The sequence below is a fragment of the Bradyrhizobium sp. USDA 4541 genome (assembly GCF_024171085.1).
Lineage (GTDB): Bacteria > Pseudomonadota > Alphaproteobacteria > Rhizobiales > Xanthobacteraceae > Bradyrhizobium > Bradyrhizobium australafricanum.
In genome coordinates this window covers 5384391-5495327 of record NZ_JALJZF010000001.1, presented here as the reverse complement: position 1 = coordinate 5495327, position 110937 = coordinate 5384391, and the positions used below count along the sequence as shown (strand labels likewise).

Genomic DNA, 110937 nt, shown 5'->3' with positions numbered 1-110937 from the left:
TCGGATCCAAAACGGTGCGCGAGCGCGACGGTCTCGCGATGTCGTCACGCAACGTCTACCTCTCGCCGGAGGAACGGCGCGCCGCCCCTGAGCTTCACCGGGTGATGAAGCAAACGGCCGGCCGCCTGCGCGCCGGCGAGGATACCGCGACCGCAATGGCTGACGGCGCCGCGGCGATCACCAGGGCCGGCTTCGTGCTCGATTATCTCGAAGTGCGCCACGCCGCCTCCCTGGCGCCGATCGGCTCGCCGAAGGACGGCCCGATGCGGATGCTGGTGGCGGCAAAGCTCGGCAGCACGCGCCTGATCGACAATATCGCGGTCTGAGACCGGACCGGAAAAGTGTGAAACGGTTCATGCGCAGAGAGGATGCGAGCCTGTAATGAGGGCTCGGCCTCATCTGTGCGGCCGGGTGCTTGCGCCACGCTCGCGACGCATGGATGATCGCGCCTTTCAAGGGCGATCGGAATGAACCATTACTTCAGGCAAGGCATTGTTCTTGGCATCGCGCTGCTGGCCGCGGCTGGGGCGCAGGCACAGACCCGGCCGCCGGTCGGCGGCGTCAATTCGGCGCCCGGCGCCATGATCTTCTACGTCGCGCATGGTGCGCCTGATGCCTGCGGCCCCGGCTGCTCGAACTGGATCGCGGCCGAAGGCGCGGTGCAATGGGACACCTACAAGCGCCTGCTAGCGATCCTCGACCGGCAGAACGGACGCAAGCTGCCGGTGGTGATCAATGTCAAACCGGGCTCCGACCTCACCGTCGCTGCCAGCCTCGGTCGCATCCTGCGCGGTCGCGGCATCGATGCGGCGGTGGCGGCAACCGAGGTCGAGGCATGCAACGGAAAACCCGAGGAGGAATGCTTTGCACTGAAGCGGCCTGGCGGCCCGCTGGATGCGAAGGAAAAGCTCTCCGGTGTGCCCTGCGAGCTTGCATGTGTATTGATGCTTGCGGGCGGCGTGCATCGTAACCTGCCGCCCGGCAACCGCGTCATCCTGACCGCAAGGATGCAGATCTACGACCGGCTCGCACCCAACGTCTCTGCCGAGCACCGCGAAAGCCTTACCACAATCTTCACCGATCAGTTCCGGAGATATCTCAGCGAGATGGGGATCGGCCATGAACTGTTCGACGTCACCGCCGACAGGGCGGGTGGCCGTTATGTCGAGGTCCCGGCCTCAGAATGGGCTCGGCTGCATCTCGTGACCCAGTGATCCCGGATCACTGCCGTTCGATTGCTCAGAGCAACCCGATTGCTTACAGCAAGCCGAGGTCGCGCAACTCGCGGCGCATCGGCTCGGGCATCGATGCCACGCTGGCGGCGCTCGACTTGGTGAGATCGGCCGGCGCGGAGTCTGCGGTCAGGTAGCGCCAGCCCTGGAACGGCCGCATCGGCCGCGGCGAGACCGCGATCACCTTGGGCTGCATCACCAGCCGGCAGCGTCCGATGCCGTCCTTGTCGCGGAACGGCTCGATGGCGATGATCTTCTCGCGCGCGGCGATCTCGCCGCGGATCACCCAATAGAGCGAGCCCCCGGCAAGGATCTCCTCCTCGCGCTTCGGCGTCATCCGCGTGATGTGGACGTGACGGAGCGGCAGGCCCTTTTTCTTCGCGGTCGCCATCCGTTCGGCAACCCAGCCCTTGAGTTCCTTGACGGAGTCGCAACCGACGGCGAGCTTGATGAGATGAAGCGGCATGCGCCGGATGTAGCGGCCGGCGAGCGCTTTGAAAAGGGAGCGCTCTCCGCGGCGGTGGATATCGGGACTAGAGCGCTTTTCGAGCCAAACGAAGCCGGAACAGCGCAACGACGGCGGCTCAAGCCGCCCTCATCACGCTCATTGCTCGTTCGCAGCCGCCGGTGCGCTGGTGGCGGCAGGAGGCGACGCCGGCGCGGCCGGGGCCGGCGCGATCTGGACCGGGCGCTTCGCCGCCGGCGGACGCTTCGGGGCTGCGGCGGGCGGCGCGGCGGCGCGCGCGGCCGGCGCGGGTGCGGCGGCGGCCGGCTTTGCCGGCTCGGGCGTCATGATGCTGACCGGCGGCGTGTTCGCTGAGCTCGGAAACTCCGCATTGGTCGGCTTGCCGGTGGGCAACGACTGCGGCAGCGCCGCGACCAGGCCGGAGGCAGCCGATGCCTGGGCGCCGGCCGGCGCGTTCCACGACCCTGCGTAGCGCGTGATCAGGTTCTCGTAGGTCCGCTCGTTCATGTTGGTGATGATCTGATGGTTGTCGCCGAGCGAGCGGAACGCGGGGCACGCGGTCGGCGTGCAGTGGTCGCGCGCCATCAGCGCATAGGCGACCAGGCCGTAGCGGTCATGCTCGATGGCGCGGCGCAGCGCCTGCAACTCGGTGGTCGAATTGCGCTCGGCGGTCGCGAGGTCGCCCAGCGCAGTCAGGCGCGAAATCTGCGCCGCCGCGTAGCTGACCGCCGCTGCCGCCGTATCCGATGAACCGAACAGCACCTTCTCGCAGGCGTTGAGAACGGCGTCTCCGGCGAGATCGTCGACGCAGGCCAACGCCGGCACCGTCTGGCTGGCCAGTTGCGCAGTCCGTGTCTCGGCCGGCGCCGCCTGCCCGCCCGGGCCGAAGCCACGGATCGTCGCGGCCACCGCAACCGCGATCGACAGCAGTGTGATCACGGTCAGCGCGCCGTTGGCGACGGATTTTTCCGCGCGCAGCAGCGTGACCAGAACGACGATCCCAAAGAACCCCGCGGCGGCCAGCGTCAGCCACATCGGGAAGGTCGGTGAGCGCCAGATCTGATCCAGCGAGGAAGCCCAGTTCATGCGCGATGTCCTCAACGCAACGTAAGCACAATCGGCGACGGCGAACGCCGCCACCCCGACGTCCAACCTTCAGCACAATGGGTCTGCGAACAGGGCCTTTTGACGGCGGCGGCGCGGAACCCGCTCCAGCCGCCGGCTTGCGCACAACTCCTTCAGGACAGCGCGAGCTGACTCTCCTTGGCCACCCGTTCGAAAGCTTCGGTCGAGCTCTTGATGCGATATTGGCAATCGTCACCGTCGGTCGGCAGCAGACGGATCACTTGATAGGTGCCGCTCGCGGCGGGGCGCGCCACGTTGCTGGCCGTGAAATAGACGGTCTCGCCAATCGAGTACTTATGCTTCAACGCCCTCTCCATTTTCTTAGAGATTGCTGGCTGAGCTGACAGTCCCGATAGCTCAGGCCGGCATTTTGAGAACCCTGCGGCAAGCTAGCACATCGCACCTCCCCAAATCCAGCAAGATTGGGGCATAGCGAAGGTGCGATTTTGCAGGTTTTTCAGGGCGATAGGCAGCAATTTGCGTGCCAGCCGGAAATTGCCCGCCGAGCCCGGTTGGAACCCTGATTCCACCGGCTCAAGCGGTCTGCGGCAGCTTGCCACCCGGGCTCGCGCCGTCGACCGCAGCCGGAAGTTGCTGGGCGAGCACCTTGGACAGCTGGTCCACCGGAATGTTGAACCTGGCGGCGAGCTGCTTGACCGTGTCGCTGCCGAGCACCTGCTGGAGCTGCTCAGCGGTGATCGGCAGGTTCTGACCGGTACCGATCCAGGATTTGACCTGCTCGCCGAGCCCGGCCTGCTCGAGCTTGGCGACGATCGCGGACAAGCCGCCCTGCCCGCCATTGCCCAGGACCTCGCCGAGCACGACGGGGATCACCGCCGCGCCAAGCTGGCCAAGCATGCCTTTCAGCTCCGGCGAATTCTCCAGGGAATCGAGAATGCCCATGGTCTAAGTCCTTTCACGACTTGCAAAACCAGCCTTCCCGGATTCGACGCCTTCGGCCCCGCGGCGTCAAGCCGCGATCTTTGCGACCGCTGTCACAATTCGGAAGCGCAGCAACCGTCAGACATCCTCGAATCGGGCGATCCGCAGCGTCTCGGCAACGCCGTCGCGGGTCCATTCCTGGAATGCCGGAAGCTGCATCATGGCATCGACATAGTGCTGCGCCTCGGCCTTCACCGGGATCGCGTAGGTGCGGAAGCGATGCACCACGGGCGCGTACATCGCATCGGCGGCGGAGAATGCGCCGAACAGGAACGGACCCTGCTTGCCGTAGCGCGCATGGCACTCGGCCCAGATATCCTGGATCCGCGCCACGTTGGCGCGCGCATCATCCGACAGCGCGACGGTGCGGATCGGCCGGTGCAGGTTCATGCCGCATTCGTTGCGCAGCGGCATGAAGCCGGAATGCATCTCCGCTGAGATCGCGCGGGCATGCGCGCGCGCGGCACGATCCGCAGGCCAGAGCTTCGCCTCGGGAAATCTCTCGGCGAGATATTCGATGATCGCCAGCGAGTCCCACACCGTGACGTCGCCATCGATCAGCGTCGGCACCTTGCCGGCCTTGCTGAAAGAGAGGATGCGGTCCTTGTCGGCCTGGTCCGTGTAGAGCGGAATGAAGACCTCTTCGAACGGGATGTTGTTGGCGCGCAACGCCAGCCAGGGCCGCATCGACCATGACGAATAGTTCTTGTTGCCGATGACGAGCTTGAGCATGTCCGGGAATCCTGTTGCCTCGGTAGTTTGCCATAGTGCATTGCGCGCGTTCAACCTGTACATGACGCGGATGCGGCCCGGCGCGGACAGTCAGCCGCGCGCTCACGAAGGAAGGCAACATGACCGGCTATTGGACCGACATCCTGGCCGTCGGCTTCTTTGCGCTGGAATGGCTGGTCTATACCATCACGCTGGAGCACACCGCGTATGGGCGCGACAGCCTATCGGCGCGGATGCATGTCTATCGCGAGATCTGGGTGCGGAATCTGCTCAACCGCGACGCACGGATGGTCGACATGCAGATCATGGCCAGCTTGCAGAACGGCACCGCGTTCTTTGCCTCCACCAGTCTGATCGCGATCGGCGGCGGGCTGGCGCTGTTGCGCGCCACCAATGACGCGCTCGCCGTGCTCGGCGCGCTGCCAGTCAACCTCACGCCCTCGCCCGCTTTGTGGGAGGTCAAGTGCATCGGGCTGATCCTGATCTTCATCTACACCTTCTTCAAATTCGCCTGGGCCTATCGCCTGTTCAACTATGTGGCGATCCTGTTCGGCGCGATGCCGCCGGCCGACCAGCGCGACACGCCGGAGGCCGAGGCCCATGTGATCCGCACCACGCGGCTGTTCGAGACCGCAGGCCGGCACTTTAACCGCGGCCAGCGCGCGTTTTTCTTCGCGCTCGGCTATCTCGGCTGGTTCGTCAGCCCCTGGGTGCTGTTCGTCACGACAGCCGCGGTCGTGATCGTGATCTGGCGCCGGCAGTTCGCCTCGAATGCCTGGCAGGCGATGGGAAGCTGACGCGACGGTCGAGGCCGTGCTGCGCTCCCTCTCCCCGTTCTTACGGGGAGAGGGTTGGGATGAGGGGCTGTTTCCGCATCGACGGAGAGAGACGCGTTCGCGGAGACTCCCCCTCACCCGGATTGCATCTGGCGATGCAATCCGGCCTCTCCCCGCACGCGGGGCGAGGCCGAGTGCGCCGCTCGTCCCTGGTCTACGACGCGAAATCGCGCGGGCTGAAATCGAGGTCGAGCACCTTCCATTCGCCATAGCGATCCCGCGGCAGCATCGCATAGGGCTGGCAGGCCTGCAGCGCATCGGTCGCGCTCTTCAGCAACAGCGGCCCCTTTTCCGAGGCGGTGGCTTCGATCAGCAAGGGTGACGCGGCGAGCTTGCCGTCAGGCTTCATGAACACCCTGAGCTTGATCTTCACGTCGTCGCCCGCACTCAGCGTCGGCGGGAGCTTCAGGCAGGTCTTCAGGTGACGGCGGAATTCGGCAACCACGCTCGAGCCGACATCGGCCTGCTCGGTGGCGGCCGCGTCGAAATTGTCCTTGCCGGGTCCGGGGCCGGACGGCGCGCTGGCTGGCGGTTTCACGGAGATATCGGGCGGCAGGCCGAGCATGACGTTGTATTTTACCGAAAGATCAGGCTCGGGCTGCGCATAGGCAGGCGGCGACGCTGCCGCCTGTTGCTGCGCCGCTGGCTGGGGCATCGGTGGCGTTTGCTGTGCCGGCGTGGGCGGCGGCTCGGCCGCGGCACGTTGCGGTGCCGGGCTGGGCTTGGGCGCCGGCGGCGTCGCCTGCTTCTCCGGCGGCTGCGGCGCGGCCTGCTGCTTCTGCGGCGCGGGCGCCTGCGCCGATGGTTCGGGCTTGGCCGAATCCACCGGCTTATCGAGCGACGGCAACCGCAACTCGGGCGTCGGCGAAGGGCTCGGTGCCGGTTCGGGCTTGGTCTCGACCTCGGACTTGGCGACCTCCTGCGGCGTCACGATCTCGACCGGCACCGTGTCAGCGGCGACGGGATCGAATTGATGGACCTCCGAATAAAGGAAAATCAGCGCGAGCAGCATCAGGTGCACGAACACCGACGCCATCAGATCCGCGTTTGGCCGAAACTTCATCCCACTCGATCACATCAGTGACGTCTCTCCCCGCCGGGCTACAATACCGGCCGGAACCCGCCTGCCTCAATCCCCATTCGGTCCAAAGCCGCAATCGGCCAGCGGGGCATTAGCATGATCCGGATCAGGACCCAGCCATTTTTCCAAAACTTGATGCTTTCCAAGACTTGATGCTCAGGCAAAGACCCCATGCGTCGCGGGCCCATCATCGCGCGTCAGCGCTCCCGATCGCCGAGATCTCGCGCATGTCGTCAACCGACAGCTCGAAATCGAAGATGTCGATGTTCTCCTGAAGGCGCTCGAGCTTCGAGGTGCGCGGGATCGCGGAGACATTCTGCTGCACCAGCCAGCGCAGGCTGACCTGGGCCGCGGTCTTGCGATAGCGGTCGCCGATCCGCGCGAGCGCGCGGTCGCCCTTGACCCGTCCCTTCGCGATCGGGCTGTAGGCAACGAACGCCATGCCGTGGCGTCGACAGGCCTCGATCACATCGGCCTGGTCGAGATAAGGATGGTACTCGACCTGGTCGCAGGCGAGCGGTTCGGGACATGCCGCCACCGCCTCCTTGATCAGCGCCACTTTGAAGTTGGAGACGCCGATATGCCGCGCCAGGCCCGCCTGCCTGACCCGCGCCAGCGCGCCGAGCGTCTCGGCAAGCGGCACCTGTGCATTGGGCCAGTGCTGCAGCAACAGATCGACCTCGGTCGAGCGCAGCCGCGCCAGGCTCTCCTTCGCCGACCGCTCGAGATCCTTGGCCATGAAATGCGTGGTCCAGACCTTGGTGGTGACGAACACGTCGTCGCGCTTGATGCCGGAGGCACGCAGCCCCTCGCCGACTTCGCGCTCATTGTCATAGATCTGGGCGGTGTCGATGTGGCGATAGCCGAGCCGCAACGCCTGCTCGACGATGCGTGCGCAGGTCCGCCCGCGCAGCTCCCATGTGCCGAGCCCGATTGCCGCGATTCTGGCACCGTTGCCTTCGACGACATTCATGCGCCCATTATGCGCGCATGACGAAGCCCTGCCAACTCGCGGTTCGGTTCCGCGATGGAACGTCGCGACGTCTCACCGCTCCGGCTGGTAGCCGTCGGTTAGCGTCTTCAGGAAGGCGATAATGTCGGCCTCGTCCTGCGCCGTCATCGCCGGCGTGTCGCCGAGATGGCGCTCGAACGGCGGATCGCTGACGTCGACATTGCCATGATATTTTTCCGGCAGGTCATCGTACTTGCGCACCGTGCCGTCGGCGCCGCGCGGAAAGACCTTCTCCGGATTGGTATCGCGGAAGTTATAGAAGTCGAGCACCTGCTCGAGGCTGATGAAGACGCCATTGTGAAAGAACACGCGACGCGTTGCCGCGTTGCGCAAGGTCGGCGTCAGAAACATCCCGCAATATTGCGTCTGCTCGGCAATGTCGGTGCGGTAGGGACCGCAGACCCCGAGATCGAAATGGTCGGGATCGCGGTTGCCGGCGAGCGCGGCGTTGCGCGGCGCACCGAGCGCCTCATATTGGTGATCGGTGAACAGCGGCGGCAGACCGTCCCGGGTGGGCTGCGACGTATGGCAGCCGCCGCAATTGGCCTTGTCCGGATCGTTGAACAATTGCAGGCCGCGCAATTCGCTCTCGTTCAATCGCGCCCTGCCCTCCAGCCAGTAGTCGAACTTGCTGGTGTAGGGATGGAAGCTCGGCTCCTCAACCTGATAGCGCGCGACGGCAAACATCGCCTCCGCGACCAGCAGCCGCGTATTGTCGAAGACACCGGCGCCGAACAGCTCGGCGAAGCGCGGCGCGTAGCTCGCCTGGCGCAGCTTCTGCGCCACGATTTCGGTGCTGCCGCCGTCCATCTCGTTGGGATCAAGCAGCGGGAAGATCGCCTGGTCCTGCAGCGTATCGGCGCGGCCGTCCCAGAACAGTCCGCCCTGCGGCACGATGTTGACCGCCGACGCGGCAGTCCCGGTCGCGACCTTCTTGGCGCGCGGAGCCTGCTGGCCGAGCGCGGCCAGTTGCGCGAAGTCGACGACATTGTCGTCTTCGTCCTTTTCCGGCCCGATGCTGAAATTCGGCTGCCGCTCGAGATAGGTCAGGCCCGGCACGGCGCGTGTCCCTTGCCGGGATTGCGCGGGCCCGCCGAGCATCACCGGCCCATCATTGGGTGGCCCGTAGGCGTGGTCCGGACTGTGACAGGACGCGCATGACAATGCGCCTGACGAGGACAGCGACGCGTCGAAAAAAATCTTCTGGCCGAGCTGCGCCATGGCGGACAGCGGAGCAACAGGCGGACGCCTGAGCTGCACCGGGTTCGGATTGGTCCCCGGAAGTCCCTGCGTCTCGACGGCCGCAACGGCGCCGGCCATGCACAGCAGGCCGGCGCCGAGAAGCCACAAGGTGCGGCCATTCATATCAGATCCAGTGTCGTTAAGCGTTTTCGCGCGAACTGGAGACCAGTTCGCGCGAGCAGAACGCGTCAGGGCAGAGCTTCGGTTCTGATTGGATCAGAACCGAAGGGCGTTAGTGGTGATGGTGATCGTCCGGCGCGCTGACGATGACGGTGCCGGCGGTCGGATCGAGAAACAGCGTGTCCTGCCGGTACTCGTGGTCCTGGCCGTGGCCGCGCTCGAAGTCGAACATGTCGGCGATCGATTCGACGTTGTCGTCGAACGAGCCGCCGCCGAGACGCTGGCCGTGCAGCCAGTTGTCCTCGATGAAGCGAACGACGGAGGCCTGCGAGATGCGGGTGTGGCTGACGTAATTCCGCTTGGCGAAGGGCGAGATCACCAGGAACGGGACACGCGTACCGGGACCGCAGCGGCCGTTTACCGGCTGGCCGTTGAGGCCGTTCGGCGGCGTCTGCCTGCCGATACCGCGACCGCACTGGCCGGGACCGTTGACCTGGTCGGCGGTGGGATCATACGAGGCGCTGATCGGTGCAAGGTACTGGTGGTCGTACCAGCCGTCGGAGTCGTCATAGGTGATGATGACGGCGGTCTCGCCCCACTCCTTCTGCTTCTGCAGGAAGTTGATCAGCTCGACATTGCCGGCCTGCTCATCGAGCGGATCGGAGTTGCCGGGATGACCGTCCTGATAGGCCGGCATCTTGATGTAGGAGACGGCCGGGAAGTTGCCGACCTTCACCGAAGCATAGAAGTCCTCGAGATCGTAGGCGTGATTGGCCGGATCGAGCGTCTTGCTGCCGGGCACATAGGTGTGTCCGACCGCATTCACCGAGCTCGGCCGCGCATGGCTCGGGTTGGCGGTCGACTTGTAGTACTGGAACCAGGCGTGGTGCGGGATGTAGTCCACGACGGTGCCGTTGACGTTGCTCGAGAACGTGCTGCGGCCGCAGTTGGTGGTGCCGTTGCTGTTCTTGAGCGTCAGGTCGAAGCCGCCCATGAAGCTGCCCCAGCTAATCTGCTCGGCATTGAGCAGGTCGCCGATGTTCTTGCTGGTCATCAGGACCTGGCTGGTCGTGCTAGAGCAGGCATCGTAGGCAGGGTCGGTATCACCGATCAGCGTCAGGCCGCCCTGGCCGTCGGCGATCGAAGATGACGAGCCGACGATGTTCTGCGCGCCGTTGGTCTGGCCGGAGATCACCTCGAGCGCGCCGGGCGTCGACGGACCAAAGGTGTCGGTCCAGCTGTTGTCGCTCATCGCGAAGTTCTGGGCATAATTCCAGAACGCGGTGACGGTGTTGCCGTCGAAATAGCCCATCACCTGCCCGTTGGTACCGAACGCGCCGACGCCGCCGGCGGTGCCGCGACCGGTGAATTTCGGAAACAGGTCTTCCTTGCCGTTGTCGACTGCCTGCTGCTCGGGCGTGTAGGCGTGGTTCTGCGACTTGGTGTTGGCCTGGGTGCGGTCGAGGCGGAACGGATTGGTTGCGCCGGTGCCGTTGGCCGGATTGGTGTTCGGGTTATTGGTCAACAGATTGGCGCTGGCGAGATTGTTGACCTTCGGCGTATGCGGCTTCGCCGTGAACGGAATCGAGCCGGTCGGGTTGGTCGCAACCGGGTAGGTTGCGAAGTAGTGATCGAACGAGCGGTTCTCGTTGAAGATGACGACGAGATGCTTGATCGGCGTTTGGGTGTGGATGTCGTGCGGATGATGATCGTGGCCGTTATTGCCCTTGTTGTCGTCCTGAGCGGCGGCGCTGCACATCACCGCAGCGGCAGCAACCAGACAGACTCCGACCGTCGAAAGAAATTTGGTTTTCACCGTAGTGCCCCTTTTTATTTTTAAGGATTTATGACGTCGACCTGCGACAAGTTATCCACCACCGATGACAGCGCTGTGTCGGTCGAATGAATGCGACGAACGATGATGCGCGCTCATGTCCGCATCGGTTGCAGATATCGGGGGACCAATCTTTGCGCGCATGACAGACGCCCTCCTCTTCCGTCTCACGCGATCGGCTATCTGTGGACGCGGTTTCGGTCACAAGACATGGAATTGAACGGATCGCGTTGGAGATGACTGCAGCAGTCAGCAATCATGCGAACCGCCGGCTGTCGCGGCTTGCTCACGTCCGAAAAAAATCCGCGCCTTCCGGGGATGTGTCCCGAAAAGCGCGGATGCTTGGTCTGGTGGCGGATGAAGGCCGCGATTCAACTCGGCGTGAAGCCTACCCCTTCATTCCCGTGATCGAAGCACTGACCGCGCGCGGATCGCGCTGCGGCCAGCGGCCGCTCTCGACCTGCGCCAGGAATTCGCCGACGATCCGGTTGTATTCGTCGGGCTCCTCGATGTTGATGGCGTGGCCGCAGTTCGGCATCACCGCGAGCGCGGCCGACGGGATGCTCTGCTTCATCAGGATGCCCGGCAGCAGGCAAGGCCAATCCTCGTCGCCGGTGATGATCAGCGTCGGCACCTTGATCCGCTTCATCTCGTCGACCAGCGTGTAGAGCGAAGGGCGCTCCTTCTGTACGCCCTGCTGGGTGTTGGCCGATCCCACCGCCGAATGCTCGGCCAGCATGGCCTTGAACTCGGCATGGCCGCGCGGGTCCTTGTTCTCGTACTGCACGCGGGTCGGCCCGTAGGCGTAGCGCTCGGCGAAGGTCGGCATGCCCTCCTTGCGGATCATGCCCGCGATCACGTCGGCCTCGGCGCGAAACGTCTCGCGCTTATCGAGCTCGGCGCCGTAGCCGCAGCCACCGATGCATAGCGACAGCGCCCGATCAGGGTGACGTAATCCGAAATGCAGCGTCGCAAAGCCGCCCATCGACAGACCGACGATATGCGCCTTCGGCGCGCCGATATGATCGAGCACCGCCAGGATATCGTCGGCGGCGCGCGCCTGCGAATAGGACGAGACCTGCTCCGGCACATCCGACGGCGGAAAGCCGCGCGCATTGTAGGCGATGGTCCGGAAGCGCTTGCCGAAGTGCCGCATCTGCGGCTCGTAGCTGCGCAAGTCGCCGGCGAACTCGTGAACCAGGATCACCGGATGCCCCGATCCGGTCTCCTCGAAATAGAGCCGCACTCCGTCGTCTGTCACAGCATAGGGCATGTTGATCTCCTGCCTTCTCTCTTTGCTTGTTACGGATTTGGTCGCGTTACGGAATGGTCGCGGCCTTCGGCGGCTTGGCGCGGGGCAGATAGGTGCCGTGGTCCTTGCCGCCAATGAGCGTACCGTTATCGACGACGACCTTGCCGCGCACCATGGTCAGCACCGGCCAGCCCGTGACCTCGAGCCCCTCATAGGGCGTGTAGTCCGCGCCGTCGTGGATCAACTCGTGACGGATCGTCACCTTGCGCTTCGGGTCCCACAGCGCGATGTCGGCATCCGAGCCGACCGCGATCGTACCCTTGCGCGGATAGAGGCCGTAGATCTTGGCATGGTTGGTGGCGCTGAAGGCGACGAAGCTGTTGAGGTCGATCCGCCCCTTCACCACGCCTTCGGAGAACAGGATCGGCAGCCGCGTCGCCACGCCCGGGATTCCGTTTGGCACCCAGCGGAAGCTGGTACGTCCCTTCGGCGCAAGCTTGCCCTGCGGGTCGTCGTAACGGAACGGACAATGGTCCGACGAGAACACCGAAAACACCTTCTGCTGCAGACCTTCCCAGCAGGCCTGCTGGCTGGCGACGTCGCGCGGCGGGGGCGAGCAGACGTATTTTGCGCCTTCCATGTTGAGCTGATCGAGATCCTTTTCGGTCAGCATGAGGTATTGCGGACAGGTCTCGCCCATGACCCGCAAGCCCCTTTGCTGCGCGCGCCGGATTTCGTCCATCGCCTCGCGGTTCGAGACATGCACGATCATGATCGGCACGTCGACGAGCTCGGACAGCGAGATCGCGCGATGGGTGGCCTCGCGCTCGACCGGGATCGGCCGCGAGGTCGCATGGAAGCGCGGCGCGGTGTTACCGGTCCGTTCGAGCCGGTCGGTCAGGAAGCGGATAGCGTCGAAATTCTCCGCATGCATCATCAGCATGGCGCCGGTCTCGCGCGCGACCGACATGGTCTCGAGCAACTCCCGGTCCGACAGCGCGAGGCCCTCATAAGTCATGAAGACCTTGAGCGAGGTGTAGCCGTCCTCGACCAGGGCCGGCAGCTCCTGGCCCAGCACATGCTCGGTCGGATCGGTGAGGATGAGATGGAAGGCGACGTCGACATGGCACTCGCCTTCGGCCAGCGAATGGTAATGCTTCAGCGCCTCGCGCAGGGTCTGGCCCTTCTCCTGCAGACAGAACGGCAGCACGGTGGTGTTGCCGCCGAAGGCCGCCGATCGCGTGCCGCTGGCAAAACCGTCGGCCATTACGATGCCGTCGCCGGACGGCTGGGCGAAGTGGACATGGCTGTCGATGCCGCCGGGCAGCACCAGGCGGTCGGTGGCGTCGATGATCGTAACTGCATCGCCGAGATCATGGCCGAGCGCCGTGATCTTGCCGCCGCGGATACCGACGTCGCAGGCGAAGGTGTCGGCCGCGGTCACCACGGTGCCGCCGCGGATAATGGTGTCGAAGGACATCAGTTTGTTCCCTCCTTCGGTGAGCGGTGTTCGATGATTGCGGCGAGTGGCTCGGCCAGCCCGCGCGTCGGCTTCGGATCGGGACGGCGGAAGGTGCCGGCCACCGCCTTGCGCGGCTTGAGCACGGCGAGCGTCTCCGCCTGCCGCACCGCCGCCGCGACCGGATCGACCACCGGCACCGGAATGCGGTCGCGGACTTTTGCCGCGAGTCCGGCAAGCGGTGCGCCCGACAGAATGACGACGTCGGCGTTGTCCTGATCGACCGCACGGTTGGCGAGCGCGACCAGCAGCTCCTCCTTCTCGGCCTGCACCTCCGAGATCGACTGGAAATGACCGTCAAGCGTGCGAATGCCGGCGCAGCGCGAGCTCAGCCCGTGCATGGCGACGCATTCCTCGTACCAGGGCGCCAGCGCGCCGGCGAAGGTGACGATACCAAACCGGCGGCCGAGCATGCAGGCCGTGAGCATCGCAGCTTCGGCCAATCCCACGACGGGGAAGGCGAACAGCTCACGCGCGCCGAACAGGCCGGGATCGCCGAACGCCGCGATGACAGCGGCATCGACGCCGGGGCCGGCTTCGGCCAGCATCTCCAGCGCGATCGCACCACCGATCTGGGCCTCGGCGCGGGTGGCGATATAAGGCACGCCGCGCGCGGCGGTGAGCGGCACGAGCTCGGTGCCGGCCGACGCCGCCTTGCTGCCGGCGGCATGGAGCAGATCCGTCACATCAGCCGTCGTGTTGGGATTGAGCAGCAGGATCTTCATGGCGCAACGTCCCTCGTCTTGCGGCCGCGTGGCCTTGCCGGTGCCTCCGGTGCCGCGGCGTCGTCCGCCTTGTCGTTCATTGCCTTGGCATCCAGCGTCTCGGCGACGATCTCGCCGGTGCGGCGCACGTGGTGGGCCAGTATCTGCCCGGCCCGGGCCGCATCACGCGCCTTCAGCGCCGACAAAATCTCCTGATGCTCTTGCACCGATTCATCCCAGCGGCCGAGCACCGACAGCGCGAAGAAGCGCGCCCGCTCGGCCCGCGCCAGCAGCGCCTCGTGCGTCGCCTTCAACACGGCATTGCGGGCGAAGCCGACGATCGCCGAATGGATCTGCTGATTAACTTGAAAATAATCGCGTAGCTCGCCGCGGCCGTGATGCCATTCGATCTTGTCCTGCAGCGCCGCGAGCCGTTCGAAGTCGTCCGACTCCATGCGCAGCGCGGCGAGCTCGGCGGCGCAGCGTTCGATGCCGCTGACGGCCTCGAACAGTTCGGCGAGCTCGGCGCGGCGGAACGGCGCCACCACGGCGCTGTGGTTGAGCCGCAGCTCGACCAGGCCCTCGCTCGCCAATTGCTTCAGCGCCTCGCGCAGCGGCGTGCGCGAGACGCCGAGCGCGTCGGAGAGGTCCGCCTCCCCCAGCGATTGCCCCGGCGCCAGCTCGCCGCGCACGATCATGGTGCGCAGCCGCGTCGCCGCCTGCTCGTGCAGCCCAACCCGCGGCACGCGCAGACGGCGCCGTTGCAGCGCGGTCATCGCGCGCTTGGGTTCCTTGTTACGTCTGGTCGCCTTGGGTTCAGTCACCGCTTGCCTTCACTGTCATGATTGGAGATCGCGCCCTCCCACGTGGATCGCGGCGGCCGCGCGCAGATCGGGGTTCGAGAACAGGCTGCCCCAGCCCTGCACGCGCGACGGATCGCAGCCGGCCGCGGCAAGGCATGCCCACAGTGTCACCGCAATCGAATCCAGCACCGGGACGCCAAATCCGCGCTCCAGCCGCTCGGCTGCGCCGGCGCCGCGCATGTTGGTACAGAGCACGACGGCGGCATCGCAGCCCTCGCGCACCACCTCCTCGATCAGCCGCGCGACCTCGGCCTCGCTGACCTCGGCAAAGGAGAAATTGTCCTGCAGCGACAGATGCCGCTCGGCAAAACAGTGCAGCCCCTGCGAATTCCAGTTGGCGACGATCCGCTCCTGCACGTCCTTGCGATACGGCGTCACCAGCCCGATGCGGCTGGCGCCGATCCGCCGCAACACGTCGCGATAGGCCAGCACCGTGGTACAGGCCTTGATACCCGTTGCCGCCGTGATCTCTTCGCACAGGCTCTCGTCGCGGTCGAAACCGAGCCAGCTTGCCGAGGTGCCATTCCAGGCGATGACGTCGACCTTGGCATGCGCCAGCAGTTCGGCCGCGCGAAGAATCTCGCTGGCGTCGAACTGGCGCAGCGCCTGCTCCGACAGCGCGATCTCGGTCACCTTGAAGCGCGAGAAATGCGCCGAGACGTCGTCGACGCCCGATAGCATCGCGCAGGTGATCGGCTCGAGCGCGGTATTCGACGACGGCGTCAGCATGCCGAGCCGGACGGGACGTGTCATTGGTGAGCCTCATCAAGCGGCCGAATCCTTGGCGGATTTGGCCGCATCCGTTTTAGACCGGGAGCTTGCGGCTGTAATCGATCAGGGTCGAGCAGATCAACAGCGCAATGCCCGCGGCGGCGAAATACATCAGGGCCAGGAAATAGGAGCCGGTGGCCTGCACGATGAAGCCGACGATCAGCGGCGTCGTGATGCCGGCGATGTTGCCGCCGAGATTCATGCAGCCGCCGAGGAAGCCGGACTTGCCGCGGCCCGCCAGCGCCGACGGAATCGCCCAGTACATGCCGCACCAGCGCAGGAAGAACAGCGTCGTCGACAGCAGCACCACGACCGCAACCGCGTTGGCGACGTAGGCGACGAGGAAGATCGACACCGTCGCCATGATCGCCGCGATGCCGAACAGCGTGCGGAACACGGTGTTGGGCGACCCTCCCCGCTCCCGCCAGTTATCGCCGATCCAGCCGCCGACCAGTTCGCCGACGAAGCCTGCGAAGAAGATGATGAAGGACGCGCCGCCCAGCGCCTTGATGTCGAAGCCGTGCACCTTGAACAGGTAGGTCGGCATCCAGGTCAGCAGCCCGTAGAACGTGGTGTTGAAGAACATCCAGCCGAGGCACATGCACCACACCGAGCGAAACCGGAAATACGCCATCCAGCTTGCGCCCGAAGACGGCGGCGTCGCCGCATCCTCGATCGCGTGCGCCTCCTCGAGATAGCGCGCCTCGGCTTCATTGACCGACGGATGCTCGCGCGGCACGTTGCGGATGTAGTACCAGGCCCACAGCCCGCACAGCATGGTGCCGACGCCGGCGATGACGAAGGCGACGCGCCAGGAGCTGAACGCCGCCATCAACCAGGCGATCACGATCGAGCCGAGCGCCGCACCAAGCGGTGCGCCGCCGTCCAGCAAGGTGGCGCCGCGGCCGCGCTCGGTCTGCGTCATCCAGATCGCGTTGAGCTTGCCGCCGGCCGGATAGATCGGCGCTTCCGACGCGCCGAGCCCGAGCCGGGTCAGCAGCAGCAACATCCAGCTGGTCGACAGCGCCGCCAGCGCCTGGAAGAAGCCCCAGAACAGCGTCGCGAGCGCGATCACGATGCGCGGCTTGAAGCGATCGGCGAGCATGCCGCCCGGCACCTGCATCAGCGCATAGGTCCAGAAGAACGAGCTCAGGATCAGGCCCTGCATCGCCGGATCGATATCGAACTCCTTGGCGATGACCGGCATCGCGACCGAGAGCGAGGCGCGATCGATATAGTTGATCGAGATCAGGAACAGCATCAGCAGGAAAATCTTCCAGCGCACGCCTGAAGGCTTTGCCGCATCTGCCATTGCGATGGTGGACACCTGATCGCTCATTGCTTGCTCCTCCCGACAGATTGTTTTGCCCTGCCGCGCCCCTCGTCCTTGACGGTCGCTGGCCTCTCCTGCCCTGCGTGAAGTCTGCTTCAAGGCGGCAAACGGGACAAGCACATTTTGTATTCTGCATACAATTTAGTTTATCTTATTGATATAAGTCGATATTTTATCAATCTTGCGCTTCAATTGAGCAGCCGATGATCAGGAATTGGGCGTCAGGTCAGCCGCGCGAGGCAGGCGATTGCAGGGAATTGGCCCGGCGTGGCCGCTGCAACAAATCGCCCGCCTCGGTGCTCTGCTCACTGCAAAAACGAGCGTAGCCCGCATGAGCGAAGCGACATGCGGGGACAAAACCAGCCCCGGATATCGCTTCGCTCATCCGGGCTACGTAGGCACGGACAGCGGCGCCCCGGGGCCGTTGCCCGGGAGACGCAGTGAGTGAGCTAGCGACGGATGAAGGCCGCCACCACCGCGCTGGAGGTCGCGCAGACAGCGACCACCAGGAACACCAGCGACGTCTGGTTATGCTTGTCCATGAAGTGGCCGATCATCGGCTCGCCGAGACCTGCGAACAGATAGGCGAAGAAGTTCATCACCCCGGTCGCGGTCCCTGCCCGCTTGTGGCCGACCAGATCCGGGCACAGCGCCCAGAACGAGGATTGCGGGCCGTAGGTGAAGAAGCCGCACAGGAACAGCACCGTCATCCCGAGAACGATGTCCGAGGTCGGGATCGCGTACATGCACAGCGAGGTGACCGCGGCGAGCGCCATGTAGAGCACAATGGCGAGGTAGCGGCGCGAGCCGAACACCTTGTCCGAGACCCAGCCATTGCTGAACGCGCCGACCGCCATGCCGACCGGCAGCGCGATGCTGATCCAGCGCGGATCGATCACCGAGGCGGCGCCGGCCTTGGCCCAATTGCTGCCGAGGAAGTGCACCGGCACCCACACCAAGAGGCCGTAACGCGCCGCGTTCTGGAAGCCGATCGCGACGCCGGCGACCAAAAGGCGCCAGTTCGACAGCACCGCTTTGTAGCGCGCCAGCGAGCCCTCATTGGCGCTGACCGCAGTTTCCGCAGAGGTGACATCGTCGGCCTCGTCATGCGGCGAGGCAAAGCCCATGTCCTCGGGCTTCTCGCGCGCGATCAGATAGAACGCGATGCCGCCGAGCAGCAGCAGCACGACCGGGATACGGAAGATCCAGCGCCAGTCGAGCTGGAAGTAGCCGACCACGACCAGCGAGGTGACGAACGACAGCACCGAGGCGAGACCGGCCGCGAATGTATAGAGTCCGTAGACCGTGCCGCGCTCGTGGCGGCCCCACCAGTTCGACAGCAGCCGGCTGCCCGGCGCCCATCCCATCGACTGGAAATAGCCGTTGATGCCCCAGAACGCGGTGAGGCTGACGATCCCGGTCGAGAGGCTGGTGGCCCAGTTCATGATGAAGGAGAGGATCGCGCCGGCGCTCATCACGCGCCGGCCGCCGAACTTGTCGCCGAGATTGCCGTTGATCGCCTGCCCGACCGCGTAGCACCAGAGCAGCGCCGCGCTGGCCCAGCCCAGCGCCTCCTTGGTGACGCCGAACTCGGCCTGGATGCCGGGAATGGCGAAGCCGAAGGTTTGCCGCCCGGTGTAGAAGAACAGATAGCAGAACATCGCCGCGAACAGCATCCGCCACTGCGCGCGGCGGAACGATGTCGCAAGCTCCGGATTCTGGACTCCGACCGAGCCGACGCCCGACGGACTGAACGTGATCGACATTGAGGCCTCCCCTTGTTTGGTTGATCGCAGTCGGCCGCCGCGTTGTTCTTGTTGTCCGCGTGCGGCCCTCGTCGAACGCGCTGCTCTAGACCGGCCAGGGCAGCGAGTAGGTCTTGACGTTGGTGAAGCTCTTGATCGCCTCCTGCACGCCCTCCTTGTAGCCGAGGCCGGAATCCTTGATCCCGCCGAACGGCGACATCTCGATCCGGTAGCCCGGCACTTCCCAGATGTTGACGGTGCCGACATCGAGCTCGTTGACGAACCGCGTAATGTAGTCGAGCCGGTTGGTGCAGACGCCGGACGACAGGCCGAACGCGGTCGCGTTCGAGATCCGGATCACGCTGTCGATGTCGTTGGGCACGCGGATGATCGGGATCACAGGCCCGAACGTCTCCTGCATCACCAGCTCGCTGGTGTAGGGAATCCGGTCGACCACGGTCGGCGGATAGAGCGCGCCGTCGCGAGCGTTGCCGTGCAGCAGCTCGGCGCCGTCGGCGACGGCGGCATTGACGCGGCGCTCGAATTCCTTCGCCGCGCCCTCATGGATCACGGTGCCGACGTCGACCGTCGGGTCCATCGGGTCGCCGCATTTCAGCTTGCGTGCCTTCGTCAGCACCAGCGCGGCGAAATCGTCGGCGACCGCCTCGACGCAGAGGATACGTTTCACGGCCGTGCAGCGCTGGCCGGAATTCTTGGTGGCGCCGGTCACCGCGAGCTCGGCCGCCTTCTCGAGGTCGGCGTCCTCCATCACGATCAGCGGATCGTTGCCGCCGAGCTCGAGCACCAGCCGCTTGTAGCCCGCTTTATTGGCGATGTGCTTGCCGACCCTGACCGAGCCGGTGAAGGTGACGAGATCGGCGTCCGGATCGGTGATCATCGCATCGCCCATCGAATGCGGGTTGCCGGTCACCACCGACAGCATCTCCGGCGGCAGCCCGGCCTCGTAGAGCACGTCGGCGAGCGCGAGCGCGGTCAACGGCGTCAGCTCGGTCGGCTTCAGCACCACGCGGTTGTTGGTCGCGATTGCGGGGGCGATCTTGTGGCTCACCATGTTGAGCGGATGGTTGAACGGCGTGATCGCCGAGATCGCACCGAGCAGCGGCGTGCGCGTCGTGAAGATCTTGCGCGCCTTGCCCTGCGGGCTGATGTCGCAGGAGAACGTCTCGCCGTCATCCTTGATCGCGAGCTGGCCGGCAAACGAATAGACGTCGTAGGCGCGGCCCGCCTCGTAGAGCGAATCCTTCCAGCATAAGCCGGACTCGGCGGTGATGAGCCGCGCGAATTCCTCCTTGCGCCCGGCCAGGATCTCGGCGGTGCGCAGCAGGATGCGCTGGCGCTCGTAGCGCGTCAGCTTCGGCTTGAACGCGGCCGCCCTGGCGAAGGCGCTGCGCACATGCTCCGGCCGCGCCGCCGGCACGGTGCCAACCACCTTGTTGGTATAGGGATTGAAGACCTCGACATGCTCGTCGGTGTCGACGAGGCTTCCTGCGATCCGCATCTGCTCGTGGCGAACGGCCGGGCTCTGGATGTTCATGGCACTGTCCTTGGGGTCCGAATGCGTCACTGGATGCGGTTGAGCGCGACGTCGAAGGCGTCGAAATTGCGCAGGGCGTGACCGGCGGGCAGCGCGATCCTGCGGTTGGCGATCAGCGGCACCCGCTCCTCGGTGAGCCCGCCATGCGAGCGCAGCGGCTCGGTCAGGCCCGAGAGATCGTGACGGGACTCGCTGGTGCCCAGCACCTTGTGCCTGGTCGAGATCACGACGATGTCGCCGATCCGGTCCGGCGGCAGCTCGAACCTGGCGCAGGCCTCGTTGCGCGTCAGCGCGACCTCGATGCCGCCGGTCGCACGCAGCCGCGACAGCAGCGTGTCGACGTTGGCGCCCTCCGGCGTGTAGATGGTCGCGAACGAGCCGAGCGAGCCGTGATGGGCGACATAGGGATCGGTGATCGGCAGGATCACGCGTGCGGCGCCCGTACCGGTCCAGTCGTCCATGACGTCCTGGAGGTAGATCACGTCGGGCTTGCCGTCGGGCAGGAACTTGTCGTTCATGCCGTGGTCGGCGGTCGCCACGATGTTGCAGCCGAGCGCATCCAGCTTCGCAAGATAGCCGTCGATCATCGCGTAGAAGTCGTTGGCGATCTTGGTGCCGAGCCCGACCTTGTGCTGGATGTAGTCGGTGGTCGACAGGTACATCAGATCGGGACGGTAACGCTCGACCAGCTTGACGCCGGCCGCGAACACGAAGCGCGACAGATCGGCCGAGTAGACCTCGGGGAGCGGCAGGCCGACGAAATCGAGCACATCATCGATGCCGTTCGCCGCCCTGGTGGCCTGGTCGGCCTTCTCGGACGAGAAGGCGATGGCGCGGCCGCTGGAATAGTCCAGACCGTACGCAAGCAAGGTGCGCAGCTTGTCCTTGGCGGTGACGGCGGCGACCTTATAGCCGGCGTCATGGACACCGGCGAGGATGGTCGGTGCGCGCAGGAACTTCGGATCGTTCATCATGACTTCGGCGTTGTTCGCCGTGTCGTAGAAGTAGTTGCCGGCGATGCCGTGCACCGCGGGCGGACGTCCGGTGATGATCGAGAGGTTGTTCGGATTGGTGAAGCTCGGGATCACGCTGGCGGCATGGACGTGCGCGCCCTCCTTCATGAAGCGCGCGAAGGTCGGCGCGACGCCGGCCTCGATCGCCCGCTCGATATAGCCGGGCTCCGAACCGTCGAGGCAAATCACGACGGTTGGCCGCGTCGGCGCCTCGTAATCGCGCCCGTTCACGGTGATGGTTTTACGATTGTCTTGCATGATGCCTCTCCTCGTCACTGCGCCATCGTCACGCGTTCGCCGCGCTCGGCATCCGCTGCGTCTGCGCTGCCTCGATCAACCGTTCCTTCGACCCTAAGAAGTTGCGGCCGCGCTCGCCCTCCAGCGAGTCCGCGATCAGCGCGTGCCATTCGGCGCGCTCGATCCTGTAGGCGGCCGGATTGCAGGAGATGCCGAGCCGCGCCATGAAGTCCTCGAGATCGTCGGCCGCGCGGGCCAGGTCGGCGCCGAAGATCTGCCTCAAGCTGTCCTCGCAGAGCCCGCCCGCCCCTTTGACGCTGCGCAGCACCATCGGCAGCGAGAACGAGCAGGCGATGCCGTGCTGGACGCCGTGCCGCAGCGTAATCGGATAGGACAGCGAATGCGCGATCGCGGTCTTGGTGTTGGAGAATGCCAGGCCCGCGAACAGCGCCGCCTGCGCCATGCGGCTGCGCAGCTCGAGATTGCCGAGGTCGTTGGCGAGCTTCGGCAGCACCTCGAGGATGCTGCGTGCCGCGGCCACCGCGTGGTTGGCCGACACCGGATTGTTGTTGACGTTCCAGATGCTCTCCAGCGCATGCGACAGCGCGTCGAGCCCGGTGCTGACGGTCAGAAGCTGCGGCTTGCCGAGCATCAGGCGCGGATCGATCACGGCATGGGTCGGATAGAGCGACGGACGCGCCAGCGAGTATTTCTTGCCGTTGGCCTCGTCCCACACCGTGCCCCAGCAGGTCACCTCGCTGCCGGTGCCCGCGGTGGTCGGCACCGCGATGATCGGGATCGCCGCGAGGCGCTCGGCGCCCTGCTGCGTCTCCAGATAGGTTTTGACGGTCGCGAAGTCGCCGCCGGCGGCCGCGAACACCTTGGCGGAGTCGATCACCGAGCCGCCGCCGAGCGCGACGATCACCTCGGGCTGCCTCGCGAGCCCGGCAAAGCGCGCGGTCTGCTCGGTAAGCAGGCGGTAGTCCGGATTGGGCGCGACGTCGCGAATAGTCAGGACAGACGGTCCCGCCGCGGCGCGCAGCCGCCGCTCGAGCTCGTCGAAGATCGGCTCGCCATAGGTCACGAGCGCGTAGGCGCGCTTGCCGATCAGCCCCGGCAGCTTGTCGAAGCTGTCGGCTCCGAATTCGATCCTCACCGGGTTGGAATAAGTCCAGTCCATCCGCGCGTCCTCCGTTTGGCGCGAAGGTACGGCGCCGGCTGCTATTGACAAATTCATTCTACGGAGGCGTTCTATTGATTATGTCAATAGTGTTCAGCCAGCTTCGCGCCTTCCACGCGGTCGCCACCCATGGCGGCTTCACCGCGGCCTCGCGCGTGCTCAACGTCGGCCAGCCGACATTGACCATCCAGGTCAAGGAGCTGGAGGAGAGCTACGGCGTCGAGCTTTTGATTCGGAAGCCGCGGCATACCGAGCTCACCGAGGCCGGCGCCGCGCTGTTCGAGATCACCCGCGGCATCATGACGTTCTGCGACGAGGCTCACGACCTCCTGGCCGCGCACGGCAAGGCGACCAAGGGCCATCTGCGGGTCGCGACCGTCGGGCCGTTTCATGCCACCGAGATCATCGCGGCGTTCAAGCGCGATCATCCGGAGGTGCAGATCTCGACCCTGCTCGGCAATTCCGAACGCACCTTCCGCCACATCGTCGACTTCGAGGCCGACGTCGCGATCCTGGCGGAGGTGCCGGAGGATCCGCGCGTCACCATGATCCCCTACCGCACGCACCGCGTGATCGTGTTCGTCAACCGCGACCATCCCTGGTTCAAGCGCAAGTCGGTCAGGCTGCGCGAGCTGGCCGACCAGCCCATCGTGCTGCGCGAGCGCGGCTCGACCACGCGGCGCGCGTTCGAGGCGACGATGCAGGCCGAGGGCATCAGGATCGAACCGGTGTTCGAGATCGAGAGCCGCGAGGGTGTGTGGAAGGCGGTCGAGCGCGGCCTCGGCATCAGCGTCGTCGCCGACTTCGAATTCGTGCCGCATCCCAATCTGCGCGCGCTGGAGATCAGCGACCGCACCATCAAGACCCAGTACAGCATTGCGCATCACAGCGGACGCGGCCATTCCCCGATCATCAAGGCGTTCATCGACACGGTCCGGCGGATGAAGGGTCGTGATGCTAGCGCGAGGGGGTCTTCGGCCCGGCCTTGAGTGCGCACAGTGCCAGAAGCGCGGCCAAGCTCAGAGCCGATGTGACCGCAAGCGTGTAGCCACCGAGCGGCGAGATCAGGAATCCGAATATGAGGGGCGCGAGGGCTTGAGACAGTCGCGACGGCGCGCCGAGCAGTCCCAGGCGGTAGCCGTAATCCTTCGGACCGAATATCGCCAGCGGCAGCGTGCCGCGCGCGATCGTCAGGATTCCATTCCCTGCACCGTGCAACAGCGCGAACGCCCCCGCGAAGCCACCGCCGAACAGGCCGATGACGCAGGCGCCCAAGGGATGTGTGATGCAGGCCAGGCGCGCCGACCAGAGCGGGTGGAAGCGCTTCAGCAGGCTCGCTTCGACAATGCGCGCCGCCACCTGAGCCGGGCCGATCAGTGCGCCCGCCGCGATCGCCTGCGCCTGCGTCGCACCGAGCGACTCCAGAATTCGCGGCAGATGAACCGCCATCGCCGACGTCACGCTCCAGGCGGCGGCGAAGGCAAAGGCGAGTAACACCATCGCGCGGTCGATGGCGATGTGCGGCTTCGGCGTGTCGGCCGCGATCCGATGCTCCCGCTTTAGCCTGGGGATCAGGAGGCCGTTGAGCGGCAAGCAGATCAGGATGTGCGCCGCAGCCCAGCCGAAACAGGTCCAGCGCCAGCCGATGGTTGCCAGCCCCCACGCACTCAGCGGCCAGCCGATCGTGCTGGCAAAGCCCGCGATCAGCGTAATGCCGGTGATGGAGCGACGGGCGGCGTTGCCGTAAATGCGCCCGAGCGCCGCGAAGGCTGCATCATACAGGCCAAGACCCATGCCGACGCCGAGCAACAGCCAGCTCACCGCCATCAGCACGCCGCCCTGCGACAGCCCGAGCAGGATCAGACCGGACGCCAGGATGAGGTTGGACGCGCAGAGCACTTCGCGTCCGCCCATCCGGTCGATCTGGCGGCCGACGCGCGGACCGAGCAGCCCGGAGATCACGAGCGCCATCGAGAACGCGGCGAACAGCCAGTTCGTCGAGATTCCGAGGTCCCGCGCGATCGAGTCCGCGAGGATGGCAGGCAGATAATAGCTCGACGCCCAGGCAAGGGTTTGCGTGGTCCCGAGCGCAACAATCAGGACGTTGTCTGCACGGCGGCTCATCCGGCGCGCGCACCCGGCGTCCTGGACGGAACCACTTCTCCGTCTTCCTTGACGAACTGGCCAATGTCCGTGGCGAGAAGGTCAAGCACGACCTCGGACGGCCGGCACAGTTTCACGCCGTTCGGCGAGACCACGATCGGCCGATTGATCAGGATCGGATGCGCGATCATGAAATCGATCAACTCGTCGTCGCTCCATTTCGGATTGTCAAGGTCGAGCGCTGCATAAGGCGTGCCTTTCTCGCGGAGCAGCGCGCGGGGCGTCATGCCCATGGCCTTGATCAGGGAGATCAGCGTGTCGCGCGCGGGCGGCGTCTTGAGATACTCGACGATCTCCGGCTCCTCCCCGCTTTGGCGGATCATGGCCAGCGCGTTGCGCGACGTCCCGCAAGCGGGATTGTGGTAAATCGTGATCGTCATCGGATTGCTTCCATCTTCGTTTCGCTCTGCCGCAGGAGCCACGTCATCAGCGCCAGCGCGGCCATCGCCCCCAGAATCTCGGCGACGATGAATCCCGGCAGGTCCTGCGCGCGGATACCGGAAAACGTATCGGTGAATGATCGCGCGATGGCAACGGCCGGGTTGGCGAAAGACGTGGAGGCGGTGAACCAGTAGGCGGCGGTGATGTAGAGCCCGACCAGCCATGGGATAGCGGCCTCGCGAAACCGCACGCCACCGATGATCGTTGCAACCAGCCCGAACGCGGCAAGGAATTCCGCAAAACACTGCGGGAACCCAGTCCTCGCCTTGGCGGAGAACTCCAGGAGCGGCAGGCCGAACATGGCATGCGCGATCATCGCACCCAGGACTCCCCCGAGCACCTGCGCCGCGACGTACTGCGCGGCGTGCGGCGGGCGGAGCTCGCCCTTGAGCGTGAACACCAGCGTCACCGCCGGATTGAAATGCGCGCCGGATATCGGTCCAAGGATCGTGATCAGCACCACCAGGATGGCACCGGTCGGCAGCGTATTGCCGAGCAGCGCCAGGGCCACGTCCTTGGTCAGGGTTTCTGCCATGATGCCGGAGCCGACGACGGTCGCGACCAGAAGCAACGTGCCGAGACATTCCGCCACAAGGCGCCGTGGCAGATCGAAATCGCGCATCACGCACGCGCCTTCTTCTTGCTGGTGGAAGGCTTGCACTGGGCGGCGGCGAGCGCCGGCGCGCAGATCTCCGGGTGGCCCGCGCAGCAATCCTTGATCAGGAAGGCGATGAGGTCACGCAAACCGTTGAAATCCGCCGAGTAGATGATCGAGCGCGCCTCGCGGCGCGGCACGATCATGCCGGCGTGCTCGAGGTCCTTCAGATGGAACGACACGTTGGATGGCGACACCTCGACCGCCTCCGCAATCGCCCCCGCGGCCATCCCCTCGGGACCCGCCTGGACCAGCAGCCGCACGATCCGCAGCCGCGTTTCCTGCGACAACGCGGCGAAGGCGGTTCGGGCTTGACGCTCCTCCATCTTTCGATAATCCTACAATTCAACAATCGTTGAAATGATGATAGCAGCCATGGACACGCTTGCCAATACCCGTTCGATCGTCGGCGCCCTGCTTCCGGTGGAAGAGCTGTCATCCGCGGCCCTCCTTTCCGGCCTTGAGGCGCACAAGGAGAAACCGCTGATCTTCAGCTACGACGGCCGGGACGTCCGCCCCAGCTACCACGTGACCGAAGTCAAGACCGGTTCGTTCAGGGCGCTCGATTGCGGCGCGAACCCGGAGAGCTGGAGCGAGACCTTCATTCAGCTCTGGGACATCGAGGAGGAAAACCGCGGTCACATGCCGGCCGGAAAATTTCTTGCGATCATCCGCAAGGTCGACGAGGCCGTCGGCTTCGACCCGCAAGCCCGGCTGACGTTCGAGGTGAGCGACGGTGTTCGGCCGATGCAGATCTATCGCGCCGAACGCATGGATGCCGGCGACGCGGCGATCCGCGTCTATCTCTCGGCGCGTCCGTCGAGCTGCAAGCCGCGCGACCGATGGCTCCAGGAACAACAATCCTGCTGCGCACCGAAAGCCAAACAGCCGTGCTGCGGGTGATGGATGCTTGAACGCCTGATATGGCCAGACGTGTCACGCGGATTGGCGCTCGCGGCAAGGCTGCCCGGAAATTGCCGATCACTGAGTTGCCCGACAGGTCAAGCCTCCGAAGCAAAAATATTTCGCTTTATCCGAAGCGCAACTCAGTGTATGAATAACGCGTCTCACCCGATCGAGGGGCGCTGCGCATCGTCACGGGTGTTGCGGTGAGATGCGGTGGACGCGGCAAGCGCAACTGACGAGTGCGCATGATGCGGACGGCGAAATCGTGCAGGCCTGACGCCCTAGCGGCAGGTGTCCTCTCGCAAAGTGCGCAAGCGTTTGCGAGGGCGGCGACAAAAAAGCCCAGTCTCGCCGGGGAGAGCACGTATAAGCCGTAACCCATCGCGCAGGGAAAGCCGGGTTGTTTCCGGTTACACCTGTGGTCCTACCCCCGAGCTTTCTACCTTTTGCTCGGGGCCCATGGGTGCGATCGGCACCCGGCTTTCCCTGCGCCCTCTGTTCAAGAGAGGGCGGAACAAAAGGCAAAGCTCGGGCAGATCATGTCGCGAGAATGCGAAAGTTTGACTCCCGGTCGTGCAACACACTCGCTGTCGTCCTGCGAAAGCAGGGACCCATAACCACAGATCGGCATTGTCGCGGGATGGTTGAACGACGAGTCCCGTTCACAACACGGGCCGCGGAGTATGGGTCCCTGCTCCCGTGCGCAATTGCGCACTAGGCAGGGACGACACCGAGATTGCAGCGATGATGGAGCGCGCCCTACCCGCTCAAGCCGCCGTCGGCTCGCTCGACAGCGCGGCGAACACCGTCTCCGGCGAATGGGCGATCACGGCGAGCAGCGCGCGGGCAGGTCCGCGTGGCGCGCGCTTGCCCTGCTCCCAGTTGCGGATGGTTTCCACCGGCACGCCGAGCTTGGCGGCGAATTCGAGCTGGGTGAGCTGGGCCCGGCGGCGCAGATCGCGTACGGCCGGCTGCGCTGCCGCAGGCTGCATCGCCGCCTGGTCGGGATGTGCGGGCACGAGCGGGATTTCCTGCCCGTCGCGCAATTCGACGATCCTTCCGTCCGCCTTGAGCCGCAACCGCTGCATGATGGCCCCCGTGATGGCCCCTTGGAGATAGCGGCATCATCGATGAAGCGCGTTAAGTTCGGATTAACGATAAGCGGCCCGGCGCGGCTCGCGCCCGGACCATGCGCCGCCCTGCCCGCGAGCGCGTTACTTGAGGCCGAACCACAGCGTGGCGATGCCGAGGAAGGAGAAGAAGCCGACCACGTCGGTGACGGTGGTGACGAAGGTGCCGGAGGCGACCGCGGGGTCAGCCCGCACCCGTTCCAGCACCATCGGGATCAGGATGCCGCCGAGCGCGCCGGCCACCAGATTGCAGATGATCGCAAGCCCGATCACGATGCCGAGGCCGGGGATCTTGAACCAGGCCACCGCGGCGACGCCGGTGATGACGGCAAAGGCGATGCCGTTGACGAGCCCGACCATGGTCTCGCGCAGCACCACCCGCATCGCGTTGTACGGGCCGAGCTCGCGGGTGGCGAGCGCGCGCACCGCGACCGTCATGGTCTGGGTCGCGGCATTGCCGCCCTGGCTCGCCACGATCGGCGCCAGCACCGCAAGCGCCACCATCTTCTCGAGCTGGCCCTCGAACAGACCGAGCACCGACGAGGCCAGGAACGCGGTGGCGAGATTGACCAAGAGCCAGTTGAAGCGACCGCGCGCGATGGTCCACACCGTGTCGGACAGCTCTTCGTCGCTGGTGACGCCGCCGAGCGCCTTCAAGTCTTCGTCTGCCTCCTCCTCGATCACGTCGACGACGTCGTCGATGGTGATCACGCCGACCAGCCGGTCGATGGTGTCGACCACGGGAGCTGCGACCAGGTTGTACTTGCCGAACATCCGCGCGACCTCTTCCTGGTCCTCCAGCGCGGAGACCCGGCGGCGGTCCTCGTCGATCAGGTCCTTGATCGGAACCGGGCGGCGCGTGCGCAGCAGCACGTCGAGCGGCACCACGCCCAGCAGGTGCTTGTCGGCATCGACCACATATATTTCGTAGAAGCGATCCGGCAGATCCGGCGTGTCGCGCATATAGTCGATCGCCTGCCCGACATTCCAATCCGGCGGCACCGCGATGAACTCGGTCTGCATCCGCCGGCCGGCGGAATTCTCCGGGTACAGCAGGCTCCGCTCGATGTCCTCGCGCTCGGCCGCCGGCAGCTTTTCCAGGATCTCTTCCTGGTCCTCCTCGTCGAGGCTCTCCAGGAGCTCGACGGCGTCGTCGGATTCGAGCTCGCGGACGCCCTCGGCAACCGTCTCCGGCTCGAGTTCCTCGAGGATCTCCTCGCGGACCGTCTCGTCGACCTCGTTGAGCGCCGAGAAGTCGAAATCGGTGCCGGTGATCTCGACCAGGGTGACGCGGTCGACCGGCTCCAGCGCCACGATCAGGTCGCCGAGATCGGCCTCGTGCAGTTCCGCCACCACCTCGCACAGCAACGGCCGGTCGGCGGCGTGGATGGCCCGGGTGATCGCCGCGACGAATTCGCCGCGGAGCTCGCCCTCCTCGTCCCGCATCGGCATCCGGGCCAGCGGATCGGCCTCGGCGGGTTCGGCAACGTCGAAATTCTCGGCCATGCCGTGTTTCGCCGGTTTGACAGGAGGGGAAAAACTGGTTGGATGAGTGCGGAACGGATTACCTAATCGGTGGGGCCCAGTGCAATGAGAAAGATGTCGAGCGCACCGCGACCGCTCCGGAAGGCTTTCGCGGCGCTGGTCGCGCTCGCGCCTGTTGCACTGTTCGGCTCGGCGCACGCCGCCGAATGCCAGCGCAAGGACGCGCTCGGCACCTCACGTGTACTCGAGGTCGACCCCGCGACCTATCCGCGCGTCGGGCTGAAGAGCTTTCCGCAGACCCTGCCGCTCAGGGATGGCGAGGTCGTGCTGACCTTCGACGACGGACCGACGCCGGGGGTCACCGACAAGGTGCTGACGGCGCTGGCGGCCGAATGCGTGCAGGCAACCTTCTTCATGGTCGGCCGCAACGCGGCCGATCATCCCGATATGGTCCGCAAGATCGCGCGCCTCGGCCACAGCATCGCCTATCACAGCTGGGACCATCCGCATCTCAACAAGCTCCCGCTGGATCAGGCCGAGGCGAACATCAACCGGGGGATCGAAGCGGTCCAGAAGGCCCTGCGCGGCACCGCAAGCACGGTCCCGAGCACGCCATTCTTCCGGTTCCCCTATTTCGAATCGACACCCGCCCTGCTGGACCATCTGGAAAAGCGCGGTATCGCGGTGTTCGGAGCCGATTTCTGGGCCAGCGATTGGAACAAGATGACCCCCGAGGAGGAACTCAAGCTGCTCACCGGGCGGCTCGAAGGCCACCGCAAGGGAATTATACTGCTGCATGACCCGCAAATGCGGACAGCCGAGATGCTGCCCGCCTTCTTGAGGTACCTGCAGGAGCATAAATACCACGTCGTCCACATCGTCCCGGCGGCGCTGAAAACCGTGTCCGACCGGACACATTGAACCCGGGACGCTAGGTGGATTACAGACCGTTAAGGCGGCATTCATGGCGCCGCACCTAAGGATTCGTCAGTGCGTTTGGAATGCGGCCGAGATTCGATGATTGCAAACGTCTTGGTGATGATCCGGAAGCGGTCGCGGACCGTGGTCCGCGCGGCGCTGCTGGGCTGCGGCTTGATGACGCCGTACGCCGCCCTCGCCGCAGACTGCCCTAACCCCAACGCACTCGGCACCTCGCGGACCCTCGTCGTCGATCCCAAGGAGCATCCCCGGATCGGCACCATGCAGTACCCGGAGACCTTGCCGCTCGCCGATCACGAAGTGGTGCTGACCTTCGACGACGGGCCGCTACCTAAATATAGCAACCAGGTGCTGGCCATTCTCGCCAGCCAGTGCGTCAAGGCGACCTTCTTCACCATCGGCTCCCAGGCCCGGTTCAATCCGGAGGGCGTGCGCAAGCTGATCGCGGCCGGACATACCGTCGGCACGCACAGCCAGAACCATCCGCTGACGATGAACAAGATGTCGCTCGAGAAGGTGCGGCAGGAGGTCGACGACGGCATTGCCTCGACGCTCGCAGCCCTCAATGGCGACAAGAGCAAGCTCGCGCCGTTCTTCCGGATTCCCGGCCTGATGCGCGCCGAGATCCCGGAGACCTATCTGGCGTCCCAGGGCATCCAGGTCTGGAGCGCCGACTTCCCCGCGGACGACTGGCGTCACATCTCGCCGCAGCGGGTCTATGACCTCGCGATCCAGCGGATCGAAGCCAAGCGCAAGGGCATCCTGCTGCTGCACGACATCCAGCCGCGCACCGTTGCGGCGCTGCCGCGCATCCTCAACACGCTGAAGGAGCGCGGCTACCGGATCGTTCATGTCGTGCCCGCAACGCCCGATCGCCCGGCGACGCCGACCCAGCCGCAGCAATGGTACCTGCATCCGCCGACCGAGACGGTGGCGACCACGCGCTGGCCCAGGATTCCGAACTTCGTCTTCACCGCGACGCGGACGCTGCCTGCCCCGGTGCTTGCCGACATGGATTGGCGCGATGCCGACATCCTCGACCACGCACAGCGCACCCGGGTCGCGATGCCCGTCCGCACGTTGTGGCCGCAGCCCCAGCTTGCGCCGTTCGCATCCGTCCCGACATTGCCGGTCCCGGCGCCCGACGTGTTCCGCGTTCCCGAGGCGCTCGACCTGACCCTGCTCGCAGCCCGATCGGCGGCCAATCGCCGCCTCGTGCAGCGTGCGACAATTGGCGTTGGCGTATCGCGCGCGCAGGCGTTCTCCGCGCGCCAGGCCAGGCATCCGAAGCAGGCTGCGCATCAGGGGCCCGCCCCGGCGCACGGCCGAGGCCACGGCGCGCCCTTGCATGTCGCGCCGCCGGCTGCCGACAACGCGTCAGTCCACGTCGCCAATAATGTGAAGAAGCGCGCGCCGCGCGCCGAGGCGTCGGCTGGCAGGCGCGTGCCTGATTGACGTGATTTAGCTGGCCAGGATCTTGGCGACGCAGAGCAGGATCACCAGCGCCAGGAAGAAGATATCGATATAGGATTTGATCCCGCCAGCATGCCTGAGCACGGTGACATCGGCGACGATCTGCCTGCGCGAGGCGACACCATTTGGCCCCTCGCCGGCCGCCGCGGCGAGCCGTCGCGTCTCGCCCTCCAGGCGCTTGATGCGCTGGAAGAAATAGAACGAGCGCAGGCCGGAAAAGGCGTGCATCGCCGCATAGACCAGGACCAGAATTGCGACCGTCGCGCGCTGCTCGTACTTCTCCAGAAGGTTCAGCGTGAAATAGACCAGCCCCAGGAACACGAAGTTGGAGACCACACGGTAGGCGTAGCTCGCAAAGATCATCAGGCGCTCCGGTAAGGCAAGCTTGCAGCCGCGCGATTGGGGGAAAGCGGTCGGCTTCGGTCGGCAACACCAAACCGGTAAGGCCATGCATCCGCGAATCTACCTGACCGGTGTTACATGACCGCATCGACCTGCACCTCCACGTCACCCGCCTGCACTCGTCGGACCTGCCCCCGGAGGCACGGGCCGGCATAGCCGGCGAGCGGCCATGCTCCGAAAAGTCCAGCGATTTCAAGGATCAGCTGAGGTGTGGTGCGCTCGGAGGGACTCGAACCCCCACGGTGTTACCCACTGCCACCTCAAGGCAGCGCGTCTACCAATTCCGCCACGAGCGCTTGGGATACCGGATGGAACCCCGAAGGCACCGCCGGATCGACGGGGCCATGTAACAAATCACGGATGCAGGGACAAGGCGATTAATGCGGGAATTAGCCGCGAACCCCGGGAGATTTCGGCAGCATCTGCTTGACCTCGACCGCAATCCGGTTGCGGTCGACCAGGACCACCCCGCTGGCCACCGGCAGGTTGTTGGCGAGGATCTTGACCTCGTCGGCCTCGGTGGCATCCAGTTCGATGATGGCACCGCGGGATAGCCGCATGACCTGGTGAATCGGCATCGTGGTGGTGCCGAGGACCACCATGAGATCAACGCTGACTTTATCGAGGGTGGGCACTTCTGAACCGCCGAACGGGAACTAGATTGTGGGTTCACCTGACCACGTTAGGGTTAGCTAATGGTTAACGACCGCCAAAGCCTCGATTTGACGACCTTTGCGCGCCCTCCGGGCGGCGAAGCGGTCGAATGGCGGATTTCGGACCGCGCGGTGCCCTACCCCGATTCGCTCGCCGCAATGGACGATCGGGTGGCGAAGATCGCGGCGGGATCGGCCCCCGAACTGGTATGGCTGTTGGAGCACCCGCCACTGTATACCTCCGGCACCAGCGGCAAGGCCGACGATTTGCGCGCGCCGCGCTTTCCGACCTTCCAGAGCGGACGCGGCGGCCAGGTCACCTATCACGGCCCGGGCCAGCGCGTCGCCTATGTGATGCTCGATCTCAAGCGGCGCCGGCCCGATGTGCGCGCCTATGTCGCTTCGCTGGAAGAATGGATCATCCGCACCCTCGCCGCCTTCAACGTCCGCGGCGAGCGCCGCGAGGACCGCGTCGGGGTCTGGGTCCGGCGCCCGGACAAGGGACCGGGCTATGAGGACAAGATCGCCGCGATCGGCGTGCGGCTGCGCCGCTGGGTCTCGTTCCACGGCATCGCGATCAATGTCGAGCCTGATCTTGCGCACTTCCAGGCCATCGTGCCCTGCGGCGTGGTCGATCCGCGCTACGGCGTCACCTCGCTGCTCGATCTCGGACTGCCGGTCACGATGGCCGATGTCGACATCGCGCTCCGGCAGGCATTCGCCGAGGTGTTCGGCGACACCGCAGCGCGCCTGCCGGAAGCGACGTCATAGGCTTCACGCCGCCTTCTGCGGCGCGACCTCGAGCTTGCCGGCGATGTAGCGGCGCTCCTGGGTAAGGCCGCCGAAGCCGTAGGCGTCGCCCTTCACCTCGTCGACATGGGCGTAGCTCTCGGTATGCAGCGGCCCGAGCAATTCGCCCATCCGCTTGAACAGCGCCGCGAGATAGGCCGCCTTCTCGTCCTTGGTGTTAGTGCCCTCGGTGACGTGGATGTCGAGCCAGTAGCTCGCAAGCCCCTGCTCGGCGAGCGACTTGCCGCCTGCGAACCAGTCGCCGGCATCAGCCGACTTCACGATAACAGCGGTGACCTTCGGATCCTTGTGCAGAATCCGTGCGGTCAGGTCCGACACGGCGGCGGCGATGTCGGACTTCAGCGACGGCCTCTCGCGCGAGGTCGCGTAGGTGACGGTGATGAGCGGCATGATCGGTCTCCTTGAATCCGGTTGGCGCGGGTCAATCGCGCCTCCTCTAGCTAGACCTTCGCGCATCATCTTGGTATCTTATCCATATGAATAGTAATGATAACGATCATTGATCATGACCACCACGCTCGATATCGACACCGTGCAGGCCTTCCTCCTCGTTGCCGAGCTGCAAGGCTTCACCCGCGCCGCCGAGGCGCTTGGCACCACGCAAGCGGCGATCAGCATGAAGTTGCAGCGGCTCGAAACGGTGCTGGGCAAGCGGCTGGTCGAGCGCTCGCCGCGCGCGGTGCGGCTGACCGCCGACGGCGCGGCCTTCCTGCAGCACGCCCGCGCGCTGATCGAGGTGCATGATCGCGCGCTGGCCGGCGAGAAACCGGCGCGGCAACAACTCACGCTCGGGATCAGCGATCACGCCGCGGGCCCGGAGCTGGTGCCGCTGCTGGAGCGGCTGCACGCGATGGCCTCCCAGCTTGCCCTCTCCGTGACCATCGGCTTCTCGCGCGAAATGCTCGACGCTTATGATGGCGGCGAGCTCGACGCCGTGATCGTGCGCCAGGAAGGCAGCCGGCGCGGCGGCGAGAAGCTGACCGAGGACGAATTCGGCTGGTTCGCCGCCAAACGCTTCGTCTGGCCGCGCGGCGATGCGCTGCCGCTCGCGACCCTGGCGCCGCCCTGCGGCGTGCGCGCCCTCGCTGTGCGCGCGCTTGACAAGGCCGGCATCGCCTGGACCGAAGGCTTCGTCGGCGGCGGCGTCACCGCGGTGGTGGCGGCCGCGCTTGCAGGGCTTGCCGTCGCGCCCCTCGTCCGCCGCATCGCGCCGCCGGGCCTAGTCGATATCGGCCCTGCCCACAAGCTGCCGCGGCTCGGCACGTCGAAGGTGATGCTGCATTCGAAAGTCAGCGATCCCACCAAACTCGCGGCACTCAGGACGCTGGCTGCGACGTTTCGGAGCGTGGCGTCTGCGGCATAGGTTGAACATCGTAGCGGTTCACATCGAGTCTTCGCCTGCCGCCAGTTCGCACATGACGAACCAGTAGGTCAGGCCGGCGACAAACCCGGCCACGACGAACAGGCAAACCAGTCCGGATGTCCAGACAGCCGGGGATCGTAGAAGGACAGTGATGCTCAACGCACCGATCGCCGCGCCTGCGCAGGCGAAAAATCCCGCGGCTCGGATATGGAACTCCTCGGTGAACCAGACGACGATCGCCGTGGGAATTGCTGTGAGCAGACAAGTGATGACGAAGATCGCGGCCGACGGAAGCAGCATCACGACGATGCCGTAGAGCAGCCGCGCGACATCGCCGTGCGACGTCATCATCACAATGGTCTGACCGACGGCGGAAATCACCGCAGTCGCGGCGCCACAGCCCGCAAGCCAACCTCCGAATGCACGGGAACAGGTGCTGCACATCGAGGCCTCCTCACAGGATCGCATCGAACGCGCTGCGCAAGGTTTCGTGTCGGAACACAAAGCCGTTGCTCAGCGCCTTGTTCGGCAGCACGCGCTGGCCGCCGAGCAAGAGCTCGTCGGCGAAATCGCCGCCAACGGCGCGGAGCAGCGCCGCCGGCACGCGGAAGATCGCCGGCCGGTGCAGACGGCGTCCGAGCTCCTCGGTGAATTTCATGTTGGTCACCGGGATCGGCGCGGTCGCGTTGACAGGACCGGCCAGTTCAGGTCTCGCAATCACATGCGCGATCAGGCGCACGAGGTCGTCGCGTTCGATCCACGACATCCACTGCTTGCCCGAGCCGAGCGGGCCGCCGAGGCCGAACTCGAACGGCGTCAGCATCCGCGTGATGAAGCCGCCATCGATGCCGACCACAAGACCGATGCGCAAATATGCCACGCGCACGCCGTGATCCGCGGCCGGCTTCGCCGCATTCTCCCAGGCCTCGCACAATTCGTGACTGAAGCAGGCGTGGGATTTCGCCGACTCCGTCAGCACCTGGTCCTGCCAGAGCCCGTACCAGCCGATCGCGGAGCCGCTCACGAGTACCGACGGCTTGCGTTCGAGGCGCGTGATCAGCTTGATCACGTCAGACGTCATGTCGATACGTGAGGCGATGATCTTGCGGCGCTTGGCCTCGGTCCAGAGGCCGTTGCCGATCGGCTCGCCCGCGAGATTGACGATGGCGTCGATCCCGTAGTCGGCGGGCAATTGGTCGAGGCTCGTGACCAGCGTCACCGGCGGCGGCAGCATGTCGGCCTTTGCCGGATTTCGGATCAACGCAATCACCTGATGGCCGGATGCGGTGAGGCTCGCGACCAGGCGGCTGCCGATGAAGCCGGTAGCGCCGGTGACCAGCACGGTCTGCCGCGCCGGCAATTTCTCGACCAGCGTCGCGGCCGGCACGCTGGCCAACCGTCCGAGGCGCCTCGTCGCGGCAAAGTCGCGCGCGCCGAACAGCGCGACGCCGAAGGCCGCAGCCGTCGCGAACAGACTTAACGGACCCGCATAGGCCGGCGCGACGGCGGTCGGCAGCATCGCCCAGCCGATCAGGACCGGCACCAGCAGCACGAGGATGGCGCCGTAATTGATCGCCAGCAGCGTGTGATTGATCCGCTCGCTCGGCGGCAGCTTTCGGCTCAGATCCTCCTCGACGAAATCCATCAAGGTGATGACGACCTCGACGACGAGGACGGCCATGATCGCGATCGCAAGGATGCCGTGCACTTGCAGCCAGCCGAGCACGAGGAACAGCAGCGCATAGAGCATGTTGCGCACGCTGTGCAGCTGCAGCTCGTGGCGCTGCGAGGGACGCCAGGCCAGCCGCTCGGTGAATTCGTGGTGATAGAACGTATCGAATGCGCCCATCGCAATCTGGATGGCGACAAGCGTCCAAAGCAGCGGCGTCATGGCGTGGCCTCCCTGAACACGGCGGACTGACGGATCAGCCGGCCGAAACGCGGGTGGATGATCTCCAGCGTGAAGCGGAAGTCACCGCAGCCGAGATCGGAATGGGTCACGGTGAGATCGCCCGGCGTGAGCCATTCGGGCAGCGGCAGGCGAAACGTGCCGAGTTGCAGCGAATAGCCGACGCTGCGGAACACCAGCGCCTCGTGCTCGACCGCGATCCGCAGCGCCATGCTGACGCCGAAGCCGACACATTCCTCGAGCCCGCTCGAACCGGCAAAGCGCTTGGCGGAATGAATCACCTGCGGGAAGCCGTCGCGGCGCGCGCAGATGCGGGTCCAGACCTGGCCGCCGCTTGCCGCGTCCTCGGTGACGGTGACGATCATCGGCACGCGCGTTTCGGTGCCGGTCGGGAACGGTCCGCCGATCAGCCGTGCGGCCTGCGCCAGCCACCAGCCGATGCGGCTGCACGCCGCCTCCTCGACCTCGCCGACATAGACGACGGTGTTGCCGTCCTCGAACCGTTTCGAGAAGCGCCGCCAGATCGCAACCGGCAGGCGGCCCCAATCCTCGTCCGACAGCAATGCGCGGAAGCGGTGGTCGTCGAGCAGCTTTGTATCGGAAGCCGGCGCTGTCTTTAAGGTGGATATCCTTGCTGACGCCATCGCACACTCCCGTTACGCCGCCGCCTTTATTTGGCCCTGCCCGTGGGCAGGAAACTCACGATCTTCTCGCCGAGCTTGATCAGCGCGACCAGGCGCGGCCGCGGCACGTTCAGCATCTGCGTGTACCAGCGGTCGACCAGCTCGGTGAATGTCAGCATCTCCTTCAGCCGCTTGCTCGCGAGCGGGCTGATCGCGGGATCGTCGGCCGCGTCGGAGACGCAGGCGCGCAGCGCTGCGAGCGCGGGATCGATCTCGCGCTCCTTGCGTCCCGCCGCGATCCTGGCCGCGACCTCCCAGATGTCGGTCTCGGCCTCGAAGTGGTCGCGGCGATCGCCAAGGATCGGCACCCGCCGGATCAATCCCCAGGACAACAGCTCCTTGATCGAGTTGGAAACGTTGGAGCGCGCCATGCCGAGGGTGTCGGCGATGTCTTCCGCCGTCATCGGCGCTTCGGCAAGGTAGAGCAACCCGTGGATCTGGCTGACCGAACGGTTGACGCCCCATTCGTCGCCCATGTCGCCCCAATGCAGGATGAAGCGCTCGACGACGGCGGGAAGTTTTTTCTTGGCGGTTATTTCTGTCATGACAGAAATATCAGACGGTTCGCAGCAGAAGTCAAGGCTGACGTGCTGTCCACGACGGCGCACGAGACATGGCAGGTCTCCCGACCTATCCGGCGCCTCGGCGAATGCCGTGCATCGGAGGTGAGGAGTTTTCCTTTGTGGCCCCCGAGCTCTTCGTCCAAGTTGATCCGGGTGGATGTTTTTGGGCCGTGCACCGGGTCGCCCGCGTCACGGCCGCAATGGAGATTGCGCATGCCAGCGTCCGACAAGGAGTTCGTTGGATCCATTCCAGAGCTTTACGACCGGCTCCTCGTGCCGATGATTTTCGAACCCTACGCACGCGATCTGGCGCAACGCGCCAAGGCTCTTGGCCCGCGCGACCTGCTTGAGACGGCAGCCGGCACCGGCGCCGTCACCCGCGCGCTGTCGTCCGCGCTCGGCAGCGACACCAGGATCGTGGCGACCGACCTGAATGAGCCGATGCTCGAACGAGCGAAGTCACAGATGCCGAGCGGGACCGCAATCACCTGGCGGCAGGCCGATGCACTGAACCTGCCGTTCGACAATGCGAGCTTCGACGTCGTCGCCTGCCAATTCGGCGCGATGTTCTTCCCCGACAAGCCCAAGGGTTATTCGGAGGCGCGCCGCGTGCTGAAGCCGGGCGGCCGTTTCCTGTTCAGCATGTGGGGTCGCATCGAAGACAACGAGTTTGCCGACGTGGTGACCCAGGCATTGGCGGAGGTCTTTCCGGCCGATCCGCCGCGCTTCCTGGCGCGCACGCCTTATGGCCACTACGCGGCCGACCCGATCCGGGCCGACCTTGCAGTCGCGGGCTTCAGCAAGATCGAAATCGACGACGTTCGGCTGCAAAGCCGGGCCAATGCGCCTCATGATCCTGCGATCGGCTTTTGCCAGGGATCACCGTTGCGTGGCGAGATCGAGGCGCGCGGCGGTATCGGCCTTGATGCGGCGACCGAGCACGCCGCATCGGCCGTTGCGCGCCGCTTCGGCGGCGGCGCGATCGAAGGCCGGATTCAGGCGCTGGTGATCTCAGCGGCCGCGTAACGACGCGCTTCAGATCGTGGGCAGGACCGAGAACCGCTCCCCTGCCCGGCGCTGGTTCAAAAGATCGGAATTGCCAGATGCGGCGTGCACGGCAGCGACGCGCGCCGAGAACGGACCGCGGCCACATGCCGTGATCATTTCAGTGACGACGTCGTCGGGACCGGCGAATACCGCCTCGACGCTGCCGTCGCGGCGGTTGCGGACCCAGCCTTCGAGGCCGCGTGCGTTTGCCTGCTCGTCGACCCAGGCGCGATAGCCGACACCCTGGACGCGGCCGCTGATGGTGACGTGGCGGATCACGCCGCTCATTTCTTCAGACCGAGGAACTCGCCGCTGCGCGCCTTGGTCTCCGCCTCGCGCATGACGCGGCCGGTCAGTTCGGACGAGGCGATACCCTTGAGGTTCTTCGGCGAGGTGCCTTCGCGCAGCGCCTTCAGCGTCTCGTAGACGGCCTGGGTTGCGGCCGCGAATGGCGCGTGGCCTTGCAGCGCGATCCTGACGCGCCGGCTTGCCAGATAGTCGAGCGCGGTCATCTCCTCCGGCGCGCCGCCGAGCACGATCGGCAGCGTCGTCGCGGCCGAGAGCGCCTCCAACTCGCCACGCGATTTGATGCCGGTGAAGAACAAGCCATCGACGCCGACCGCCTCATAGGCCCTGGCGCGTGCGATCGCATCGTCGAGACCGGTGATCGAAACGGCACCGGTCCGGCCCAGGATGACGAGCGACGGATCGCTGCGGCCGTCAAGCGCCGCCTTCATCTTGCCGACGCCTTCCTCCAGCGAGATCAGCTGGGTCTTGGCCTGGCCGAACACCTGCGGCAGCAGCGTGTCCTCGATGGTGAGGCCGGCCGCGCCGGCGGCCTCCACCTCCTGAACCGTGCGGCGGACATTGAGCGCGTTGCCGTAACCGTGGTCGGCATCGACCAGCACCGGCAGCGTCGACGCACGCGACATGCGGCGTATCTGCTCGGCGAATTCGGTCAGCGTGATCAGCGCAATATCGGGATCGCCGAGCACGGCGAGCGACGCCACCGAGCCGCCGAACATGCCGAGCTCGAAGCCGAGATCCTCCGCAATCCGGATCGAGGTCGCGTCATAGACCGAGCCCGGGCGGATGCAGGTCGATCCGGTGAGAATCGATCGCAGGGCTTCGCGGCGTTTGCGGAAGGCCATTTGCTATGTCCCATTCTCCGTCATTCCGGGGCGGTGCGAAGGATCGAACCCGGAATCTCATCTCGCTCTCAATCTCGAGATTCCGGGTTCGCGCGTACCGCGCGCCCCGGAATGACGATGCTAAGCGAACTCCAGGATCAGCGCGTCGACCGCGAGCGTGGCGCCGGCGGCGGCGTGGATCTTCTTGACCGTGCCGTCACGCTCGGCGCGCAGCACGTTCTGCATCTTCATGGCTTCGACCACCGCCAGGGTCTCGCCGGCCTTGATCTCCTGCCCCTCGGTCACCGCGATCGACACCACGAGACCAGGCATCGGGCACAGCAACTTCTTGCCGGTGTCGGCGGCCGAGACCACCGGCATCAACCGCGCCGAGGTCGCCTCGGTCTCGGTGAAAACATAGACCGGGATCTCAAAACCCTGATGCGCGAGGCGGAAGCCGTTGTTGATCGCCCGCACCTGCACGGCGACGAAGTTGCCGTCGATGGTGCCCTGCCAAACCGGATCGCCCGGCACCCAGCCCGACACCAGATTGTGCGGATTGCCAGGGAGCCCGTCGGCGGCAATGAAGCGCACCGCGATGGCGTCACCCTCGCGGGCGACATCGAGCGCGATCTCGGCGCGGTCGAGCCACACCGCGCGGCGGCGCTCGCGCAGCACCACGCGGCCGCCCATCTGGCCGGAGATCTGCCGCTTGCGCTCGCCCAGCACGTGGTCGATGGCGGCGCCGACCGCAGCCAGCCGCCGCGCGAACTCGCCCTCGGGTGCGTGCGCCGAAAATCCCTTGGGGAACTCTTCCGCAATGAAGCCGGTCGACAGCCGGCCCTCGCGCCAGCGCGGATGGTTCATCAAGGCCGACAGGAACGGAATGTTGTGCCGGATGCCGTCGACATAGAAGGCGTCGAGCGCGGTCGCCTGCGCCTCGATCGCCGCGGCGCGCGACGGGGCGTGGGTGACGAGCTTGGCGATCATCGGATCGTAATGGATCGAAATCTCGCCGCCTTCCTGCACGCCGGTGTCGTTGCGGATCGTGATGCCGTCATGGCTGGCCTCGGCCGGCGGACGGTATTTCACCAGGCGCCCGATCGACGGCAGGAAGTTGCGGAACGGATCCTCGGCATAGACGCGGGATTCCACCGCCCAGCCGGTCAGCGTCACGTCCTTCTGCGCGATCGCGAGCTTCTCGCCGGCGGCGACGCGGATCATCTGCTCGACGAGATCGATGCCGGTGATCAATTCGGTGACGGGATGCTCGACCTGCAGGCGGGTGTTCATCTCCAGGAAGTAGAAGCTCTTGTCCTGGCCGGCGACGAATTCCACGGTGCCGGCCGAATCGTAGTTCACGGCCTTCGCCAGCGCGACGGCCTGCTCGCCCATCTTGCGGCGGGTGGTCTCGTCGAGCAGCGGCGACGGCGCCTCCTCGATGACCTTCTGGTTGCGGCGCTGGATCGAGCACTCGCGCTCGCCGAGATAGATCACATTGCCATGCTTGTCGCCGAGCACCTGGATCTCGATGTGCCGGGGATCGACGATGAATTTCTCGATGAAGACGCGGTCGTCGCCGAACGACGACTTCGCCTCGGCCTTGGCGAGGTTGAAGCCTTCGGCGACCTCCGCCTTCGACTGCGCGATGCGCATGCCCTTGCCGCCGCCGCCGGCGGAGGCCTTGATCATCACGGGGTAGCCGATCTCGTCGGCGATCTGGACGGCGTGCTTGTCGTCCTCGATGACCCCGAGATGACCCGGCACGGTCGAAACCTTCGCCTTCGCCGCGGCCTTCTTGGATTCGATCTTGTCGCCCATCGCGGCGATGGCGCCGGGGTTCGGACCGATGAAGACGATGCCGGCGGCTTCCAGCGCGCGCGGAAACGCCTCGCGCTCGGACAGGAAGCCGTAACCGGGATGCACCGCCTGCGCGCCGGTCTTGCGGCAGGCCTCGACGATCTTGTCGATCAAAAGATAGCTCTCGGCCGCGGCGGGCGGTCCGATCAGCACGGCCTCATCGGCCATCTCGACATGCAGCGCGTCGCGGTCGGCCTCGGAATAGACGGCGACCGTCTCAATCCCCATACGGCGCGCAGTCTTGATGACCCGGCAGGCGATCTCGCCGCGGTTGGCGATCAGGATTCGTTTGAACATGCTCTTCTTGCTTGGGCTTTTTCGGACTTCGAATTGTCCATTTGGCAGGATTCCTCCCCGCGCAATCTGGCACGGGCGATTGGGCGTAACCACTCCGTTGGTACAGCAAATTGCCCCGGAGGCAACGGTCTAATGCAGACCCTGCCCACTGCCCGGCCAGTCCAAGGTCAGTCCTCGGCGGTAGCCCGATCGGTATTTCAGCCCGAATAGGTCTTGAAGCGGCCACGCGAATGAGCCTTCGCGACGGCCTTCATTAGCTCGCTGACCTCGTTCTCCAGGAATTCATTGGCCACGATCAGCGCCCGGATGGTGGCGCGCAAATTCCCGCCGCAGGCGGAAATGGCCTGATCGACAGCGGCTTCCAGCCCGTCATCGTCGTCAGATTCGGGCCGTGCAGACATCATGGGGTATCCGGGATTCAGGTGGCGCATCATGTTCCTATTTTGTTCTCATCAAGTCAATTGGATCTTTGATCGGGCGCGGCCTCCTGGGCCGTCTTTCTCTTCTGCCGCCAGCGCGCGAAGCATTGCAGGCTCCAAATGCCGGTGACGATTTCGGCGGAGGACGTTGATAACGAAACTCGCCCATGCGCATCCCTTCAATGGCAATGTCCGGCCGTTCTGCGCCACGGAATGCCGATCGGGATGTGACGGTTCGCACGCCCCGCTCGCGAACAGTCCTTGGTTGGATCGTACCGGCTTGTGCTAGAAGTTCGGCTGCCCGCCAAAGATCTGAAGTTGAGAAAATGCGGTTTCGAAATCCGGTCGCCACGACGCTTCTCCTGGCCTTCCTGTCTGCAACCACCAGCCCGACTGCAACCGCAGGCCCCACGGCCACTGCGGTCATCAAGGACGCCGGCACCGTTCAGCTCGGCAACACGACCTATCGGCTCGACGGCATCGACGCGCCGGCGGTCGATCAGCTCTGCATCGACGAGCACGCCGACGCTTGGACTTGCGGGATCGAGGCGCGCGACCAGCTGACCAGGCTGATCGGCGGCAAGCCAATTCATTGCGACGATATCGGCGTCGATCCGACCTTCAAGAAGCGCCGCCTCGGCGTCTGCAAGATCGAGGGCGACCCGACCAGCCTCAGCCAGGTGCTGGTCCAGAAGGGCTATGCTCTCAATGTCGAGGGGTCGGCCACTGGCCGATTCAAGCCGGATGAAGCCACCGCCAAGGACAATCGTGCCGGGCTCTGGAAGGGCTGCTTCGTGGCGCCACGCGATTTTCGTACGGCCAGGAAGGACGGCGCCCTGCTCGGCAACGCCTGCCCCGCCGACCGCGACCAGCAGATCCGCAACGCGCTCTTCCCCGACGACCTGCCGATGCCGGCCAGCTGCAACATCAAGGGCAAGTACGCCGTGCGGGCCCGCGTCACCGGCAATGTCGGCATCTACCACCTGCAGGCGTGCCGCAGTTATCCGGGCCTCGGCAATCCGGATCGCTGGTTCTGCTCCGAGGAGGATGCACAGGCCGCCGGGTTCCGCCGGGCCTATAATTGCCGGCCGCCCAAGAGCAAATGAAGAGCTCGTGGATTGCATCGTCATTCCGGGGCGCGAAGCGAACCCGGAATCTCGAGATTCCGGGTTCGACGCTTCGCATCGCCCCGGAATGACTCAGCCTAACGATTGCCGTAAATCAAGCTGGCAAAGCCGCCGCGTCCTGTGTGAGACTGCACCGAGAGGTTGCCGGCGCGTATGACCCCATCCGATCCCGCTGATGTGCTTCCCGAAGCTGCGGCAGCCGAACGGCTGCGGCAGCATCTTGAGGAGATCGCGCGCGAACGCGATCGCGCCCATCGCGAGCTCCAGGAGCGCGAAGCGGAGCTGGCGCGGATCCAGCGCATCGCGCGGGTCGGCGGACTCGAGATCGATTTCCGCGACGGCGTGCGCAACCGCCGCTCTCCCGAATATCTCCTGGTGCATGGGCTGCCGCCCGAAGAGATCAACGAGACCTATGAGAACTGGGTCGCGCGCATCCACCCCGAGGATCGCGAGCGCACGATCCGGCACCTGTTCGGCGTGCTCAAGGCCGGCGGCGAAGACTACACGGCCGAATACCGCATCATCCGCCCGAACGACGGCGAGAGCCGCTGGATCCGCGTCGTCGCCAAGATCGAGCGCGACCGCAGCGGCCGTGCGCTGCGGCTGGTCGGCGCCGATCTCGACGTCACCGATCAGATGCTGGCACAGGAGACCCTGCGCGAGAGCGAAGAGCGCTTCCGCCTGATCGCCGACAGCGCGCCGGTGCCGATCTGGGTGACCAAGCTCGACCGCACCCGCTCCTTTGCCAACCAGGCCTATCTCGACTTCCTTGGACTGCCGTTCGAGGAAGCGATCGTGTTCGACTGGCGCAAGGCGCTGCATCCGGATGACCTGCCGCAAATCCTGCAGGAGCAGATCACCGGCGAGCTCTCGCTGAAGCCATTCGTGCTCGAGGCCCGCTATCGGAACGCCGCAGGCGATTGGCGCTGGCTGCGCTCGGAATCGCAGCCGCGCTGGGACCCGAACGGCAAGCACATCGGCTTCATCGGCGTCGCCCACGACATCACCGCGGCCAAGGAAGCCGAGATCGAGCTGCGCAAGCTCAACGAGTCGCTTGAGCGGCGCATCCTGGAGCGCACCGCGCAGCTCGAATCCCGTGAAGCGCAGACGCGCGCGATCCTGGAAACCAGCCATCAATACCAGATGCTGCTCAACCGCGATGGCGGCTTGCTCTACACCAACCAGACGGCGCTGGCCGGCATCTGTACCGATGCCGCCGACGTCGTCGGCAAGCCGTTCTGGGACACGCCGTGGTTCGCCGCGACCGAGGGCATGCCGCGCGTGATCCAGAATGCCTTCGCGACCGTGATGCGCGGCGAGGAAGTCAAGATCGAGATGCAGCTGCGCCTGCCGATCGGCGAGCGCTATTTCGATTTCGCGATGCGGCCGCTGCAGGACCAGCACGGCACCATCGTCGGCGCCGTTCCGGAGGCCGTCGATATCACCGAACGGCGCCGCGGCGAGGAAGCCCTGCGGCAATCGCAGAAGATGGAAGCCGTCGGCCAACTCACCGGCGGCGTCGCGCACGATTTCAACAACCTGCTCACCATCATCCGCTCCGCGACCGACTTCCTGCGCCGCCGCGATCTGCCGGATGACCGGCGCCGCCGCTATATCGATGCGATCTCCGAGACCGTGGAGCGGGCCTCCAAGCTCACCGCCCAGCTATTGGCATTTGCGCGCAGGCAACCGCTCAATCCGGAAGTGTTCAATGTCGGCACGCAGGTCGACAGCGTGACGCAGCTGATCCGCCCGCTGGTCGGCGCGCGGATCCACATCGAGGTCAGGATCGAGGATCCCGACTGCTTTGCGATCGCCGACATCGGCCAGTTCGAGACCGCGCTACTCAATCTCGCGGTCAACGCCCGCGATGCCATGAGCGGCGAAGGCCAGCTGACGATCGGCGTCCGGAAGGTCAAGAATATCCCTGCCCTGCGCGCCCAGGCCTCGCGCAGCGGCGATTTCGTCACGGTCTCGATCCAGGACACCGGCACCGGCATCTCGCCGGAAAACCTCGACGCGATCTTCGAGCCGTTCTTCACGACCAAGGAGGTCGGCAAGGGAACGGGTCTCGGATTGAGCCAGGCCTTCGGCTTCGTCAAGCAATCCGATGGAGACATCGAGGTCACCTCTACGCCCGGGCACGGTGCGACCTTCACCATCTATCTGCCGCACGCGATGCGCCCGGCGGACGCCAAGGTCGCCGCCAGCGCGGGCACCGAGCAGGCTTCGATCGGCCGCGGCTATCGCGTCCTCGTGGTGGAGGACAACGACGATGTCGGCCAGTTCTCCACCGAGCTGCTCGAGGATCTCGGCTATTCGGTCAAGCGCGCGGCCAATGCCAATGCCGCGCTCTCGATCCTCTCGGAGAACGAGTTCTCCGCCGACTTGGTGTTCTCCGACGTGATCATGCCGGGCATGAACGGCGTCGAGCTCGCCGGAATCATCCGCGATCGCTTTCCTGGACTGCCGGTGGTGCTGACCAGCGGCTACAGCAACGTGCTCGCCGAGAACGCGCACAGCGGCTTCGAGCTGATCCAGAAACCCTATTCGGTCGAGGCGCTGTCACGGACGCTCCGCAAGGCGATCGCCGAACAGCGGGCGACTGCTTCCAGGCCCTGATCCTGCCGCCGGCCGCGGTCTACTGGATCACGACATGGGCGACGCCGAGCTGAAGGATGCCGAGCGCGCGGGCAGCCGTGGTCGACACATCGATGATCCGTCCACGAACGAACGGGCCCCGGTCGTTGACGCGGCACCGGATCGATTTTCCCAGATACGAGACGGTGATCATGCTGCCGAATGGCCGCTTGCGATGCGCGCAGGTCATCTCGCCACTCCTGCCGATGCCACGATAATAGGACGCAAGGCCACTCTCTGCGTTTGCCATGCACGAGGCAAACAGCAGCATGGCCGCGGACGTTGCTGCGGTTTTCATTGATCGCCTGCCGGTCGAGCCCCGCAAGGGAACGCGGTTCCACGGGTTCGGTTCCGCGCCTCGGCGTAGGCAGGTCGATTTTTAGGAACTTTTCGGAGGAAAGCGTCAGGCGGTCGCGGCTGGATCGATCAGGGCAATGCCGAGCTCGGGCTGCTTCCGCCGGCGAAGTCTGGCGGGGGCTTCGGTGACCACAACCTCCAGTGTCGGCCGAACGATGCCGGCAAGCAGATGGCCGCCACGCGTCGATCCATCCGACAGTCCGAGCACGATGTGAATATGCAGGCTGGCCTTGCCGTCGTCGCCGGTCGCGATATCGCCGATCGCGCACAGCACCTCGCATTGCTCGTTGATCTCGATCTTCCGATAGCTCTTGGATGCGAAATCGAACCAGCCGACGGTTGCCCGCTCGAACGCGCCGATCGCGGTGAGCGATGCCGCCGTCACCTTGGCATCATTGGCAAACTTCGTCAGCGCGCCGAACGCTTCCTCGCCGCTATCGAGCACGACGACGTGAACCTGCGCGCTGGGCGCGTCGGACACGAGCTTGCTTTTCATGGACCGCCTCGCCTCTCAAGAGCTTCCACTCTCAATCGGAGACGGCGACGATTGTTCCTGACGGACCGGATCGGCAGGCGCTCAGGCGGCGACGCGATCGGCCGCGAGCAGCGTCCGCAGGTCCCGCGCAGGAACCGGCCTGCTGAACAGGTAGCCCTGCATCTGCGTGCAGCCGAGCATCTGCACGGTGTCGCGCTGCTGATCGGTCTCGACGCCCTCGGCAGTGGTGATCATGTTGCGGTCGGCTGCGATCGAGACCACGGCGCGGATGATCGAGGCCGAGCCACTGTTGCGGGTCACTTCCTTGACGAAGCTGCGGTCGATCTTGATCTTGTCGAACGGGAAGCGTTGCAGATATTGCAGCGACGAGTATCCGGTGCCGAAATCGTCGAGCGCGATGTGGACACCGAGCGCGCGGAGCTGGCCGAGCGTGACCAGCGCCGCATCGTCGTCGGCGATCAGCACCGCCTCGGTGATCTCGAGCTCGAGCCGGCGCGGATCGAGCCCGCTCTCGGCAAGTGCATTCGCAATCTTCAGCGCCAGCGTCTCCGACTTGAACTGGATCGGCGAGACGTTGACCGCGACGCGCACATGCGCCGGCCAGGCTGCCGCCTCGGTGCAGGCGGTGCGCAGCACCCACTGCCCGATCTCCTCGATCAGCCCGGTCTCCTCGGCAACCGGTATGAACTCCGCCGGCGAGATCATGCCGCGCACGGGATGCCGCCAGCGCAGCAACGCCTCGCAGCCGGTCACCTCGTCGCTGCGCAGGTCGACCAGCGGCTGGTAGTGCAGCTCGAAGCCGCCCTCGGCCAGCGCGATACGCAAATCGGCCTCCAGCGCGCGGCGCAGATTGGCCTGCGCCTCCATCGCCGGATCGAAGAAGCGATGGGTCCTGCGGCCCGCCGCCTTGGCGGCGTACATCGCAAGGTCGGCACATTTGAGCAGGCGGAACAGATCGGAGCCGTGACGCGGGGCGATCGCAATGCCGATGCTGGCGTCGCTCGACAAATGATGGCCGAGGCAGTCGAACGGCGTGCGCAGCGACTGATAGATGCGTGCGACCAGGTCGCCGACGTCGTCGTCCGAGGTGATGTCGTGCTGGACGATCGCGAACTCGTCGCCGCCGAGCCGCGCGATGAAGTCGTTCGACCCGACCGACTGGCGCAACTTCTCGGCGACGCGCCGCAGAAACTCATCGCCGATCAGATGGCCCAGCGTGTCGTTGATCCGCTTGAACTCGTCGATATCGATGTAATGGATGGCGAACTCGCGCGTGGCGGCCTCGAGCAGCAGCCCCTCCGCGTGGCGCTGGAACAGCGTCCGGTTTGGCAGATTGGTCAGCGCATCGTAATGCGCGAGATACTCGATCCGCGCTTGCGCACGCCGCCCGTCGGTGACGTCTTCGAGCGTGGTGGCCCAGCCGCCGTCGGGCGCACGCTTGTAGATCAGGCGGATGCTGCGACCGTCCGGCGTCGTGATCACGGAATCCCGGACCTCATCACCCCTGGGATTGGTGAAGCGGGCACAGTACTCGTCGACGTCGCCGACAAACGAGCCGATCGCCTGGCGATGCAGGATCAGGTCGCGCAGATGGCAGCCCGGCCTCGCGACATCAGGCGAGAGGCCGAACATGTCGATATATTGCTGGTTGCAGATCACAAGCCGCGCCGAGGCGTCGAACAGCAGCAGCCCCTGCGTCATGGTGTTGATGGCGGTGTCGAGGTGCTGGCTCTTCTCGGACAGCCTGCGGCTTGCCGCATCGTGCTGCCGCTGCAGCTGGCGGACGATCAGGAAGACCGCGAAGCTGATGATCAGTACCGCCAACACGGCTGCGCAAAATTGCAGTTTGGTCTGAATGCGCCAGTCCTCCAGCGCGCTCGATGTTTTCGTGGTAGCGAGGATCAGGATTGGAAAATGCGACAGCGATCTGACCGCACCGACGTTCTCCTCGCCTGAAGCGCCAACGAACCGTCCCGAGGTGTTGCCGCCAAAGCTGATGACCTTCTGGAACACCGGCAGATTGATGATGTTGCGACCGATCACGCCGGCATCCTGCGGATAGCGTGCGATGATGGTGCCGTCGCGGTGGATCATCGAAATCACGGTGTCGCCGCTCAGCGCCAGCGAGGCGACGAAATCCTCGAAATGGCTTGGCTCGACGCCGCGGCTCGCGAAGCCGATGATCTCGCCGTTGCGCCCGGTGATCTTGCGCGCAAAGATCGTGGTCCAGTTGCCGGTCACCTTGCTCATTGCGGGCTCGACGATGACAGGAGACGTTGGCCGTCCCGAAGTGAACTCCTGGAAATAGCGCCGGTCCGCAACGCTGATGTCGGGCACCGGCCACATCTCGGATGAGTTGATCAGCCATCCCTTGGCGTTGAACAGATTGAGCCCGCCGACATGCGGCAGCGCCGCCAGCCGCGTGCGCAGCATCTCGTGCGCGCTCAGGAGTGACATGTTCTTTTCGAACTGATCGGCGGTCTCGACCTGCTCGGCCCGCAGGTAATTCACGATGTCGTCGTGGACATGCTGGAGATCTGTAAGCTGCTGATCGAAATGCCGCGACAGCAGCAGCGCAGTGTTGTTGAGCTCGCGCTCGGACATCTCCAGCGCGCGCTCGCGAAACTGCAGCGCGAGATAGCCGGTGCCAAGCGTGATGGCGAGCACCAGCAGCGCGGCGCTCAAGACGAGCCACTGGATCGCGCCCATCCTGCTGGCGCGCAACACACCCTTGATCGACAGCCGCCGGTATTCCGGCACGCTGCTCGTTGAGACAACCGACATTTTCCTGCCCTTGTGGATGCCCTTGTACGGGAACACAACCCAAGGGGTGGTTAGGAAAATCAGTTATCGGACGGTTAAGGCCAACGTGGACTCGCGCAGAGCCGGCCACTCGGCCGCTCCATACTCACGAGCTGCCGCAAGCCGAAGCCTCGGGCGGCGCGGCCTTGGGCTGTGGGGCGCAACACGCGCTCTGTTTGTCTTCCTGCTTCTCGTGCGCGACACGCGCGGTCCGCTCGCCGGTGCCGTCGCCATAGACGATGCTCTCACCGGTCGTGTGGAACGTCTCCCAGGCGATCCCCGCGGGATCGTCGATCCACGACTTCTCGGACTTGGCATAGCAGCACACCGTCTGGCCCTGCTCGATGACCTCGCCGCCGGCCTTGCGCAGCCGTCCGTACACCTCGCCGAGCTCTTCAGCGCTCTCGACCTGAATGCCGAGATGGTCGAGGCCCGGGTCGCGGCCGCGGCTCGAGATCGCGAAGTTGACGCGGGGATCGTCGAGCATCCATTTGGCATAGTCTGATTTCACGACTGTCGGCTCGGCCCCGAACAGCGCCGAGTAGAAGCCGACCGATTGCGGGATATCCTTGACCGCGACGTGAACATGCATGCGCTTCATGGGGCAGTCCTTTCAGGGCGGCGACGCTGGATGGATATTCCATCCCAAGCATGATCAGATATCAACAGCGTTACAACAGGAGTTCTGCTGCGGAATGGATGCGCTGACGCTGTTCGGATTATTCGCCGTGACCATGATGCTCGTCTGCTATGCGGCCGAAGATCGCAGCCCCTGGTTCATCCTGGCCTTCGCTGTCTCCTGCGCGCTCGGCTCGGCCTACGGTTTCCTGCAGGGCGCCTGGCCGTTCGGCCTCGTCGAAGCGATCTGGGCGGTCGTCGCGGCGCGCCGATGGCTGCTGCGCCGAACCGCAGACCGCGCGTAACGTTATAGTATCCACGGCCAATCTGTCGCGGACCCGAACTTGAATGCGCGCTAGCACGGCGCTAAGTAGGACCCATGGACGCTTCGTGCACCATGATTCAGCCTTCTCCTCACGCAACGGGATCGCGCCGCTGGCGCAGCCTGCTTGCGGGACTGATTTCGCTTGCGCTGGTGCTGTCGTTCTTCCACGGCTGGACCTCCGACGGCGATGCCGACGCGGCTCCCGGCTTCTCGATCGCGCAGTCGATCAACGACGCCGGCAGCAAGGCTCCGGCGCATCCCGCCTCGCCTCACAGCGACCATTGCCTGACGCACGTCGCCTCCGTGGCTCCGCAGGAGGCCGCGTTCCCGATCGCCTATGCGCCGCACAGCTACGGCGACACCAACATCGGGCTGCCGGCTTCGGCCGATCGCCGCTCGCCCTTCAAGCCACCCCGCGCCTGATCCGGTCGACATGACCGGCTGTGCGCTGCTGCCATTCGGCAGCGCGCACCCTTCCGCACAGATCGATGTCACGACAGCGCAGGGCCATCGGCCTGCGCTGCGGAGAGGCGCATATGAAACGGGTTGTTCTATTTTTCGCCGGCGTGGCCGCCGGCATTGCACTGGTCGTTGTGGCGGCCGGATGGATCGGCTGGCCGGTCAGGTTCCCGGCCGCGACGCAGGAGACTGCGACGACAGACGCAAAGACCGAGGCCCGGCACGAGGCCCCCGGGCATATCGAGCTGAGCGAAGACCAGGTTCGCGAAGCCGGCATCACGTTCGCGCAAGCCAGCGGCGGCATGCTGAAGCGGCATTTCCTCGCGCCGGGATCGCTGATCCCCGATGCGGATCATATCGGCCGGGTCTCGGTGCGCGTGCTTGCGACGGTCACAGAACTGCGCAAGCGTCTCGGCGACGTCGTCGAGAAGGGCGAGATCGTCGCCGCGATCGAAAGCCGCGAGGTGGCCGACGCCAAGAGCGAATACCTCGCCGCACGGCTCACCAACGATCTGCAGCAGACCCTCTACGTGCGGCAGAAGACGCTGGTCGAGACCCGCATCGTGTCGGAAAACGAGTTCCTGCGCACGCGGCTGACCGCGAACGATGCCCAGATCAAGCTCGACGGCGCCCGGCAGAAGCTATTTGCGCTTGGTCTCTCGGAAAGCGAGATCGCCGACCTGCCGAACCAGCCCCCGGAGAGCCTGCGGACGCAGTTCTTGCGCGCGCCGATCAGCGGCCGGGTGTCCGAGCGGCGCGTCGATCTCGGCGGATTGATCGGGCGCGAGGGCCAGGAGAGCGAGCTCTATGTCATCGTCAATCTCGACGACATCTGGGTCGACCTCGCGGTCTCACCCGAAGACATCGGCGCGGTCCGCGAAGGTGTTTCGGTGAAAATCCGCGCCATCGGCACCGAAGATGAAGCCAATGCCGGTGTGATCTTCGTCAGCCCCCTGCTCGACCGCGAGACCCGCAAGGCGCGCGTGATCGCGACCATGCCCAACAAGGACCACCGCTGGAAGCCGGGTACCTTTGTCACCGCCGAGGTCCCGCTGTCAGGCGCGCCGTCGACCGTGATCGTCTCGAAGAAGGCGCTTCAAACCATCAAGGGAACGCCGACCGTGTTCGTGCGCGATGCCGACGGCTTCGAGGCGAGATCGGTGCGGACCGGCCGCGAAGACGACGACGATATCGAGATCGTTGCCGGCCTCGCGGCCGGCGAGACCATCGCGGTGCAGAACACCTTCACGCTGAAGGCGGAGTTCGAGAAGGACGAGGCGGAGCACGACCATGATTGAGCGCATCATTGGTCTTGCGATCCGGCGGCGCTGGGTGGTCGTCACATTGACGGCGATCCTGATGGTCCTCGGCGGCCTTGCATTGACGAAGCTGCCGATCGACGCGGTGCCCGACATCACCAACAAGCAGGTCCAGATCAACACCGTGGCCCCGGCGCTGTCGCCGGCCGAAATCGAGAAGCAGATCACCTTCCCGATCGAGACGGCCCTGGCCGGCGCGCCCGGCCTCGAGAGCACGCGCTCGCTCTCCCGTAACGGCTTCTCGCAGATCACGGCAGTGTTCAGCGAGGCCACCGACATCTATTTCGCCCGCCAGCAGGTCGGCGAGCGCCTGACCGAAGTCCGCGCGCGCCTGCCGCAAGGCATTGAGCCGCGGATCGGCCCGACCTCGACCGGCCTTGGCGAAATCTACATGTGGACCGTCCATTACTCTGGCCAAAAGGTGCAGACCGACGGCGCGCCGGGCCTGCAAAGCGACGGCCGCTTCCTGACGGCGGACGGTCAGATGCTGCAGAGCGAGGTCGAGAAGGACGCGTATCTGCGCACGGTGCAGGACTGGATCATCAAGCCGCAGATCAAGATGGTGCCTGGTGTCGCCGGCGTCGATACGATCGGCGGATACCTCAAGCAGTATCAGGTCCATCCCGATGCGGCGAAGCTGATTGCGCTCGGTCTCACCTTCGCCGACGTTGCCAAGGCGATCGAGACCAACAATGTCAGCCGCGGTGCGCGCTATATCGAGCGCAACGGCGAAGGCTTCGTCGTGCGCTCCGGCGGCCGGCTCGAAAACATCGACGAGCTCGGCGCCGTCGTCGTCACCACCCGCGGCGGCGTCCCGGTACGGATCCGCGACCTCGCCACGCTTTCGATCGGCGGCGAGACGCGCACCGGCAGCGCCAGCGAGAACGGCCGCGAGGTCGTGGTCGGCACCGCGCTGATGCTGATCGGCGCCAACAGCCGCACCGTGTCGGCCGCGGTCGACGCCAAACTGCGGACAATCATGCCGTCCTTGCCGGCCGGCATCGAGGTCAAGACGGTGCTGGATCGCACCCAGCTGGTCGATGCAACGATCGGCACCGTGGCGCGCAACCTCAGCGAAGGCGCATTGCTCGTGATCGCCGTGCTGTTCGTGCTGCTCGGCAATTTCCGCGCGGCATTGATCACGGCGATGGTGATCCCGGTCGCGATGCTGATGACCGCGATCGGCATGTGGCAAGGCCGGATCAGCGCCAATCTGATGAGCCTTGGCGCGCTGGATTTCGGCCTGATCGTCGACGGCGCCGTGATCATCACCGAAAACAGCCTGCGTCACCTCGCCGAGAAGCAGCATGCGCTCGGCCGCGTGCTGACGCGCGATGAACGGCTGGCGACGGTGCGGGCCTCCGCGGTGGAAATGGTGCAGCCGAGCCTCTACGGCCAGGCCATCATCCTCTTGGTCTATGTGCCACTGCTGACCTTCACCGGCGTCGAAGGCAAGATGTTCGAGCCGATGGCGCTGACCGTGATCCTTGCGCTCGCGGCCGCCTTCGTGCTGTCGCTGACATTGGTTCCGGCGCTGATCGCGATCGGCATCACCGGCCGCGTGCAGGAGCAGGAAAACCGGCTCGTTGCCGCCCTGAAGCGCTGCTACAGCCCGCTGCTCCGGCGCGCGGTTGCAACGCCTGTGCCGGTCATCGCGGTGGCGGTCGTGCTGTTCGCGACCGCCCTGTTCGGGTTCCTCCGCCTCGGCCAGGAGTTCATCCCCTCGCTCGACGAGAAGAACATCGCCATGCACGCGCTCAGGATTCCGAGCACGGCGCTGTCACAGTCGCAGGCGATGCAGCTGTCGGTCGAGAAGGCCGTCAGCCGCTTTCCGCAGGTGTCGTTCGTCTTCTCCAAGACCGGCACCGCGGAGGTGGCGAGCGATCCGATGCCGCCGAATGCGTCCGACACCTTCATCATCCTGAAACCGCGCGAGCAGTGGCCGGACCCATCGCTGACCAAGGAACAACTGATCGAGGACATCTCGAAGGCGGTCGGCTGGCTGCCCGGCAACGTCTATGAGTTCACCCAGCCGATCCAGATGCGCTTCAACGAGCTGCTCGCCGGCGTTCGCGGCGACATCGCGGTCAAGGTGTTCGGTGACGAGTTCGGGCCGATGCAGAAAGCTGCCAACCAGATTGCCTCGGCGCTGCGCAGCGTGCGCGGCGCGACCGACGTCAAGGTCGAACAGGCCGGCGGCCTGCCCGTGCTCGAGATCAAGGTCGACAAGGCGGCGATCGCCCGGCGCGGCCTCAGCGTTTCGGCCGTGCAGGACGTGATCGGTGCCGCGGTCGGCGGTCAGGATGCCGGTGTTGTGTACGAAGGCGATCGCAGCTTCGACATCGTGGTGCGATTGCCGGAGAGCGTGCGCTCCGATCTCGAGGCGCTGAGCAATTTGCCGGTCGCATTGCCGAAGGCAACGCCGAGCTCGCCGGTGCAGAGCCTGCCGCTCAACCGCGTCGCCCAGTTCTCCTTCACCGAGGGGCCGAACCAGATCAGCCGCGAGAACGGCAAGCGCCGCATCGTGGTGACAGCCAATGTTCGCGGCCGCGATCTCGGCTCGGTGGTCGAGGAAGCCCAGGCAAGAGTCACGCAATCGGTGCAGCTGCCGCCGGGCTATTGGATGACCTGGGGCGGCCAATCCGAGAACCTCGCCGCGGCGCGCCAGCGCCTGGCCGTCGTGGTGCCGGCGTGTTTTGCGATGATCTTCCTGTTGCTGCTGGCGGCGATGGGCTCGGCCCGCGATGCCCTGCTGGTGTTCAGCGCGGTGCCGCTGGCGCTCACCGGCGGCATCGCCGCACTTTGGCTGCGCGGCATGCCGTTCTCGATCTCAGCGGCGGTCGGCTTCATCGCGCTGTCGGGCGTTGCGGTGCTGAACGGGCTCGTGAAGCTGAGCTTCATCCGGCAGTTGCGCGAGCGCGGCGTGCCGATGCGGGAAGCCATCGAGCAAGGCGCCCTCACCCGCTTCCGCCCCGTGGTGATGACCGCCTTGGTGGCCTCGCTCGGCTTCGTGCCGATGGCGTTCGCCACCGGCACCGGTGCTGAGGTGCAGAAGCCGCTCGCCACCGTCGTGATCGGCGGCCTGATCAGCGCGACCCTGCTGACGCTCGCCGTGCTGCCGGCGCTCTATGCCCGGTACGGGCATGCCGGCAGCGCTGCGCGCAATGAGAGAACCGCGATTCAGCCTGCGGAATGACGGTGTGTTGACCGGCGTCCTGCGGGAAAAATCCGGCCGTTACAGCGCCGAGCAAGCGCTGTAACATTTCTGTCATATGGCAAAACTAAACGAAGGCTGCGGCGGGCTGCCGCGGGGCTTCATCAGGGGGAACAGCAATATGCGTCGTGCCATTACCTTACTGTCCGCGAGCATAATCGCGCTTTCGGCGGGCGCCGCCTCGGCGCAGAACGCCAAGCCCCGCAACCTCATCCTGTTCGTCCCGGACGGCCTGCGTGGCGGCATCGTGACGCCGCAGACGGCGCCTGCGATGGCGGAAATCCGCGACAAGGGCGTCAACTTCAAGAATTCGCACTCGCTGTTCCCGACCTTCACGATGGCGAACAGCTCGGCGCTGTCGACCGGCCATTATCTCGGCGACACCGGCACCTTCTCCAACACGATCTATACCGGCTACACCTCGGCGCCGGCGGGCGACACCGTGGTCCCCTTCATCGAGAACGACGCGGTGCTCGCCGATGTCGACGATCACTTCAACGGCGACTACCTCAACGAGGAGACGCTGCTAAAGATGGCCCGCGGCCAGGGTTTCAGCACCGCCGCCATCGGCAAGGTCGGCCCGACCCTGCTGTTCGACCACACCGATCGCGGCAAGAACACGATCGTGGTCGACGATTCCACCGGCGGCAAGACCGGCGTGCCGCTCTCCGACGAGATGAAGGACGCGCTGACCAAAGCGGGCCTGCCGCTCGCCACGCCGAGCCGCGGCGACAATGCCAAGGCGGGCGACGCCAAGACACCCGGCACGACGGTCGCCAACGTGACGCAGCAGGCCTACATGGCCGACGTCGCGACCAAGGTCGTGCTGCCGATGTTCAAGGCGCGCAACAAGCCGTTCGTGCTGGTGTTCTGGTCGCGCGATCCGGACGGCAGCCAGCACAACACCGGCGACAGCCTCAACAGCATCACCCCCGGCATCAACGGCCCGACCTCGATGGCCGGCATCAGGAATGCCGACAACAACCTCGCCCAGCTGCGCAAGGCGCTCGACGAGCTCGGGCTTTCCGCCGACACCAACATCATGGTCTCCTCCGACCACGGCTTCTCGACGATCTCGAAGGAGAGCAAGACCAGCCCCTCGGCCAAGATCGCCTACAGCGACACGCCGCAGGATTTCCTGCCGATGGGCTTTGTGGCGATCGACCTCGCCAAGGCGCTGGACCTGCCGCTGTTCGACCCCAACGACAAGAACGCCAAGGTCGCCGACAACGCCCACACGAAGGCCGGCAACGGCGTGCTCGGCCAGGATCCGGCCAAGCCTGACGTCGTGATCGCGACCAATGGCGGCTCGGATCTGATCTATCTGCCGAACCGCGACAAGAAGCTCGCCGACCGCGTCATCAAGGCGCTGCTCGAGCAGGACTATGTCAGCGGCCTGTTTGTCGACGACAAGCTCGGCACCTTCCCCGGCACGCTCCCGATGTCGAACCTCAATCTGAAGGGCAAGGCGGTGACGCCGAACCCGTCGATCGTGGTCAATTTCCGCTCCTGGTCGAGCGGTTGCGAGATCCCGACCAACTGCTCGGTGCAGATCGCCGACACCGTGCTGCGCCAGGGCCAGGGCATGCATGGCAGCTTCAGCCGCGGCGACACCTTCAACTTCACTGCGGCGATCGGCCCCGACTTCAAGGCGGGCTATGTCGATCCGCTACCGGTCAGCAACGCCGATGTCGGCATGACCGCCGCCCAGCTGCTCGGCCTGCGCGCGCCGAACAATGGCGGGCTGATCGGCCGAGTGATGTCGGAGGCGCTGCCGAACGGCATCGTGCCGAAGATGGTCGAGGGCACCATCATGTCGAAGAAGCCGTCGGCCAACGGCCTGCGCACCGTGTTGAAATTCCAGCGAGTGCTCTCGACCCGCTATTTCGACGTCGCCGGGTTTCCGGGGCGGACGCTCGGACTCGAGGAAACCGGCGGCAAACAGAAAACGGCGGGGAAGTAATCCCCGCCGTTTTCGTCGAATTCCAGTTACGCGGGATGATGGCTTACATCATCCCGATGTCGAACACGTTGGGGAGCTGCGCCGCGAGCGGCAGCGCGGTCGCGCCGACCAGCGTCGCCACCATCGCCGCCAGCGCGCGGCCGGTGCGGCGCTGACCGCGCATCTGGCCCGCGATCCACTCCAGGACCTTGGTGTCCATCTTGGCGCCCTGCCTCGGCGCCCAGCGATCGATCTCGGTGTCGGGCGACAGCGCCACCGTGCGCGGCGGCACCGGCAGGCCGGACTCGGAGGCGGCATGGTGGGCGATCGCCTTGGCGAGCAGATCGTCGAACCGGCCGCCATCGCTGCGCTCGGCGGCGGCCTCGTTGATCGCGAACAGCGCCTCGATCTCGGCCCGGCTGATCGGCTGATGCTCGACCGCGGCCGCCGTCAGGATGCGCGCGCACCAGGCAGCGTCATCTGCATCGAGAGACCGGGAGAAATGGATGCGGCCCTTGGTGGTCGGGCCTTCGCCGGTGATCACGCCGTCGCGCACAATGGTGAGCGCATGGGCGGCAGTCTTGCGGCAGGACGGATGCAACGCACCGCTGAGAGGCTCAGCGGTCTTGGTACTTGGGGTAGACATTGTCGGAGCTTTCAATTCCTATCTCAGGCCAGCTTTTCCATGCGGGCGTAAACGAGTGGTTAATGATTCGGAACTTGCGTTCCGAGATTTTTAGATGGTTGCTATTTGGTCGCTTTAAACGTCGTCACGGTTCAGTCCTATAGCAGCCAGGGCCGGCGTGATGACTGCGATAAGCGGCATTATCTGGGCATTTCCAAGCCTTTGTGCCGCAGCTGATGTTTCGCCGCAGGGATCCGGATCAAAACAAGTTGCTTGGAATTCCGTCCTCAAGGAGAAATGTTTCACCTTTTTTCAGAACCCGTTCACTTAAGCCTTATCCCGTCCTATACTGGAACAGACAGCCTCAAATACAAATTCAGTCACAACTTCAAAGAGATGAGGTAAAATCATGGCACTTCAGATTGGCGCCGTCGCCCCCGACTTCGAAGCCGAGACCACCGAAGGAAAGATCAAGTTCCATGACTGGATCGGCAACAGCTGGGCGCTTTTGTTCTCCCATCCCAAGGACTTCACCCCGGTCTGCACCACCGAGCTCGGTGCGCTCGCCCGCCTGAAGCCCGAGTTCGACAAGCGCGGCGTCAAGCTGATGGGCTTGTCGGTCGACCCGGTGGACCGCCACGCCAAATGGTCCGACGACATCAAGGAAACCCAAGGCGCGGCGCCGAACTATCCGATGATCGGCGACACCGATTTCAACGTGTCAAAGCTCTACGACATGCTGCCGGCCTCGACCTCGGGCGATCCCCTCACCCGCACCGCCGCCGACAACCAGACCGTCCGCAACGTGTTCGTGATCGGACCGGACAAGAAGATCAAGCTGGTGATGGTCTATCCGATGACCACCGGCCGGAATTTCCAGGAGATCCTGCGCTCGATCGACTCGCTGCAGATGACCGCCAAGCATCGCGTCGCCACCCCTGCCGACTGGAAGCAGGGCGAGGACGTGATCATCGCGGGCTCGGTCAGCGACGACGAGGCCAAGACGATCTACCCGCAGGGCTGGAAGGCGCCGAAGCCTTACATCCGCATCGTGCCGCAGCCGAAGTAACGGCAGGCTCGCTGCGTCCGGGTGACCCGCGCACAGCCGATCATCGTCTGGTTTCGCGACGATCTGCGGCTGTCGGATCACCCGGCGTTGCATGAGGCGGCGGCAAGCGGCGCGCCGGTCGTCGGCCTCTATGTGCGTGACGAAGAGAGCCGTGCATTGATGCCGCCGGCCGTACGTCGGCTTGGGGGTGCGACGCGCTGGTGGCTGGCGCAGTCGTTGCGCGCACTCGGCAAGAGCCTCACCATGGCAGGCGGATCGCTGGTGCTGCGCACCGGACCGGCCGCGTCGGTGATCGCCACGTTGGCGCGCGAAATCGGCGCACGCGCCGTATTCTGGAACGACATCGCACATGGGCCGCATCAGGCCGTTGCCAGAGAAGTCGAAGCCGCGCTCGCAAGTGACAGCATCGACTCTCAAATTTTCCGCGGCGATCTGCTCGTCGAACCGAAGGCGATCCGCAACAAGGACAACCGGGCCTTGCGCGTGTTCACGCCGTTCTGGCGGCGCGTCCAAGGCCTCGGCGATCCGCCAAGGCCGTTGCCGGCGCCGAAGAGACTCACATCCATCGGCGGCATCGCGAGCGACGCCCTCGATGACTGGGGTCTCGAACCGACACGGCCGGATTGGGCCGGCGGCCTGCGCGAGACCTGGACACCGGGTGAAGCCGCGGCGCAGGCGCGGCTGAAGCGATTCCTCGATGAGGGGATCAGCGGTTACGCCGACGACCGCGATCGGCCCGACCGCGACGGCACCTCGCGCCTGTCGCCGCATCTGCGCTTCGGCGAGATCAGCCCGCGGCAGGTCTTTCACGCGGCCCGCTTCGCCGCCGCGGAAGACTCGCGCCTTGCCGGCGACATCGACAAGTTCCTCAGCGAGCTCGGCTGGCGCGAATTCTGCCGCCATCTGCTGTTCGACGTCCCCGATATGGCGGATCGGAACTTGCAGGAGCTGTTCGATGCCTTTCGGTGGAGGCGCAACGCTCTCGCCCTGGAGGCGTGGCAACGCGGACTCACCGGCTATCCGATCGTCGATGCCGGCATGCGCGAGCTCTGGCACAGCGGCGTGATGCACAACCGGGTGCGAATGGTGGCGGCCTCGTTCCTGGTCAAGCACCTCTTGATCGACTGGCGCACAGGCGAACAATGGTTCTGGGATACGCTGGTCGATGCCGATGCCGGCTCCAATCCCGCCAACTGGCAATGGGTCGCGGGCTGCGGCGCTGACGCCGCGCCCTATTTCCGCGTCTTCAATCCGGTCCTGCAGGGCGAGAAATTCGACCCCGACGGCGGCTATGTCAGGCGCTGGGTGCCGGAGCTCGCGCAGCTCTCCAACGAGCTGATCCATCAGCCCTGGACAGCGACACCGATCGAGCTGGCGAGCGCCGGCATCGAACTCGGCAAGACGTACCCGCCGCCGATCGTTGATCACAAGCAGGGGCGCGAACGCGCGCTTGCAGCTTACGCGAAGATCCGTCGCAAAGACTAAGCGCGGCGATTGACCAGCAGCACCGCCGCGGCGCAGGCGGCCATGCCGGCAATGGCGACATGATCCAGCCGCTCGTCGAACAGGACGTAGGCCATCAGCGCGGTCACCGCCGGCACCAGATAGAACAGGCTCGCGACCGAGGTCGCGGCATGGTGACGGATCAGCCAGTACAACAGCCCGATCGAACCGATCGACAGCGCGAACACGAGCCAGGCCAGCGCCAGCACGAACTCGCCGGTCCAATGCACCACATTGGTCTCGAACACGAAGGCGCCGATACCGAAGAAGATCGTCACCGCGATGTACTGCACCAGATTGCCGGCGCGCCAGTCGATCCGGTTGCAATAGCGCCGTTGATAGAGCGTGCCCAAGGTGATGCTGATCAGCGAGACGCCGGAGGCGAGCCAGCCCCACCCCGCCTCGCCCGTCATCGGCCGGTTGTGCAGGATCAAGACGACGCCGGCGAGGCCGAGCACCAGCCCGCCCCATTGCAGCGGCGTGACGCGCTCGCCCAGCCAGCGGTTGGCAATGGTCGAAGTCAGGATCGGCTGCAGGCCCGGGATCAAGGCCGAGAGCCCCGCCGGAACCGAATGCGCGATCGCAATCGCGGTGCCGCCGAGGTAGAAGCCGTGCACCAGGATGCCGGCGACCGCGCTGTGGAGAATGCCAGTCCGGTCCGGCCAGTTCGGCCGCGCGATCGCGGCGATGACCGCCATCACCACCACCACGAACGCCATCCGGATCGCCAGATAGGTCAGCGGCTCCGCATTGTTGATGACGTATTTGGTGCCGATGAATCCGGTGCTCCACAGCACGACAAAGATCGCCGGCGCCAGACGAGCGGCAGTTTCCTCGAAGCTCTTGTTCATTGCAGACCGTCATTGCCTGAAGATGAAGCAACCAGCAATCGCGAATTTTGTGGGGTGCCGCGCCCGTTTCCGCAAGCACACTTTCTTCCCGGCGCAAGCAGGCACGACAGTGGGGAAGAGTCGCAATTCAAGATGACCAACACGCGGTGTCATCACCCGCGCATGACGCCGGAAAGAAGGAGAATGAGAGCTCACGGCTCTTTCCTGGCGTCGTCCCTGCGAAAGCACTAGGGCATTTACACATCTCTTCGAGGCTAGAAAACCGACTCATCATCAAGGGGTTAGCTACTAGGCGAGAGCCGAAATCGGCGGGCGCAACCCTAGTGCAGATGAGTAAGCTCTCTGCGGTTTTCGGCCAACTCTTTGAGAAGACTCCGGAAAGACTGCGGAGGATATGTATATACGCTAGTGCGAAAGCAGGGACCCATACTCCGCGGCGGTTGTTGTGAACGGGACTCGTCGTATCAGCATCGCGCAACAATCAGCATTTGTGGTTATGGGTCCCTGCTCCCGTGCGCAATTGCGCACTAGGCAGGGACGACACTGGCTGTGTTGCGCGGTCAGTGGTTTGACAGGTTTTCACTGAGTTGCCCGTCGGGTTGCCGCGGTGACAGAGGCTCGCGAGCTCGCCGACCTCGCCAGTCCTCTCACGCGAAGCGCCGGCCGCACGCGCTGCCAATCACGACGATTTGTCCTCAGGGATGCCATGCGCGTTTATCGGATGCGACATGCCGCCCTCACCGATACGCTTCGGCAGAATCTCGCAGCCGTCGGTCGCGGCACGTTCCGGATTGCACTGGAATATACCGTCGCCGAATACCGGCGGCCAAAAACACTGCACAAGAAGAGCCGGCCACGAGCCGGACAAGAAGAAAAACAATGGATCAAGTGGCGTTGGTCGTCGTTCGGGCGGTCGAGAGCGGCGCAACGACGACGAAAGATATTATCGGCGTGACCAGATTGTCGCGTCTCAAGGTCGAGCGTGCACTGAGCACGCTGGAGAAGCAGAAGCTGCTCCTCCGCGAACGGCAGGGCTCGTGGGCCCTCGGCTTTCCCGTGGCTCCGACGGTCAGGCAATGTGGATCATGCACCCTCTGCTGCAAGGTGCTTGAGGTGACCGATCTCAGCAAGCCGGTGAATACGGTCTGCAGCCACATCCTGGCGGGCGGCGGATGCGAGATCTACCACGAGCGTCCCCGGCAGTGCCGCTCATTCAGCTGTGCCTGGCTGCAAGGCCACCTCGATGATGATTGGTTTCCCGAGACCACGGGCATGGTGCCGCATTTCGGGCTCGACGCGCTGAATGTGCAGGTCGACCTCGATGATCCCGACCGCTGGCGCGAGGAACCCTATTTCAGCAAGCTGTGCGAACTTTCGTTGAAGGGCCTCAGGGTAAGTGAAGGGCGGCCGTATGCCACCCTCGTCATCGTCGGTCAGGACCGCTACCTGCTGCTCGGGCGGACCATCGTGCCCGATCCAACGCTGTTCGGCACCGCCTTCGTGCCGATTACGCTCGACACCTTCCGCTACTGGAAGGCAACATCGCTTGAGCATCTGCAGCGGTTGAACGATCGGGTCATGGAGATCCAGCGCATCCAGCAGGAGTTCGGCCATTGCGCCATCCCTGACGACGACGATCCCTCCCCGCCTTACCGGCCGGCTCTTCTCCAACGGTCGAAGGAACTGGGCGTGATACGCACGACGTGACGACAGCCGGACACAGCGCAGGTCAGCTCGTCATCTCAGGTGATACTTCCTGCCGTTGGTATTCGGGTCTGTGTTGTCGCTGGTCGAGAACATCAAGGCCGGGCCGAAGTAATTCCAGGTGTCCCGGTAAAATGCGAAGCGGCCGGCACCCTTGTCGATGATCTCTTGCTGGGCGGTGTTCGCGGGCCCGAGAAGCCGGTCGTCTTCGTACAATCGGGCAGTCTCGAGCGTGCCGTCCACGTATTTGACGGGGATGAGATACGCATATCCCTTGTAAAGACGGAAGGCGCCACGCAACAGGTTCCTGTCGATCGGACTCGGAGGAACCAGAAAAAGGAATGCGCTCGACGCCAAGGCAAAGAGCGTCGATCCGATCGCGATGCGCGTGCTGGCAGATGTCCTCAACGATACTTTTCCCTTGGCTCTTGCTTGCGAGGCTTCCCGCCTTCTGTAGCGCGCGCCTGCGGCGCAGACAACCGACCGCCCGCCGCCACGCCTTGTTGCGAGCCGGATCTGGCTCGCGATATTTCCGCATCGAACGACAATCAGATTGTCGCCGCGCGGCCGGCTGATCGGCCCAGGACTGCCATCAACACCGTCGCGACGGCGCAGCACGCGAGCGCAACCTCCCAGCCTCCGGTCGCATCATGGGCAAGTCCGGCGAGCGGCGGACCCGCAGCGGCGAGCGAGTAGCCGAGGCACTGCGCCATGCCGGCCAGCGCGGCCGCCTGGTGGCTATGCGAGGTTCGCAGGCTGACGAATGTCAAGCCGAGGATGAAGGCTGCACCCGCCCCGAAGCCGAACAGCGCGACCCACAGCATTGCGAGCGACGGACACTGCCACAATCCCAGCAGCGAGACGCAGGTTGCAAGCGACACGGCAATCGCAATCCCGCGCTGGTCCTTCATGCGCCGGACCATCGGCCCGAGGATCAGGCCGGGAAGCGCGGTCGCCAATTGCAACAGACCGTGCAGCGTACCCGCCGTCGCCGCCGGGTAGCTTGCCTGCACGAGGATGGCGGGCAACCATCCGACGATGATGTAGAACACCAGCGAGGTCAGGCCGAGGAAGCCCGTCACCTGCCAGGCGAGCAGCGAGTGCCAGATGCGCCCGCGATGCGGCGACGAGGCCAGCTCGACCGTCGGGGCCGAGTGCGCCCCCAGCTGGGGTGCCCAGGCTATCAGCGCCACCAACGGAAAGATCAGCGTGCTCGCAAGCGAGAGATGCCAGTTCGATCCCGGGATTTGGGCGAGCGGGATTGCCACGACCGATGCGAGCGCCTGGGCCAATGCGGACGTGATCGCGTAAGCGCCGGTCAGGCTGGCGATGCGAGTCGGAAAGTCCCGCTTGAGCAGGCTCGGCAGCAGCACATTTCCAACGGCGATTCCGGCACCTATGGAGGCGGTGCCCGCGAACAGCGCCCAGACCGGACCGGACGAGCGCAGCGCGATCCCGGCCGCGATGACAAGCAGCGCACCGAACAGCGACCGCTCGATGCCCCATTCGCGCCCGAGCACAGCTGCAACCGGTGAGATCGCGGCGAACGCCAGCAAGGGCAGCGTCGTCAGGATTCCGGCCTCCGCCGCGCTGATCCCGCTGGTCTCACTGATCATGCCGAGCATCGGCGCGACGCCGGTAATGGGCGCGCGGAGCGTCGAGGCGATCAGCAGGATCCCCGTCAACAACAGCCCCTGCCCGCCCAGCGTGCGCATCGGTGCTATCATCGTCATCGCATGCTCCTGCCCATCTGAATGCGCCAAGCTATCGACTTGGCTGTCGGAAGAATTTACATATCTATTCTATCGATCGCTAAATTCGGTCACTCAACGGGTTTCCAGCTCCGTTATGGGCTTTCAACTTCGCTATCCCTGGCCGGACCTTGATCCGGATGACGTCGCGGCGGCGGCCATCGCCGTGCGCCTCGACGTCACCGAAAACAAGGTCGAGGCGGCCGAGCATGCGCACCGGAAGGGACAGCTCGTCTTCGCGCTCGGCGGCGGCGTGATGTGCCGCGTTCCGAACGGATTGTGGATGGTGCCGCCGCATTGCGGCGTCTGGCTTCCCGGCGGCACGCGCCACACCAATATCGCAACCGCCAATGCACGAATCTTCTTCGTCTTCATCGAGCCCGGTGCCGCCGACCTGCCCGACCGCTGCTGCGCATTGTCGATCTCACCCTTGCTGCGAGAGCTGATCATCGCGCTTTCCGACCGTATGCAGCAGGACCACGGCACTGAAACCCTCGTTGCGCAATTGCTGCTGAGCGAATTGCCGCGTATGCCGCTGCAGCAGCTGCATCTGCCGATCTCGCCCGAGCCACGCTTGCGACGGATCGCGGCAGCGCTCGCCGACGATCCGGCCGATCGCCGCACGATCGCCGAATGGGCCGAACGCTTGGCGCTGAGCGAGAGCAGTCTCGCGCGTCTCATCCTGAGGGAAACCGGCCTGACATTCGGACGCTGGCGTCAGCAACTGCATTTGATCGTCGCGTTGCGCGAACTCTCCGCCGGCGCGAGCGTTCAGCAGGTCTCGTCCGAGCTCGGTTATGAATCCGTCACAGCCTTCATCACCATGTTCAAGAAGGCGCTCGGCAAGCCACCGGCGAAATATCTCAGCGATATCATGCAAGGGAGCGGCTCGGCGTTCGCGGCTGGCGGGCGAATTTAGGAACACCGGTCGGCAACGGACGTTTTCGACATATCGGGCGAACGACAAGCGAGCCGCCTACGCCAAGCCAATGCAGCGAGGATGCCAGATGCCCTACGCGCTGTTCGATCGCGACAGACAGATCGACAAGGCTTTTCCGACGGAGAAGCAAGCGTGGGAACATGCACTGATCTGCGGACTGATCTTCGACGTTCCGGTGGCGGATGAAGCGCCGGGCCAGGTGCTGCCGGCCGGCTATCACATGAAGCGAATTCCCGGCGACAGCGAAGTGTTCGAACCGGCGCCCGAATGGAAGTTACCGAACGAAATTTCGTGATCGGCCCGCGGCAGGGTTGCCGGTTGCGATCGTGACGTTGCGCGATAAGTAACGCCGAACCAGACCAACAATTCAGGATGAGCGCATGGCCGAAACCGGCAAAATTTTTCACGTTCGCTGCGTCGACAACACGTTGCAGCGGGACACGCTCTCGCTCGGACGCGTCTACGAGGTGACAAAGGATATCGAACGTGACGGCTATTACGAGCTCAGCGGATTGGGCCGCTTCAGCCGGTCCAGATTCGAGGTCGTCGAGCCGAACGACGACACGGCCGAAGTCCGGCGGACGTCTCGATCAAAATAGACAGGAGAGCGCGATGCCCAGAGGCGACAAGTCGAGCTATACCGACAAGCAGAAACGGCAGGCCGAGCACATCGAGGAAGGCTACGAGACGCGTGGCGTTCCGGATCGCGAGGCCGAGCGGCGCGCATGGGCGACCGTCAACAAGGAGACCCACGGCGGCAAGAAGAGCGGTTCCGGCCGCGGCACGCGCGAGGATCATTCCCCGTCGCGCAAGGGCGGCAAGCTCGGCGGCAAGGCGGCCGCGAGCCGCCCCGCGGCGGAGCGGTCGCGCTCGGCGAAAAAGGCGGCACGTACCCGCAAGCGCCGGGCCGCCTGACCGGCCGCGGGCGCCCCCACAGACAGCAAGACAATACCGCACGCCCGAGCATGATCCGGGAAAGTGCGCAGCGATTTTTCGAGAAAACCATGCTCAAACAACGAGCTAGAACACGATGACGACGGCACCCGATCTCATCGCGCGTTAGGCGACGGCTCGCAAATGCGTGATCGGGCGCCACCACCGGTTGCCTTCATTTCGGCACCTATCGGGAACAGGCTGTCGGCCCAGGAAGCAAAAGCGAAGCAAAGGCGGCCACCGCAGGGGGTGCCTGCAATTGACGTATCGGTCCCATAGCAGCTGGCAGGACGTGGATCTGCGCAATCTCGTCCGCGTCATATCGGCCTGCACCCTCGGGCTTTGGGCATTTGCGGCCGGCCTCCTGATCGGGACCTTCCTGCTTTGATGGATCAGCGCGGCACGCGCCGCCTTCCTACCCGCCACTCAAGTGATGCGCGGCGACGAACAGGACGAGCGCACTAAGCACCAATGCCGACGTAGCGCCGGCAACGCTACGCGCGAGTTCAGCCTTCGAAAGATTGGATCTGGTTGCCATTGCAGCCTCCCGTTCGCGCGAGCTGAGCCACAGCCGCTCCGGCGGTCAGGCTCGCTCATGGAGACATTCGCATCACCAGGATGAACGCATCCTGAGCAAAACGAACCGCCGGCGCCTCTGTTCCAAAATCTGACCCAGGGGATCGCTTTCGGAACCCGGGCGTTGACCGCATGCGGCAAGCCGGCCGAGCCGCGCCGGAATTGGAAATCGGAGATGCCATGGTGATCCGCTGGGGGACACCCTCGGCTGGATCATCATCGCTGTCATCTTCAGCCTTGCCTCGCGCGGCAGCCTCGACATCCTCTCGGTCGCGCAGGCGCAGTTCGGCACCCTCGCCTTCCTCGCGGTCAGCTTCACGATCGGCCGGCGGCTGGTGTTCCGGCTGATCCGCTGGGCCAACGACAATCTGGTCTCTTCGGCGGCGGTGATCACCGTGATCCTGCTGTTGATGAGCGGGATGGCGATGATCACGCATCTGATCGGCGTGCACACCGTGCTCGGCGCCTTCATCGCCGGCGTGCTTGTCGGGGAATCCCCGATCCTGACCCGGCAGACCGACGAGCGGCTGCGCGGGCTGATCTCGAGCCTGTTCTTGCCGGTATTCTTCGGGCTTGCCGGCCTCAGCGCCGACCTCACGGTGCTGAAGGATCCGTCGGTGCTGGGGCTGACCGCGGCGCTGGTGCTGATTGCGAGCATCGGCAAGTTCGGCGGCGCCTTTGTCGGCGGTGCGCTCGGCGGGCTGACCCGGCAGGAGTCCTATGCGCTGGCGAGCGGCATGAATGCGCGCGGCTCGACCGAGGTGATCATCGCCACCATCGGCCTGTCGATGGGGGTGCTGAGCCAGACCATGTTCTCGATGATCGTGACCATGGCGATCCTGACCACGATGGCGATGCCGCCGATGCTGCGCAGCGCGCTGGCGCGGCTGCCGCTCGGCCGGGACGAGAAGGAGCGGCTGGAGCGCGAGGAATATGAGCAGCGCGGCTTCGTCGCCAATCTCGAGCGGCTGCTGCTCGCGGTCGACGAGAGCGGCAATGCGACATTCGCCGCGCATCTCGCCGGCCAGCTCGCCGGCGGGCGCGGACACGGTGCTGCATGTCGGCGCCAACGCCAAGCTGCAGGAGAAGAACCGTGCCGATGAGGAGAGCCCCGAGGCGGCGGTCATCAACGCGGCCAAGGCGAGCGCCGAAGCAGGTGCCGACGGCGGCGGCAATGTCGACGTCATCAGCCGCGCCCGCGAGGAGACGGCGGCGGAGGCGATCGCCGAGGAAGCCAAAAAAGGTTTCGACCTGCTGGTGGTCGGCATGGACGCGGTCGCCGGTCCCGACGGCGGCTTCGACCGGCGGCTCGACGACCTGACCTCAGGCTTCGACGGCCCGCTGGCGATCGCGGCCGCCAAGGGCGCGCACGAGAAGGAGCCGACGGCGAATGCGCGGAAGATCCTGGTGCCGGTCTCGGGCAGCAACGTCTCGCGGCGCGGCGCCGAGGTCGCGATCGCGCTGGCGCGCCTTTCGAGCGAGCCGCTGCAGGTGGTCTACGTCTCGACCACGCGCGACAAGGGCGCCCGCCGCACCAGCCCCAGCATGTCGCTGGCGCATGAGGAAGCCATCCTGAAGGACATCGCGGCGACCGCGGCGCGCTACGACATCAACGTAACGACGCGGCTACGTGCCAACACCGCACCTGAGGTCGCGATCCTGCAGGAAATCGCGTCAAGCTGGGCCGACCTCGTCGTGATCGGCGTCGACCGCATCCAGGGCGACAGCCTGAATTTCGGCAGCATCGCAGCGGCCGTGCTCGGCAAGTCGAAGGCGTCCGTGCTGCTGGTGTCGGATGGCGACGTCAGGCCCAAGACCTGAAACCCGAAGACTTGAAGCCCGAAGACCTAGAACAAGGACCTGAGGAAGGAGGTTCGAAGCGCGAGCGCGTCCGCGCCTACCACTCTTCCGGACAGGGATCGACGATCTTCCAGAGATCGATCCCGTTCTTGATCTTCTTCATCTCGGTGGTGAGCCCGCCATTGCGGCGGATCCAGTCCTTCACCGTATCGGGGTAGTAGGACATCAGGTCGGAGGTGCCCTCGAGGCTGGTGACCTTGATGCCGAAGGTGAAGGCCTTGTCGTAATAGGCCTGGTGGAAGCCGATGCTGGCTCGCGGCGTGACGCAGATCTTGTTCAGCGGCACGATGCCGAACACAAGCGTGCAGGCCGAGTTGCAGATGCCGTCGATCACGACGCGCTCGCGGCGCTCGCGGATCTGCTTGTACTTGGCCTTGTACTCCTCGACATAGCCGCCATGGTCGCGCGTGATGTGCAGCACCGCCCGCGCGGGCGTCGCAGCCAGAACCGAGAGCAGCAAGGCGACAAGGGGCGTGATGCGCATGGATCGTTCGAAACCGCGGGAAAGGCCGGGCCCGGGCGGACCTGACCGCAAGACTCTGGCCGGACTGTGTTGGCAATCCGTTAAGCATCCGCAAAAAGGCAAAATTTGGCGCGCTGTGGCTGATTTCCCGCAGCTTTTGGCCCCGATTCCGGGTTAAATGGACCCCGGGGCGGCCCACAATGCCGATTCCCGTAAATGACCGGAGGCCGCCCATGACCAAGACCAAGCTTTTCGCCGCCCTCGCTCTGGCCGTGATGGCCCTGACCCCGGCGGCTGCGGCCGACCTCACGGCCCATCCGCGCCACCACCGGCATCACCACCACGCCCATTGGGGCCTGCCCTACCACATCAGCTATCTGCACAATTACGGCCCCGGCCCGACTGCCGGCAGCTTCGCCTATTACGACGGCTCCCCGCGCAACAAGTGCTACCAGAGCGCGGCCGCCTATATCGGCCAGGACCACCGACGGCATCCCTGCTTCTGACGGCTATAAGGGAGACGGCGGGACGTGCCGGCACCGCTGGGTGCCGCGCTCCGTGCCTGCCTGCTGGCCCTCCCCGCCCAAGTCTGATAATCGACCCGCTACGCGCTCGTAGCTCAGCTGGATAGAGCATCGGATTTCGATTCCGAGGGTCGGGAGTTCGAATCTCTCCGAGCGCGCCAGCGATTTTACCGATAGATCAATATTTTAAGCCGCGCTCATTTCGTTCTGAGTGAGCGTTTCGCGTTGCGTCTGTTCTGAAGCGATGCTGCAAGATGAGAACGACCCCGACGCCGCGCGCCGAGGCCGCCCCTGTGGCTCCCAGCCGGATTGGGGGTATGAGAGCCGGGAGCCGGAAGACACTACTTCCAAAACCACCGCTCGTTCCTGCCGCCAATAGCACCAATAGGGATTACCTCCCGGCCAGGCTCGCCGAAAAACGATATCAGAATTGGAGTGATGGTATCGGCCGCCCTGCCGACGAGAGGGACGGTTAGCAAATCGGCAACTAGATCGGCGCAGGCTTCTCAGAGGGACGGGACCGTTGGGGACGCAGCACGGTCACGTTTCGGAGGAGCTGACGTGTAGGCCCTGGCGTCGGCTCCTCTCTTAGAAGCTTGTGTGAGTTCGGCAACAGCCGTCTCTCCGCGGATCTGCTAAGGAAATGACACTGGGAATTTCAGGGCCCCAGCGCTGGGAATGACAGGGCGCCGCCGGGACAAACCATTTCGGGCCCGGCGGCGTAGCTTTTAGGTCGGCGTCACAGTATCGATGCCGAGCGATCCGAGCACCGCGCGAGCTCGATCCGGCAGCCGATTGTTGCAGCGATCCTGCCACGAAACCATTTTCATCAGCGGACGAAACCGGGCGGAAACAATTGACCGGTACCACTTCTCCCAAACAATAATGGGGAAGTGTCATGATGGAAGCGACCATTGTCGCGCTGCTGCTCCTCAGCGCCGCTGTGTTTTTTGCGCACGCCTACGACGCCCTGCATACGCATTGACGGGTTCGGCATCGCTTAAGTCTGCGTATCGTCCACCAGGGTCTGTGGGCTTGCGCGAGCCATCGACCGCGCCCTAATCCCGCCCGCCCTTCTCTCCGAACCACCGCCGGCACGCCCGGCTGAAGCTCGTCGCGTCGGTATAGCCGAGCGCGGCCGCCATTTGGTCGCGCGATTGGGTACCTGCCGCGAGCATGATCCTCGCGCGCTCGCGTAGCACGCCGTCGAGCAGCGGGCGGAAGGCGCAGCCGGTCTCGGCGAGCCGCCGCACCAGCGTTCGCCGCGAAGTGCCGACGAGGCGCGCGGCCTCCGCCTCGGCGAGGCGCCGCGGCAGGCGCGCCGCGATCAGGCGCTCGACGATCCCCGCCAGCGCCGCGGTGTCGGGCTGCGGATTTTCGATCGCCTCGAGCGCTTCAATGGCCTTGGCGTGCAATTGTGGATCGGCAAACGGCGACGGCCGTGCGCCGAGCGCTTTCGGTACCTCGAAGATGAAGGCGGCGGCGTTGAACTTCACCGCGCAGGAATAATGCTCGAGCAGCCGCTCCGCGCCCGCAGGCGGCGACCAGGGAAATTGCAGTGTCGCCTCACCGATCGCATCCTCGAGCAGCTGCACGTACACGGCGTGCACGTTGAGGCTGACCGCCAGCGCCACGGCGTGCCACAGCGCTTCGTCCATCGCGACGGCGGGAGAGATTTCGATCTGGATCGCGCGCGCTGTCTTGCGCAGCCGGTTGCGGACGAAGGGCGCGCGGGTCGACCCGAAGCGCGCGCCGGTCGCCAACGCATCCGCGATGGTCGGCGCCGTCCTGGTCGCGACATCGAGCGCGCCTTGCAGCGATGTCGACCACACCGCCGCGGCCGACAACGGCCACAGCTCGCCATGCCGGCGGGTGATGTTGGCCGCCAGCACCACCAGCGAGGATACCGGCATGTGAGCGCCGGGCTGGTCGAGCGCCTCGAGCCGAATTCCAGTGCCCTTCAGCAGCTCGTCGCGATCGCCTCGCGTCTGGCCAAATGCCCGCACCAGGGCCCGCGCATAGACCGCGGAGACCGGCGTGCGAAGGGCATCGGATTCCGATCCGTGCATGGCGTCGGCGACCTCCCCCTCGCGAACGTCCGGCCGAACAAGCTTGGCGCAAAATGCCACAAAATTGGCCTGTTGTGAACTGGCGGCGCAGGCCCGCCTGGCGGCATGCTTGGCCCAACAATGGCGAACGCCGCCTCGCAAGAGATGCTGGAGGGAATGCGATGATCTTCACGGGCACCAATGCTGCTGGCGAAACGATCACCTACCGGGACGGCAAACGCTATCTCTGGATGCTCTCGTTCATTCCGCCGCTGATCCCGCTGTTGTCCTACTGGCTGTTCCTGCGGACACACAATCCGCTGGTGACGCTGATCCCCTTCGTCTTCATCTTCATCCTGATCCCGTTGCTCGACGTCGTGTTCGGCGAAGACACCCACAATCCGCCGGCGGAAGTGGTCGCCGCGATGGAGGCCGATCCCTATTACATGCGGCTCGCGCGCATCACCGTGGTATTTCCCTGGATCAACTACGTCGCGCTGATCGCCTTCTTCGGCACCCAGGATCTGCCGTGGTGGTCCTATGTCGCCTTGCTGCTCGGCGTCGGCACCATCAATGGCGGCGCGCTCCTGATCGGGCACGAGCTCGGCCACAAGCCGGACAGGCTCAACATCCTGTTCGGCATGCTCGCCAACTGCGCGGTGGGCTACGCGCATTTCCGCGTCGAGCACAATCGCGGCCATCACACTTGGGTCGCAACCCCCGAGGACCCCGCCAGCGCGCGCTTCGGTGAATCGATCTATGCGTTCGCGACGCGCGAGTTGCCGGGTGCATTCAAGCGTGGCTGGCGCAACGAGGCCGAACGGCTGACCCGGCGCGGCGAGCCGGTCTGGTCGGTCAACAACGAGATCCTGCAAGGCTTTGCGCTGACGCTCGTCGTCGCCGCCGTGCTGATTGCGCTGTTCGGCTGGAAGGTCGCGCCGTTCATCGTCGCGCACCATTTCCTCGGCTGGTACGCGCTGACCCAGGCCAACTATGTCGAGCATTACGGGCTGCTGCGCGAGAAGCTGCCGAACGGCCGCTACCAGGCGGTCGAGCCGCGCCACTCATGGAATACCAACCACATCGTCTCGAACCTGATGACGTTCCACCTGCAACGTCACTCCGACCACCACGCCAACCCGATGCGCCCCTACCAGTCGCTGCGCGATTTCGACGACATCCCGCGGCTACCGAACGGCTACACCGGCATGTTCGGGCTGGCGGCAATCCCGCCGCTCTGGTTCCGCGTGATGGACCCGAAGACCCTGGCCTGGGCCGGCGGCGACAAGAGCAAGCTGAACCTCCGCGATCGGCCCGCGAGCTCGTGATCGCGGCGATTGCCCGGCTCCCGGTCCTACATCTGGGCCGAGCGCCGCTTCATGGCACCGATGCCGAGGAATGAGCCATTGATCGACAGATACTGGCTGGTGAATTCGAACGTATCGAAGCTCGGCGCCTCGAACTGCTTCAGCGCCTTCCAGAGCAGCGTGGTATCCGGACAGGCTTGGGAATGGATGTCATGATGCACGATGATGCGGGCGTGGGAACGCACCAGCAGATGATCCTGTAGCGCACCGCGCAGGCTGTGATCGCCGTCGATAAAGACGAAGTCCGGCTTCAGCCGGTCGACATGCGCACCGACCAGCGGCGAGGTCGAAAAATCCTGGATGTAGATCGGCTCGATAGCGGCCTGCTGCTGCAGCAGATCGAAATAGGTCGAGATAAAGGGCGTCGGCGCGATCGGATCGAGTGCAATCACGGTCTTGAGGTCGGCGCCGCTGTTCCTGAGCCACTCCGTAACCAGGACGAACATGCCGCCCCAGCGGCAGCCGATTTCCATGTACGAGGAAACGCCGGACGAATTGCGCGCAAGCCAGGCGAGGTATGGCGCAAGCTGGTTCGGGTATTGCCAAAGGTGGAGGCCCTTGCCGAAGTTCGGCGCCAGCTCCGGCGGCTGCTCATGAAGCAGTTCGTCATTGAGCCCCAGCGCCGGGATGAATTCGCGTTCGAGGAAGTCCACGTCTGTACGCTGAGCCGGATTCAACCCGGCGATCGCATTGATCGCGTCACCGACGGTGACAGCGAGATCGGCGAAACGCTGGTATCGGTCGGCTTGATATCGGTCGGCTTGGGCTAGCTGGGCGTTGAGCATCGGCGCAATCAGATCGGTGGGCTGACGAGGACACAAAGAGGCCGCAGGTCGTCGCGCCCCCGATGATTGAACGGATGGGACGTCCGTCTCGGGCGCGAAATCTTGCATTCGGTCGCGAATGGTCCGCCTTCCCCACCGCATGCGTAAGCCGCTTCGGCATGGCGCGCCCGGCGTGCAGCCGGCATTCCCTTCAGCCGCTCGGAATCTTCCGCCGCACCGCCTCCACGCCGGCATCGGTCACGTTGTATCTGCGCCCCATCTCCTGGACGATCCAGCCCTTCTCGATCATTCCGGCAATGGTGCTCGGGCCGACGCCCGCGGGAAACGGACGGCGGTTGCGGATCGCGTCGATCGCGACCCGCTCGAGATGGGTGGCGACATGCGAGGGGCGCGCGCGAAACGCCTTTGCCATGATCAGGACCGACAGGACCTCGGCGCGCCGGCGCACGGCCGACGCGCTGCGGGTCAGTTCGTTACTGATCTCGAGAGCGTTCTTGCCGGCCCTGGCGAGTTCTCTGAGCTTCTCGTCCTCGTCAGGGCTCCAGCGCCGCACGATCCCCATCTGCCCCTCACCGCCTGGATACCCATCTCAAACCGATGCATACGCAGGCGGCGCTGATTTGCCATGTGACTTTCGGCACCTCTTGATGCGACGTCGGGGCTGTCGCCATCAGGACGGCCGATCGCGGTGTCGCACGATGCAGCACAAAGAGCATGATCCGATTGAATCGGATCATGCTCTCAATCCCCTTGCTTGATGGCGTTTTGGTTGCGCGAACCACCGGTATTCACTTCGCGCTGGAACGCTTCAGTGCTTGCTGGGTTCAAGCGCGATGAGCACGCCGGTCGGCTCGGGCTCGTGCGGCCGAAGCGAGGTCAGCTCCGGATCGCTCCACTCGGCGAGACTGACGACTTCGCCGGTCTGCCCCGGCATGTCGGAGGTCTGGGCCGGTTCAAGCACCTTGAGCCCGCTGGTGTCGACGAAGAATGTGTGCTCACCGAACACGCTGTTCAGTTGCGCCACGGCCGGGTGATCGTCCGGAAGCACCTGGGCATTCAGTTGCGTCATGGTCTGCTTGACTTGCGTGGAATTGAGTTTCATCCGCTGCTCCTTCTCGTTGGTTCCGGCCGCGATGGCTTCCTTGACAGGTTTCCTTGACAAGTTTTCCTTGGCTGGTTCCTCCCCGCCCGCACCCCACATCGGGGGCTTCAAGGTCTCGAACCGATCAGGCACCGAAACGTTCCGCACGCGCGACGCATTGACCGCCTGCGCAGCGGTTCCCCGCGTATCAGATGTTAAGTGCGACCCTGAAGTCACGCCCATCGCTACGAGACGGGAGGCTTCTTCCTTGCGAGTCCCTCCAGATGCACGCGGCGTGCGGCGGATTTGCGCGCGCGCTCCCTGGTGCGGCAGGCCCGGCAGCGCACCGCCGCGGTAAATACATCGCCCTTGGCGGTCTCGTACCACCATTTCTGCTGCAACGGCGTCCAGACCTCGGCAACGCCGCAGTCCTTGCAGATGAAGGGCTCCGGTCGATAGGTTCCGCGCAGCACGAAGTCGGGGGTCGAATAACTGTTCGAGGGCGCAAGCCGCGTCGTATCGACGCCAACCTCGTCGCGCGCCAGCGCAATCTTGTAGTCGCGAAGCCGTTGCCGTTCAGCGGCGCGTCGGGTCTGCATGCGGAGCCATTCCTCGGCCTTGCGCCGCCTGGCTTCGATCTCTCCGTTCATCTGCTTGCTGCGTTTCACGGCGGCACATCCGTCTGGATCGAATGCGTTCGGCGCATCGACGAAGCAAATACCGGGCAGCACGACCTCGTCGATGATGACGTCATTGATGCGCTGCCGTTCAGCCGCCGGCTTGTCATAATTGCCGCAACATTGCGCGACGACAAGGTCGCGTGCGGGAACACGTAGAGGCGCTGACGGCCGTCCGAGGCGGATGACTTCGGGATGCCCCTCAGGCCGCGCCTATGCCGGCCCCTGCTCCGTCGGCCGCATGCGGATCAGCGCGTCGAGCACGAGGACAAGAACCGGGCGCTGCTCGTCGTTGACCAGCTCCGTCTTGAAGATCACGACAGCGTCGCGCCGCTCCGGCCTGATGGTGATCTTCTGGATCTGGGATTGGCCGGTGAGCGTGGCGCCGGGCCGAACCGGGCTCCGCAGGCGGATTTCGAAGCTCCGCCCGACGATCCCCGCCACCTTGGTCCAGATCGCCTCCACGACGAGCCGCTGATAGATCGCAATGGTGTTGAAGCCGCTTGCGATCAGTCCGCCGAACGGGCCTGCCGCAGCCGCGACGGGATCGGCATGGATTGGCACCGGATCATATTTGCCAGCGAACTCCAGGATCTCGGCCTCGCCAATCGTGTAGCTGCCAAGCCTGAACGTCTGGCCCTCGGCGAGATCTTCCGCATACAGCATCGCGCGCCTCCATCTGTCGCGCGACGATAGACGAATGATGCGGGCTTTCCATTACCCCGGACGTCATGAACTTCGCGCGTGATGCGCGAGCGACACCCACCGCTCGCATATCGCCGCAGGTATCCCGCGCTATTGCAGCCGCGCCGCCCTCGCCTTTGCCGCCTTCAGCGTGTTCTCCATCAGGCAGGCGATCGTCATCGGGCCGACGCCGCGCGGCACCGGCGTGATGGCGCCGGCGACCTGCACCGCCTCGTCGAACGAGACGTCGCCGCACACCGCATAGCCGCCGTCCGGCCTCTCGACGCGCGTTGTGCCGACGTCGATGACGATGGCCTGGGGCTTGATCCAGTCGCCGCGCACGAGGCCGGCCTTGCCCACCGCACTCACCAGGATGTCGGCCTCGCGGCAGATCCTGCTGATGCCGCGGGTGTGGATATGGGTCTGCGTCACGGTCGCGTGCTCCTGCAGCAGCAACGCGGCCATCGGCTTGCCGACGATGTTGGAGCTGCCGATCACCACGGCATGGGCGCCGGTGAGGTCTGATCGGACCGACTTGATCAGCCGGAGACAGCCGAGCGGCGTGCACGGCACCAGCGCGTCATCGCCGTGAAACAGCCGGCCGGCGTTCAGGGCGTGCAGGCCGTCGACATCCTTGGCGGGATCGACCGCCGCCATCACGCGCAAGGCGTCGATATGCGCCGGCAACGGCAGCTGCACCAGGATGCCGTCGATATCGTCGCGCGCATTGAGCGCCTCTACTCCGGCAAGCAGATCGGACTCGCTGGCATCATCCGGCAGGCGTGCGACCTCGCCGCGCAGGCCGAGCCGCTCGGCCATCCTGACCTTGCTCTGCACATAGATCTGGCTCGCCGGGTCGCAGCCGACCAGCACGACCGCAAGCCCCGGCGCGCGGGGCAGCCGGTCGAGTTCGCCAGCAATCTTGTCGATGACAATTTGGGCATGTGCATGCCCATCGAGAATGTTCGCCGTCATGGCACCTCCGTTTCGAAGCGGTGCCCAGGCGCGCGGCGTTCAGTCTCTGCGCTCCCCGATGGTGGTCCATCCAAGCGCCAGTCGCGCAGATGGCGTGGTCATAGCCGCCCCGCCGGGCAAAGGCAATTCACGCTCTCCCGCGGGTCGAACGGCGACGAATTGCCCTCACTTTTGCCGGTGGATCGGTGCCGGGCGGGTCACCTCTGGGGGTAGGATTCGGGCAAGACTTGCGTTAAGTCTCGGCGCTTGCCGGGCTTTTCCGATCCCCGGCGCCATCCTTCCGGTCATCACGCCATTTCGGACATTTTCGACATGAGACATATCATCCTCGCGCTGGCGCTCTTCTGCCCGGCTGCCGCGCTTGCCCAAGGCACCACGCCGGCCCCCGCCGACGCAGACAAGCCGGCGGCGGCGACCTCGCAGCCGATGGTCGGCGACAAGCCGCTGGTCCAGGTCGGCAAGAAGTCGGCCGCCAAGAAGGGCGAGAAGCCTGCCGCGCCCGGCAAGCCTCAATCGGTCGCTCAGAAGCTTCAGGCCTGTCAGGACATCGACGACGCCACCAAGGAGCGACTGATCTGCTACGACGAGATTTTCAAGCCGCAGCCGAAGCCGAAGGCTGCCCCGGCCAAGGGCGTCAACGATTGCCGCTTCGTGAAGGAAGAGGACGAGCGGCTGACCTGCTACAACGGCTTCGCGGACAAGATTCCGCGCCTGCCGCGCTAAAGGTAGCGAGCGCCGCTCGGACGCCGTCCCGGATCCGGCCACCCGCCTGATCGCGGACATGAAAAAGCCGCCGCAAGTGTTTGCGGCGGCGGATTGATTGCCGGCTGCGGCAGCCCTTTCTTACCAGGTGCCGAAGCCGCCGAAGAAGCCCATGCGCTGCTGCTGCTGCTGCGCGACGCGGTAGGGCTGATACATGCCGGGCTGTGCCAGCCGCATCGGCTGCTGGGGATGGGCATGGTAGCGCGCGACCTTGCGCTTCTTCGGCGCCTGAGGCTGGGCCTGCGCCGGTTGTTCAGCCGATTTTGCCTCAGCCGCGACCTTCTGCGCATCAGCCTTCTCCGGCGGAATGAACTGGGCGAACGTATTGCGGACGCGGGCTTGCGCCGACGCATCGCCCGTAGCCGACGGGATAGCCGCGGCGACCGCGTTGACCTGCGCCGGAACAATGGTCGGCAAATTGGTGTCGTACACCACCCGCTCGGGCAATTTCTGGGTCGACTTGATGCGCACCATGGTCTTGTCGACGCCCGGCGACGACAGTCCCTGGTTCTGGCCGGCGACCACGGCCTCCTGCGGCACGATGGCATTGACGACGAAGAGCAGCGCGAGCAGCACTCCACCAACGAACAGGAAATAACGCGCCACAGGCATTTTGGTAGCTCCCCCCGCGCAGCAGGGCGCGGTTCATCTCGGCGCGACGACATCAGTCATCGCGCGGGCGATTTCATCGTCTGCGCATGATCACCCGGACGCTGTCCGCGCTCCCGGGTCGTTCGCTAACGGCTGGTTTATTAGTTAGTTCCTGTCCGGCCGTTACGGTTCACCCGACAAGTCAATTCGCGGTCACTTTTTCGAGATGCCGGGAATTAGAGGCGGCTCGCCGTCACGACCGAACATTTCGCCTTGTTTGCGTTCACGTTGACGAACCCGACCAACATTTGCGAGTAAGTCTTGCGGCTCTTCATGGCGATGGTGTCGGAGATCAGCCGCTTGCGCTCGGTCAGCGGCCGACCGTCCCGGCGGATGAAGGCGCAGGCGATCTCGATATCCTTGACGGCGAAATCATTGGCATTGCGCAGCGTCAGGGTGACCAGCGCCTTCGAACCCAGCCCGCCGCGCCGCCACGATTGCGAGGCGATCCGCAGCTTATCCAGCGGCGACCTTTCAGCGCCGGGCCCGGACGGCTTGGCCTCCTCTGCCCCCTGTGGAGCGATGGCCACACCGACGGTGGTCGGCTCGTCCGTCGGTGCGGCAAGCGCATCCCTCGCGGTCTGATTTGTGATTTGGGCTGGTTGCTCGCCGGTCGGGGCATTCTGCGCGGTGCGGATCATGGACGACACCGGCCAGACGTCCTGGTCCCCGGCGTCGCTCGGCTCGGGGAGCATGAACCATGCGGCGATCCCGGCGAGCGCAATCAGCGGCAGCAGCAGGCTGGCGTAGAAGCCCCCTTCACCGAGACGTCCGGCGGCCAACCTCCGAAACGACGCCAAGCCGATCCGCATCGTCGTGCCCTCACCCTGGCAGCCTGATCGGGCCGCCCCCACACAGAGAGGAAGCCGCACCGCGCGGCTTCCGGGACGGCCGCAGGTCGAGCGGCCACGCAAAAACAATCGCTGACGGCCGCAATGGTTTCATTCCTGACGACAATCTTGGGCAGGCATAACGAGGGATGGTATCCCAGCGAACCGCTCGCTAGATTTGCGCCGCCCGAGAGCGAGTGCCGCGCACCGAACAGCGGCACGACAACAACAAGGAGATCGCAATGCCTGTCGTCACCTGGGACCACGTCCACCTGCGCAGTCCCGATCCCGAGGCCACCGCGACCTGGCTGCGCGACATTCTCGGCGGCGAGATCATCCGCGGCCCCGGCCGCATCGACGTCCAGCTCGGCGGCGCCAGGGTGTTCATTGCGGAGGTGACCCAGGGCGACGGCGTCAACGCCGCGCCGGTGACGCCCTATCAGGGGCTCGATCATTTCGGGCTCACGGTGAAGGACATCGACGCGGTCGCGGCCGAGATCAAGGCCAAGGGCGTCGAATTCTCCAAGGAGCCAACCACGATCCGTCCGGGCGTGCGGATCTGCTTCATCCGCGGCCCGCAGGGCATCTCGATCGAACTGCTCGAGCGCGACCCGAAATACGTCTGAGCTACGCGTGCGGCGCTAAGTCATGCTGCCGGGCATGAAGCAGCGGATCGTCACGCCCATGTAGCTCGGAATCGGCCAGACCATGGCGCGACCGACCCGGTTGGGCTCGGTGACCACGGCCTCGTCGGGGACATCGATCCACGCCCCGTCGAGGCGCACACGATAGTGCCCGTCCTTGGATTCCCAGTCGACATCGCTGACCGCTGTGCCGTCGGCATCCGAACAGCACGGCCCTTTGCCGCTGCGCAGGCCGTCGAACCATTCCTTCAGCGGCGAATTGGCGTAGCGGCCGTCGGGATCGCGCGCCTGCGCGATTCGCACGGCCGCAACCAACACCAGCGTTATCAGCACGAGGGATGCGATCATGTGGCTCGCATAACGGGCCGAAGTTCCATTGAGCCTGCGAGGGCGTGCCCAATGGCCGCCGGATTCAATCCAGTCAGACATGTGTTTGCTCCAGCACTCACCGGCCAGTGCAACCAGAGCTATGCATTTCGCGGGCCACTTTGATTCGCGCGTACGGTCCGCTGTCATTGCGCCGTCACACTGCCTGGCAGGAACCGAGGGTCACCCGAACGCGGGACACCCGGGAATCAACCTGCCGCATTGCACGAGGTTGCTCGCTTTGGCATAAAAAACCAACTGGCTTGCCGTGGGCGTGGCGGCCAGCAATCGGGACGTCATGAAGAACGGACTTTACTCAATTCACGTCACCCTGCTGGACGGTCGCGTCGGCAAGGGCAGCGGCGTCATTCTCTTCCGCGACGGCCAGATACTGGGCGGCGACGCCTATCTTTACTACACCGGCAGCTACACGGTGAAGGGCGATGCCTTCAAGGGCGAAATCCTTGTGCAACGCCACACGACGCCGCGCGACACCGACAACCCGCTGTTCGGCGGGCCCGCGCCCGTCGGCATCGGCGTCTCCGGCACCTTCACCGACACCCGCGGCACCATGAGCGGGACCGCGCTGGTCGGCAAGGCGAGCCTGATCTTCGGCGCCACGCTGCACAAGCTCGCGGATATCAATTAGCGGTTTGAAACCATTAGACCCGTCATCCCCGCGCAAAGGCTTCGCCTTTGTCGCTGGAGGCGCGAGCACAGCGAGCCTCGAAGGATCGACGGCCACGAGCCGGGCCGTGCATCCTTCGAGACGCGGCTTCGCCGCTCCTCAGGATGACGGATCGAAAGCAAACGCGTGGTTGGCCACTACGCTTCGCGCTATTCCGCGGCCTGCTCCAGCGGCGCGACGCGCGGCAGGATCATCTGGATGCGTGTGCCGTTGCCCGGTGCGGAATCCAGCGAGAGCCGGCCGCCGAGCCGCGTGGTGACGATGCTGTAGACGATGTGCAGGCCGAGCCCGGTGCCGCCCTGATCGCGCCGCGTCGTGAAGAACGGATCGAAGGCACGGCGGCGCACGTCGAGGCTCATGCCGCAGCCATTGTCGGCGAAGATCACCTCGACATTGTCGCCGCCGGCGGCGTGGACCTGGATCTCGACCTCGCCGGCCTTGCCGTCGGGGAACGCATGCGCGACCGCGTTGAGGAACAGATTGGTCAGCACCTGGCCATACGGTCCCGGATAGGAATTCATGATCAGGTTCGGCTCACAATCGACATTGAGCGTCAGATTGTGCTTGCGCAGGCCGGGCCTCAGACTCATCACCACCTGCTCGGTGAGATCGCCGAGGTCGAAGGTGCGCTGGTCCGAATAGTTGCGGTCGGCGGCGACCTGCTTGAACGACTGGATCAGCTCCGCGGCGCGGTTGAGATTGGCGACGAGTTGCGAGGAGGCATCGCGCGCCGTGTTCAGGAAATCGTTGAGGCTGGAGCGGCGCAGGTCGCCGCGCTCGACCTGGGTGGCGAAATTCGCGGTCTTGCGCTCCAGCGCGGACGCCACCGTCAGGCTGATGCCGACGGGATTGTTGACCTCATGGGCGACGCCGGCCACCAGGCGGCCGAGCGCGGCGAGCTTTTCGGCCTCGATCAGCGAATTCTGGGTTTCCCGCAGATTGCGCAACGCGGCCTCCGCGGAATCCCTCGCCTTGCGCATCTCCTGCTCGGAGCGCTTGCGCTCGCCGATGTCGAGCGCGACCGTGACGATGTTCTCGATCTCGCCTTGCGCATCGAGGATCGGCAGCTTGTTGACCAGCCATTGCCGCATGTTGCCGGCGACGTCCTTGTACTCCTCTTCATAGAAGCCGAGCTCGCGGCGCGCCGACAGGACGCGCTTGTCGTTCTCATCGGTCTTCGCCGCGCCATAGCGCGACATCAGCTCGCCGGTGGTCTGGCCGATCGCGTCCTGCGGCTCGATGCCGAAGATTCCCGCCATGTAGCGGTTCATCAGCACGTAGCGCAGGTCGCGGTCCTTGACGTTGATGACGGCGGGCACGGTATCGATGACCATCTGCAACAGCCGACGGCCTTCGGCGATCGCGTCTTCGGCGCGCTTCTGGTCGGTGATGTCGCGCACCGTGCCCTCGTAGCGGATCACTTCGCCCTCGTCGTTGCGGACGACGGTCGCCGAATCGGACAGCCACAGCACGGTGCCGTCGCTCGCGCGCACCTGGTACTCGTAGTCGCGCACCGTGCCGTCGCGCTGCATTAGCTGCTGGTACTGCTCGCGCGCCGCCGGATCCACGTAGACGGTGGTGGCGATGTCGTCGATGCCCTTGATCAGGTCCTGCGGCGCGGCATAGCCCATCATCCGCGCCAGCGCCGGATTGGCGTTGAGCAGCGCGCCGCCCGGCGTCGTGACGTAGATGCCCTCGACCGACGCCTCGAACAGCTTGTGGTAGCTCTCCTCGGCGAGCCGCTGCTCGGCGAGCGCGCGCAGCGCAGCCTCGCGCGCGCTGTCGGCGTCGACCAGGGTCTGGCGGAACACTTCGGCGGCGCGTGCGATGTCGCCGATCTCGTTGTCGAGGTCGGCGCCGGGAATGAACGCGCTCTTCTCGCCGCCGGCGACCTTGCGGATCGAGCCCGCGATCCTGGCGAGCGGGCGGACGGTGCGGCGAACCACCAACACCGACGCGAACAGGCCGATCAGCACACCCGCCGTGCCGAGCACGATGCTCTGCCATTTTGCTTCGGCCAGCGTCCGGGCAAAATCGCGCGACAGCACGTGGCCGCGGCGAGAGCTGAGCTCGCGGAGCAGCTCGGTGACCTTCTGGATCAACCGGCCTTCGGCGCCGAGCACCTCCTTGTCGATGTCGGCGATCTGGCCCTCGCGCACCGAGACCGCGATGATCGCCTCGGCATAATTATCGACGGCGCCGCGCAGCGCGGGATCGGAGATGGTCATCGCCCGCATGCTCTGCGCGGCCTGCTCGGCAGCGGACGTGTTGTGCGCCAGCAATGCGGTGGCAATCCGGCTCTGGGATTGCGACAGCGCATTGGCCAGCGCCGCATCGTTGCTCGCGGCGACCGCCTTGTCGAAGGCGTCGCGCAGCGGCGGCAGCCCGGCGACCAGCTCGGCGCGGCGGCTGAGCAGCGCCGAGATGCGCTCGATGCCGTTGCGATAGGTCGCCAGCCGTTGGGTGACGCCGTCGATCATGTCCTGCTGCTCGGGCGCCAGCTTGATGCGGGTCTTTTTCAGGATCTCGCTCAGCGACTGGGCCGCCTCCGCGACCTGGACCGACTGGCTGCCCGGCTCGGTGACGAAATCGCGCGCCGCGAGCCGCAGCTCGTTCATGCGGCGGTCGATATCCTCGGCGATGTCGCCGACACTCTGCAGCCGCTGCAGCTCGGCGAAGGTGGTATCGATGTGGCGGATCGCGATCACGCTGGCGGTGGATGTGATGATGATCACAGCCAGGACCAGCAGGAAGCTGCCGAACGTGAGCTGGCCAATGGAGAGGGAGAACGCACGCGGCGCTTGCGAATTCGGCGGCAATTCAGCGGTCATGTCATCAAGGCCGGGGTCCAATGCGCCCTAATATACGGGAAATTACGGGCTTTGGGGAAACATGCTGCACGGCCCAACCCGCGGGCGGTGTGACCGGCGTCACCCCGGGCGGGTGCCGGTGGCCGATTCCGGCACAGGGCGGCGGGGCTCAGTCCGGCGGGATGCCGGCCTCCTTGACCACCCTTGCCCAGAGCGCAACGTCCGCCTTGATGATATCGGCGAACTGCCTCAGCGGCGCGCTACGGGCGTCGCAACCGGCGACATCCAGCTTCTTGCGCACCTCGGTGGAAGCCAGCGCGGTTTCGAGCGCCCCGCTGATGCGTTCGACCACCGGCTGCGGCGTGCCGGCCGGCACCACGAAGCCGAACCACGGCGTCACCTGCGCCTCGGCAAAGCCCTGCTCGGCCATGGTCGGCACGTCGGGGAAATACTTCGAGCGGCCGTCGCTGATCGCCCCGATGATCCGGATGCTGCCGGACTGCACCTGGGCCAGCGCCTGGTTGGCCGACAGGAAGCTCGAGGTGATCAGGCCGCTCGCGATATCGGGCACCATCTGCGGATAGCCGCGATAGCCGATCGCGGTGACGTCGATGCCGGCGAGCCGCTTGAACAGCTCGAAGCCGAGATGGCCGGTCGAGCCCTTGCCGGGATGGCTGTAGTTCAGCGTCCCCGGCTTGGCCTTGGCCAGCGCGACATAGTCGGCGACGGTCTTCACCGGCAGCGAGGTCGGCACGATGAAGAAGTTCGGGGCGAGACAGATCTGCCCGACCGACACGAAATCCTTCACGGGATCCCAGCGCAGCTGCGTGTTCAGCGCCGGGCTTGCGGTAAAGAAGGTCGTCACCAACAGCCATGTGTAACCGTCGGGAGCGGCGCGGGCGACCTCCTCGGCCGCGATCGAGCCATTGGCGCCGGATTTGGCCTCGACGACGATAGTCCCCTTCCATTGCTCCTGCATGTCCTGCGCCATGATGCGCGCGAACACGTCGGCGACGCTGCCCGGCGCGTAGGGAATGACGATGCGGATCGGCCGGCTCGGGAAGTCCTGCGCGCGCACCGTGCCGGCCATCGCCAGCAACGCCATGCACGCACCGGCAATGAGGCTGATCCGCCGCAACATCGTCCCGTTTCCCGCCCTGCGATCTCGTTGCGGGCAGCATGCAGGCATTGGCCGGCGGCAGCAAGGCGCCGGTTTCAGCGGGCGAAACTTCAGGCGGGGCGATCTTGCGCCCAGGAATCGTCATCGCGGCGATGACGTCAGGCCGTGGCGATCCTTCGTGCAGGAATCGTCATCGCGGCGACGCCGATCACGACGCAGGCGAGGCCGATCCACGCCGTCGGGCTCAGCCGTTCGCCCAGCACCATGACGCTGAGCGCCACCCCGATCGGCACCCGCAAGTAAGCTTGCGCGGTGGTGCCGACCGAGCCGAGGGTCTGGATCAGGTGGAAGTAGATCACGAACGCGATCGCGGTCGAGAACACGGCAAGCGCCAGCAATGCGGTGAGCGATGTCGTCGACGGCGAAAGCGTCCAGGGCCGCTCGACGACAAGGCTGAGCGGAACGAGGATCGCGGCGCCCGCGAGCAGCGAACCCGCCGCCGGCGCCATCGGATCGAGCTCCTTGAAGCCGCGGCTGAAGATCGCGGCACAGGCGTAGCAGATGGTGGCGGCGACGATCGCGACCTCGGCCACGATCCCCTGCCCGAGATCGCGGAACGCATCGACGCCGACGATCAGGCAGATGCCGGCCATGCCTGATATCACCCCGAACAGCTTGCGCGGGCTCGCCCCCTCATGGCGGGTGATCGCGGCGGTGAACAGGAAGGTGAAGATCGGCGAGGCCGAATTGAGGATGGTGGCGAGCCCGGCATCGACGAAGCGCTCGCCCCAGGCGATCAGCGTCCACGGGATCACGCTGTTGAGGCAGGCCTGAAAGATGAAGCGGCGCCAGGTCGCGCGATCGGCCGGCATCGATACGCCGCGCATCCGCATGATGACGAGCAGCAGCAGCCCCGCGATCGTGGTGCGCGCCGCGATCAGCGTGATCGGCGGGATGGTCGCGACACCAAGCTTGATGAAGGTATAGGAGCCGCCCCACAGGGTGGCGAGCGCGAGCAGCAAGGCGAGCTCGAAGGCCATGCTCGGCTGTCGTGGGGCGGTGGTCATTGGCGGGATTCCGTCTCGATGGTTGAGACGGAAGCTACATCGCTGCGAGGTGATGATATTTCGATATAAGCCGAAATGTGGAGAAGCGACTCTCCTTCCCCGTCGTCCCGGCGAAGGCCGGGACCCATTACCACAGGGTTGTGTTGTTGGAAAAAGCTGCAGCCTCGGCGTCGCGCAGCAATGCAGTTCGGTGGTTATGGGTCCCGGCCTTCGCCGGGACGACATAGCGCTGCCTGTGAGTCACGCACTCGACGTCTCTCAGGACGACGGACCTACCCCAGCGCCCCGACGTCGAACACCTCGCCATCGTACCCCGCTTCCTTGGGGATGCGGAGCTGACGGCCGGTGGCGGTCTTGGTCATCACGGGCATTACGGCGACGATCGGCTTGCCCTTGCTGTCGGCGAGCGCGGCGCCGACGTTCGGCTGCTTGCCGAGCCTGATCAAATTGCGCGTGGTCGGGAACGGCAGCTTGAAGCGGCCGCTCTCGCCGCCCTCCAGCGCCTCGCGCGTCGACACCCAGATCGAGTCGGTCGATTCCTTGCCGTCATGGGCGCCGAGCTGCTCGGGCGGCGCGGCGGCCAGGAAGAACCAGGTGTCGAAGCGCTTCGGCATGCCCTCCGGCGTGATCCAGTGCGCATACGGCACGAGTGCATCGAGCGCGAGCACCATGCCGTTGTCGGTCAGCACCTTGAGGAAGCTGATCTTGCCTTCGTTCAGCGCCGTGCGATGCGCGGTCGCGATCTCGTTCGCGCGCTTCGCATCGACCAGGTCTTTCGAGCCTACCGGCCGCGCCAGCAGGATGCCGCTCTCCTCGAAGGTCTCGCGGATCGCCGCGATGCGGAAGCCGAGCGCGTCGCCGTCGAGCCCTTCGCCGCCGGAATAGAGCGCGGGATCGGCGGCGATCTCCTTGTCGTTCTTGTCGACGCTGCCGCCCGGAAACACCAGCGCACCCGAGTTGAACTCGATCTGGTGATGGCGGACCATCATGAAGACTTCGATTTCGCCCGATGAGCTGCCGTCACGCAGCAGCAGCACGGTCGACGCAAGGCGCGGGGCAACGATCTCGGTCATGATTAGCCTGCTGCACTGGATTGCGGTTGCAGATTGGCGCGACGGTCGACGCGCGCCACACGGGACAAGAGATAGTCGACCTCCGCCCTTGCCTGCGGCGTGATGACGGCTCCGGGCTTGCGCTGCGCGCTGGAGGAGATGATGCCGCGCTTCTGCAGCACGTATTTGCGCACGGTGAGACCGACGCCGGGCTGCTGCTCGTAGCGGATCAGCGGCAGATGCGCGTCGAACAGATCATGCGCGGCATCACGCTTGCCGGCCTTGGACAGGTTGACGACATCGATCAGCAGCTCGGGGAAGGCATAGCCGGTCATCGCACCGTCGGCGCCGCGCTCCATCTCGAAATCGAGGAAAAGGCCGCCATTGCCGACCAGGATCGACAGCGGCCGCAGCGAGCCGTCCTTCTGGAAGTTGCGCAAGGTCGAAATCTTCTCCAGGCCCGGCCAGTCCTCGTGCTTGAGCATCACGCAGGACGGCGAATCCATCACGATCTTGCGGATCACGGCCGGCGTGAACACGACGGTCAGCGTCAGCGGATAGTCCTGCAGCACCCAGGGAATATCGTCGCCGATCGCTTCCTGCGCCTGCTTGAAATAGCCGATGATCTGGTCGTCGGTACGCAGATGCGGCGGCGGTGCGATCATGACGCCGGCGGCGCCCGCATCCATCGACTTCTTCGCCAGCGAGCGCATCGTGGCAAAGCCCGGCGCCGAGACACCGACGATGACCTGGAGCTTCTTGGCGCGCTTGACGAAGCGCAGCGCGACCTGCTCGGCCTCCGCGGCGTCGAGCTTCGGCGCCTCGCCCAGGATGCCGAGCACGGTGACGCCGTCGCAGCCGACCTCGGTGTAGAAATCGGTCAGCCGGTCGATCGATGCCTCGTCGATGCGGCCGTCGTCGTGGAACGGGGTCGGCGCGATCGCAAAGGTTCCTGCGGCCTGGGCGGTGAGTTTGGTCATGGGTGCCTCGTCTGTTTCGCCCTCTATACAGCGTCATTTCCCGATGCGCCATTGCGCATCGGGAAGCCGTCCCGCGGTCGCGGGTGCCAATCCTTACTTGAACCGCCGCGCCGACTTCTTGATCTCCTCCTCGGAGAAGAAGATCTCCTTGGCGTGGGTGACGATGTCCTCCGCCTTCCATCCCGTGAACGGCGGCGTCCAGCCCTCCATTTCCATCATCCGCATTTCGCGGACGCCGCGCGGGCCGGAGACGCCAAGCACCTTGCCGGTCTGGTCGCCCGACAGATCGCTGACCATGTAGAGCACGGCCGGCGCGATGCCATCGGGCCCGAGCGCCGCACCCGGGTTCTCCTTGTAGCGCGGCAGGTCCGCGGTCATGCGGGTCAGCGCGCCCGGCGCCAGGGTCCAGATCCGGATGTTGTACTTGCGGCCCTCGATCGCCAGCACGTTGGAGAGGCCCCAGATGCCGCCCTTGGCGGCGCCGTAATTGGTCTGGCCGAAATTGCCGATCAGGCCCGAGGTCGAGGACGTGTTGACGATGACGCCGCCGCCATTGTCACGCATCCATTTGAACACCGGCTGGGTGCAGCAGAAGGTGCCCTTCAGATGCACCTTCATCACCTTGTCCCAGTTCGCTTCCTTGGCCTTGTGGAAGGTCTCGTCGAGCAGGATGCCGGCATTGTTGACCAGGATGTCGGCGCGGCCGAAATGCTTGATGGCGTCGTCGAACACCGACTGGCCGCCGGCGAGCGTCGAGATGTCGGCGCCGTTGGCGACGGCGCGGCCGCCCTCGGCCTTGATCGCGTCGACCACCTTGTCGGCCATCGACTTGTCGGAGCCCGAGCCGTCGCGCGGGCCGCCGAGATCGTTGACCACCACGGCCGCGCCCTCGCGCGCAAACAGCTTCGCATAGGCTTCACCAAGCCCGCCGCCGGCGCCCGTGATCAGCGCCACCTTGCCGTCGAGTAATCCCATGGTTGTTTTCTCCGTTTTGTTCTTTCTTCTTCACCTCTCCCCGCCTGCGGGGAGAGGTCGGATCGCCCTTGCGATCCGGGTGAGGGGTACAGGTCTGTCCGCAAGACCACCGTTGCGGAGAAAGCCCCTCACCCCACCCTCTCCCCGCAAGAGCGGGGCGAGGGAGTCGACGGCCGTCGAGCGTTGCTACGCCAGCACCGTCTTGCCGCTCTTGATCACGGTAACGCCGCGCGACTTCACCTTGGCCTCGAACGACACCACATTGCCGTCCTTCCACAGCTCCATGGTCACGGTCTCACCGGGGAACACCGGCGAGGAGAACCGCGCCACGTGCTGCTTGAAGGCGGACGGATCGTAGTCGGCATAGGTCTGCAGCACGCCGCGGCAGGTGATGCCGTAGGTGCACATGCCGTGCAGGATCGGCCGCGGGAAGCCGGCCTTCCTGGCGAACTCCGGATCGGAATGCAGCGGGTTGCGGTCGCCGCACAACCGATAGACCAGCGCCTGGTCGGGCCGCGTCGTGATGTCGACCACCTTGTCCGGCGCGCGCTCCGGCACCTTGTGCGGCTCGGGCTGGCCGTCGGACGGGCCGCCGAAGCCGCCATCGCCGCGGGCGAAGCGCGAGGCGACCAGCGTGGCGAGCTTGTCGCCCTTCTCGTCCTTCAGCACGGTCTGGTGGCGGATCACCGCGCCCTTGTCCTTGCCCTTGTCGAACACGTCGAGCACGGTCGAGTCGGCCGTGATGTGCGCGGCGGTCGCGAACGGCTTGTGGAAGGTGATGTCGCGCTCGCCGTCGACCACCATGACGCGGTTAAGATTCATCTCGCCGGGACCGGCGCCCCAGGCCGCGACCGAGGCAAACGTCGGCACCACCTTGAGCGGGCGCGGCGTCAGCACGCCCTCATTGACGAAAGCGAGCTCCTTCTCGTCCATCGGATCGGCACCCAGGCCGATGCCATAGGCATAGAGCATCACGTCGCGGTCGGCGTAGCTGTATTTCTGGCCGAGATTCTTCAGGGCCATCAGCTGTTCGTACACGATCGGCATTGTTGTTTTCTCCCCGAATGTATTCTTAACGGCACGGTGCCCATTACTGCGCCCTCTCCCCTTGTGGGAGAGGGCAGCACCGGCAGTCGTCTCAAACTCGTTTCGGTGAGGGGTTCGCGCCACAGAGAGATTCTCTACGCGGAGAGAGACCCCTCACCCGCCTTCGCTTTCAGCGAAGGCACCCTCTCCCACAAGGGGAGAGGGTAAAATCAGGCCGGCGTGAAGAACGGCAGCGGGGCGCCGTCGGTCGGCTTCCACACCACCTTCACCTTCTGGCCGATCTTCACCTTCTCCAGATCGCAATCGACGATGTTGGTCTGCAGCGACGGACCTTCCTTCAGCGTCACATAGGCGATCGCATAGGGACCGGTCGGCGACTTCCGCATCAGGCTGTAGGTGTAGACCGTGGCCTCGCCGCTCGACTCTTCCCACACCGTCTTGTCCGAGAAGCAGAACGGGCAGATCGCGCGCGGGAAGTAGTGCGCTTCGCCGCAGGTGTTACAGCGCTTGATCATGAACTTGCCCGCCTTCGCCGCCTCCCAGAACGGCGCGGTCTCCGGGTTGGTCACCGGGGCATTGTACTTCTTCGCTTCAGACATCACGCACGCTCCAGAATGCAGGTTGAGGCGGCGTGGCGAACGCCGAGCAGACCGCCGGTGCCGTGGGCGATCGCGAGGTCGCAGTTCTTCACCTGCACCTTCGGATGCGCCTCGCCGCGCAACTGGCGCACAGCCTCGAGGATTTTCGTCATACCGCCGCGATTGACGGGATGGTTACTGCACAGACCGCCGCCGTCGGTGTTGAACGGCAGCTTGCCGACGCCCGAGATCAGATTGCCGTCGGCGACGAACTTGCCGCCCTCGCCCTTCTTGCAGAAGCCGAGGTCCTCGAGCTGCATCAGCACCGTGATGGTGAAGCTGTCATAGATCGAGGCGTATTTGATGTCCTTCGGCGTCACGCCCGCTTCCTCGAAGGCACGCGGACCGGACCACACGCCGGCGGAGTAGGTCAGATCGAGATCCTTGCCGCCGCGCGGGCCCTTCATCGCCTCGCCATGGCCGATCAGGCGCACCAGCGGCTTCTTCAGGCTCTTGGCGATCTCGGGCGTCGTGACGATCATCGCGCCGCCGCCGTCGGTGACGACGCAGCAATCCATCCGATGCAGCGGATCGGAGATCATCGGCGAGTTCAGCACGTCCTCGACGGTGACGACCTCTTTCAGCATCGCATGCGGATTGTATTGCGCATGATGCGAGGCCGCGACCTTGATCCAGGCGAGTTGCTCGGAGGTGGTGCCGTAGTCGTGCATATGACGCATGGCACACATGCCATAGGCATTGTGCGTGGTAGCCCCGTAGGCGGATTCGAAATCGGCCTCGGCGCCCGAGGCGCGCGGCGGCATCGGGCCGGTGCGCGGTTTGCCCGCCAGCGTGACCAGCCCGACCGAGCATTTGCCCGCGGCGATCGCCTCGGCGGCGTGGCCGAGATGGATCAGATAGGAACAGCCACCGGTCTCGGTGGAGTCGACATGACGCAGCTTCTTGGTGTTGAGGCCGAGATAATCGACCATCGGCCACAGCCCGCCCGGCGCGTCGCCGGCGCAGAAATAGCCGTCGATGTCGTCCTTCGTGAGCCCGGCGTCCTCGATCGCGCCCTTGGCGACCTCGGCGTGCAGCTGTGCTGTTGATTTATCGGGTGCGTGCCGGGTGGGATGTTCGTAGATCCCGGCAATGTAGGCCTTGCCCTTGATGGTCAAATCGCTCTCCGCTGGCGTTTCTTCGCTCGAGCGTTTTTCTGAACCGACGACGCGACCTTGGCAAGCGCGGAAATATTCCGTCAGGCGAGACTGTAGCATGTGCACAGTGCGCGCGCCCAAAACACAGATGTCGTCCCGGTGAAAGCCGGGACCCATAACCACAGGATTGTGTGGTGAGAGTGAGCTGTGGCCCCAGCGTCGCGCTACAACAAAGTGCGGTGGTTATGGGTCCCGGCTCCCGTGCGCAATTGCGCACTAGGCCGGGACGACACCGAATTTGTGGCTAACCTACTCCGCCGCCATCTGCCGCGGCGCGGACGGCGGGTTGGCGAGGTCGGCGGCGAGTTGCGCGTAGCGAACCTTCGCCTCCTTGATCGCCTTGTCCTTCACCGGACCGTAGCCGCGGATGCGATCGGGCAGCGCCAGCAATTCGACCGCGATGTCGTGATTGAGCGGCGACAGCAGGCCGAGCACGGTCGCGACATCCTTCTCGTAGCCCGCGATCAGATCGCGCTCCAGCTTGCGGTCGGCGTTGTAGCCGAAGATGTCGAGCGGCGTGCCGCGCAGAAAGCGGAATCTCGCCAGCACCCTGAAGGCCGACATCATCCACGAACCGAAGGCGCGCTTTTTCGGCCTGCCCTGCGCGTCGAGCCCGCCGCCGAGGATCGGCGGCGCCAGATTGAAGTTGAACTTGAACTCGCCCTCAAACTGATCGCGCAGCTGCTTCTCGAAACGGCCGTCGGTGAACAGCCGCGCCACCTCATACTCGTCCTTGTAGGCGAGCAGCTTTGCGTAGTTGATCGCGACCGCGCGCGGCAGCGCCTCGCCATAGCCGCCCTTGGTGGCGGCGTCGCGCACCTGGTCGACCAGCTTGCGATAGCGCTTTGCCAGACGTGCATTCTGGTAGTCGGTCAGGAACGCCATGCGATGGGTGATGATCTCGTCCAGCGACATCGCATCCAGCGATTTCGGTGGCGCGATTTCGTCGTCGCCCTTCATCATGCCGCTCAGCCGTGCCGGATCGGCGGCGGCCAGGCGCCCGAGCTGGAACGCCTGGGTGTTCATCTTGATCGATACGCCGTTGACTTCGATCGCCTGCAGAATCGCCTCCGCCGACAGCGGCAGCAACCCGCGCTGATAGGCAAAGCCCATCATCATGATGTTGGTGGCGATGGAGTCACCGAGCAGCGCTTCGGCCGGCTTGGTGAAGTCGAAGAACGCGGAGTCCTTGCGCAGCTCGGTCTCCAGCACGCTGTTGACCTTGCGGCTCTGGAAGTTGAAGTCGCGGTTCAGGATAAAGTCCGCGGTCGGGATCACGTGGCTGTTGATGATGCCGACGGTGCGGCTCGCATCGCACAGCGTGATGGTGTCCTTCGACGCCGCCACGACCTCGTCGGCCGCAAGCACCAGATCGGCCGTTCCGGTCACGATGCGCGAGCAGGTCACGTCGGCGGTGTGCTCGGAGAGCCGGACGTGGCTCAGCACCGCGCCGCCCTTTTGCGCGAGACCTGACATGTCGAGGATCATCGAGGCCTTGCCCTCGATATGGGCGGCCATGCCGAGCAGCGCGCCGATCGTCAGCACGCCGGTGCCGCCGACGCCGCCGACCGCGATGTTGTAGGGCCGGTCGAGCGCGGGCTTGGAGGCCGGCTCCGGCAGATTATCGATGCTGCCGAGCTCGGGCGGCGCGCGCCGCCTGAGCTTGCCGCCGTCGACCGTGACGAAGGACGGGCAAAAGCCCTTCACGCAGGAATAATCCTTGTTGCAGGTCGACTGGTTGATGGTGCGCTTGCGCCCGAGCTCCGTCTCCAGCGGCTCGACCGAGATGCAGTTCGACTGCACCGAGCAGTCGCCGCAGCCTTCGCAGACCGCGGGATTGATCAGCACGCGGCGCTGCGGATCCTCCATCAGGCCGCGCTTGCGGCGACGGCGCTTTTCGGCGGCGCAGGTCTGCACGAACACGATCGCCGACGTGCCCTTGGTGTCGCGGCACATCTTCTGGACGTTCTCGAGCTCGTCGCGGTGATACAGCTTGACGCCGGGCGCGATGGTGTCGGCCGGATAGGCGTCCGGATTCTCCGAGACCAGATAGATCTCGCGGATGCCTTCGGCATGGAGCTGGAAGGTGATCTGCTGCGGCGAGAGATCGCCGTCGTGGCGCTGGCCGCCGGTCATGGCGACCGCGTCGTTGTAGAGGATCTTGTAGGTGATGTTGGCCTTGGAAGCGATCGACTGGCGGATCGCGAGAATGCCGGAGTGGAAATAGGTGCCGTCGCCGAGATTGGCGAAGATGTGGTTCTCGTTGGTGAACGGCGCGATGCCGACCCACGGCACGCCCTCGCCGCCCATATGGGTGAAGGTCTCGGTTGACCGGTTCATCCACAGTGCCATGAAGTGGCAGCCGATGCCTGCCAGCGCGCGGCTGCCTTCCGGCACCTTGGTCGAGGTGTTGTGCGGGCAGCCCGAGCAGAAATACGGCGTGCGGCTGACAGGCGCGGTCGCCTGCATCTGCGTCGACTGACGGCCGTTGAACCAGTCGGCCTTGGCGCGCAGCATCTCGGCGATTTCAGGATTGAGATTAAGTCGAAGCAGCCGTTCGGTGAGCGAGCTCGCAAGCGAGGCCACGCTGAGCTCGGCGGCGAAGGTCAGGAAGCGCTTGTCGTGATCGTCCATCTTGCCGACGATGCGCGGACGCACGTCGTCGCGCCAGTTGAACAGCTCCTGCTTGACCTGGTTCTCGACGATCTCGCGGCGCTCCTCGACAATGAAGATCTCCTCGAGGCCGACGGCGAAGTTGCGCACGCCTTCCGGCTCCAGCGGCCAGGGCATGCCGATCTTGTAGAGGCGGATGCCGATCTTGGCGGCGATCTCGGGCGTGATGCCGAGCTCGCGCAACGCCTGGCGGATGTCCTCGTAGCTCTTGCCCGAGGCCATGATGCCGTAGCGCGCGTTCGGCGAATCCATCGTGATGCGGTTGACCTTGTTGGCGCGGGCGAAGGCGATCGCGGCAAAGCCCTTGTAGTCCTGCAACCGGCGGTCCTGCTCGAAGCGGTCGTCGGGCCAGCGGATGTTGAGGCCGCCCGGCGGCAATTCGAAATCGGTCGGGATCACGAACGGCGTCATCTCGTCGGTGAGGTCGATCTCGGCGGTCGTCTCGACCGTCTCGGTGATCACCTTCATGCCGACCCAGCAGCCGGAGTAGCGCGACATCGCGATACCCAGGAGGCCCATCTCGATCATTTCGTGGATGCTGGAGGGGTAGAGGTAGGGCATCAGCGCGGAGATGAAGGCGTGGTCGGACTGATGCGGGACGGTGGAGGATTTCGCGCCATGGTCGTCGCCGGCAAGGCAGAGTACGCCGCCATGCTTGGCGGAGCCGGCCGCATTGCCGTGGCGGAACACGTCGCCGCAGCGGTCGACGCCGGGGCCCTTGCCGTACCAGATGCCGACCGCGCCATCATATTTGGCGCCCGGCGACAGGGCGAGCTGCTGCGAGCCCCAGATCGCGGTGGCCGCGAGGTCCTCGTTCACGCCGGGCTGGAATTTAATGTTGTACTGCTCGAGATGCTTGCGGGCGGCGAACAGCTGCTGGTCGTAGCCGCCGAGGGGGGAACCGCGATAGCCGGAGATGAAGCCTGCCGTGTTGAGGCCCGCGGCGCGGTCGCGCCTGATCTGCGCCATCGGCAGGCGGACCAGCGCCTGGATGCCGGTCATGAAAACGTGGCCGGTGTCCTGGGTGTATTTCTGGTCGAGGCTGATAGGCCCTTGGTTGATTCCCATTTAGCCCTCTTTTCGCTGGTCGCGACGACTGCTTTTTAGCTAGTCATCCGAGCTTGTTGGAACCAGTCTATGTCGGATTTTCCGGCCCGCGCAGCACAATTCTGGGCGACCAGGCCCGTGGCTCAAAAATCGCAATTTCGTGCCGGGAATATTGCAGGGCCGTTTCGGTTTCTGTCGCAGGACAGGCCCGTGGCGAAATGGCGTGACGCGTCTTGTGGACCGGAAGGTGATCGGATGCGGCGACGATTTCGAACGACGGGTGCGATTCTGGTTGCAGCGCTGTTGTGCGGCGCGCTCGCGACCCGCGAATGCGCCGCCGCGCCGACCGACGACGTCATCGCCCGCGGCAAGGCGCTCACGATCGCCGGCGACTGCGCCAGCTGCCACACGGCCGATCCGGCAAAGCCTTTTGCCGGGGGGAAGCGGATCGACACGCCGTTCGGTGCGGTGTTCTCGCCGAACCTCACCCCCGACCGCGATACCGGCATCGGCGGCTGGAGCGACGACGATTTCCTCCGCGCGCTGCGGATCGGCGTCGCGCCGAGCGGCGCGCATTATTATCCCGCCTTCCCCTACCCCTACTTCACGAAGCTGATCCGCGACGACATCCTGGCGATCCGTGCCTATCTCGCGACGCTGGCGCCGGTCAACAACAAGGCGCCGCCGCCGGAGCTGCGCTGGCCGTTGAGCTACCGCGTGCTGATGCGGGCGTGGAACGCGCTGTTCTTCACACCGGGCATCATCCAGCCGGACCAGGGCAAGGGTGCGGAATGGAATCGCGGACGCTATCTCGTCGAGGCCCTCGCCCATTGCGGCGCCTGCCACACGCCCAAGAACGCCTTCGGCGCCGACAGGCGCGACCAGGCGCTCGGTGGCAGCATGGTGCAAGGCATGTTCGCGCCAAGGCTCGATGGCGCCGCGCGCGGCGGGTTGGAATCATGGAGCGTGGCTGACATCGCCGAATATCTGCAGAACGGCCGCAACGGGCACAGCCATGCCGGCCCCCTGATGTCCGAGGTGGTGCTCAATTCGACCTCGAAGATGCGCGACGCCGATGTGTACGCGATTGCGGTCTATCTGAAGAGCCTGCCTGCCGGCGCGCCGGAGCCGGAGGTCACCCCGCCCTCGCCGGCGCAGATGAGCAATGGCGAACGCATCTACCGCGGGGCCTGCATCGCCTGCCATGAACTCGACGGCTCCGGCGCGCCGCGGATCTATCCGCCTCTGCCCGGCAACGCCAATCTGCAATCGGCCAATCCGGCGAGCACGCTGCGCATCATCCTCGACGGCGCGCAGACCGTGACCACGCCGCGCGCCCCGAACGGCGGCTCGATGCCGGCCTATCCCAAGCTCACCGACCAGGAGGTCGCGGACGTTGCGACCTACATCCGCAATGCCTGGGGTAACGCGGCGCCGGCCGTCACCGCGGACGAGGTCGCCAAGGCGCGGACGGCGAAATAGCCGTTCAGCGCTCCTCGTCGCTGAACACGAATTTCGGCATCTCCCATCGGTAGCGGATTGCGAGCATGCGGAACGTCAGCCCGAGTGCGAAGGTCAGCGCGGTCCAGAGCTGGGCGTTCACCTGCAGCCCGGAGCCGGTCACATAAAACAGTCCGGTCACCACGGAGACGCTGGCGTAGAGCTCGCTGCGAAACAACAGCGGCACCTCGTTGCAGAGGATGTCGCGCAGCACGCCGCCGGCGCAGCCGGTGATCATGCCGGCGACGATCACGATCGGCAGCGGGACGTCGACTTGTGAGGCCACGTCGCAACCGGCCATGGTGAACACCACAAGTCCGATCGCATCGAGCACCAGGAATGCGAGGTTGAGCCGGTGCACGAGCCGCGCCAGCAGGATGGTGGCGAAGGCGCCCGCCGCCGCGACCGCAAGGTAGATCGGGTGCGCGACCCAGAGCAGCGGATAATGTCCGAGCAGCACGTCGCGGATGGTGCCGCCGCCGAGCGCGGTGATCGCGCCGAGCATGCAGACGCCGGCCCAATCCATGCTGCGCCTGCCTGCCGCCAGCGCCGCCGTCATCGACTGCGCCGCAACCGCAATGAACGAGAGCAAGTGCAGCACCGAATCGGTGGGCGGCATGGTCCACATTGAAAAGGCCTCATGAAACAGGTTGGAACCCGAGGAATCGGCGGTTCCTGCATGAACAGGTTGCAACATTGGCGCGGAACATCCTCGCGCGCCAGCCATTGTCCTCTGCGTTTAGCTTTCAGGTGCTAACGGAGGAACTTTGCAATGGCCCATCAACCTGACGATCCGTATCGCGCCAACCTGACCGAGGACGAAATGCGCCGTCAGGCGCGCTTCAACAGCCTGGACAACGAGCTGCAGCCGGACCCGGAACTCCAGGAGGGACCGGCCAGCACCACCAAGATCGCGATGTTCGCCGTCGCGGTGGCCGTGGTGCTCGGTGCGTTGTTCTACGGCTTGAACAATACCTCGGTGCATGAGGCGGGTACCACGCCGTCAGCGCAGACCGCGCAGCAGCAGCCGGCCAATCCGGCCGCGCCGCCTCCGGGCATGCGCGACGTGACGCCGAAGCCGAACAGCCAGCCCGGCACGACCACGGGCGCGGCACCTGCGCAGCCGGCCTCTCCATCGGCCAACAAGCCGACTGGACAGGAAATCGACCGCTCGGCGGCGCCGGCCGACTCGACCGGCGACAAGAACAAGTAATCCGCTCGCTATCGTGAGCGATGAAGCAGCGGGCCCCGGCGGCCCGCTGCTTTTTTGCGTGTGAGTCTACTTGAACATCTTGTTGAGCTCGCCGCCGGGATAGCCGTTGGCGAATTCCGTGAAGGTGCCCTTCTCGGCCATCTCCTTGGCCGCCTTCATCACGCCGGTCCAGGCCATCCGCGCAAGCGCTCCGCCGACGCTGATCCGGCGCACGCCGAGATCGGCGACCGATTGCAGCGTCAGCTCCGACGCGCCGCCGATCAACAGATTGACCGGCTTTGGCGCCACCGCCTTCACAACCGCGGAAATCTCCTCCTTGGTCGCGATGCCCGGCGAATAAAGGACGTCCGCTCCTGCTTCCGAATAGGCCTGCAGCCGTTCGATCACCAGATTGATGTCCTTCTTGCCCCACAGGAATGCCTCACAGCGGCCGGTGAGCAACGCACCGCTGTTGTCGGCATCGATGGCCTTGCGCGCCGCCTTGATGCGCTCCACCGCAAGCTTGTGCTCGAACAGCGGGTTGGCGGCGTCTCCGGTGGAATCCTCAATGGAAAGCCCGGCGACGCCGGTCTTGACGCCGCGCGCGACATTGGCGGCGACCTTGTCGGGCTCGACCGCGAAGCCGCCCTCGAAATCCGCATTGACGGGAATATCGACCGCCGCGCACAGTGCGGTCAGGTGGTCGCAGACGTCATCGACGGTGACGCGGTTGTCGGCCTTGGCGATGGTCCATGCAAAGCCCGCGCTGGTCGACGCCAGCGCCTTGAAGCCGAGATGCTGCAAGGCGCGGGCGCTGCCGACATCGAACGGATTCGGAATGATGAAGCACCCGCTCTCATGCAGCTTCCTGAAGGCGGCGCGTTTGTCAGCAGTTGGCAGTGGCATTGGTCGCTCCCTGGAGTCATTGGCCGCGCACAGATAGGCACCCACGCATCCGCCCGCTAGTGCGGCTCATGCGCCGCGCGGCTGTCCTTCGGCGCCTGATCGCGTTCGTTCAGGCCGTAATCACGGATCACGCTTGCCACCCGCAGCCGGTAGTTCTCGAAGATCCGCGCGCGGCCCTTGGCCTGGGTACGGCGATGTTCGATCGTGTTGCGCCAGGCTTCCACCGCAGCCTCGTCGCGAAAGAATGACAGCGACACGAACTTGCCCTTCTCGGTGATGCTCTCGAACCGCTCGACCGAGATGAAGCCGTCGATCTCCTGCAGGATCGGCTTCAGCTCGGCGGCGAGGTCGAAATAGAGATCCCGTTGCTCAGGCTTGGGCCAGACTTCGAAGATCACTGCGATCATGGGCGCCTCCCGCACATTGCTGTTGTGGCCCTACTATACCTCGACCTTGCGGAGAAATGTCCGTTCCTCGGCGAGGATGAAGCGGTTTTCTTCCGCGAAGTTGAAGTTCGCCACTCCCTCCTTGTCCTGGCGCAGCCGCGCGCGATAGGCCTCATAGGCGGCAAGGCTGTCGAACGAGATCAGCGCAAAGGCGATGTTGTTGGTTCCCTCATGCGGCATCCAGTAGCCGATGAGGTCGCCGCCGCAGCGCGGGATGATCGAGAGCCAGTTCCGCGAATACTCCTCGAACATCGCGCGCTTGAACGGATCGAGCTGGTAGCGGATGAAGACGGTGACGGTCATTGATGGCCTCCAGTCATGTTTCCGTTATTGCGAGCGTCAGCGAAGCAATCCTCGCAATGACGGCCCGGTGAACAATAGCGGCTTGTCCGACCTCGATGCTTCGGCTATCATCGAACTATGAAAGCAGGACCCGACATCTCCCGGATCGCCGCTCTGGTCGGCGATCCCGCGCGCTGCAACATGCTGACCGCGCTGATGACCGGCCGGGCGCTGACCGCGAGTGAGCTGGCGCAGGAGGCCGGCATCACGCCGCAGACGGCGAGCTCGCATCTCTCCAAGCTCGAGGCCGGCGGGCTGATCGAGCCCGAGAAGCAGGGCCGCCACCGCTACTACCGCCTCTCCGACCCCGACGTCGCCGACGTGCTGGAAGGCCTGCAGGGCATTGCCGCCCGCGCCGGCCATATGCGGGTGCGCACCGGGCCGAAGGATCCGGCGCTGCGCCGCGCCCGCATCTGCTACGACCATCTCGCGGGCGATCTCGGCGTTCAGATGCTCGACAGCATGAAGCGGCAGAAGCTGGTCCGCCAGAGCAAGCAGGCGATCGAGCTCACCGGCGAAGGCAAGCGCTTCATGGCCGAGGAGCTGCAGATCGACGCCGATGCGCTGACGCATCCGCGCCGGCCGGTGTGCAAGGCCTGCCTCGACTGGAGCGAGCGGCGGCATCATCTCGCCGGCACGCTGGGCGCTGCCATGATGGACCGCTTCACGGAACTGAAATGGGCCGCGCGCGACGCTGCACCGGGCAGCCGCGTGGTCAATTTTTCGCGCAACGGCGAGAAGCGATTTGCCGCGCTGTTCGGCCCAGACCAGTAGCGGTGCGCCTTCGGGCAAGCGTCGATGAACCGCCGGTCTCGTTTGCCTCGCCTTCCGATGTATTCTCCTACGCTCGCCAACAGCGCGCGGCTGCCCGGCGTCCGCGAAATATTTCGAAGTGATGCTGAGCCGGCTTGCGGCGTGCTGACGCAGCCGTGAGCTGCAACATTCATGTCGCATTCAGGCCGCAACATTATGGTCGGCGACATCGGGCACGCCGTCTGCAATGATCCGGCCGGGCGAATCGGTAGACGAAAGTTTGTTGCGGTGCCGCAGCGCGGCCCAAAATAAAAAAGGAGAAGACATGAAGTATCTTTTTGCTGCAGCAGTTCTGGTGACGACCGCATTCGCCGGCATCAGCGCCGCTGATGCGGCCGGTGGCTGCGGCCCCGGCTGGCACCGTGGCCCCTATGGCGGCTGCGTCAGGAATCGCGGCGTCGTCGTCGCGCCGGGCGCCGTTGTCGTGCGCCCGCCGGTCGTGGTCGAGCGCCCCGTCGTGGTGGCGCCGCGTGTCCGCGCCTGCCCGTACGGCTTCGTCTGGCGCTACGGCCGTTGCCGCCCGATCTGATCGCGGCAGATTCCGAACTAACAAAACCCCGCCTGGCGCGGGGTTTTTCTTTTCGTCATGGAGTCGATATCACCAGCGGCGCCAGTGATGACGGCGCCAATGGTGGCGACGCCAGCCCCAATGCCTGCGGTGCCAGTGCCGGTGACGCCAACCCCAATGGCGATGATGCCAGCGTACTTGCTCGGGCTTCATGCGGCCGACCTCCTCGGCCGTGGTGACGGCGGGATGCGCTTCGCCAGCCGCTGGTGCGCGTGCATCCTGGTTGAGGGGAAGCGGCGCGAGCGGCGCCGCCTGCGCCGTCGCTGCGAAGGTGACGGCTCCGGCGGCGACACCGAAGGCCATCTTCAGAAAATCCCGGCGTTCCATGAGCGTTTCCCTTTGTTGCCGAGTTGGACCAACTGCAGCAGTAAGTTTTTGCCTCGCGAGCTGAACGCTCGCTGAACCGCGCGTTCACGTTTCATGGAACTCGAGCGTTGTCGACGTCGTGACGTCACGCAACCATCATGCCGCCGTCGCCTCCTCCGCCAGCACCAGGAGATCGCGCGTGCGTGTCACCTCCGGCCAGTCACGGTTGAAGTCGGCGACCAACCGCTTCATGTGATCGCTGCTCACCGCGCGCTCGAGCGCCTTCTCGTCGGCGAACTGATAAGTCGCCTGGTGCAGCGAGGGATCGCTCAGGCTCCAGCATCGCCAGGCGCGCTCGGCGCCGAACGATTTCATCGCGTCCGGCAGATGCTCGCGCGAATACCAGGCGTCGAAGGCGGCACGCCGGGCGATGTCCGTGACGGTGGCGCGGACGACGAAATAGGCTGCGGGCATTGGTTTTCCTCCATGGTTTCATTCGCACAGGCGGTCGGCATATGCTCCGTGATATGTCGGCCTGCTGACAATGCCTGATCAGGGGGATCACCCATGCTTGCCCGTCACCGCACCGCCCTGCTCTCGTTCCTGCTCGCCCTCGGCGCCGCGCTGCCCGTCGCCGCCGGGGAGATCGCGCTGCCGCGCGAGGCGCAGCTCGGGCCGCGCCCGTTCTATCTGGTCGACAAGATGAAGGACGGGCCCCTGAAGCAGCAGCTCAGCCAATGCACCGGGCCGTTCCACAAGACCGATTTTTCGATTGGCCATCGCGGCGCCGCGCTGCAATTTCCCGAGCATAGCCGCGAATCCTATCTCGCCGCCGCACGGATGGGCGCCGGCGTGATCGAATGCGACGTCACCTTCACCAGGGACCGCCAGCTGGTGTGCCGGCACTCGCAATGCGACCTGCACACCACGACCAACATCCTGACGGTGCCGGATCTCGCTTCAAAATGCACGCAACCCTTCAGCCCGGCCGATCCCGCCGCCGGCAGGAAGGCCTCGGCGAAGTGCTGCACCAGCGACATCACGCTCGCCGAATTCAAGCGGCTCACCGCGAAAATGGACGGCTTCAATCCGGATGCGAGGACGCCCGAGGAGTACCAGAACGGCACGCCGCGCTGGCGCACCGACCTCTACGCCAATTCCGGCACGCTGATGAGCCATGACGAGAGCATCGCCTTGATCAAAAGTCTCGGCGCAAAATTCACGCCCGAGCTGAAGGCGCCGGAGGTGGCGATGCCGTTCGACGGCGACTACACCCAGGAGACATATGCGACCCAGATGCTCGCCGCCTACAAGGCCGCCGGCATTCCGCCGAGCGACGTGTTCCCACAGAGCTTCAGCCTTAAGGACATCCTCTATTGGGTGAAGACCGAACCCGACTTTGCCAGCCAGGCGCTCTATCTCGAGGACCGCTACGAGAAAGCGGGCCTCGATCCGAACCGGCCGGAGACCTGGAAGCCGTCGATGCAGGAATTGAAGGCCTCCGGCGTCGCGATCCTGGGACCGCCGATCTTCGCGATGCTGGCGCTGAACGACAAGGGCGAGATCGTCCCGTCGGCTTACGCCAGGGCAGCGAAGGCCGCCGGCCTCGATCTGATCGGCTGGTCGCTGGAGCGCGACGGGCCGCTCAACCGAGGCGGTGCGTTCTACCACAAGTCGGTGAAGGCGGCGATCGACCGCGACGGCGACACGTTGACCGTGCTCGACGTGCTGGCAAGACAGGTCGGCGTCCGCGCGATGTTTTCCGACTGGCCGGCGACGACCACATTCTATGCGAACTGCATGGGGATGAAGTGAGGTCTTGCCGGGCGCGTTACGGCTGCCCCGCCCTACGCACTGTGCGCGCCCGCCATGACCATTCCGGCCGTTCCGCGCGCGGCAGAACGGGACTAGCATCATCGCCTTCCCGCCCGACGGGACAACACCACAGGGAGGCCGCCATGAAGCCAGGACAACCGGTCAAGGACGCCAGCCATCTCTACGAAGTCGAGCGCCGCGCCCAGCACGCCGCCCGCCCCGGCTTCCGCATCATGGAGCTGCAACTCTCGCCGACCCAGAAGGTGCCGTGGCACACCCACAGCAACATCTCGGACACCTTCTACGTGCTGGAGGGCCAGATGCGGCTGTTCCTGCAGGAGCCCAAGGAGGAAGTGAACCTGAAGGTCGGCGAAGTCTACGCCGTCCGCCCGACCCGCCCTCACCTCGTCACCAACGCCGGCACGACGTCGCTGACGTTCCTGATCCTGCAAGGCGTCGGCGAATACGACTACGTACCGCTGGCGTCGAAGTAACTCCCTCCGCTGTCGTCCCGGCGAAAGCCGGGACCCATTACCACCGCATTTCGGTGATGAACGGGATCGCGGCCCCAGCGTCGCGCAACAATTGAGACTTGGGATAATGAGTCCTGGCTTTCGTCAGGACGAGACTGAGTTTGCGGCGCCGCTTTGCGCGCCCGCCGCGCCTCACATCAGCTTCAGCGGCGCGTCGTGAACCAGCCGCAGGTCGATATTGCCGATCAGCCGCGCGCGGCGCGCCTCGGCGGTGCTGATCGCTGCCTCGGTCTGCCGCAACGTGCTGACATTCGAGCCGAGCGACACGATACCGCCGAGCACCAGTGCGATCGATCCGAGTGCCGCAGTCTGACCGGCGCCCAACAGCCCGAGCAGCGCGACGGCCAGCAACGCGAACCCGCCTGCGATCGCGACCTTCGAGCCGAGAATGATCCGCCGGGAGCGCTCGGCGCTCTCGGCAAGCTCCTCGATCTGCGCCTCGATCTCGGAGATCTCGTCGGTCGGCTGGTCTTCGGTCATCGGGTTCGGACCTGTAGGGCGGGTCAGGCGGAAGCCGTAACCCGCCGTGTTCATTTTCGCAAGAAATCGCTACGCTTCAGGCGCGCGCTAGCTCTTGGTCATCCGATTCGGGCTCAAATCAAATGTTAGCCTGTTCAACGCTCGACGACGGATGGGTCGTTGCGGCTCCCGCCGAGGTCGGCTTCGATGCCGAAAGCCTCTCCGGACTCGACGCGTTTCTCAAACAATGGCCCAAGCGCAACGTTCACGCCGTTGTCATCGTGCGGCGCGGCAAGCTTGTGTTCGAGCGCTATTTCGCCGGCCGGGAGCGGCGGTGGATGGAGTGGTCGGCACCGGTTCAATTTTCGGCGGAAACGAAGCACGACATCCGCTCCATCTCGAAGAGCGTAACCTCACTTCTGATCGGCTTGGCGATCAGCGAGGGACAATTTCCGCCGCTAGATTCCCGTGTTATCGACTACTTCCCCGAATACGCCGATCTTCGTACGACGAGGAACGCTCGCATCACGTTCCGGCACCTGCTCACCATGTCGCACGGTCTACGGTGGGATGAAGCGCGCGGCTGGAACAGTCAGGCGAACAACGAACGGCATCTGCTCGAAGCGAAAGATCCCTACCGCTATGTTCTGCAACAGCGGATGGCGCTCCCGCCCGGCGTATCGTTCAACTATAGCGGCGGCGCCACCAGCCTCCTGGCTGCGGCCCTTGCCAAGAGCGTCGGCCAACGGATCGATGCTTTTGTCAGAGACAAGCTGTTCGAACCGCTCGGCATCACTGATGTCGAGTGGCTCAGCTTTACCGGCAGTGCCGAACTCGTGGCCTTTGCCGGATTGCGGCTACGGCCGCGCGACGTCGCCAAGCTTGGCCAACTCGTCGCGAATGATGGACGCTGGAACGGCAGACAGGTCCTGCCCGCCGCGTGGATCGCCGAGTCGACCAAGCCGCGGGTTAACGCCGGAGGGCACGTGGCCGTCTACTATGGTTATCACTGGTGGCTTGGCCGTTCCTTGCTGAACGGTCACGACCTGATCTGGATCGCCGCGTACGGCAGCGGCGGCCAACGCCTTTTCATCGTGCCCGGGCTCGATCTGGTGGTCGTCGTGAACGCCTTCGACCACGATGCCATCTCAAACGCCATCCTCAACTAGTTTGTCCTGCCTGCCGTGACGGACTGTCCGCCCCTTTCAGCGTAAAGGGTTGGAATGGGGCTGAGCTCAGCTCTCTGTTCGCAGGGCCGGTTACGCGACTGCGTCCGCGTAGCGCAGCGAGCGAAGGCGGAAGCCGCAACCCGCCACGGATCGTGCGGGCGAAGATGGTGGGTTACGCTTGCGCTAACCCACCCTACACTCACCTCACAACGGCAGATTGTCGTGCTTCTTCGCGGGGATCTCGACCTTCTTGTCCTTCAGCATCGCCAGTGCCCGCGCGATCCGCCGCCTGGTCGAATGCGGCATGATGACGTCGTCAATGTAGCCGCGTTCGGCGGCGATGAAAGGGGACAGGAAGCGGTCTTCGTATTCCTTGGTGCGCGCGGCGATCTTGTCTGGGTCGCCGATGTCAGAGCGGAAGATGATCTCCACCGCGCCCTTGGCGCCCATCACGGCGATCTGGGCGGTCGGCCAGGCGTAGTTCATGTCGGCGCCGATTTCCTTCGAGGCCATGACGTCGAAGGCGCCGCCATAGGCCTTGCGGGTGATGATGGTGACGAGCGGCACCGTGCATTGCGAATAGGCGAACAGCAGCTTTGCGCCGTGCTTGATCAGGCCGCCATATTCCTGCGCGGTGCCCGGCAGGAAGCCCGGCACGTCGACGAAGGTGACGATCGGGATGTTGAAAGCATCGCAGAACCGAACGAAGCGCGCGGCCTTGCGTGAGGCGTCGCTGTCAAGCACGCCCGCCAGCACCATCGGTTGGTTGGCGACGAAGCCGACGGTGCGGCCGGCGATGCGGCCGAAGCCGGTGACGATGTTTTTCGCAAAGGTCTCCGAGATCTCGAAGAAGTCGCCCTCGTCGACGACCTTGAGGATCAATTCCTTCATGTCGTAGGGCTTGTTCGGATTGTCGGGGATCAGCGTGTCCAGCGACATGTCGACCCGCCCGATATCGTCGAAGCTCGGCCATTCCGGCACGCCGTCGCTGTTGTTCGAGGGCAGGAAGTCGATCAGGCGGCGCATCTGCAGCAGCGCGTCGACGTCGTTCTCGAACGCGCCGTCGGCGATTGAGGAGCGCGTCGCGTGCACCGAGGCGCCGCCGAGTTCCTCGGCGGTCACCACCTCGTTGGTGACGGTCTTCACCACGTCGGGGCCGGTGACGAACATGTAGCTGGTGTTCTTCACCATGAAGATGAAGTCCGTCATTGCCGGCGAATAGACGTCGCCGCCGGCGCACGGCCCCATGATAACGGAGATCTGCGGGATCACGCCCGAAGCCTGCACGTTGCGGCGGAACACATAGGAATAGCCCGCGAGCGCCGCGACGCCCTCTTGGATGCGCGCGCCGCCGGCGTCATAGAGGCCGATGATCGGCGCCCTCGCCTTCATCGCCATGTCCTGCAGTTTCGTGATTTTCAGCGCGTGGGTTTCGGAAAGCGAGCCGCCGAACACCGTAAAATCCTTGGCAAAGACGAACGTCTTGCGGCCGTTGACCGTGCCCCAACCGGTGACGACACCGTCGCCGGGGATCCTGGTCTTCTCCATGCCGAATTCGATCGAGCGGTGCTCGACGAACATGTCGAATTCCTCGAACGAGCCCTTGTCCAGCAGGAGCTCGATCCGCTCGCGGGCGGTCAGCTTGCCGCGGGCGTGCTGCGCCTCGATGCGCTTTTCGCCGCCGCCCAGCTTGGCGCCGGCGCGCCGCTCTTCGAGGGTATCGAGGATATCTTTCATTTGTTTCCGCCCGTGTTAGCTACAGTCCGCGTCCCGGCGCGAGCCGAGGTCCGCTTCGTTCGGAAATGGCTTAGCACGGCCATTTCGGAACCGGAAAGGCGGTTGTGGACGGGTTCGGGCGCAAAAACGGTAGGATTTTCCGATATCTGGGGAGAAGGCGATGACCGACACGAGCACGGCCACGGTCGAGACCGGCGCACCGACCGGCGGGGTGCGCACCCTGCTCCGGCTGGAGGGCCTCGTGCTGTTCCTCGGCATGACCGTGCTCTATGCCCAATGGGAGGGCTCGTGGCTGGTCTATGTCCTGCTGTTCCTGGTGCCGGATTTGAGTTTCGCGGCCTATCTCGCCGGCCCGCGGGTCGGCGCCATCGTCTACAACGCCGCCCACAGCTATCTGGCGCCGGTCGCGCTGATGACGCTGGGCTTTGCCGCCGCGGCGCCGCTGGTGCTGTCGATCGCGATGATCTGGCTCGCCCATATCGGGATCGACCGCGCGCTCGGCTACGGGCTGAAATATTCCAAGGGCTTCGGCTTCACCCATCTCGGGCGGATCGGGAAAGCGCAAGAGCCCGCCTAGCGCCCGCTTCCTGACGCCACGCACGGCCGGTCAAATTGACAGCGTGCGCGTCGATTGCTGGCGTCTCGAAGGATGCAGGCCCGCCTGTGGCCTCATGGTTCGAGACGCGCGTTCCGCGCTCCTCACCGTGAGGAGAGACAGACGTCAAGCAAAGCGGCGCGCGAACACCACGCAGACGACGACGAGCATGGTCGCCACGATCATCGACCACGGCACCTGCTCGTGCAGCAACAGGCCGGCCAGCGCGAGGCCGAAGAACGGTTGCAGCAGCTGCAATTGGCCGACGCTGGCGATGCCGCCGATCGCAAGGCCGCGATACCAGAACACGAAACCGACCAGCATGCTGAAGATCGAGACATAAGCGAGCCCGAGCCAGGCCGGCGCACCGATGCCCTGCCAGCTCGGCGGCAGCGTCATGATCGTCATCAAGAGCACCACCGGCACTGAGAGCACCAGTGCCCAGGAGATCACCTGCCAGCCGCCGAGACGCCGCGACAGCGCCGCGCCTTCGGCATAGCCGAGGCCGCAGACGATGATGGCGGCGACCATCAGGAGGTCGCCGGTCAGCGACGCCGATCCGCCGCTCGACAGGGCGAACGCGCCGACCGTCGCGCTGCCGATGCAGGAGAACAGCCAGAACAGCGGCTGAGGCCGCTCGCCGCCGCGCAGCACGCCGAACACGGCGGTCGACAGCGGCAGCAGCCCGATGAACACGATCGAATGCGCCGAGGTGATGTGCTGGAGCGCGAGCGCGGTGAGCAGCGGAAAGCCGATCACGACGCCGAGTGCGACGATGGTCAGCGACACCAGATCCTTGCGCTGCGGCCAGGGCTGCCGCAGCGCCGCAAGCAGCGCGGCGCCGAGCAGCGCCGCGATCGCCGCCCGCGCCGAAGTCAAGAACAGCGGCGAGAACCCTGCCACGGCCACGCGGGTCGCCGGCAGCGAGCCGCTGAAGATAATCACGCCGAGCAGGCCGCTGCCCCAGCCGTCGATCGAAGCCTTGTCCATCGTACTTTGCTTCCCAAAACGTAACTGCGCCCCCTCGCCCCGCTCTTGCGGGGCCGAGACGAGCGAAGCTCGCTCTTAGAGGGTTGGGGTGAGGGGCCGCCCCGCATACTCGGTAACGGCCGAACCCGTGGGGACTCCCCCTCACCCGGAACGCATCTGGCGATGCGTTCCGACCTCTCCCCGCAGGCGGGGCGAGGTGAAGCCGAGTCCGACCTCGCACCG

Annotated in this window: 114 protein-coding genes, 2 tRNA genes and 1 riboswitch (1 of these 117 cut by a window edge); of the genes, 41 read left to right on the top strand and 75 right to left on the bottom strand. The window is 65.2% G+C overall.

Translation table 11 applies throughout. The features are described from left to right. Positions 1-326: the 3' portion of a pantoate--beta-alanine ligase gene (panC, locus tag J2R80_RS26025; RefSeq protein WP_076834533.1), read on the top strand. The gene continues 526 nt to the left of window position 1, outside the view; 326 of the gene's 852 nt are visible here — the last part of the coding sequence; its start codon lies beyond the left edge, outside the window; the stop codon is at positions 324-326. Between the two features lie 141 nt (positions 327-467). Then, positions 468-1214, top strand: coding sequence for a hypothetical protein (locus J2R80_RS26020; RefSeq protein ID WP_076834535.1), 747 nt, complete (start codon positions 468-470; stop codon positions 1212-1214). Positions 1215-1257: 43 nt separating this feature from the next. Here the strand turns inward: J2R80_RS26020 and J2R80_RS26015 are convergent, their stop codons facing one another. From J2R80_RS26015 to J2R80_RS25995, 5 genes are all read right to left on the bottom strand, one after another. Continuing rightward, entirely contained in the window at positions 1258-1698 is a 441-nt protein-coding gene (locus tag J2R80_RS26015) for a DUF1489 family protein (RefSeq protein ID WP_028336418.1), read from the bottom strand. A gap of 138 nt (positions 1699-1836) precedes the next feature. Then, complete coding sequence (locus J2R80_RS26010; protein ID WP_253639692.1) at positions 1837-2784, bottom strand: hypothetical protein; 948 nt, start codon at positions 2782-2784, stop codon at positions 1837-1839. Positions 2785-2936: 152 nt separating this feature from the next. After that, positions 2937-3140, bottom strand: a complete 204-nt coding sequence (locus J2R80_RS26005) for a hypothetical protein (RefSeq protein ID WP_018272021.1) — start codon at positions 3138-3140, stop codon at positions 2937-2939. A gap of 217 nt (positions 3141-3357) precedes the next feature. Beyond that, positions 3358-3726: a YidB family protein gene (locus J2R80_RS26000; protein WP_092078272.1), complete on the bottom strand. Its 369-nt coding sequence runs from the start codon at positions 3724-3726 to the stop codon at positions 3358-3360. A gap of 117 nt (positions 3727-3843) precedes the next feature. Further along, complete coding sequence (locus J2R80_RS25995; RefSeq protein ID WP_253639691.1) at positions 3844-4497, bottom strand: glutathione S-transferase family protein; 654 nt, start codon at positions 4495-4497, stop codon at positions 3844-3846. Between the two features lie 119 nt (positions 4498-4616). Here J2R80_RS25995 and J2R80_RS25990 point away from each other — a divergent pair, with 119 nt between their 5' ends. Further along, positions 4617-5294 (top strand): DUF599 domain-containing protein, encoded by a 678-nt coding sequence (locus J2R80_RS25990; protein WP_028336422.1) that lies wholly within the window; start codon positions 4617-4619, stop codon positions 5292-5294. A gap of 193 nt (positions 5295-5487) precedes the next feature. Here the strand turns inward: J2R80_RS25990 and J2R80_RS25985 are convergent, their stop codons facing one another. The 14 genes from J2R80_RS25985 to psrA form a co-directional block, all read right to left on the bottom strand. Continuing rightward, complete coding sequence (locus J2R80_RS25985; protein ID WP_253639690.1) at positions 5488-6396, bottom strand: hypothetical protein; 909 nt, start codon at positions 6394-6396, stop codon at positions 5488-5490. 205 nt (positions 6397-6601) lie between these two features. Beyond that, a complete protein-coding gene (locus tag J2R80_RS25980) occupies positions 6602-7387 on the bottom strand; it encodes an aldo/keto reductase (RefSeq protein ID WP_253639689.1) in 786 nt (261 codons plus the stop codon). 72 nt (positions 7388-7459) lie between these two features. Then, positions 7460-8791 (bottom strand): cytochrome-c peroxidase, encoded by a 1332-nt coding sequence (locus tag J2R80_RS25975; RefSeq protein ID WP_253639688.1) that lies wholly within the window; start codon positions 8789-8791, stop codon positions 7460-7462. 109 nt (positions 8792-8900) lie between these two features. Next, positions 8901-10547: a phospholipase C gene (locus tag J2R80_RS25970; protein ID WP_233286166.1), complete on the bottom strand. Its 1647-nt coding sequence runs from the start codon at positions 10545-10547 to the stop codon at positions 8901-8903. A gap of 463 nt (positions 10548-11010) precedes the next feature. Further along, positions 11011-11895 (bottom strand): alpha/beta fold hydrolase, encoded by an 885-nt coding sequence (locus tag J2R80_RS25965; RefSeq protein ID WP_253639687.1) that lies wholly within the window; start codon positions 11893-11895, stop codon positions 11011-11013. A 46-nt stretch (positions 11896-11941) separates the two neighbouring features. Beyond that, complete coding sequence (gene hydA / locus J2R80_RS25960; RefSeq protein ID WP_253639686.1) at positions 11942-13354, bottom strand: dihydropyrimidinase; 1413 nt, start codon at positions 13352-13354, stop codon at positions 11942-11944. Beyond that, positions 13354-14118 (bottom strand): aspartate/glutamate racemase family protein, encoded by a 765-nt coding sequence (locus J2R80_RS25955; protein ID WP_057020829.1) that lies wholly within the window; start codon positions 14116-14118, stop codon positions 13354-13356. The genes hydA and J2R80_RS25955 overlap by 1 nt, the downstream gene beginning before the upstream one ends. Further along, the gene (locus J2R80_RS25950) at positions 14115-14921 is read right to left on the bottom strand and encodes a GntR family transcriptional regulator (RefSeq protein ID WP_309143773.1); all 807 of its coding nucleotides are present in this window, start codon (positions 14919-14921) and stop codon (positions 14115-14117) included. Before J2R80_RS25950 ends, J2R80_RS25955 begins: the two co-directional genes overlap by 4 nt. 15 nt (positions 14922-14936) lie before the next feature. Then, positions 14937-15713 (bottom strand): aspartate/glutamate racemase family protein, encoded by a 777-nt coding sequence (locus J2R80_RS25945; protein ID WP_076834556.1) that lies wholly within the window; start codon positions 15711-15713, stop codon positions 14937-14939. Between the two features lie 52 nt (positions 15714-15765). After that, a complete protein-coding gene (locus J2R80_RS25940; RefSeq protein ID WP_253639685.1) occupies positions 15766-17070 on the bottom strand; it encodes an MFS transporter in 1305 nt (434 codons plus the stop codon). A gap of 443 nt (positions 17071-17513) precedes the next feature. Then, positions 17514-18830, bottom strand: a complete 1317-nt coding sequence (locus J2R80_RS25935) for an MFS transporter (protein ID WP_253639684.1) — start codon at positions 18828-18830, stop codon at positions 17514-17516. Positions 18831-18915: 85 nt separating this feature from the next. Then, a complete protein-coding gene (gene phnY, locus J2R80_RS25930) occupies positions 18916-20364 on the bottom strand; it encodes a phosphonoacetaldehyde dehydrogenase (RefSeq protein WP_253639683.1) in 1449 nt (482 codons plus the stop codon). A 26-nt stretch (positions 20365-20390) separates the two neighbouring features. After that, the gene (gene phnA / locus J2R80_RS25925) at positions 20391-21638 is read right to left on the bottom strand and encodes a phosphonoacetate hydrolase (RefSeq protein WP_375162662.1); all 1248 of its coding nucleotides are present in this window, start codon (positions 21636-21638) and stop codon (positions 20391-20393) included. Between the two features lie 25 nt (positions 21639-21663). Continuing rightward, positions 21664-22794 (bottom strand): iron-containing alcohol dehydrogenase PsrA, encoded by a 1131-nt coding sequence (psrA, locus tag J2R80_RS25920; RefSeq protein ID WP_057020834.1) that lies wholly within the window; start codon positions 22792-22794, stop codon positions 21664-21666. Positions 22795-22874: 80 nt separating this feature from the next. Here psrA and J2R80_RS25915 point away from each other — a divergent pair, with 80 nt between their 5' ends. Further along, positions 22875-23783 (top strand): LysR substrate-binding domain-containing protein, encoded by a 909-nt coding sequence (locus tag J2R80_RS25915; protein WP_225646971.1) that lies wholly within the window; start codon positions 22875-22877, stop codon positions 23781-23783. Here the strand turns inward: J2R80_RS25915 and J2R80_RS25910 are convergent. The 4 genes from J2R80_RS25910 to J2R80_RS25895 are packed head-to-tail and all read right to left on the bottom strand — an operon-like array spanning position 23752 to position 26379. Further along, a complete protein-coding gene (locus J2R80_RS25910) occupies positions 23752-24918 on the bottom strand; it encodes an MFS transporter (protein WP_253639682.1) in 1167 nt (388 codons plus the stop codon). The two genes, J2R80_RS25915 and J2R80_RS25910, sit on opposite strands and share 32 nt — an antisense overlap. Continuing rightward, positions 24915-25337, bottom strand: a complete 423-nt coding sequence (arsC, locus tag J2R80_RS25905; protein WP_253639681.1) for an arsenate reductase (glutaredoxin) — start codon at positions 25335-25337, stop codon at positions 24915-24917. The genes J2R80_RS25910 and arsC overlap by 4 nt, the downstream gene beginning before the upstream one ends. Continuing rightward, complete coding sequence (locus tag J2R80_RS25900) at positions 25334-26020, bottom strand: MIP/aquaporin family protein (protein WP_253639680.1); 687 nt, start codon at positions 26018-26020, stop codon at positions 25334-25336. Before J2R80_RS25900 ends, arsC begins: the two co-directional genes overlap by 4 nt. Next, complete coding sequence (locus J2R80_RS25895; protein ID WP_253639679.1) at positions 26020-26379, bottom strand: helix-turn-helix transcriptional regulator; 360 nt, start codon at positions 26377-26379, stop codon at positions 26020-26022. Before J2R80_RS25895 ends, J2R80_RS25900 begins: the two co-directional genes overlap by 1 nt. Positions 26380-26428: 49 nt before the next feature. On the opposite strand from J2R80_RS25895, the gene J2R80_RS25890 reads away from it, so the two are divergent. Further along, entirely contained in the window at positions 26429-26956 is a 528-nt protein-coding gene (locus J2R80_RS25890) for a DUF6428 family protein (protein WP_057020840.1), read from the top strand. Between the two features lie 770 nt (positions 26957-27726). On the opposite strand, the gene J2R80_RS25885 is transcribed toward J2R80_RS25890, so the two are convergent. Together J2R80_RS25885 and mgtE are read right to left on the bottom strand one after the other, a co-directional pair. Beyond that, entirely contained in the window at positions 27727-28047 is a 321-nt protein-coding gene (locus J2R80_RS25885; protein WP_028343385.1) for a DNA-binding transcriptional regulator, read from the bottom strand. A 126-nt stretch (positions 28048-28173) separates the two neighbouring features. Beyond that, entirely contained in the window at positions 28174-29595 is a 1422-nt protein-coding gene (gene mgtE / locus J2R80_RS25880) for a magnesium transporter (RefSeq protein WP_057020841.1), read from the bottom strand. Between the two features lie 84 nt (positions 29596-29679). Here mgtE and J2R80_RS25875 point away from each other — a divergent pair, with 84 nt between their 5' ends. Both J2R80_RS25875 and J2R80_RS25870 read left to right on the top strand, forming a co-directional pair. Next, on the top strand, positions 29680-30495 hold the full coding sequence (locus J2R80_RS25875; RefSeq protein WP_253639678.1) for a polysaccharide deacetylase family protein: 816 nt from the start codon (positions 29680-29682) through the stop codon (positions 30493-30495). Positions 30496-30591: 96 nt separating this feature from the next. After that, positions 30592-31968, top strand: a complete 1377-nt coding sequence (locus J2R80_RS25870; RefSeq protein ID WP_253639677.1) for a polysaccharide deacetylase family protein — start codon at positions 30592-30594, stop codon at positions 31966-31968. Positions 31969-31974: 6 nt separating this feature from the next. Here J2R80_RS25870 and J2R80_RS25865 read toward each other — a convergent pair whose 3' ends face one another. The 3 genes from J2R80_RS25865 to J2R80_RS25855 form a co-directional block, all read right to left on the bottom strand. Continuing rightward, positions 31975-32349 (bottom strand): hypothetical protein, encoded by a 375-nt coding sequence (locus J2R80_RS25865; protein ID WP_253639676.1) that lies wholly within the window; start codon positions 32347-32349, stop codon positions 31975-31977. A gap of 250 nt (positions 32350-32599) precedes the next feature. Next, a tRNA-Leu gene (locus J2R80_RS25860) sits at positions 32600-32684 on the bottom strand. A 93-nt stretch (positions 32685-32777) separates the two neighbouring features. After that, positions 32778-33023 (bottom strand): FliM/FliN family flagellar motor switch protein, encoded by a 246-nt coding sequence (locus tag J2R80_RS25855; protein WP_076831216.1) that lies wholly within the window; start codon positions 33021-33023, stop codon positions 32778-32780. Between the two features lie 60 nt (positions 33024-33083). On the opposite strand from J2R80_RS25855, the gene lipB reads away from it, so the two are divergent. Next, the gene (gene lipB / locus J2R80_RS25850) at positions 33084-33812 is read left to right on the top strand and encodes a lipoyl(octanoyl) transferase LipB (protein ID WP_253639675.1); all 729 of its coding nucleotides are present in this window, start codon (positions 33084-33086) and stop codon (positions 33810-33812) included. A gap of 3 nt (positions 33813-33815) precedes the next feature. On the opposite strand, the gene J2R80_RS25845 is transcribed toward lipB, so the two are convergent. Further along, positions 33816-34241: a 4-oxalocrotonate tautomerase family protein gene (locus tag J2R80_RS25845; RefSeq protein ID WP_168857472.1), complete on the bottom strand. Its 426-nt coding sequence runs from the start codon at positions 34239-34241 to the stop codon at positions 33816-33818. 115 nt (positions 34242-34356) lie between these two features. Between J2R80_RS25845 and J2R80_RS25840 the strand changes: the two genes are divergently transcribed. Continuing rightward, entirely contained in the window at positions 34357-35214 is an 858-nt protein-coding gene (locus J2R80_RS25840) for a LysR family transcriptional regulator (protein ID WP_253639674.1), read from the top strand. A gap of 18 nt (positions 35215-35232) precedes the next feature. Here J2R80_RS25840 and J2R80_RS25835 read toward each other — a convergent pair whose 3' ends face one another. The 4 genes from J2R80_RS25835 to J2R80_RS25820 all read right to left on the bottom strand — a co-directional run bounded on the left by J2R80_RS25835 (position 35233) and on the right by J2R80_RS25820 (position 38351). Further along, positions 35233-35565, bottom strand: coding sequence for a hypothetical protein (locus J2R80_RS25835; protein ID WP_253639673.1), 333 nt, complete (start codon positions 35563-35565; stop codon positions 35233-35235). A 103-nt stretch (positions 35566-35668) separates the two neighbouring features. Beyond that, positions 35669-37105 (bottom strand): TIGR01777 family oxidoreductase, encoded by a 1437-nt coding sequence (locus J2R80_RS25830; protein ID WP_253639672.1) that lies wholly within the window; start codon positions 37103-37105, stop codon positions 35669-35671. Further along, positions 37102-37767, bottom strand: coding sequence for a DUF4166 domain-containing protein (locus J2R80_RS25825; RefSeq protein WP_253639671.1), 666 nt, complete (start codon positions 37765-37767; stop codon positions 37102-37104). The genes J2R80_RS25830 and J2R80_RS25825 overlap by 4 nt, the downstream gene beginning before the upstream one ends. A 26-nt stretch (positions 37768-37793) precedes the next feature. After that, entirely contained in the window at positions 37794-38351 is a 558-nt protein-coding gene (locus J2R80_RS25820) for a GbsR/MarR family transcriptional regulator (RefSeq protein WP_092088931.1), read from the bottom strand. A gap of 231 nt (positions 38352-38582) precedes the next feature. Between J2R80_RS25820 and J2R80_RS25815 the strand changes: the two genes are divergently transcribed. Then, positions 38583-39395, top strand: coding sequence for a class I SAM-dependent methyltransferase (locus J2R80_RS25815; RefSeq protein WP_253641033.1), 813 nt, complete (start codon positions 38583-38585; stop codon positions 39393-39395). A 9-nt stretch (positions 39396-39404) separates the two neighbouring features. Here J2R80_RS25815 and J2R80_RS25810 read toward each other — a convergent pair whose 3' ends face one another. The 4 genes from J2R80_RS25810 to J2R80_RS25795 all read right to left on the bottom strand — a co-directional run bounded on the left by J2R80_RS25810 (position 39405) and on the right by J2R80_RS25795 (position 43107). Next, complete coding sequence (locus J2R80_RS25810; RefSeq protein ID WP_028336455.1) at positions 39405-39704, bottom strand: acylphosphatase; 300 nt, start codon at positions 39702-39704, stop codon at positions 39405-39407. Then, on the bottom strand, positions 39701-40567 hold the full coding sequence (locus J2R80_RS25805; RefSeq protein WP_229193311.1) for an oxaloacetate decarboxylase: 867 nt from the start codon (positions 40565-40567) through the stop codon (positions 39701-39703). The genes J2R80_RS25810 and J2R80_RS25805 overlap by 4 nt, the downstream gene beginning before the upstream one ends. Before the next feature lie 120 nt (positions 40568-40687). After that, a complete protein-coding gene (locus J2R80_RS25800; protein WP_253639670.1) occupies positions 40688-42703 on the bottom strand; it encodes an acetyl/propionyl/methylcrotonyl-CoA carboxylase subunit alpha in 2016 nt (671 codons plus the stop codon). Between the two features lie 197 nt (positions 42704-42900). Beyond that, positions 42901-43107 carry a hypothetical protein gene (locus J2R80_RS25795; RefSeq protein ID WP_016840474.1) on the bottom strand — a complete coding sequence of 69 codons (207 nt, stop codon included), beginning with the start codon at positions 43105-43107 and terminating at the stop codon, positions 42901-42903. 341 nt (positions 43108-43448) lie between these two features. On the opposite strand from J2R80_RS25795, the gene J2R80_RS25790 reads away from it, so the two are divergent. Next, positions 43449-44228, top strand: a complete 780-nt coding sequence (locus J2R80_RS25790) for a thermonuclease family protein (RefSeq protein WP_057017048.1) — start codon at positions 43449-43451, stop codon at positions 44226-44228. Between the two features lie 174 nt (positions 44229-44402). Then, positions 44403-46871 (top strand): PAS domain-containing protein, encoded by a 2469-nt coding sequence (locus J2R80_RS25785; protein WP_057017047.1) that lies wholly within the window; start codon positions 44403-44405, stop codon positions 46869-46871. A 19-nt stretch (positions 46872-46890) separates the two neighbouring features. Here the strand turns inward: J2R80_RS25785 and J2R80_RS25780 are convergent, their stop codons facing one another. The 4 genes from J2R80_RS25780 to J2R80_RS25765 form a co-directional block, all read right to left on the bottom strand. Continuing rightward, the gene (locus tag J2R80_RS25780; RefSeq protein ID WP_016840471.1) at positions 46891-47187 is read right to left on the bottom strand and encodes a septal ring lytic transglycosylase RlpA family protein; all 297 of its coding nucleotides are present in this window, start codon (positions 47185-47187) and stop codon (positions 46891-46893) included. Positions 47188-47292: 105 nt separating this feature from the next. Further along, positions 47293-47742 (bottom strand): PPC domain-containing DNA-binding protein, encoded by a 450-nt coding sequence (locus tag J2R80_RS25775; protein ID WP_253639669.1) that lies wholly within the window; start codon positions 47740-47742, stop codon positions 47293-47295. 81 nt (positions 47743-47823) lie between these two features. Next, complete coding sequence (locus J2R80_RS25770; protein WP_253639668.1) at positions 47824-50526, bottom strand: EAL domain-containing protein; 2703 nt, start codon at positions 50524-50526, stop codon at positions 47824-47826. Positions 50527-50650: 124 nt separating this feature from the next. Continuing rightward, positions 50651-51145, bottom strand: a complete 495-nt coding sequence (locus J2R80_RS25765) for an ArsI/CadI family heavy metal resistance metalloenzyme (protein ID WP_229191878.1) — start codon at positions 51143-51145, stop codon at positions 50651-50653. 94 nt (positions 51146-51239) lie between these two features. Here J2R80_RS25765 and J2R80_RS25760 point away from each other — a divergent pair, with 94 nt between their 5' ends. From J2R80_RS25760 to J2R80_RS25740, 5 genes are all read left to right on the top strand, one after another. Then, on the top strand, positions 51240-51467 hold the full coding sequence (locus tag J2R80_RS25760; protein ID WP_076831245.1) for a hypothetical protein: 228 nt from the start codon (positions 51240-51242) through the stop codon (positions 51465-51467). A 92-nt stretch (positions 51468-51559) separates the two neighbouring features. Continuing rightward, positions 51560-51910 carry a hypothetical protein gene (locus J2R80_RS25755; RefSeq protein ID WP_253639667.1) on the top strand — a complete coding sequence of 117 codons (351 nt, stop codon included), beginning with the start codon at positions 51560-51562 and terminating at the stop codon, positions 51908-51910. A 113-nt stretch (positions 51911-52023) separates the two neighbouring features. Continuing rightward, positions 52024-53244 carry an efflux RND transporter periplasmic adaptor subunit gene (locus J2R80_RS25750; RefSeq protein WP_253639666.1) on the top strand — a complete coding sequence of 407 codons (1221 nt, stop codon included), beginning with the start codon at positions 52024-52026 and terminating at the stop codon, positions 53242-53244. Then, positions 53237-56461: an efflux RND transporter permease subunit gene (locus J2R80_RS25745; RefSeq protein WP_253639665.1), complete on the top strand. Its 3225-nt coding sequence runs from the start codon at positions 53237-53239 to the stop codon at positions 56459-56461. Before J2R80_RS25750 ends, J2R80_RS25745 begins: the two co-directional genes overlap by 8 nt. Positions 56462-56600: 139 nt before the next feature. Continuing rightward, a complete protein-coding gene (locus J2R80_RS25740) occupies positions 56601-58442 on the top strand; it encodes an alkaline phosphatase family protein (protein WP_253639664.1) in 1842 nt (613 codons plus the stop codon). Positions 58443-58485: 43 nt separating this feature from the next. On the opposite strand, the gene J2R80_RS25735 is transcribed toward J2R80_RS25740, so the two are convergent. Next, entirely contained in the window at positions 58486-59067 is a 582-nt protein-coding gene (locus J2R80_RS25735; RefSeq protein ID WP_057017042.1) for a hypothetical protein, read from the bottom strand. A 388-nt stretch (positions 59068-59455) separates the two neighbouring features. Between J2R80_RS25735 and J2R80_RS25730 the strand changes: the two genes are divergently transcribed. Together J2R80_RS25730 and J2R80_RS25725 are read left to right on the top strand one after the other, a co-directional pair. Beyond that, complete coding sequence (locus tag J2R80_RS25730; RefSeq protein ID WP_028337644.1) at positions 59456-60115, top strand: peroxiredoxin; 660 nt, start codon at positions 59456-59458, stop codon at positions 60113-60115. Positions 60116-60136: 21 nt separating this feature from the next. After that, positions 60137-61600 carry an FAD-binding domain-containing protein gene (locus tag J2R80_RS25725; protein WP_253639663.1) on the top strand — a complete coding sequence of 488 codons (1464 nt, stop codon included), beginning with the start codon at positions 60137-60139 and terminating at the stop codon, positions 61598-61600. Here the strand turns inward: J2R80_RS25725 and J2R80_RS25720 are convergent. Then, the gene (locus J2R80_RS25720; protein ID WP_092088959.1) at positions 61597-62469 is read right to left on the bottom strand and encodes a DMT family transporter; all 873 of its coding nucleotides are present in this window, start codon (positions 62467-62469) and stop codon (positions 61597-61599) included. The two genes, J2R80_RS25725 and J2R80_RS25720, sit on opposite strands and share 4 nt — an antisense overlap. Before the next feature lie 879 nt (positions 62470-63348). Between J2R80_RS25720 and J2R80_RS25715 the strand changes: the two genes are divergently transcribed. Then, on the top strand, positions 63349-64176 hold the full coding sequence (locus J2R80_RS25715; protein WP_057015859.1) for a hypothetical protein: 828 nt from the start codon (positions 63349-63351) through the stop codon (positions 64174-64176). 30 nt (positions 64177-64206) lie between these two features. Here the strand turns inward: J2R80_RS25715 and J2R80_RS25710 are convergent, their stop codons facing one another. Beyond that, positions 64207-64581, bottom strand: coding sequence for a hypothetical protein (locus tag J2R80_RS25710; RefSeq protein WP_225161787.1), 375 nt, complete (start codon positions 64579-64581; stop codon positions 64207-64209). 140 nt (positions 64582-64721) lie between these two features. Then, positions 64722-65906 (bottom strand): MFS transporter, encoded by a 1185-nt coding sequence (locus J2R80_RS25705; RefSeq protein ID WP_253639662.1) that lies wholly within the window; start codon positions 65904-65906, stop codon positions 64722-64724. A gap of 115 nt (positions 65907-66021) precedes the next feature. Here J2R80_RS25705 and J2R80_RS25700 point away from each other — a divergent pair, with 115 nt between their 5' ends. The 6 genes from J2R80_RS25700 (at position 66022) to J2R80_RS43500 (ending at position 70194) form a co-directional block, all read left to right on the top strand. Next, positions 66022-66843, top strand: a complete 822-nt coding sequence (locus J2R80_RS25700; RefSeq protein WP_253639661.1) for a helix-turn-helix transcriptional regulator — start codon at positions 66022-66024, stop codon at positions 66841-66843. Positions 66844-66931: 88 nt separating this feature from the next. Then, positions 66932-67159 carry a hypothetical protein gene (locus J2R80_RS25695; RefSeq protein WP_076831268.1) on the top strand — a complete coding sequence of 76 codons (228 nt, stop codon included), beginning with the start codon at positions 66932-66934 and terminating at the stop codon, positions 67157-67159. Positions 67160-67244: 85 nt separating this feature from the next. Further along, on the top strand, positions 67245-67463 hold the full coding sequence (locus J2R80_RS25690) for a hypothetical protein (RefSeq protein WP_057015855.1): 219 nt from the start codon (positions 67245-67247) through the stop codon (positions 67461-67463). 13 nt (positions 67464-67476) lie between these two features. Next, complete coding sequence (locus J2R80_RS25685) at positions 67477-67779, top strand: hypothetical protein (protein ID WP_050385697.1); 303 nt, start codon at positions 67477-67479, stop codon at positions 67777-67779. A 755-nt stretch (positions 67780-68534) separates the two neighbouring features. Next, the gene (locus J2R80_RS43505) at positions 68535-69476 is read left to right on the top strand and encodes a cation:proton antiporter (RefSeq protein WP_309143810.1); all 942 of its coding nucleotides are present in this window, start codon (positions 68535-68537) and stop codon (positions 69474-69476) included. Next, positions 69370-70194: a universal stress protein gene (locus J2R80_RS43500; protein ID WP_309143772.1), complete on the top strand. Its 825-nt coding sequence runs from the start codon at positions 69370-69372 to the stop codon at positions 70192-70194. The genes J2R80_RS43505 and J2R80_RS43500 overlap by 107 nt, the downstream gene beginning before the upstream one ends. A gap of 76 nt (positions 70195-70270) precedes the next feature. Here J2R80_RS43500 and J2R80_RS25675 read toward each other — a convergent pair whose 3' ends face one another. Beyond that, entirely contained in the window at positions 70271-70717 is a 447-nt protein-coding gene (locus tag J2R80_RS25675) for a hypothetical protein (protein WP_028339233.1), read from the bottom strand. Between the two features lie 212 nt (positions 70718-70929). Here J2R80_RS25675 and J2R80_RS25670 point away from each other — a divergent pair, with 212 nt between their 5' ends. Next, positions 70930-71202: a hypothetical protein gene (locus J2R80_RS25670; RefSeq protein ID WP_076831273.1), complete on the top strand. Its 273-nt coding sequence runs from the start codon at positions 70930-70932 to the stop codon at positions 71200-71202. A 102-nt stretch (positions 71203-71304) separates the two neighbouring features. Next, a tRNA-Arg gene (locus J2R80_RS25665) sits at positions 71305-71381 on the top strand. An 897-nt stretch (positions 71382-72278) separates the two neighbouring features. On the opposite strand, the gene J2R80_RS25660 is transcribed toward J2R80_RS25665, so the two are convergent. Continuing rightward, positions 72279-73289, bottom strand: a complete 1011-nt coding sequence (locus J2R80_RS25660) for an AraC family transcriptional regulator (protein WP_253639660.1) — start codon at positions 73287-73289, stop codon at positions 72279-72281. A gap of 161 nt (positions 73290-73450) precedes the next feature. On the opposite strand from J2R80_RS25660, the gene J2R80_RS25655 reads away from it, so the two are divergent. Further along, positions 73451-74596 carry an alkane 1-monooxygenase gene (locus tag J2R80_RS25655; RefSeq protein WP_253639659.1) on the top strand — a complete coding sequence of 382 codons (1146 nt, stop codon included), beginning with the start codon at positions 73451-73453 and terminating at the stop codon, positions 74594-74596. Between the two features lie 26 nt (positions 74597-74622). On the opposite strand, the gene J2R80_RS25650 is transcribed toward J2R80_RS25655, so the two are convergent. The 4 genes from J2R80_RS25650 to J2R80_RS25635 form a co-directional block, all read right to left on the bottom strand. Then, positions 74623-75420 carry a hypothetical protein gene (locus J2R80_RS25650; protein ID WP_076831280.1) on the bottom strand — a complete coding sequence of 266 codons (798 nt, stop codon included), beginning with the start codon at positions 75418-75420 and terminating at the stop codon, positions 74623-74625. Between the two features lie 190 nt (positions 75421-75610). Then, positions 75611-75982, bottom strand: coding sequence for an SANT/Myb-like DNA-binding domain-containing protein (locus J2R80_RS25645; protein ID WP_253639658.1), 372 nt, complete (start codon positions 75980-75982; stop codon positions 75611-75613). 246 nt (positions 75983-76228) lie between these two features. Continuing rightward, complete coding sequence (locus J2R80_RS25640) at positions 76229-76522, bottom strand: hypothetical protein (protein WP_016846480.1); 294 nt, start codon at positions 76520-76522, stop codon at positions 76229-76231. Between the two features lie 224 nt (positions 76523-76746). Further along, complete coding sequence (locus tag J2R80_RS25635; protein ID WP_253639657.1) at positions 76747-77100, bottom strand: zinc-ribbon domain containing protein; 354 nt, start codon at positions 77098-77100, stop codon at positions 76747-76749. Between J2R80_RS25635 and J2R80_RS25630 the strand changes: the two genes are divergently transcribed. Next, entirely contained in the window at positions 77071-77337 is a 267-nt protein-coding gene (locus tag J2R80_RS25630; RefSeq protein WP_253639656.1) for a hypothetical protein, read from the top strand. The genes J2R80_RS25635 and J2R80_RS25630 overlap by 30 nt on opposite strands. 54 nt (positions 77338-77391) lie before the next feature. Here J2R80_RS25630 and J2R80_RS25625 read toward each other — a convergent pair whose 3' ends face one another. Both J2R80_RS25625 and J2R80_RS25620 read right to left on the bottom strand, forming a co-directional pair. Next, entirely contained in the window at positions 77392-77844 is a 453-nt protein-coding gene (locus tag J2R80_RS25625) for a MaoC/PaaZ C-terminal domain-containing protein (RefSeq protein WP_253639655.1), read from the bottom strand. Positions 77845-77973: 129 nt separating this feature from the next. Next, positions 77974-78837 (bottom strand): bifunctional 5,10-methylenetetrahydrofolate dehydrogenase/5,10-methenyltetrahydrofolate cyclohydrolase, encoded by an 864-nt coding sequence (locus J2R80_RS25620; protein ID WP_057015829.1) that lies wholly within the window; start codon positions 78835-78837, stop codon positions 77974-77976. A 15-nt stretch (positions 78838-78852) separates the two neighbouring features. Further along, a riboswitch (ZMP/ZTP riboswitch) is annotated at positions 78853-78932 on the bottom strand. A gap of 217 nt (positions 78933-79149) precedes the next feature. On the opposite strand from J2R80_RS25620, the gene J2R80_RS25615 reads away from it, so the two are divergent. Beyond that, on the top strand, positions 79150-79560 hold the full coding sequence (locus tag J2R80_RS25615) for a hypothetical protein (protein WP_028339251.1): 411 nt from the start codon (positions 79150-79152) through the stop codon (positions 79558-79560). Positions 79561-79680: 120 nt separating this feature from the next. Here the strand turns inward: J2R80_RS25615 and J2R80_RS25610 are convergent, their stop codons facing one another. Together J2R80_RS25610 and J2R80_RS25605 are read right to left on the bottom strand one after the other, a co-directional pair. Then, on the bottom strand, positions 79681-80211 hold the full coding sequence (locus tag J2R80_RS25610) for a hypothetical protein (protein ID WP_253639654.1): 531 nt from the start codon (positions 80209-80211) through the stop codon (positions 79681-79683). Positions 80212-80426: 215 nt separating this feature from the next. Continuing rightward, positions 80427-81062 carry a hypothetical protein gene (locus tag J2R80_RS25605; RefSeq protein ID WP_253639653.1) on the bottom strand — a complete coding sequence of 212 codons (636 nt, stop codon included), beginning with the start codon at positions 81060-81062 and terminating at the stop codon, positions 80427-80429. A gap of 260 nt (positions 81063-81322) precedes the next feature. Here J2R80_RS25605 and J2R80_RS25600 point away from each other — a divergent pair, with 260 nt between their 5' ends. Then, complete coding sequence (locus tag J2R80_RS25600; protein WP_253589989.1) at positions 81323-81706, top strand: VOC family protein; 384 nt, start codon at positions 81323-81325, stop codon at positions 81704-81706. 15 nt (positions 81707-81721) lie between these two features. On the opposite strand, the gene J2R80_RS25595 is transcribed toward J2R80_RS25600, so the two are convergent. After that, on the bottom strand, positions 81722-82153 hold the full coding sequence (locus J2R80_RS25595; RefSeq protein WP_375162609.1) for a hypothetical protein: 432 nt from the start codon (positions 82151-82153) through the stop codon (positions 81722-81724). 235 nt (positions 82154-82388) lie between these two features. Between J2R80_RS25595 and J2R80_RS25590 the strand changes: the two genes are divergently transcribed. Then, positions 82389-82739 (top strand): GrlR family regulatory protein, encoded by a 351-nt coding sequence (locus tag J2R80_RS25590; protein ID WP_057015832.1) that lies wholly within the window; start codon positions 82389-82391, stop codon positions 82737-82739. Between the two features lie 188 nt (positions 82740-82927). Here J2R80_RS25590 and J2R80_RS25585 read toward each other — a convergent pair whose 3' ends face one another. From J2R80_RS25585 to J2R80_RS25540, 10 genes are all read right to left on the bottom strand, one after another. Beyond that, the gene (locus J2R80_RS25585) at positions 82928-85609 is read right to left on the bottom strand and encodes a PAS domain S-box protein (RefSeq protein ID WP_057015976.1); all 2682 of its coding nucleotides are present in this window, start codon (positions 85607-85609) and stop codon (positions 82928-82930) included. Positions 85610-85757: 148 nt separating this feature from the next. After that, entirely contained in the window at positions 85758-86729 is a 972-nt protein-coding gene (locus tag J2R80_RS25580) for a tripartite tricarboxylate transporter substrate binding protein (RefSeq protein ID WP_253639652.1), read from the bottom strand. Between the two features lie 137 nt (positions 86730-86866). Then, positions 86867-87775, bottom strand: coding sequence for a DMT family transporter (locus tag J2R80_RS25575; RefSeq protein WP_253639651.1), 909 nt, complete (start codon positions 87773-87775; stop codon positions 86867-86869). A gap of 272 nt (positions 87776-88047) precedes the next feature. After that, positions 88048-88848 carry an NUDIX hydrolase gene (locus tag J2R80_RS25570; protein WP_253639650.1) on the bottom strand — a complete coding sequence of 267 codons (801 nt, stop codon included), beginning with the start codon at positions 88846-88848 and terminating at the stop codon, positions 88048-88050. 2 nt (positions 88849-88850) lie between these two features. Further along, positions 88851-89807: a dihydrodipicolinate synthase family protein gene (locus tag J2R80_RS25565; protein ID WP_141340969.1), complete on the bottom strand. Its 957-nt coding sequence runs from the start codon at positions 89805-89807 to the stop codon at positions 88851-88853. 93 nt (positions 89808-89900) lie between these two features. Beyond that, on the bottom strand, positions 89901-90782 hold the full coding sequence (locus tag J2R80_RS25560; RefSeq protein ID WP_076831307.1) for an SDR family oxidoreductase: 882 nt from the start codon (positions 90780-90782) through the stop codon (positions 89901-89903). A 186-nt stretch (positions 90783-90968) separates the two neighbouring features. Continuing rightward, positions 90969-91829: a MaoC family dehydratase gene (locus J2R80_RS25555; protein ID WP_076831310.1), complete on the bottom strand. Its 861-nt coding sequence runs from the start codon at positions 91827-91829 to the stop codon at positions 90969-90971. Positions 91830-92038: 209 nt separating this feature from the next. Further along, positions 92039-92428: a Zn-ribbon domain-containing OB-fold protein gene (locus J2R80_RS25550; RefSeq protein WP_076831312.1), complete on the bottom strand. Its 390-nt coding sequence runs from the start codon at positions 92426-92428 to the stop codon at positions 92039-92041. Next, positions 92428-93585, bottom strand: coding sequence for a thiolase domain-containing protein (locus J2R80_RS25545; RefSeq protein ID WP_076831315.1), 1158 nt, complete (start codon positions 93583-93585; stop codon positions 92428-92430). Before J2R80_RS25545 ends, J2R80_RS25550 begins: the two co-directional genes overlap by 1 nt. Before the next feature lie 288 nt (positions 93586-93873). Then, positions 93874-97365, bottom strand: coding sequence for an indolepyruvate ferredoxin oxidoreductase family protein (locus tag J2R80_RS25540; RefSeq protein ID WP_253639649.1), 3492 nt, complete (start codon positions 97363-97365; stop codon positions 93874-93876). Positions 97366-97599: 234 nt separating this feature from the next. Here J2R80_RS25540 and J2R80_RS25535 point away from each other — a divergent pair, with 234 nt between their 5' ends. Beyond that, positions 97600-98826, top strand: coding sequence for a cytochrome c (locus tag J2R80_RS25535; protein WP_253639648.1), 1227 nt, complete (start codon positions 97600-97602; stop codon positions 98824-98826). 4 nt (positions 98827-98830) lie between these two features. Here J2R80_RS25535 and J2R80_RS25530 read toward each other — a convergent pair whose 3' ends face one another. Then, entirely contained in the window at positions 98831-99472 is a 642-nt protein-coding gene (locus J2R80_RS25530) for a trimeric intracellular cation channel family protein (RefSeq protein ID WP_057015966.1), read from the bottom strand. Positions 99473-99616: 144 nt separating this feature from the next. On the opposite strand from J2R80_RS25530, the gene J2R80_RS25525 reads away from it, so the two are divergent. Beyond that, positions 99617-100057, top strand: a complete 441-nt coding sequence (locus J2R80_RS25525; RefSeq protein ID WP_057015965.1) for a hypothetical protein — start codon at positions 99617-99619, stop codon at positions 100055-100057. A 66-nt stretch (positions 100058-100123) separates the two neighbouring features. Here J2R80_RS25525 and J2R80_RS25520 read toward each other — a convergent pair whose 3' ends face one another. From J2R80_RS25520 to J2R80_RS25510, 3 genes are read right to left on the bottom strand one after another with little or no spacing between them, the layout of a single operon-like run. Then, positions 100124-100942 carry an oxaloacetate decarboxylase gene (locus J2R80_RS25520; RefSeq protein WP_253639647.1) on the bottom strand — a complete coding sequence of 273 codons (819 nt, stop codon included), beginning with the start codon at positions 100940-100942 and terminating at the stop codon, positions 100124-100126. Between the two features lie 56 nt (positions 100943-100998). After that, positions 100999-101349 carry an antibiotic biosynthesis monooxygenase gene (locus J2R80_RS25515; RefSeq protein ID WP_028338223.1) on the bottom strand — a complete coding sequence of 117 codons (351 nt, stop codon included), beginning with the start codon at positions 101347-101349 and terminating at the stop codon, positions 100999-101001. Positions 101350-101382: 33 nt separating this feature from the next. After that, positions 101383-101691: an NIPSNAP family protein gene (locus J2R80_RS25510; RefSeq protein ID WP_050384507.1), complete on the bottom strand. Its 309-nt coding sequence runs from the start codon at positions 101689-101691 to the stop codon at positions 101383-101385. 117 nt (positions 101692-101808) lie between these two features. Between J2R80_RS25510 and J2R80_RS25505 the strand changes: the two genes are divergently transcribed. Then, positions 101809-102504, top strand: a complete 696-nt coding sequence (locus tag J2R80_RS25505; RefSeq protein ID WP_026192884.1) for a helix-turn-helix transcriptional regulator — start codon at positions 101809-101811, stop codon at positions 102502-102504. A 304-nt stretch (positions 102505-102808) separates the two neighbouring features. Further along, positions 102809-103072: a GCG_CRPN prefix-to-repeats domain-containing protein gene (locus J2R80_RS25500; RefSeq protein ID WP_028338226.1), complete on the top strand. Its 264-nt coding sequence runs from the start codon at positions 102809-102811 to the stop codon at positions 103070-103072. Between the two features lie 69 nt (positions 103073-103141). Here J2R80_RS25500 and J2R80_RS25495 read toward each other — a convergent pair whose 3' ends face one another. Further along, positions 103142-103438 carry a twin-arginine translocation signal domain-containing protein gene (locus J2R80_RS25495; RefSeq protein ID WP_057015962.1) on the bottom strand — a complete coding sequence of 99 codons (297 nt, stop codon included), beginning with the start codon at positions 103436-103438 and terminating at the stop codon, positions 103142-103144. Positions 103439-103573: 135 nt separating this feature from the next. After that, on the bottom strand, positions 103574-103891 hold the full coding sequence (locus J2R80_RS25490; protein ID WP_057015961.1) for a hypothetical protein: 318 nt from the start codon (positions 103889-103891) through the stop codon (positions 103574-103576). 93 nt (positions 103892-103984) lie between these two features. On the opposite strand from J2R80_RS25490, the gene J2R80_RS25485 reads away from it, so the two are divergent. After that, on the top strand, positions 103985-105232 hold the full coding sequence (locus J2R80_RS25485; protein WP_057015960.1) for a glycerophosphodiester phosphodiesterase family protein: 1248 nt from the start codon (positions 103985-103987) through the stop codon (positions 105230-105232). 143 nt (positions 105233-105375) lie between these two features. Further along, a complete protein-coding gene (locus tag J2R80_RS25480; RefSeq protein ID WP_018272103.1) occupies positions 105376-105726 on the top strand; it encodes a cupin domain-containing protein in 351 nt (116 codons plus the stop codon). A 171-nt stretch (positions 105727-105897) separates the two neighbouring features. On the opposite strand, the gene J2R80_RS25475 is transcribed toward J2R80_RS25480, so the two are convergent. Then, positions 105898-106245 carry a hypothetical protein gene (locus J2R80_RS25475; RefSeq protein WP_225646218.1) on the bottom strand — a complete coding sequence of 116 codons (348 nt, stop codon included), beginning with the start codon at positions 106243-106245 and terminating at the stop codon, positions 105898-105900. A gap of 122 nt (positions 106246-106367) precedes the next feature. On the opposite strand from J2R80_RS25475, the gene J2R80_RS25470 reads away from it, so the two are divergent. Beyond that, positions 106368-107393, top strand: coding sequence for a serine hydrolase (locus J2R80_RS25470; protein ID WP_253639646.1), 1026 nt, complete (start codon positions 106368-106370; stop codon positions 107391-107393). A 204-nt stretch (positions 107394-107597) separates the two neighbouring features. Here J2R80_RS25470 and J2R80_RS25465 read toward each other — a convergent pair whose 3' ends face one another. Continuing rightward, entirely contained in the window at positions 107598-109130 is a 1533-nt protein-coding gene (locus tag J2R80_RS25465) for an acyl-CoA carboxylase subunit beta (RefSeq protein WP_076831336.1), read from the bottom strand. A gap of 160 nt (positions 109131-109290) precedes the next feature. On the opposite strand from J2R80_RS25465, the gene J2R80_RS25460 reads away from it, so the two are divergent. Beyond that, positions 109291-109707, top strand: coding sequence for a DUF4260 domain-containing protein (locus J2R80_RS25460; protein WP_028335494.1), 417 nt, complete (start codon positions 109291-109293; stop codon positions 109705-109707). A gap of 144 nt (positions 109708-109851) precedes the next feature. On the opposite strand, the gene J2R80_RS25455 is transcribed toward J2R80_RS25460, so the two are convergent. Next, positions 109852-110715, bottom strand: a complete 864-nt coding sequence (locus J2R80_RS25455) for a DMT family transporter (protein ID WP_253639645.1) — start codon at positions 110713-110715, stop codon at positions 109852-109854. Positions 110716-110937: the final 222 nt, after the last annotated feature.

Coding starts and splice junctions, on each gene's coding strand:
- J2R80_RS43500 (WP_309143772.1), top strand. CDS start 69,370: ATGCGACATTCGCCGCGCATCTCGCCGGCCAGCTCGCCGGCGGGCGCG.
- lipB (WP_253639675.1), top strand. CDS start 33,084: ATGGTTAACGACCGCCAAAGCCTCGATTTGACGACCTTTGCGCGCCCT.
- J2R80_RS25505 (WP_026192884.1), top strand. CDS start 101,809: ATGAAAGCAGGACCCGACATCTCCCGGATCGCCGCTCTGGTCGGCGAT.
- J2R80_RS25705 (WP_253639662.1), bottom strand. CDS start 65,906: ATGACGATGATAGCACCGATGCGCACGCTGGGCGGGCAGGGGCTGTTG.
- J2R80_RS25895 (WP_253639679.1), bottom strand. CDS start 26,379: ATGGAGGAGCGTCAAGCCCGAACCGCCTTCGCCGCGTTGTCGCAGGAA.
- J2R80_RS25815 (WP_253641033.1), top strand. CDS start 38,583: ATGCCAGCGTCCGACAAGGAGTTCGTTGGATCCATTCCAGAGCTTTAC.
- J2R80_RS25970 (WP_233286166.1), bottom strand. CDS start 10,547: ATGTGCAGCGCCGCCGCTCAGGACGACAACAAGGGCAATAACGGCCAC.
- J2R80_RS25615 (WP_028339251.1), top strand. CDS start 79,150: ATGAGACATATCATCCTCGCGCTGGCGCTCTTCTGCCCGGCTGCCGCG.
- J2R80_RS25685 (WP_050385697.1), top strand. CDS start 67,477: ATGCCCAGAGGCGACAAGTCGAGCTATACCGACAAGCAGAAACGGCAG.
- J2R80_RS25995 (WP_253639691.1), bottom strand. CDS start 4,497: ATGCTCAAGCTCGTCATCGGCAACAAGAACTATTCGTCATGGTCGATG.
- J2R80_RS25570 (WP_253639650.1), bottom strand. CDS start 88,848: ATGACCGAGATCGTTGCCCCGCGCCTTGCGTCGACCGTGCTGCTGCTG.
- J2R80_RS25820 (WP_092088931.1), bottom strand. CDS start 38,351: ATGACAGAAATAACCGCCAAGAAAAAACTTCCCGCCGTCGTCGAGCGC.
- J2R80_RS25915 (WP_225646971.1), top strand. CDS start 22,875: ATGTCAATAGTGTTCAGCCAGCTTCGCGCCTTCCACGCGGTCGCCACC.
- J2R80_RS25735 (WP_057017042.1), bottom strand. CDS start 59,067: ATGTCTACCCCAAGTACCAAGACCGCTGAGCCTCTCAGCGGTGCGTTG.
- J2R80_RS25520 (WP_253639647.1), bottom strand. CDS start 100,942: ATGCCACTGCCAACTGCTGACAAACGCGCCGCCTTCAGGAAGCTGCAT.
- J2R80_RS25510 (WP_050384507.1), bottom strand. CDS start 101,691: ATGACCGTCACCGTCTTCATCCGCTACCAGCTCGATCCGTTCAAGCGC.
- J2R80_RS25670 (WP_076831273.1), top strand. CDS start 70,930: ATGACCAAGACCAAGCTTTTCGCCGCCCTCGCTCTGGCCGTGATGGCC.
- J2R80_RS25465 (WP_076831336.1), bottom strand. CDS start 109,130: ATGAAAGATATCCTCGATACCCTCGAAGAGCGGCGCGCCGGCGCCAAG.
- J2R80_RS25730 (WP_028337644.1), top strand. CDS start 59,456: ATGGCACTTCAGATTGGCGCCGTCGCCCCCGACTTCGAAGCCGAGACC.
- J2R80_RS25610 (WP_253639654.1), bottom strand. CDS start 80,211: ATGCCTGTGGCGCGTTATTTCCTGTTCGTTGGTGGAGTGCTGCTCGCG.
- J2R80_RS25770 (WP_253639668.1), bottom strand. CDS start 50,526: ATGTCGGTTGTCTCAACGAGCAGCGTGCCGGAATACCGGCGGCTGTCG.
- J2R80_RS25650 (WP_076831280.1), bottom strand. CDS start 75,420: ATGCTCAACGCCCAGCTAGCCCAAGCCGACCGATATCAAGCCGACCGA.
- J2R80_RS25625 (WP_253639655.1), bottom strand. CDS start 77,844: ATGCTGTATGCGGAAGATCTCGCCGAGGGCCAGACGTTCAGGCTTGGC.
- J2R80_RS25550 (WP_076831312.1), bottom strand. CDS start 92,428: ATGTCTGAAGCGAAGAAGTACAATGCCCCGGTGACCAACCCGGAGACC.
- J2R80_RS26020 (WP_076834535.1), top strand. CDS start 468: ATGAACCATTACTTCAGGCAAGGCATTGTTCTTGGCATCGCGCTGCTG.
- phnY (WP_253639683.1), bottom strand. CDS start 20,364: ATGAACATCCAGAGCCCGGCCGTTCGCCACGAGCAGATGCGGATCGCA.
- J2R80_RS25935 (WP_253639684.1), bottom strand. CDS start 18,830: ATGTCGATCACGTTCAGTCCGTCGGGCGTCGGCTCGGTCGGAGTCCAG.
- J2R80_RS25835 (WP_253639673.1), bottom strand. CDS start 35,565: ATGATGACGTCGCACGGCGATGTCGCGCGGCTGCTCTACGGCATCGTC.
- psrA (WP_057020834.1), bottom strand. CDS start 22,794: ATGGACTGGACTTATTCCAACCCGGTGAGGATCGAATTCGGAGCCGAC.
- J2R80_RS25490 (WP_057015961.1), bottom strand. CDS start 103,891: ATGCCCGCAGCCTATTTCGTCGTCCGCGCCACCGTCACGGACATCGCC.
- J2R80_RS25890 (WP_057020840.1), top strand. CDS start 26,429: ATGGACACGCTTGCCAATACCCGTTCGATCGTCGGCGCCCTGCTTCCG.
- J2R80_RS25690 (WP_057015855.1), top strand. CDS start 67,245: ATGGCCGAAACCGGCAAAATTTTTCACGTTCGCTGCGTCGACAACACG.
- mgtE (WP_057020841.1), bottom strand. CDS start 29,595: ATGGCCGAGAATTTCGACGTTGCCGAACCCGCCGAGGCCGATCCGCTG.
- J2R80_RS26005 (WP_018272021.1), bottom strand. CDS start 3,140: ATGGAGAGGGCGTTGAAGCATAAGTACTCGATTGGCGAGACCGTCTAT.
- J2R80_RS26010 (WP_253639692.1), bottom strand. CDS start 2,784: ATGAACTGGGCTTCCTCGCTGGATCAGATCTGGCGCTCACCGACCTTC.
- J2R80_RS25455 (WP_253639645.1), bottom strand. CDS start 110,715: ATGGACAAGGCTTCGATCGACGGCTGGGGCAGCGGCCTGCTCGGCGTG.
- J2R80_RS25540 (WP_253639649.1), bottom strand. CDS start 97,365: ATGGGAATCAACCAAGGGCCTATCAGCCTCGACCAGAAATACACCCAG.
- J2R80_RS25945 (WP_076834556.1), bottom strand. CDS start 15,713: ATGACACGTCCCGTCCGGCTCGGCATGCTGACGCCGTCGTCGAATACC.
- J2R80_RS25460 (WP_028335494.1), top strand. CDS start 109,291: ATGACCGACACGAGCACGGCCACGGTCGAGACCGGCGCACCGACCGGC.
- J2R80_RS25660 (WP_253639660.1), bottom strand. CDS start 73,289: ATGCACGGATCGGAATCCGATGCCCTTCGCACGCCGGTCTCCGCGGTC.
- J2R80_RS25865 (WP_253639676.1), bottom strand. CDS start 32,349: ATGATCTTTGCGAGCTACGCCTACCGTGTGGTCTCCAACTTCGTGTTC.
- J2R80_RS25575 (WP_253639651.1), bottom strand. CDS start 87,775: ATGACCACCGCCCCACGACAGCCGAGCATGGCCTTCGAGCTCGCCTTG.
- J2R80_RS25515 (WP_028338223.1), bottom strand. CDS start 101,349: ATGATCGCAGTGATCTTCGAAGTCTGGCCCAAGCCTGAGCAACGGGAT.
- J2R80_RS25790 (WP_057017048.1), top strand. CDS start 43,449: ATGCGGTTTCGAAATCCGGTCGCCACGACGCTTCTCCTGGCCTTCCTG.
- J2R80_RS25830 (WP_253639672.1), bottom strand. CDS start 37,105: ATGACGCCGCTGCTTTGGACGCTTGTCGCCATCCAGATTGCGATGGGC.
- J2R80_RS25620 (WP_057015829.1), bottom strand. CDS start 78,837: ATGACGGCGAACATTCTCGATGGGCATGCACATGCCCAAATTGTCATC.
- J2R80_RS25965 (WP_253639687.1), bottom strand. CDS start 11,895: ATGCCCTATGCTGTGACAGACGACGGAGTGCGGCTCTATTTCGAGGAG.
- J2R80_RS25560 (WP_076831307.1), bottom strand. CDS start 90,782: ATGGGATTACTCGACGGCAAGGTGGCGCTGATCACGGGCGCCGGCGGC.
- J2R80_RS25525 (WP_057015965.1), top strand. CDS start 99,617: ATGGCCCATCAACCTGACGATCCGTATCGCGCCAACCTGACCGAGGAC.
- J2R80_RS25700 (WP_253639661.1), top strand. CDS start 66,022: ATGGGCTTTCAACTTCGCTATCCCTGGCCGGACCTTGATCCGGATGAC.
- J2R80_RS25750 (WP_253639666.1), top strand. CDS start 52,024: ATGAAACGGGTTGTTCTATTTTTCGCCGGCGTGGCCGCCGGCATTGCA.
- J2R80_RS25590 (WP_057015832.1), top strand. CDS start 82,389: ATGAAGAACGGACTTTACTCAATTCACGTCACCCTGCTGGACGGTCGC.
- J2R80_RS25530 (WP_057015966.1), bottom strand. CDS start 99,472: ATGTGGACCATGCCGCCCACCGATTCGGTGCTGCACTTGCTCTCGTTC.
- J2R80_RS25535 (WP_253639648.1), top strand. CDS start 97,600: ATGCGGCGACGATTTCGAACGACGGGTGCGATTCTGGTTGCAGCGCTG.
- J2R80_RS25475 (WP_225646218.1), bottom strand. CDS start 106,245: ATGACCGAAGACCAGCCGACCGACGAGATCTCCGAGATCGAGGCGCAG.
- J2R80_RS25645 (WP_253639658.1), bottom strand. CDS start 75,982: ATGGGGATCGTGCGGCGCTGGAGCCCTGACGAGGACGAGAAGCTCAGA.
- J2R80_RS25980 (WP_253639689.1), bottom strand. CDS start 7,387: ATGAATGTCGTCGAAGGCAACGGTGCCAGAATCGCGGCAATCGGGCTC.
- J2R80_RS25985 (WP_253639690.1), bottom strand. CDS start 6,396: ATGAAGTTTCGGCCAAACGCGGATCTGATGGCGTCGGTGTTCGTGCAC.
- arsC (WP_253639681.1), bottom strand. CDS start 25,337: ATGACGATCACGATTTACCACAATCCCGCTTGCGGGACGTCGCGCAAC.
- hydA (WP_253639686.1), bottom strand. CDS start 13,354: ATGTCCTTCGACACCATTATCCGCGGCGGCACCGTGGTGACCGCGGCC.
- J2R80_RS25555 (WP_076831310.1), bottom strand. CDS start 91,829: ATGCCGATCGTGTACGAACAGCTGATGGCCCTGAAGAATCTCGGCCAG.
- J2R80_RS25495 (WP_057015962.1), bottom strand. CDS start 103,438: ATGGAACGCCGGGATTTTCTGAAGATGGCCTTCGGTGTCGCCGCCGGA.
- J2R80_RS25600 (WP_253589989.1), top strand. CDS start 81,323: ATGCCTGTCGTCACCTGGGACCACGTCCACCTGCGCAGTCCCGATCCC.
- J2R80_RS25720 (WP_092088959.1), bottom strand. CDS start 62,469: ATGAACAAGAGCTTCGAGGAAACTGCCGCTCGTCTGGCGCCGGCGATC.
- J2R80_RS25715 (WP_057015859.1), top strand. CDS start 63,349: ATGGATCAAGTGGCGTTGGTCGTCGTTCGGGCGGTCGAGAGCGGCGCA.
- J2R80_RS25585 (WP_057015976.1), bottom strand. CDS start 85,609: ATGACCGCTGAATTGCCGCCGAATTCGCAAGCGCCGCGTGCGTTCTCC.
- J2R80_RS25480 (WP_018272103.1), top strand. CDS start 105,376: ATGAAGCCAGGACAACCGGTCAAGGACGCCAGCCATCTCTACGAAGTC.
- J2R80_RS25745 (WP_253639665.1), top strand. CDS start 53,237: ATGATTGAGCGCATCATTGGTCTTGCGATCCGGCGGCGCTGGGTGGTC.
- J2R80_RS25485 (WP_057015960.1), top strand. CDS start 103,985: ATGCTTGCCCGTCACCGCACCGCCCTGCTCTCGTTCCTGCTCGCCCTC.
- J2R80_RS25580 (WP_253639652.1), bottom strand. CDS start 86,729: ATGTTGCGGCGGATCAGCCTCATTGCCGGTGCGTGCATGGCGTTGCTG.
- J2R80_RS25740 (WP_253639664.1), top strand. CDS start 56,601: ATGCGTCGTGCCATTACCTTACTGTCCGCGAGCATAATCGCGCTTTCG.
- J2R80_RS25640 (WP_016846480.1), bottom strand. CDS start 76,522: ATGAAACTCAATTCCACGCAAGTCAAGCAGACCATGACGCAACTGAAT.
- J2R80_RS25940 (WP_253639685.1), bottom strand. CDS start 17,070: ATGAGCGATCAGGTGTCCACCATCGCAATGGCAGATGCGGCAAAGCCT.
- J2R80_RS25565 (WP_141340969.1), bottom strand. CDS start 89,807: ATGACCAAACTCACCGCCCAGGCCGCAGGAACCTTTGCGATCGCGCCG.
- J2R80_RS25990 (WP_028336422.1), top strand. CDS start 4,617: ATGACCGGCTATTGGACCGACATCCTGGCCGTCGGCTTCTTTGCGCTG.
- J2R80_RS25910 (WP_253639682.1), bottom strand. CDS start 24,918: ATGAGCCGCCGTGCAGACAACGTCCTGATTGTTGCGCTCGGGACCACG.
- J2R80_RS26015 (WP_028336418.1), bottom strand. CDS start 1,698: ATGCCGCTTCATCTCATCAAGCTCGCCGTCGGTTGCGACTCCGTCAAG.
- J2R80_RS26000 (WP_092078272.1), bottom strand. CDS start 3,726: ATGGGCATTCTCGATTCCCTGGAGAATTCGCCGGAGCTGAAAGGCATG.
- J2R80_RS25675 (WP_028339233.1), bottom strand. CDS start 70,717: ATGCGCATCACGCCCCTTGTCGCCTTGCTGCTCTCGGTTCTGGCTGCG.
- J2R80_RS25840 (WP_253639674.1), top strand. CDS start 34,357: ATGACCACCACGCTCGATATCGACACCGTGCAGGCCTTCCTCCTCGTT.
- J2R80_RS25875 (WP_253639678.1), top strand. CDS start 29,680: ATGAGAAAGATGTCGAGCGCACCGCGACCGCTCCGGAAGGCTTTCGCG.
- J2R80_RS25755 (WP_253639667.1), top strand. CDS start 51,560: ATGATTCAGCCTTCTCCTCACGCAACGGGATCGCGCCGCTGGCGCAGC.
- J2R80_RS25780 (WP_016840471.1), bottom strand. CDS start 47,187: ATGAAAACCGCAGCAACGTCCGCGGCCATGCTGCTGTTTGCCTCGTGC.
- J2R80_RS25775 (WP_253639669.1), bottom strand. CDS start 47,742: ATGAAAAGCAAGCTCGTGTCCGACGCGCCCAGCGCGCAGGTTCACGTC.
- J2R80_RS25635 (WP_253639657.1), bottom strand. CDS start 77,100: ATGCAGACCCGACGCGCCGCTGAACGGCAACGGCTTCGCGACTACAAG.
- J2R80_RS25695 (WP_076831268.1), top strand. CDS start 66,932: ATGCCCTACGCGCTGTTCGATCGCGACAGACAGATCGACAAGGCTTTT.
- J2R80_RS25955 (WP_057020829.1), bottom strand. CDS start 14,118: ATGAAGATCCTGCTGCTCAATCCCAACACGACGGCTGATGTGACGGAT.
- J2R80_RS25760 (WP_076831245.1), top strand. CDS start 51,240: ATGGATGCGCTGACGCTGTTCGGATTATTCGCCGTGACCATGATGCTC.
- J2R80_RS25500 (WP_028338226.1), top strand. CDS start 102,809: ATGAAGTATCTTTTTGCTGCAGCAGTTCTGGTGACGACCGCATTCGCC.
- J2R80_RS25805 (WP_229193311.1), bottom strand. CDS start 40,567: ATGGCCTTCCGCAAACGCCGCGAAGCCCTGCGATCGATTCTCACCGGA.
- J2R80_RS25785 (WP_057017047.1), top strand. CDS start 44,403: ATGACCCCATCCGATCCCGCTGATGTGCTTCCCGAAGCTGCGGCAGCC.
- J2R80_RS25810 (WP_028336455.1), bottom strand. CDS start 39,704: ATGAGCGGCGTGATCCGCCACGTCACCATCAGCGGCCGCGTCCAGGGT.
- J2R80_RS25655 (WP_253639659.1), top strand. CDS start 73,451: ATGATCTTCACGGGCACCAATGCTGCTGGCGAAACGATCACCTACCGG.
- J2R80_RS25885 (WP_028343385.1), bottom strand. CDS start 28,047: ATGCAGCGGTTGCGGCTCAAGGCGGACGGAAGGATCGTCGAATTGCGC.
- J2R80_RS25470 (WP_253639646.1), top strand. CDS start 106,368: ATGTTAGCCTGTTCAACGCTCGACGACGGATGGGTCGTTGCGGCTCCC.
- J2R80_RS25900 (WP_253639680.1), bottom strand. CDS start 26,020: ATGCGCGATTTCGATCTGCCACGGCGCCTTGTGGCGGAATGTCTCGGC.
- J2R80_RS25795 (WP_016840474.1), bottom strand. CDS start 43,107: ATGATGTCTGCACGGCCCGAATCTGACGACGATGACGGGCTGGAAGCC.
- J2R80_RS25605 (WP_253639653.1), bottom strand. CDS start 81,062: ATGCGGATCGGCTTGGCGTCGTTTCGGAGGTTGGCCGCCGGACGTCTC.
- J2R80_RS25870 (WP_253639677.1), top strand. CDS start 30,592: ATGATTGCAAACGTCTTGGTGATGATCCGGAAGCGGTCGCGGACCGTG.
- J2R80_RS25845 (WP_168857472.1), bottom strand. CDS start 34,241: ATGCCGCTCATCACCGTCACCTACGCGACCTCGCGCGAGAGGCCGTCG.
- J2R80_RS25825 (WP_253639671.1), bottom strand. CDS start 37,767: ATGGCGTCAGCAAGGATATCCACCTTAAAGACAGCGCCGGCTTCCGAT.
- J2R80_RS25975 (WP_253639688.1), bottom strand. CDS start 8,791: ATGAATGGCCGCACCTTGTGGCTTCTCGGCGCCGGCCTGCTGTGCATG.
- J2R80_RS25595 (WP_375162609.1), bottom strand. CDS start 82,153: ATGTCTGACTGGATTGAATCCGGCGGCCATTGGGCACGCCCTCGCAGG.
- J2R80_RS25800 (WP_253639670.1), bottom strand. CDS start 42,703: ATGTTCAAACGAATCCTGATCGCCAACCGCGGCGAGATCGCCTGCCGG.
- J2R80_RS25765 (WP_229191878.1), bottom strand. CDS start 51,145: ATGAAGCGCATGCATGTTCACGTCGCGGTCAAGGATATCCCGCAATCG.